Origin of the sequence: Streptomyces sp. NPDC052396, from assembly GCF_044593195.1 — a bacterium.
Lineage (GTDB): Bacteria > Actinomycetota > Actinomycetes > Streptomycetales > Streptomycetaceae > Streptomyces.
In genome coordinates, this window is sequence record NZ_JBIUAW010000006.1 from 1 (window position 1) to 108,317 (window position 108,317).

At 70.8% G+C, this 108,317-nt stretch carries 114 protein-coding genes and 1 rRNA gene (1 of these 115 running past the window's edge); 56 read left to right on the top strand and 59 right to left on the bottom strand.

Annotated elements, in window-relative coordinates:
• Positions 1-84, top strand: a 5S ribosomal RNA gene (gene rrf, locus ACIHFE_RS16500); the annotation flags it as partial.
• A gap of 81 nt (positions 85-165) precedes the next feature.
• Here rrf and ACIHFE_RS16505 read toward each other — a convergent pair.
• On the bottom strand, positions 166-1,107 hold the full coding sequence (locus ACIHFE_RS16505; protein WP_400107036.1) for a hydroxyacid dehydrogenase: 942 nt from the start codon (positions 1,105-1,107) through the stop codon (positions 166-168).
• 90 nt (positions 1,108-1,197) lie between these two features.
• Here ACIHFE_RS16505 and ACIHFE_RS16510 point away from each other — a divergent pair, with 90 nt between their 5' ends.
• From ACIHFE_RS16510 to ACIHFE_RS16525, 4 genes are all read left to right on the top strand, one after another.
• Positions 1,198-1,776, top strand: a complete 579-nt coding sequence (locus ACIHFE_RS16510; protein ID WP_400107038.1) for a GNAT family N-acetyltransferase — start codon at positions 1,198-1,200, stop codon at positions 1,774-1,776.
• 11 nt (positions 1,777-1,787) lie between these two features.
• Positions 1,788-2,951, top strand: coding sequence for a sensor histidine kinase (locus ACIHFE_RS16515; RefSeq protein ID WP_400107040.1), 1,164 nt, complete (start codon positions 1,788-1,790; stop codon positions 2,949-2,951).
• A complete protein-coding gene (locus ACIHFE_RS16520; RefSeq protein WP_400107042.1) occupies positions 2,948-3,598 on the top strand; it encodes a response regulator in 651 nt (216 codons plus the stop codon). The genes ACIHFE_RS16515 and ACIHFE_RS16520 overlap by 4 nt, the downstream gene beginning before the upstream one ends.
• 123 nt (positions 3,599-3,721) lie before the next feature.
• The gene (locus ACIHFE_RS16525; RefSeq protein ID WP_400107044.1) at positions 3,722-4,885 is read left to right on the top strand and encodes a serine hydrolase domain-containing protein; all 1,164 of its coding nucleotides are present in this window, start codon (positions 3,722-3,724) and stop codon (positions 4,883-4,885) included.
• Positions 4,886-4,892: 7 nt separating this feature from the next.
• Here the strand turns inward: ACIHFE_RS16525 and ACIHFE_RS16530 are convergent, their stop codons facing one another.
• The 6 genes from ACIHFE_RS16530 to ACIHFE_RS16555 form a co-directional block, all read right to left on the bottom strand.
• Complete coding sequence (locus ACIHFE_RS16530; RefSeq protein WP_400107046.1) at positions 4,893-6,524, bottom strand: type VI secretion protein; 1,632 nt, start codon at positions 6,522-6,524, stop codon at positions 4,893-4,895.
• Complete coding sequence (locus ACIHFE_RS16535; RefSeq protein ID WP_400107048.1) at positions 6,496-7,875, bottom strand: ATP-binding protein; 1,380 nt, start codon at positions 7,873-7,875, stop codon at positions 6,496-6,498. Before ACIHFE_RS16535 ends, ACIHFE_RS16530 begins: the two co-directional genes overlap by 29 nt.
• Positions 7,876-7,893: 18 nt before the next feature.
• Positions 7,894-9,453 (bottom strand): SCO6880 family protein, encoded by a 1,560-nt coding sequence (locus ACIHFE_RS16540; protein ID WP_400107051.1) that lies wholly within the window; start codon positions 9,451-9,453, stop codon positions 7,894-7,896.
• Complete coding sequence (locus ACIHFE_RS16545; protein ID WP_400107053.1) at positions 9,450-10,826, bottom strand: hypothetical protein; 1,377 nt, start codon at positions 10,824-10,826, stop codon at positions 9,450-9,452. Before ACIHFE_RS16545 ends, ACIHFE_RS16540 begins: the two co-directional genes overlap by 4 nt.
• The gene (locus ACIHFE_RS16550; protein ID WP_400107055.1) at positions 10,816-11,682 is read right to left on the bottom strand and encodes a hypothetical protein; all 867 of its coding nucleotides are present in this window, start codon (positions 11,680-11,682) and stop codon (positions 10,816-10,818) included. The genes ACIHFE_RS16545 and ACIHFE_RS16550 overlap by 11 nt, the downstream gene beginning before the upstream one ends.
• A 195-nt stretch (positions 11,683-11,877) precedes the next feature.
• Entirely contained in the window at positions 11,878-12,186 is a 309-nt protein-coding gene (locus ACIHFE_RS16555) for a hypothetical protein (protein ID WP_109282630.1), read from the bottom strand.
• 446 nt (positions 12,187-12,632) lie between these two features.
• On the opposite strand from ACIHFE_RS16555, the gene ACIHFE_RS16560 reads away from it, so the two are divergent.
• Positions 12,633-14,000, top strand: a complete 1,368-nt coding sequence (locus tag ACIHFE_RS16560) for a serine/threonine-protein kinase (RefSeq protein ID WP_400107999.1) — start codon at positions 12,633-12,635, stop codon at positions 13,998-14,000.
• A gap of 30 nt (positions 14,001-14,030) precedes the next feature.
• Here ACIHFE_RS16560 and ACIHFE_RS16565 read toward each other — a convergent pair whose 3' ends face one another.
• Positions 14,031-14,204, bottom strand: coding sequence for a DUF397 domain-containing protein (locus ACIHFE_RS16565; RefSeq protein WP_400107057.1), 174 nt, complete (start codon positions 14,202-14,204; stop codon positions 14,031-14,033).
• A 187-nt stretch (positions 14,205-14,391) separates the two neighbouring features.
• On the opposite strand from ACIHFE_RS16565, the gene ACIHFE_RS16570 reads away from it, so the two are divergent.
• Positions 14,392-15,846: an FAD-dependent monooxygenase gene (locus tag ACIHFE_RS16570; protein ID WP_400107059.1), complete on the top strand. Its 1,455-nt coding sequence runs from the start codon at positions 14,392-14,394 to the stop codon at positions 15,844-15,846.
• On the opposite strand, the gene ACIHFE_RS16575 is transcribed toward ACIHFE_RS16570, so the two are convergent.
• The 4 genes from ACIHFE_RS16575 to ACIHFE_RS16590 all read right to left on the bottom strand — a co-directional run bounded on the left by ACIHFE_RS16575 (position 15,797) and on the right by ACIHFE_RS16590 (position 18,684).
• Positions 15,797-16,747, bottom strand: coding sequence for a GlxA family transcriptional regulator (locus ACIHFE_RS16575; protein ID WP_400107061.1), 951 nt, complete (start codon positions 16,745-16,747; stop codon positions 15,797-15,799). The two genes, ACIHFE_RS16570 and ACIHFE_RS16575, sit on opposite strands and share 50 nt — an antisense overlap.
• Positions 16,744-17,328, bottom strand: a complete 585-nt coding sequence (locus ACIHFE_RS16580) for a cysteine hydrolase family protein (RefSeq protein ID WP_400107063.1) — start codon at positions 17,326-17,328, stop codon at positions 16,744-16,746. Before ACIHFE_RS16580 ends, ACIHFE_RS16575 begins: the two co-directional genes overlap by 4 nt.
• Positions 17,329-17,590: 262 nt before the next feature.
• Positions 17,591-17,791, bottom strand: a complete 201-nt coding sequence (locus tag ACIHFE_RS16585) for a DUF397 domain-containing protein (RefSeq protein ID WP_400107065.1) — start codon at positions 17,789-17,791, stop codon at positions 17,591-17,593.
• An 11-nt stretch (positions 17,792-17,802) separates the two neighbouring features.
• Entirely contained in the window at positions 17,803-18,684 is an 882-nt protein-coding gene (locus ACIHFE_RS16590) for a helix-turn-helix domain-containing protein (protein WP_400107067.1), read from the bottom strand.
• A gap of 239 nt (positions 18,685-18,923) precedes the next feature.
• Between ACIHFE_RS16590 and ACIHFE_RS16595 the strand changes: the two genes are divergently transcribed.
• The 3 genes from ACIHFE_RS16595 to ACIHFE_RS16605 all read left to right on the top strand — a co-directional run bounded on the left by ACIHFE_RS16595 (position 18,924) and on the right by ACIHFE_RS16605 (position 21,200).
• Complete coding sequence (locus ACIHFE_RS16595) at positions 18,924-19,334, top strand: ATP-binding protein (protein WP_400107069.1); 411 nt, start codon at positions 18,924-18,926, stop codon at positions 19,332-19,334.
• A gap of 319 nt (positions 19,335-19,653) precedes the next feature.
• A complete protein-coding gene (locus ACIHFE_RS16600; protein WP_400107071.1) occupies positions 19,654-20,409 on the top strand; it encodes a hypothetical protein in 756 nt (251 codons plus the stop codon).
• Positions 20,406-21,200 (top strand): GNAT family N-acetyltransferase, encoded by a 795-nt coding sequence (locus ACIHFE_RS16605; RefSeq protein ID WP_400107073.1) that lies wholly within the window; start codon positions 20,406-20,408, stop codon positions 21,198-21,200. Before ACIHFE_RS16600 ends, ACIHFE_RS16605 begins: the two co-directional genes overlap by 4 nt.
• A gap of 13 nt (positions 21,201-21,213) precedes the next feature.
• Here ACIHFE_RS16605 and ACIHFE_RS16610 read toward each other — a convergent pair whose 3' ends face one another.
• The 3 genes from ACIHFE_RS16610 to ACIHFE_RS16620 all read right to left on the bottom strand — a co-directional run bounded on the left by ACIHFE_RS16610 (position 21,214) and on the right by ACIHFE_RS16620 (position 23,579).
• Entirely contained in the window at positions 21,214-22,455 is a 1,242-nt protein-coding gene (locus tag ACIHFE_RS16610) for a serine hydrolase domain-containing protein (protein WP_400107075.1), read from the bottom strand.
• A 174-nt stretch (positions 22,456-22,629) separates the two neighbouring features.
• On the bottom strand, positions 22,630-22,821 hold the full coding sequence (locus tag ACIHFE_RS16615) for a hypothetical protein (protein WP_400107077.1): 192 nt from the start codon (positions 22,819-22,821) through the stop codon (positions 22,630-22,632).
• The gene (locus tag ACIHFE_RS16620) at positions 22,818-23,579 is read right to left on the bottom strand and encodes a MerR family transcriptional regulator (protein ID WP_400107079.1); all 762 of its coding nucleotides are present in this window, start codon (positions 23,577-23,579) and stop codon (positions 22,818-22,820) included. The genes ACIHFE_RS16615 and ACIHFE_RS16620 overlap by 4 nt, the downstream gene beginning before the upstream one ends.
• 86 nt (positions 23,580-23,665) lie before the next feature.
• On the opposite strand from ACIHFE_RS16620, the gene ACIHFE_RS16625 reads away from it, so the two are divergent.
• The 3 genes from ACIHFE_RS16625 to ACIHFE_RS16635 all read left to right on the top strand — a co-directional run bounded on the left by ACIHFE_RS16625 (position 23,666) and on the right by ACIHFE_RS16635 (position 27,484).
• A complete protein-coding gene (locus tag ACIHFE_RS16625; protein WP_400107081.1) occupies positions 23,666-25,483 on the top strand; it encodes a serine/threonine-protein kinase in 1,818 nt (605 codons plus the stop codon).
• A gap of 62 nt (positions 25,484-25,545) precedes the next feature.
• Positions 25,546-26,553, top strand: coding sequence for an NlpC/P60 family protein (locus tag ACIHFE_RS16630; RefSeq protein ID WP_400107083.1), 1,008 nt, complete (start codon positions 25,546-25,548; stop codon positions 26,551-26,553).
• 196 nt (positions 26,554-26,749) lie between these two features.
• Complete coding sequence (locus ACIHFE_RS16635; RefSeq protein WP_400107085.1) at positions 26,750-27,484, top strand: phosphatase PAP2 family protein; 735 nt, start codon at positions 26,750-26,752, stop codon at positions 27,482-27,484.
• A 126-nt stretch (positions 27,485-27,610) separates the two neighbouring features.
• Here the strand turns inward: ACIHFE_RS16635 and ACIHFE_RS16640 are convergent, their stop codons facing one another.
• Complete coding sequence (locus ACIHFE_RS16640; protein WP_400108001.1) at positions 27,611-29,155, bottom strand: FAD-binding oxidoreductase; 1,545 nt, start codon at positions 29,153-29,155, stop codon at positions 27,611-27,613.
• Between the two features lie 184 nt (positions 29,156-29,339).
• Entirely contained in the window at positions 29,340-29,510 is a 171-nt protein-coding gene (locus tag ACIHFE_RS16645; RefSeq protein WP_400107087.1) for a hypothetical protein, read from the bottom strand.
• A gap of 147 nt (positions 29,511-29,657) precedes the next feature.
• On the opposite strand from ACIHFE_RS16645, the gene ACIHFE_RS16650 reads away from it, so the two are divergent.
• A complete protein-coding gene (locus ACIHFE_RS16650; RefSeq protein ID WP_400107089.1) occupies positions 29,658-30,530 on the top strand; it encodes a hypothetical protein in 873 nt (290 codons plus the stop codon).
• A gap of 109 nt (positions 30,531-30,639) precedes the next feature.
• The gene (locus tag ACIHFE_RS16655) at positions 30,640-30,825 is read left to right on the top strand and encodes a hypothetical protein (RefSeq protein ID WP_400107091.1); all 186 of its coding nucleotides are present in this window, start codon (positions 30,640-30,642) and stop codon (positions 30,823-30,825) included.
• Positions 30,826-30,917: 92 nt separating this feature from the next.
• On the opposite strand, the gene ACIHFE_RS16660 is transcribed toward ACIHFE_RS16655, so the two are convergent.
• A complete protein-coding gene (locus ACIHFE_RS16660; protein ID WP_400107093.1) occupies positions 30,918-31,271 on the bottom strand; it encodes a metal-sensitive transcriptional regulator in 354 nt (117 codons plus the stop codon).
• A gap of 212 nt (positions 31,272-31,483) precedes the next feature.
• Here ACIHFE_RS16660 and ACIHFE_RS16665 point away from each other — a divergent pair, with 212 nt between their 5' ends.
• A complete protein-coding gene (locus ACIHFE_RS16665; protein WP_400107095.1) occupies positions 31,484-32,104 on the top strand; it encodes a DUF47 domain-containing protein in 621 nt (206 codons plus the stop codon).
• 6 nt (positions 32,105-32,110) lie between these two features.
• The gene (locus ACIHFE_RS16670) at positions 32,111-33,109 is read left to right on the top strand and encodes an anion permease (protein WP_400107097.1); all 999 of its coding nucleotides are present in this window, start codon (positions 32,111-32,113) and stop codon (positions 33,107-33,109) included.
• Positions 33,110-33,224: 115 nt separating this feature from the next.
• On the opposite strand, the gene pstB is transcribed toward ACIHFE_RS16670, so the two are convergent.
• The 4 genes from pstB to pstS form a co-directional block, all read right to left on the bottom strand.
• On the bottom strand, positions 33,225-34,004 hold the full coding sequence (gene pstB, locus ACIHFE_RS16675) for a phosphate ABC transporter ATP-binding protein PstB (RefSeq protein WP_400107099.1): 780 nt from the start codon (positions 34,002-34,004) through the stop codon (positions 33,225-33,227).
• A gap of 30 nt (positions 34,005-34,034) precedes the next feature.
• The gene (gene pstA, locus ACIHFE_RS16680) at positions 34,035-35,117 is read right to left on the bottom strand and encodes a phosphate ABC transporter permease PstA (RefSeq protein ID WP_400107101.1); all 1,083 of its coding nucleotides are present in this window, start codon (positions 35,115-35,117) and stop codon (positions 34,035-34,037) included.
• Positions 35,114-36,079: a phosphate ABC transporter permease subunit PstC gene (pstC, locus tag ACIHFE_RS16685; protein WP_400108003.1), complete on the bottom strand. Its 966-nt coding sequence runs from the start codon at positions 36,077-36,079 to the stop codon at positions 35,114-35,116. Before pstC ends, pstA begins: the two co-directional genes overlap by 4 nt.
• Positions 36,080-36,192: 113 nt before the next feature.
• Positions 36,193-37,323, bottom strand: a complete 1,131-nt coding sequence (pstS, locus tag ACIHFE_RS16690) for a phosphate ABC transporter substrate-binding protein PstS (protein WP_400107103.1) — start codon at positions 37,321-37,323, stop codon at positions 36,193-36,195.
• Between the two features lie 274 nt (positions 37,324-37,597).
• Here pstS and ACIHFE_RS16695 point away from each other — a divergent pair, with 274 nt between their 5' ends.
• The gene (locus ACIHFE_RS16695; protein ID WP_400107105.1) at positions 37,598-38,758 is read left to right on the top strand and encodes an NlpC/P60 family protein; all 1,161 of its coding nucleotides are present in this window, start codon (positions 37,598-37,600) and stop codon (positions 38,756-38,758) included.
• A gap of 304 nt (positions 38,759-39,062) precedes the next feature.
• Positions 39,063-40,277 carry a PP2C family protein-serine/threonine phosphatase gene (locus ACIHFE_RS16700; protein ID WP_400108005.1) on the top strand — a complete coding sequence of 405 codons (1,215 nt, stop codon included), beginning with the start codon at positions 39,063-39,065 and terminating at the stop codon, positions 40,275-40,277.
• 24 nt (positions 40,278-40,301) lie between these two features.
• On the opposite strand, the gene ACIHFE_RS16705 is transcribed toward ACIHFE_RS16700, so the two are convergent.
• The 4 genes from ACIHFE_RS16705 to ACIHFE_RS16720 form a co-directional block, all read right to left on the bottom strand.
• The gene (locus ACIHFE_RS16705) at positions 40,302-40,640 is read right to left on the bottom strand and encodes a DUF2516 family protein (RefSeq protein ID WP_400107107.1); all 339 of its coding nucleotides are present in this window, start codon (positions 40,638-40,640) and stop codon (positions 40,302-40,304) included.
• Positions 40,641-40,765: 125 nt separating this feature from the next.
• A complete protein-coding gene (locus ACIHFE_RS16710) occupies positions 40,766-41,311 on the bottom strand; it encodes a hypothetical protein (protein WP_400107109.1) in 546 nt (181 codons plus the stop codon).
• Positions 41,312-41,331: 20 nt separating this feature from the next.
• Positions 41,332-41,709 carry a helix-turn-helix domain-containing protein gene (locus ACIHFE_RS16715; RefSeq protein ID WP_400107110.1) on the bottom strand — a complete coding sequence of 126 codons (378 nt, stop codon included), beginning with the start codon at positions 41,707-41,709 and terminating at the stop codon, positions 41,332-41,334.
• A 60-nt stretch (positions 41,710-41,769) separates the two neighbouring features.
• Entirely contained in the window at positions 41,770-42,393 is a 624-nt protein-coding gene (locus ACIHFE_RS16720) for a TetR/AcrR family transcriptional regulator (protein ID WP_400107112.1), read from the bottom strand.
• Positions 42,394-42,463: 70 nt separating this feature from the next.
• Here ACIHFE_RS16720 and ACIHFE_RS16725 point away from each other — a divergent pair, with 70 nt between their 5' ends.
• Positions 42,464-42,856 (top strand): hypothetical protein, encoded by a 393-nt coding sequence (locus ACIHFE_RS16725; RefSeq protein ID WP_400107114.1) that lies wholly within the window; start codon positions 42,464-42,466, stop codon positions 42,854-42,856.
• A 131-nt stretch (positions 42,857-42,987) separates the two neighbouring features.
• Positions 42,988-44,988 (top strand): SpoIIE family protein phosphatase, encoded by a 2,001-nt coding sequence (locus ACIHFE_RS16730; RefSeq protein ID WP_400107116.1) that lies wholly within the window; start codon positions 42,988-42,990, stop codon positions 44,986-44,988.
• Between the two features lie 157 nt (positions 44,989-45,145).
• Here the strand turns inward: ACIHFE_RS16730 and ACIHFE_RS16735 are convergent, their stop codons facing one another.
• Positions 45,146-45,808 carry an FMN-dependent NADH-azoreductase gene (locus ACIHFE_RS16735; RefSeq protein ID WP_400107118.1) on the bottom strand — a complete coding sequence of 221 codons (663 nt, stop codon included), beginning with the start codon at positions 45,806-45,808 and terminating at the stop codon, positions 45,146-45,148.
• A 110-nt stretch (positions 45,809-45,918) separates the two neighbouring features.
• Here ACIHFE_RS16735 and ACIHFE_RS16740 point away from each other — a divergent pair, with 110 nt between their 5' ends.
• Entirely contained in the window at positions 45,919-46,293 is a 375-nt protein-coding gene (locus ACIHFE_RS16740; RefSeq protein ID WP_400107120.1) for a winged helix-turn-helix transcriptional regulator, read from the top strand.
• Between the two features lie 22 nt (positions 46,294-46,315).
• On the opposite strand, the gene ACIHFE_RS16745 is transcribed toward ACIHFE_RS16740, so the two are convergent.
• Both ACIHFE_RS16745 and ACIHFE_RS16750 read right to left on the bottom strand, forming a co-directional pair.
• The gene (locus ACIHFE_RS16745; RefSeq protein WP_400107122.1) at positions 46,316-46,729 is read right to left on the bottom strand and encodes a DUF3592 domain-containing protein; all 414 of its coding nucleotides are present in this window, start codon (positions 46,727-46,729) and stop codon (positions 46,316-46,318) included.
• Positions 46,730-46,808: 79 nt separating this feature from the next.
• Positions 46,809-47,681: a sigma-70 family RNA polymerase sigma factor gene (locus tag ACIHFE_RS16750; RefSeq protein ID WP_400107124.1), complete on the bottom strand. Its 873-nt coding sequence runs from the start codon at positions 47,679-47,681 to the stop codon at positions 46,809-46,811.
• Between the two features lie 78 nt (positions 47,682-47,759).
• Between ACIHFE_RS16750 and ACIHFE_RS16755 the strand changes: the two genes are divergently transcribed.
• The 3 genes from ACIHFE_RS16755 to ACIHFE_RS16765 all read left to right on the top strand — a co-directional run bounded on the left by ACIHFE_RS16755 (position 47,760) and on the right by ACIHFE_RS16765 (position 50,422).
• A complete protein-coding gene (locus tag ACIHFE_RS16755) occupies positions 47,760-48,464 on the top strand; it encodes an NAD(P)H-dependent oxidoreductase (RefSeq protein WP_400107126.1) in 705 nt (234 codons plus the stop codon).
• 33 nt (positions 48,465-48,497) lie between these two features.
• Positions 48,498-48,920 carry a GNAT family N-acetyltransferase gene (locus ACIHFE_RS16760; RefSeq protein WP_400107128.1) on the top strand — a complete coding sequence of 141 codons (423 nt, stop codon included), beginning with the start codon at positions 48,498-48,500 and terminating at the stop codon, positions 48,918-48,920.
• A 104-nt stretch (positions 48,921-49,024) separates the two neighbouring features.
• Positions 49,025-50,422, top strand: coding sequence for a DHA2 family efflux MFS transporter permease subunit (locus tag ACIHFE_RS16765; protein ID WP_400107130.1), 1,398 nt, complete (start codon positions 49,025-49,027; stop codon positions 50,420-50,422).
• On the opposite strand, the gene ACIHFE_RS16770 is transcribed toward ACIHFE_RS16765, so the two are convergent.
• Entirely contained in the window at positions 50,400-51,356 is a 957-nt protein-coding gene (locus ACIHFE_RS16770; protein ID WP_400107132.1) for a LysR family transcriptional regulator, read from the bottom strand. The genes ACIHFE_RS16765 and ACIHFE_RS16770 overlap by 23 nt on opposite strands.
• A 136-nt stretch (positions 51,357-51,492) precedes the next feature.
• On the opposite strand from ACIHFE_RS16770, the gene ACIHFE_RS16775 reads away from it, so the two are divergent.
• Positions 51,493-52,512, top strand: coding sequence for a YncE family protein (locus ACIHFE_RS16775; protein WP_400107134.1), 1,020 nt, complete (start codon positions 51,493-51,495; stop codon positions 52,510-52,512).
• Here the strand turns inward: ACIHFE_RS16775 and ACIHFE_RS16780 are convergent.
• From ACIHFE_RS16780 to ACIHFE_RS16795, 4 genes are all read right to left on the bottom strand, one after another.
• Positions 52,507-52,869 carry a winged helix-turn-helix transcriptional regulator gene (locus ACIHFE_RS16780; RefSeq protein WP_400107136.1) on the bottom strand — a complete coding sequence of 121 codons (363 nt, stop codon included), beginning with the start codon at positions 52,867-52,869 and terminating at the stop codon, positions 52,507-52,509. The genes ACIHFE_RS16775 and ACIHFE_RS16780 overlap by 6 nt on opposite strands.
• Positions 52,870-52,894: 25 nt before the next feature.
• Positions 52,895-53,491, bottom strand: a complete 597-nt coding sequence (locus ACIHFE_RS16785) for an NADPH-dependent FMN reductase (RefSeq protein ID WP_400107138.1) — start codon at positions 53,489-53,491, stop codon at positions 52,895-52,897.
• Positions 53,492-53,576: 85 nt separating this feature from the next.
• A complete protein-coding gene (locus ACIHFE_RS16790; protein ID WP_400107140.1) occupies positions 53,577-54,812 on the bottom strand; it encodes a GNAT family N-acetyltransferase in 1,236 nt (411 codons plus the stop codon).
• Positions 54,813-54,974: 162 nt separating this feature from the next.
• Positions 54,975-55,553: an AmfC protein gene (locus ACIHFE_RS16795; RefSeq protein ID WP_400107142.1), complete on the bottom strand. Its 579-nt coding sequence runs from the start codon at positions 55,551-55,553 to the stop codon at positions 54,975-54,977.
• Between the two features lie 122 nt (positions 55,554-55,675).
• Between ACIHFE_RS16795 and dtd the strand changes: the two genes are divergently transcribed.
• Complete coding sequence (gene dtd, locus ACIHFE_RS16800) at positions 55,676-56,101, top strand: D-aminoacyl-tRNA deacylase (RefSeq protein ID WP_400107144.1); 426 nt, start codon at positions 55,676-55,678, stop codon at positions 56,099-56,101.
• A gap of 18 nt (positions 56,102-56,119) precedes the next feature.
• Here dtd and ACIHFE_RS16805 read toward each other — a convergent pair whose 3' ends face one another.
• From ACIHFE_RS16805 to ACIHFE_RS16815, 3 genes are read right to left on the bottom strand one after another with little or no spacing between them, the layout of a single operon-like run.
• Complete coding sequence (locus ACIHFE_RS16805; RefSeq protein ID WP_400107146.1) at positions 56,120-57,094, bottom strand: YgfZ/GcvT domain-containing protein; 975 nt, start codon at positions 57,092-57,094, stop codon at positions 56,120-56,122.
• Between the two features lie 9 nt (positions 57,095-57,103).
• On the bottom strand, positions 57,104-57,541 hold the full coding sequence (locus tag ACIHFE_RS16810) for a Fur family transcriptional regulator (protein WP_400107149.1): 438 nt from the start codon (positions 57,539-57,541) through the stop codon (positions 57,104-57,106).
• Between the two features lie 35 nt (positions 57,542-57,576).
• Positions 57,577-58,182 carry an FABP family protein gene (locus ACIHFE_RS16815; RefSeq protein WP_400107151.1) on the bottom strand — a complete coding sequence of 202 codons (606 nt, stop codon included), beginning with the start codon at positions 58,180-58,182 and terminating at the stop codon, positions 57,577-57,579.
• A 290-nt stretch (positions 58,183-58,472) separates the two neighbouring features.
• Here ACIHFE_RS16815 and ACIHFE_RS16820 point away from each other — a divergent pair, with 290 nt between their 5' ends.
• The gene (locus tag ACIHFE_RS16820; protein WP_400107153.1) at positions 58,473-58,838 is read left to right on the top strand and encodes a DsrE family protein; all 366 of its coding nucleotides are present in this window, start codon (positions 58,473-58,475) and stop codon (positions 58,836-58,838) included.
• 43 nt (positions 58,839-58,881) lie between these two features.
• On the opposite strand, the gene ACIHFE_RS16825 is transcribed toward ACIHFE_RS16820, so the two are convergent.
• From ACIHFE_RS16825 to ACIHFE_RS16855, 7 genes are all read right to left on the bottom strand, one after another.
• Positions 58,882-59,133, bottom strand: coding sequence for a DUF3099 domain-containing protein (locus ACIHFE_RS16825; RefSeq protein WP_400107155.1), 252 nt, complete (start codon positions 59,131-59,133; stop codon positions 58,882-58,884).
• Between the two features lie 94 nt (positions 59,134-59,227).
• Complete coding sequence (locus ACIHFE_RS16830; protein WP_400107157.1) at positions 59,228-59,518, bottom strand: DUF1416 domain-containing protein; 291 nt, start codon at positions 59,516-59,518, stop codon at positions 59,228-59,230.
• Positions 59,519-59,546: 28 nt separating this feature from the next.
• The gene (locus tag ACIHFE_RS16835) at positions 59,547-60,383 is read right to left on the bottom strand and encodes a sulfurtransferase (RefSeq protein ID WP_400107159.1); all 837 of its coding nucleotides are present in this window, start codon (positions 60,381-60,383) and stop codon (positions 59,547-59,549) included.
• Positions 60,384-60,477: 94 nt separating this feature from the next.
• Positions 60,478-60,558: an Ms5788A family Cys-rich leader peptide gene (locus ACIHFE_RS16840; protein ID WP_350751515.1), complete on the bottom strand. Its 81-nt coding sequence runs from the start codon at positions 60,556-60,558 to the stop codon at positions 60,478-60,480.
• Positions 60,559-60,736: 178 nt separating this feature from the next.
• On the bottom strand, positions 60,737-61,384 hold the full coding sequence (locus ACIHFE_RS16845) for a DUF2993 domain-containing protein (protein WP_400107161.1): 648 nt from the start codon (positions 61,382-61,384) through the stop codon (positions 60,737-60,739).
• A 79-nt stretch (positions 61,385-61,463) separates the two neighbouring features.
• On the bottom strand, positions 61,464-62,885 hold the full coding sequence (locus ACIHFE_RS16850; RefSeq protein ID WP_400107163.1) for a hypothetical protein: 1,422 nt from the start codon (positions 62,883-62,885) through the stop codon (positions 61,464-61,466).
• Positions 62,886-62,895: 10 nt separating this feature from the next.
• Positions 62,896-63,183, bottom strand: coding sequence for a MoaD/ThiS family protein (locus ACIHFE_RS16855; RefSeq protein ID WP_400107165.1), 288 nt, complete (start codon positions 63,181-63,183; stop codon positions 62,896-62,898).
• Between the two features lie 124 nt (positions 63,184-63,307).
• Between ACIHFE_RS16855 and ACIHFE_RS16860 the strand changes: the two genes are divergently transcribed.
• Complete coding sequence (locus ACIHFE_RS16860; RefSeq protein ID WP_400107167.1) at positions 63,308-65,041, top strand: ABC transporter ATP-binding protein; 1,734 nt, start codon at positions 63,308-63,310, stop codon at positions 65,039-65,041.
• Between the two features lie 53 nt (positions 65,042-65,094).
• The gene (locus ACIHFE_RS16865; protein ID WP_400108007.1) at positions 65,095-66,996 is read left to right on the top strand and encodes an ABC transporter ATP-binding protein; all 1,902 of its coding nucleotides are present in this window, start codon (positions 65,095-65,097) and stop codon (positions 66,994-66,996) included.
• A gap of 170 nt (positions 66,997-67,166) precedes the next feature.
• Here ACIHFE_RS16865 and ACIHFE_RS16870 read toward each other — a convergent pair whose 3' ends face one another.
• From ACIHFE_RS16870 to ACIHFE_RS16880, 3 genes are read right to left on the bottom strand one after another with little or no spacing between them, the layout of a single operon-like run.
• On the bottom strand, positions 67,167-67,640 hold the full coding sequence (locus tag ACIHFE_RS16870; protein ID WP_400107169.1) for a hypothetical protein: 474 nt from the start codon (positions 67,638-67,640) through the stop codon (positions 67,167-67,169).
• A 12-nt stretch (positions 67,641-67,652) separates the two neighbouring features.
• The gene (locus ACIHFE_RS16875; RefSeq protein ID WP_400107171.1) at positions 67,653-67,997 is read right to left on the bottom strand and encodes a DUF397 domain-containing protein; all 345 of its coding nucleotides are present in this window, start codon (positions 67,995-67,997) and stop codon (positions 67,653-67,655) included.
• Complete coding sequence (locus tag ACIHFE_RS16880; RefSeq protein ID WP_400107173.1) at positions 67,994-68,770, bottom strand: Scr1 family TA system antitoxin-like transcriptional regulator; 777 nt, start codon at positions 68,768-68,770, stop codon at positions 67,994-67,996. The genes ACIHFE_RS16875 and ACIHFE_RS16880 overlap by 4 nt, the downstream gene beginning before the upstream one ends.
• Before the next feature lie 161 nt (positions 68,771-68,931).
• On the opposite strand from ACIHFE_RS16880, the gene ACIHFE_RS16885 reads away from it, so the two are divergent.
• Positions 68,932-69,345, top strand: coding sequence for an ATP-binding protein (locus ACIHFE_RS16885; protein WP_400107175.1), 414 nt, complete (start codon positions 68,932-68,934; stop codon positions 69,343-69,345).
• Positions 69,346-69,394: 49 nt separating this feature from the next.
• Here ACIHFE_RS16885 and ACIHFE_RS16890 read toward each other — a convergent pair whose 3' ends face one another.
• Positions 69,395-70,249, bottom strand: a complete 855-nt coding sequence (locus tag ACIHFE_RS16890) for an alpha/beta hydrolase (RefSeq protein WP_400107176.1) — start codon at positions 70,247-70,249, stop codon at positions 69,395-69,397.
• Between the two features lie 224 nt (positions 70,250-70,473).
• On the opposite strand from ACIHFE_RS16890, the gene ACIHFE_RS16895 reads away from it, so the two are divergent.
• The 6 genes from ACIHFE_RS16895 (at position 70,474) to ACIHFE_RS16920 (ending at position 76,785) form a co-directional block, all read left to right on the top strand.
• Positions 70,474-71,277, top strand: a complete 804-nt coding sequence (locus ACIHFE_RS16895) for a winged-helix domain-containing protein (protein ID WP_400107178.1) — start codon at positions 70,474-70,476, stop codon at positions 71,275-71,277.
• A gap of 106 nt (positions 71,278-71,383) precedes the next feature.
• Entirely contained in the window at positions 71,384-72,409 is a 1,026-nt protein-coding gene (locus tag ACIHFE_RS16900) for a LacI family DNA-binding transcriptional regulator (protein WP_400107180.1), read from the top strand.
• Between the two features lie 87 nt (positions 72,410-72,496).
• Complete coding sequence (locus ACIHFE_RS16905; protein ID WP_400107182.1) at positions 72,497-73,618, top strand: S1C family serine protease; 1,122 nt, start codon at positions 72,497-72,499, stop codon at positions 73,616-73,618.
• Positions 73,619-73,701: 83 nt separating this feature from the next.
• On the top strand, positions 73,702-74,427 hold the full coding sequence (locus ACIHFE_RS16910) for a response regulator transcription factor (protein WP_400107184.1): 726 nt from the start codon (positions 73,702-73,704) through the stop codon (positions 74,425-74,427).
• Positions 74,424-75,818: a sensor histidine kinase gene (locus tag ACIHFE_RS16915; RefSeq protein ID WP_400107186.1), complete on the top strand. Its 1,395-nt coding sequence runs from the start codon at positions 74,424-74,426 to the stop codon at positions 75,816-75,818. The genes ACIHFE_RS16910 and ACIHFE_RS16915 overlap by 4 nt, the downstream gene beginning before the upstream one ends.
• A 109-nt stretch (positions 75,819-75,927) precedes the next feature.
• Positions 75,928-76,785 carry an NAD(P)H-binding protein gene (locus ACIHFE_RS16920; protein WP_400107188.1) on the top strand — a complete coding sequence of 286 codons (858 nt, stop codon included), beginning with the start codon at positions 75,928-75,930 and terminating at the stop codon, positions 76,783-76,785.
• 174 nt (positions 76,786-76,959) lie between these two features.
• On the opposite strand, the gene ACIHFE_RS16925 is transcribed toward ACIHFE_RS16920, so the two are convergent.
• Positions 76,960-78,777 carry a bifunctional metallophosphatase/5'-nucleotidase gene (locus ACIHFE_RS16925; RefSeq protein ID WP_400107190.1) on the bottom strand — a complete coding sequence of 606 codons (1,818 nt, stop codon included), beginning with the start codon at positions 78,775-78,777 and terminating at the stop codon, positions 76,960-76,962.
• Between the two features lie 163 nt (positions 78,778-78,940).
• On the opposite strand from ACIHFE_RS16925, the gene mshD reads away from it, so the two are divergent.
• The 7 genes from mshD (at position 78,941) to ACIHFE_RS16960 (ending at position 86,383) form a co-directional block, all read left to right on the top strand.
• On the top strand, positions 78,941-79,867 hold the full coding sequence (mshD, locus tag ACIHFE_RS16930; protein ID WP_400107192.1) for a mycothiol synthase: 927 nt from the start codon (positions 78,941-78,943) through the stop codon (positions 79,865-79,867).
• An 82-nt stretch (positions 79,868-79,949) separates the two neighbouring features.
• Positions 79,950-80,348: a GntR family transcriptional regulator gene (locus ACIHFE_RS16935; RefSeq protein ID WP_400107194.1), complete on the top strand. Its 399-nt coding sequence runs from the start codon at positions 79,950-79,952 to the stop codon at positions 80,346-80,348.
• A complete protein-coding gene (locus ACIHFE_RS16940) occupies positions 80,345-81,283 on the top strand; it encodes an ABC transporter ATP-binding protein (RefSeq protein WP_400107196.1) in 939 nt (312 codons plus the stop codon). The genes ACIHFE_RS16935 and ACIHFE_RS16940 overlap by 4 nt, the downstream gene beginning before the upstream one ends.
• On the top strand, positions 81,280-82,269 hold the full coding sequence (locus tag ACIHFE_RS16945; RefSeq protein ID WP_400107198.1) for an ABC transporter permease: 990 nt from the start codon (positions 81,280-81,282) through the stop codon (positions 82,267-82,269). Before ACIHFE_RS16940 ends, ACIHFE_RS16945 begins: the two co-directional genes overlap by 4 nt.
• 421 nt (positions 82,270-82,690) lie before the next feature.
• Positions 82,691-84,946, top strand: coding sequence for an RNA degradosome polyphosphate kinase (locus ACIHFE_RS16950; RefSeq protein WP_400108009.1), 2,256 nt, complete (start codon positions 82,691-82,693; stop codon positions 84,944-84,946).
• Complete coding sequence (locus ACIHFE_RS16955) at positions 84,888-85,994, top strand: CHAD domain-containing protein (RefSeq protein WP_400107200.1); 1,107 nt, start codon at positions 84,888-84,890, stop codon at positions 85,992-85,994. The genes ACIHFE_RS16950 and ACIHFE_RS16955 overlap by 59 nt, the downstream gene beginning before the upstream one ends.
• Entirely contained in the window at positions 85,991-86,383 is a 393-nt protein-coding gene (locus ACIHFE_RS16960) for an NUDIX hydrolase (protein ID WP_400107202.1), read from the top strand. Before ACIHFE_RS16955 ends, ACIHFE_RS16960 begins: the two co-directional genes overlap by 4 nt.
• Positions 86,384-86,497: 114 nt before the next feature.
• Here the strand turns inward: ACIHFE_RS16960 and ACIHFE_RS16965 are convergent, their stop codons facing one another.
• Entirely contained in the window at positions 86,498-87,304 is an 807-nt protein-coding gene (locus ACIHFE_RS16965) for a class I SAM-dependent methyltransferase (protein ID WP_400107204.1), read from the bottom strand.
• Between the two features lie 140 nt (positions 87,305-87,444).
• Between ACIHFE_RS16965 and mshA the strand changes: the two genes are divergently transcribed.
• Both mshA and ACIHFE_RS16975 read left to right on the top strand, forming a co-directional pair.
• Entirely contained in the window at positions 87,445-88,809 is a 1,365-nt protein-coding gene (mshA, locus tag ACIHFE_RS16970; protein ID WP_400107206.1) for a D-inositol-3-phosphate glycosyltransferase, read from the top strand.
• Positions 88,802-89,296 carry a YbjN domain-containing protein gene (locus ACIHFE_RS16975; RefSeq protein WP_400107207.1) on the top strand — a complete coding sequence of 165 codons (495 nt, stop codon included), beginning with the start codon at positions 88,802-88,804 and terminating at the stop codon, positions 89,294-89,296. Before mshA ends, ACIHFE_RS16975 begins: the two co-directional genes overlap by 8 nt.
• On the opposite strand, the gene ACIHFE_RS16980 is transcribed toward ACIHFE_RS16975, so the two are convergent.
• Positions 89,288-90,550 (bottom strand): MDR family MFS transporter, encoded by a 1,263-nt coding sequence (locus ACIHFE_RS16980; protein WP_400107209.1) that lies wholly within the window; start codon positions 90,548-90,550, stop codon positions 89,288-89,290. The two genes, ACIHFE_RS16975 and ACIHFE_RS16980, sit on opposite strands and share 9 nt — an antisense overlap.
• 134 nt (positions 90,551-90,684) lie before the next feature.
• Between ACIHFE_RS16980 and ACIHFE_RS16985 the strand changes: the two genes are divergently transcribed.
• Positions 90,685-91,446, top strand: coding sequence for a phosphoglyceromutase (locus ACIHFE_RS16985; protein WP_400107211.1), 762 nt, complete (start codon positions 90,685-90,687; stop codon positions 91,444-91,446).
• 93 nt (positions 91,447-91,539) lie between these two features.
• Here ACIHFE_RS16985 and ACIHFE_RS16990 read toward each other — a convergent pair whose 3' ends face one another.
• Together ACIHFE_RS16990 and phoU are read right to left on the bottom strand one after the other, a co-directional pair.
• Positions 91,540-91,986, bottom strand: a complete 447-nt coding sequence (locus ACIHFE_RS16990) for a hypothetical protein (protein WP_400107213.1) — start codon at positions 91,984-91,986, stop codon at positions 91,540-91,542.
• 382 nt (positions 91,987-92,368) lie between these two features.
• Positions 92,369-93,046 (bottom strand): phosphate signaling complex protein PhoU, encoded by a 678-nt coding sequence (gene phoU / locus ACIHFE_RS16995; protein WP_400107215.1) that lies wholly within the window; start codon positions 93,044-93,046, stop codon positions 92,369-92,371.
• A 214-nt stretch (positions 93,047-93,260) separates the two neighbouring features.
• Between phoU and ACIHFE_RS17000 the strand changes: the two genes are divergently transcribed.
• Positions 93,261-94,517: a sensor histidine kinase gene (locus ACIHFE_RS17000; RefSeq protein ID WP_400107217.1), complete on the top strand. Its 1,257-nt coding sequence runs from the start codon at positions 93,261-93,263 to the stop codon at positions 94,515-94,517.
• A 58-nt stretch (positions 94,518-94,575) separates the two neighbouring features.
• Positions 94,576-95,256, top strand: coding sequence for a response regulator (locus ACIHFE_RS17005; protein ID WP_400107219.1), 681 nt, complete (start codon positions 94,576-94,578; stop codon positions 95,254-95,256).
• Positions 95,257-95,325: 69 nt separating this feature from the next.
• Here ACIHFE_RS17005 and ACIHFE_RS17010 read toward each other — a convergent pair whose 3' ends face one another.
• Positions 95,326-95,967, bottom strand: a complete 642-nt coding sequence (locus ACIHFE_RS17010; RefSeq protein WP_400107221.1) for a DUF461 domain-containing protein — start codon at positions 95,965-95,967, stop codon at positions 95,326-95,328.
• 574 nt (positions 95,968-96,541) lie between these two features.
• Here ACIHFE_RS17010 and ACIHFE_RS17015 point away from each other — a divergent pair.
• The 4 genes from ACIHFE_RS17015 (at position 96,542) to ACIHFE_RS17030 (ending at position 99,021) form a co-directional block, all read left to right on the top strand.
• Positions 96,542-97,024, top strand: a complete 483-nt coding sequence (locus ACIHFE_RS17015; RefSeq protein WP_003953493.1) for a CarD family transcriptional regulator — start codon at positions 96,542-96,544, stop codon at positions 97,022-97,024.
• Positions 97,025-97,255: 231 nt separating this feature from the next.
• The gene (gene ispD, locus ACIHFE_RS17020; RefSeq protein WP_400107223.1) at positions 97,256-98,014 is read left to right on the top strand and encodes a 2-C-methyl-D-erythritol 4-phosphate cytidylyltransferase; all 759 of its coding nucleotides are present in this window, start codon (positions 97,256-97,258) and stop codon (positions 98,012-98,014) included.
• Positions 98,004-98,513: a 2-C-methyl-D-erythritol 2,4-cyclodiphosphate synthase gene (gene ispF / locus ACIHFE_RS17025; protein WP_400107225.1), complete on the top strand. Its 510-nt coding sequence runs from the start codon at positions 98,004-98,006 to the stop codon at positions 98,511-98,513. The genes ispD and ispF overlap by 11 nt, the downstream gene beginning before the upstream one ends.
• 100 nt (positions 98,514-98,613) lie before the next feature.
• Positions 98,614-99,021, top strand: a complete 408-nt coding sequence (locus ACIHFE_RS17030) for a PPOX class F420-dependent oxidoreductase (protein WP_400108011.1) — start codon at positions 98,614-98,616, stop codon at positions 99,019-99,021.
• 7 nt (positions 99,022-99,028) lie between these two features.
• On the opposite strand, the gene ACIHFE_RS17035 is transcribed toward ACIHFE_RS17030, so the two are convergent.
• Positions 99,029-100,297, bottom strand: a complete 1,269-nt coding sequence (locus ACIHFE_RS17035) for an acyltransferase family protein (RefSeq protein WP_400107227.1) — start codon at positions 100,295-100,297, stop codon at positions 99,029-99,031.
• Between the two features lie 203 nt (positions 100,298-100,500).
• A complete protein-coding gene (locus ACIHFE_RS17040; RefSeq protein ID WP_400107229.1) occupies positions 100,501-101,643 on the bottom strand; it encodes an acyltransferase family protein in 1,143 nt (380 codons plus the stop codon).
• A 190-nt stretch (positions 101,644-101,833) separates the two neighbouring features.
• Here ACIHFE_RS17040 and cysS point away from each other — a divergent pair, with 190 nt between their 5' ends.
• The 3 genes from cysS to ACIHFE_RS17055 all read left to right on the top strand — a co-directional run bounded on the left by cysS (position 101,834) and on the right by ACIHFE_RS17055 (position 105,945).
• Complete coding sequence (cysS, locus tag ACIHFE_RS17045; RefSeq protein WP_400107230.1) at positions 101,834-103,225, top strand: cysteine--tRNA ligase; 1,392 nt, start codon at positions 101,834-101,836, stop codon at positions 103,223-103,225.
• A 64-nt stretch (positions 103,226-103,289) separates the two neighbouring features.
• Positions 103,290-104,240: a 23S rRNA (guanosine(2251)-2'-O)-methyltransferase RlmB gene (gene rlmB, locus ACIHFE_RS17050; protein WP_400107232.1), complete on the top strand. Its 951-nt coding sequence runs from the start codon at positions 103,290-103,292 to the stop codon at positions 104,238-104,240.
• Between the two features lie 130 nt (positions 104,241-104,370).
• Entirely contained in the window at positions 104,371-105,945 is a 1,575-nt protein-coding gene (locus tag ACIHFE_RS17055) for a DoxX family membrane protein (RefSeq protein WP_400107234.1), read from the top strand.
• Positions 105,946-106,033: 88 nt separating this feature from the next.
• Here ACIHFE_RS17055 and ACIHFE_RS17060 read toward each other — a convergent pair whose 3' ends face one another.
• The 3 genes from ACIHFE_RS17060 to ACIHFE_RS17070 form a co-directional block, all read right to left on the bottom strand.
• On the bottom strand, positions 106,034-106,756 hold the full coding sequence (locus ACIHFE_RS17060; protein ID WP_400107236.1) for an NDP-sugar synthase: 723 nt from the start codon (positions 106,754-106,756) through the stop codon (positions 106,034-106,036).
• A gap of 73 nt (positions 106,757-106,829) precedes the next feature.
• The gene (locus ACIHFE_RS17065; RefSeq protein ID WP_400107238.1) at positions 106,830-107,246 is read right to left on the bottom strand and encodes a hypothetical protein; all 417 of its coding nucleotides are present in this window, start codon (positions 107,244-107,246) and stop codon (positions 106,830-106,832) included.
• Between the two features lie 113 nt (positions 107,247-107,359).
• Positions 107,360-108,317, bottom strand: partial view of an ABC transporter ATP-binding protein gene (locus ACIHFE_RS17070; RefSeq protein WP_400107240.1) — the 3' portion only. Its footprint extends 161 nt past the window's final position; only the last 958 of its 1,119 coding nucleotides appear in the window; the start codon falls outside the window, past its right edge; it ends in the stop codon at positions 107,360-107,362.

The following is a 108,317-nucleotide window of genomic DNA, read 5'->3' on the forward strand; positions in this document are numbered from 1 at the left end:
TACATTCCGAACCCGGAAGCTAAGCCTTTCAGCGCCGATGGTACTGCATGGGGGACCGTGTGGGAGAGTAGGACGCCGCCGAACAATTATTAGCCGTAAGGCCGGTCCAGGATATGGATCGGCCTTACGGCATTTTTGCGTTTAAGGCCCATTCGGGCCGGCCGTTCACGCCATCCGGTGCAATTCCTCCGGCCTTACCAGGCCCAATAGCATTTCTCCGCGCACCAGCCGTTCGATCTCCCGGACCGCGAACAGCCCCAGCCGCCGGGCCTCGCTGCCCTGGGCGCCCGCGATATGCGGGGTGACCAGCACATTGGGCAGGCTGAGCAGGGGATGCCCGGCCGGCAGTGGTTCGGGGTCGGTGACATCCAGGAAGGCGTCCAGGCGGCCGGCGGCGCATTCCCGGGTGAGGGGTTCGGTGTCGATCAGCGAGCCCCGGGCGGTGTTGATGACCGTCCCTCCGTCCGGGATGAGGGCCAGTCGTGCGGCGTTCAGCAGCCCGCGGGTGGCGGGGAGTTCAGGGGCGTGGAGGGTGAGCACCTGGCATTGCCGGCACAGCGTTTCCAGGTCGAGGAGGCGGGCACCCAGTCGCGCTGCCTCGGCGGGTGAGACATAGGGGTCGTATAGCAGGAGCCGGTAGCCCGCCTCGGCCGCGTGCAGCCGGGCCAGCACCTTGCGGCCGACCCGGGAGGCGCCGATCACCCCGACCACTGTGCCGTCCGCTCCCCGGCGTGCGGCGAACCGCGGCCAGCCGCCGGCCGCCGCACTCAGAGCCTTCTTGGCGGCCAGCAGGACGGCCGCCACCGTGTAGTCGGCCACCGGGCCCGCATTGATGCCGGCGGCCGCGGAGACCAGGATTCCGCGCTCCCAAGTGGCCTCGGTGACCAGGCTCTTCACCGATCCGCCGGTGTGCACCACCGCCCGCAGGGCGGGCGCTCCGGCCAGGGTCGGCCGGTCCAGCACCCAGCGGTGCCCCCAGCCGGTGAGTAGGATCTCGGCGTGCTCCGGAGTATCCGTGGGGTCGGTCAACCGCCCCAGCCGGGCCCGTAGTTCGGGGGGCAGGACAGCGGCGGCGACGTCGTGGGCCATGTCCACCAGGACGCGCATGCTCCGGCCCTGCCCGCTTCGTCCGGCGGGAAATCCTGGGAGCCCTGAAAAGTCTTGCGAGTGCTCGTACCGCCGGGTAACCATCGGCGGATGCACCACATCATCAGAGCCGTCCGCGCCGCGGAGTGGCACCAGGTCAAGGAACTGCGGCTGACGGCCCTGGCCGACCCCCTCGCGCCCCTGGCGTTCCTCACCACCCATGCCCAGGCGGCCGCCTACCCCGATGAGCGCTGGCAGGAGATGGCGCGGCGCAGCGAGGAGGGCATCTCCACGGTCACCTTTGTCGCCGAGGCCCCGGACGGCACCTGGGACGGCTCGGTGACCGTGCTGGTGGAACGGCCGGGCGAGGAGGGCGTGCTGGGGACGGAGATCGGCGTGCCCCAGTCGCACCTGGTGGGGGTCTATGTACGGCCCGGGCAGCGGGGCACCGGTCTGGCGGCGGAGCTGTTCCGGGCGGCCGTCGACTGGTCCTGGGCGCTGGCCGACCCGCGGCTGGAGCGGGTGCGGCTCTTTGTGGACGAGCGGAATGAGCGTGCCGAGGGGCTCTACCGCAAGCTGGGCTTCCAGCGGACCGGTGAGACGCTTCCGGTCGGGGATGCGGCGCAGTGTCACCGGGATTATGAGCTCGCCCTGGCCCGTCCCGCCGTCCCGACCCGCCCCGCCCGGTGAGGTCCGGTCCGGTGAAGGTCCGTCTGCCGCGCACTCCGGCCGCCGTCGATGCGCTGATCGCCCTGCTGGTCCAGGCGGCCGTGACCATTCCCTTTGTCGTCCCCCGGGATGCCTCGCTGCCGCCGGCGACCTGGGCCGCGTTCGCGGTGACCACGCTGTCCGTACTGCCGCTGCTGGCCCGTTCGCGGGCGCCGCTGACCGTGCTGTTCGCCATCGCCGCGGCCCAGTTCGCCTATCTGCCGCTGCACGGCCCCGGACAGCCGTTGCCCTATGCCCCGTTGGTGATGATGTTCACCATCTCGGCTCAAGGCCGGCTCTGGCAGCGGCGGTTCACGGTGTGGGTGGTGCTGCCGCTGGTCGTCGCGGCGCCGGCGCTGCACACCAACACGGTGCGGGAGTACCTGTTCACCGTTTTTGTCTTCGGTATGGCCTATGTCCTGGGAGTGCTGGCCCGCACCCGGCAGGCGTACACCCGGGCCGTGGAGGAGCGGGCCGAAGAGCTGGAGAGGTCGCGGCAGGCGGAGGCGGAGCGGGCCGCCGAGCGGGAACGGGCGCGTATCGCCCGGGAGATGCACGACATCCTGTCCCATGCGGTGAGCCTGATGATTGTCCAGGCGGAGGCGGGCCCGCTGGTGGTGCGTTCCGATCCGGAGCGTGCCGAGCGGGCCTTTGACGCCATCGCCGATGCCGGGCGCGATGCCATGGTGCAACTGCGCCGAATGCTGGGGGTGTTGAAGGAGGAGCCGGCGGGTGAGCGCAGACCGCAGCCGACCCTGGAGGGGCTGGCGGCGCTGGTCGCTGAGGTCCGGCGGGCCGGGCTGCCGGTCGCGCTGACCGTCTCCGGTGAACCGGGGGCGCTGGCCGCCGATGCGCAGGTGACCGTCTACCGGGTGGTGCAGGAGGCGCTGACCAATGTCCTCAAGCATGCCGAGGCCACCGAGGTGTCGGTATGCCTGGACTGGTCGCCGCGGCGGCTGGCGGTCAGGGTGGAGAACGACGGCGGCCGCTCGCGCCGGTCGCGTACCGGCAGCGGTCAGGGTCTGATCGGGATCCGGGAGCGGGCCGCGGCGCACGGTGGGACGGCCAGCGCCGGTCCCGGGCCCGGCGGCCGGGGCTTTCGCGTTGCCCTGGAGCTGCCACTCATGATCTCCTCCCGGGCGGAGGTAGTGAGTTGACGATCCGTGTGGTGGTCGCCGATGACCAGGAGCTGGTCCGTGGCGGCTTTGCGATGATTCTCTCGGCACAGCCCGATATCGAGGTGGTGGCCGAGGCCGGGGATGGCGCGGCGGCGCTGGAGGCGGTACGGGCGCACGCACCCGATGTGGTGCTGCTGGACATCCGGATGCCGCGGATGGACGGCATCGAGGCGGCCCGGGCGGTCTGCGCGGAGACGGACACCAAGGTCGTCATGCTGACCACCTTCGACCAGGACGACTATGTCTATGAGGCGCTGCACGCGGGCGCCAGCGGCTTTCTGCTGAAGGACGTCCGCCGGGACGACCTGGTGCACGCGGTACGGGTGGTGGTGGCCGGGGACTCGTTGCTGGCCCCCTCGGTGGCGCGCCGGCTGGTTTCGGACTTCACCAGCCGGGGGACGGTGGCGCCCTCGGCGCTGCTGGACACCCTTACCGCCAGGGAGCGGGAGACGCTGGTGCTGCTGGGCCGGGGGCTGTCCAACGCGGAGATCGCGGCCGAGCTGGTGGTCAGCGAGCACACGGTGAAGACCCATGTCAGCAGCGTGCTGTCCAAGCTGGGGCTGCGGGACCGGATCCAGGCGGTGATCTGCGCTTATGAGACGGGGCTGATCGCTCCCGGAAGCTGAGCCGGATCCCTCGCACGGGGGAGGAGGGAGCCCCGGCATACCCCTCGCGTCGGCGATGTGGCGGACGGCGCTGATCACAAGGATGGAAGCCATCAAGGACCTGGATCTCTGGGGGTAACCACCATGGCCGTCACGCGCAAGAGCCTCGCCGTCATCGCCACCGCCATCGCCGTACTGAGTGTGGGCGACATGATCGCCCCGGCGATGGCCTCCGCGCTGCCGTCCGGCAAGGACCCGCTGGGGCAGGCGATAGCCGGGCTGCCCAATGATGCGGCCACCGGCGCGCAGGTCCGGGTCGGCGGCACCAAGGGGCCGCACCGGGTGGCGGCTTCGGGCGTGGCGGACCTGCGCACCAAGAAGTCCGTCAAGGGCGATGAGCGCTTCCGCGCCGGCAGCATCACCAAGTCCTTCACCGCCTCGGTGGTGCTCCAGCTGGTCCACGAGAGGAAGCTACGACTGGACGGCACCGTGCAGCACTACCTGCCCGGGCTGCTGCCGGCCTCCTATGACAAGGTCACCGTGGCCGAGCTGCTGAACTTCACCAGCGGCCTGCCGAGCGCCGACGACTACGGTGACTTCCTCAAGGACCGCTACAAGACCTATGGCCACTGGCAGCTGTCCAAGAGCCACTTCAACAAGCCGATGCTGTTCAAGCCGGGGACCGAGCAGCACTACGCCAACATCGACTACAACGTCCTCGGCCTGCTGATCGAGAAGGTGACGGGGCGGTCCTATGAGCAGGTGGTGCGGGAGCGGATCATCAAGCCGCTCGGTCTCAAGGACACCTACTCCCCGGGCAATGAGGCGAAGATCCGTGGCCGTCACACCGAGGGCTACCAGGCGGTCAAGGACCCCAAGACCGGCAAGAGCCACCTGGTGAACGTTACGGACTGGAACATGTCCTACACCTGGGCGTCCGGTGACCTGATCAGCACCACCGCCGACCTGGAGCGGTTTATGACCGCGCTCTTCAAGGGCCGGCTGGTGCCGCAGACCGAGCTGAAGCTGATGTTCACGGTGCCCAAGGTGAAGATGCACGAGGACGGGCAGACCGACCCCAGCAAGGCCCAGGACGCGCACTACAGCAGCGGGATGAGCCGGGTGCAGATCGGCAAGGACACCTGTATCTGGGGCAAGACCGGCTCCACGATGGGCTACCTCAATGCCTTCGGTGCCACCCGGGACCTGTCCCGGACGGCCGTTTACTCGGTGAACGCCACGGACGCCAAGAGCCAGACGCCGCCGGCCATCCTGGGGAAGATCATCAAGGCGGCGTTCGTCGAGTAGTCGCTTGCTACCCGGTCAGGGCGCGCTGTGGCCAGCGCGCCCTGGCCTGTTCCTCGGACCGCAGCAACGCCCAGGTGGGCAGGCCCAGTTGGTCGCCGGTGCGCAGCAGGTCGGGCAGGGCGGGCAGCGGGGCCACGGCGGCCACGTCCTCCAGCACCAGGGTCAGTGGTGGGTCGAGCCGACCGGAGGATGACCGTTCGGCCATGCCCCGGCCGCGCTCGACCACGCTCGCGGCGAGTGCGGTGAGCAGCGGCATCGCACCCGGGTGGGTGCGGGGATCCTCAATCGCCTCACCCACCACGTACAGGGTTCCCATCTCCGGGATGAATGATTCCAGCGCCGGGGCATCTCCCCGATGCGGATTGCAGGCGTCCCTGATATGGACCGAGCCAAGGGAGTTGAGTGCCCGGGCCACCAACTCCTGCGATATATCGCGTCGTTCGGGGTGGCCGGTGAGGGCGGACTCCAGCTCGCCCGCCATGCCGGCGGCCGCCTTGGGGTTGGTGCGCAGGATCCGTACCGGCTCATGTGCCGAGGCGCCCTGGGCCCAGCGGTGCACCTGGCGGAACGGCCGTCCGTCCACCGCGGCGGCGTGCAGCCAGCAGCGCAGCAGGGTCTGGGCGGTGTCCGCGGTGAGCGAGTCCAGGGTGCTCAGCGGACGCACCGGGGCCAGCAGCGCGGTGGCCCGCGCGGCGGCGGTGTCCCGCACCTCACAGCCGGTGGTGGGGTTCCAGCGCAGCCGGTCCGGGGTGTCCAGCAGGTGCCCGGGGTCGAAGACCCTGACCGGGCCCAGCTTGGCGCGGGCGTCCTTGGTCTCCGCCCAGAGTCCGGGGTCGCTGGTGGTGACCAGTACGGGGCCGGGCGCCTCCAGGATGGCGCGGGCGGCCAGCTCCCGCCGGTCGGTGCGGTAGACCAGGCGGGGGCTGGGGAGGGGCGAGCGGGGGGCAGGAACGGTCGCGAACGAGCTGGTGGCCAGGGGTGGTTGTGGGTCCGGGGCGGTCGGCGGCACGGGTGTGCTCGGTACGGGTTGGGGCGCTCCGGTGGCTGCCGGGGGCATGGGTGCGGCCTCCCCGGCGGCGGGCATGGGTGACGGCGGCGCCTCAACCGGACTCTCCGGCAAGGGGTTTGGGGCCGCCTGCGTCGGCTGCGGGATGGCACCGCCTTGAGGGATGGCACCCCCCGCCGCTTGCGAGGGAGCCGCCACCGCTCCGGAGGCCAGGCCCCCGCCCGTCGCCCGCCGGGCCTTGGTGCCCCGCCGCCAGCGGGTGACGGTGCCGATCGCGAACACCGCCAGCACGGTCAGCACCAGCGCCTCGCTGATGGTGATGCCCCAGAACAGCCCGTACCCGGACAGCGAATGGGCCGGCGCGTCCGGCCAGGCGCCCGGCAGGTCGCGTGGGTCCGACATCAGATGGCGCACCGCCAAGGGCGTCCGCAGCAGGGTCACCCCCTCCGGCCAGCTGCCATGGGTGAAGAAGGCGGCCAGGCCAGTGCCGGTCCATACCAGGAAGGTGAGGCCGAGCAGAAAGGCCAGCGCGCTCACCAGCAGTCCATCGGGCACCCCGCCGGTGCCCTGCCCTCTCGCCGGGCCGGAGCCGTTGACCGCCACCTCAGGCGACCGTCGATTCCGAGGAGTCATAGGCGGCCGGTGCCGGCAGCGACTCGGTGGGCAACTCCCGGTGCAGCACGCCCTCCTCGGTCATGGCCCGGTCCGTGTAGACCAGTGGCCGTTCCGCGTCCGTGATCAGGTGCTTGACCACCTGGACATTGCCATTGACATCCCAGACGGCGATGCCGGGGGTAAGGGTGGGGATGATCTCCACGGCCCAGCGCGGCAGCCCCAGCACCCGCCCGGTGGCCCGGGCCTCGTCCGCCTTCTGGGCATAAATGGTCCTGGTGGAGGCCATTTTGAGGATGGCCGCGGCCTCCCTGGCGGCCGCCCCGTCCACCACGTCCGACAGGTGGTGCACCACCGCCACAAAGGACAGCCCCAGCCGGCGGCCGAACTTCAGCAGCCGCTGGAACAGCTGGGCGACAAATGGGGAGTTGATGATGTGCCAGGCCTCTTCCACCAGGAAGATGCGCTTCTTGCGGTCGGGGCGGATCCAGGTGTGCTCCAGCCAGACGCCCACGATCGCCATCAGGATAGGCATGGCAATGGAGTTGCGGTCGATATGCGAGAGGTCGAAGACGATCAGCGGGGCGTCCAGGTCGATGCCCGCCGTGGTCGGACCGTCGAACATGCCCCTGAGGTCACCGTCCACCAGCCGGTCCAGCACCAGGGCGACATCCAGTCCCCAGGCCCTTACATCGTCTATGTCGACGTTCATTGACTCCGCCGACTCGGCCTCCGGATGGCGCAGTTGCTCCACGATGTCGGTGAGCACCGGCTGCCGGTCGGTGACCGTCTCATTGACATAGGCGTGCGCCACCTTGAGCGCGAAACCCGAGCGCTCGTCCAGCCCGCGCCCCATGGCCACCTCGATGATGGTGCGCAGCAGGGCCAGCTGGCCGGTGGTGGTGATGGAGGGGTCCAGCGGATTGAGGCGGATGCCGCCGTCCAGGGCGGCCATCGGGTCCAGCCGGATGGGAGTTATGCCCAGCTGCTGGGCGATCAGGTTCCACTCGCCGACACCGTCCTCGCCCTGGGCGTCCAGCACCACCACCTGCCGGTCCCGGAACCGCAGTTGGCGCAGGACATAGGTCTTCTCCAGCGCGGACTTGCCATTGCCGGACTCGCCCAGCACCAGCCAGTGCGGGGCGGGCAGTTGCTGCCCGTAGAGCTGGAACGGGTCGTAGATATAGCCCTTGCCGGAGTACACCTCCCGACCGATGATCACGCCCGAGTCACCCAGCCCCGGTGCGGCGGTGGGCAGGTAGACGGCCTGCGCCTGGCCGGTGGAGGTGCGCACCGGCAGCCGGGTGGTCTCCACCTTGCCGAACAGCAGGCTGGTGAACGCGTTGGTGAGAAGGGTGAGCGGTTCGAGCACGGCGATAGCCCCTAGCGTCTAGCGTCGGATGCCGGTCGCGAACGGCAGCGTGTTGACGAAGGCCCGGTGGTGCTCGCGGTCGCACCACTCCAGCTTGAGGTAGCTCTTGCCGGCCGACGCTCTTATCGTCCGCTTGTCCCGTGCCAGTTCCTCGGGGGAGCGCGAGGAGACGGTGATGTATCCGACCAGGTTGACGCCGGCCGCGCCGCTGGCCAGGTCCTCGCCGCGCTGGTCCACCCGGGAGTGGTGGGCGACGTCGCGCGGGTCGACCACCCGGTTCATCTTGGCGGCGCGTGAGGCGTCCGCGTCGTCATTGGTCTTCTCGGTGAGCATCCGCTCGATGGCCACATCGGTGGGCTCCAGGTCCATGCAGACCGCGACGGTACGGATCACATCCGGGGTGTGCACCAGCAGCGGGGCAAGGAAGTTGACGCCCACCGGGGTCATCGGCCACTCCTTGATCCAGGCGGTGGCATGGCACCAGGGCTCCCGGGTGGCCGACTCCCGGGTCTTGGCCTGGAGGAAGGTGGGCTGCAGGGCGTCCAGTTCGGCGGGCCAGGCATTGCGCTTGGTCATCGCCTGGATGTGGTCGATGGGGTGGTCCGGGTCATACATGGAGTGCACCAGCGAGGACAGCCGGCTCTGGCCGAGCGGCTGGCGGACCCGGATGTCGGCCTCCGCCAACCGGGCGCAGATGTCGGTGAGTTCCCGGGCCATGACCACGGCCAGCCCGGCGTCCCGGTCCAGCCCGCGCTTGCCGCCGTGGTGGCGGGAGGCACGGGAGATGGCCTGGGCCTCGGCGGCCAGTTCCCGGGTGTAGTGCATACAGGCCACCAGATAGGCCCGGTGCTGCTCGGAGGAGGTGGACACCATGGACTGCAACTGGTCGTAGGAGTCCTTCAGCCACTCCGGCGACCCCTCGTCGCCGCGCCGCTCCACATCCTTGGCGTGGGCGTCGGGGTCGGCGGGCAGGGTACGGGCCAGTATCTGCAGCCGGGTGACATAACCGTCGCCGTTGGCCACATGCTTGAGCAGGGTGCCGAACCGGTCGACCAGCGCCTCCTGATCCTCGGAGTCACGCAGGCCCACGCCCGGGCCCTCGATCTCGATGGCGGCGGTGACGGTGCGCCGGTCGGCGTGCAGCAGCACCGCGATCTCGTCCGGGCCGAAGGGGGCGGCCAGCCAGTTGATCCGGCCGATCCCGGGCGGCGGCCCGATCTCGACCTCCCGGCCGTCCAGCCGGGTGCCGGCCTCGATCACTCCCGAGCGGTAGGCGGTGCCGCGCCGCACGGTGCGCTTGTAGGTGCGGTTGATCTCGAACCACTTGTAGAAGGTGCGCTGTTTGTACGGCACATACACGGCGGCCAGGGCCAGCGCCGGGAAGCCGGTGAGGGTGATGATGCGCAGCGGCAGGATGGGCACCAGCAGCCCGCACATCATGCCCAGGAACGCGCCCGCGATGATCAGCGCGATCTCGCCGGTCTCCCGGTTCTTGCCGACCACCGCGTTGGGGCGGGCGCGGCCGATGAGATACGTACGGCGGGGCGCGACCGGCTGGGACTGGGCCTGTGTCGTCAACTCCGCTCACCTCCAGAGGATGTGCCGTTGTTCTGTGCGCGGGGCGCACGGGGTGCGGGGGTGGCGGAGGGGGCACTGCCATTACCGCCGGAGGCGGCGGGCTGGCGGGTGCTGTGGGCGGCGACGCCGCCGGAGACCGGGTTGGCGGGGCGGGGCGCCTGGGTGGAGGTGCTTCCGCCGTCGCCCCGGGTGCTGTGGGTGTTGATGCCCTGCTTGACCAGGCTGGCGGGGGAGGCGATCACGGCGGCGGCCTGCCGGGAGGCCACGTCCTTGCTGGCATTGCGGCTGCTGATGATCTCGTCGCCGAAGCCGGGGACAAAGCGGTAGATCATGGCGCTGGCCAGGATGGCGAGGATGATGATCGCCAGCCCGGAGATCACCGCGTTGAGCGAGCCATGCCCCTGGCCGGAGGAGAGCGCGCTGGCCAGGGTCAGCACGATCACGATGATCGGTTTGAGCAGGATGACCGCGATCATGATGCCGGCCCAGCGGCGGACATGTCCCCACATGTTCTTGTCCACCAGGCCCGCGTAGACGGCGGTGCCCAGCAGGGCGCCCACATAGAGCAGGGCGGCCCGGATGACCAGCTCCAGCCAGAGCACGCCGGCGGCGATGATGGACACGATGGAGAGCACGATCAGCATGATCGGGCCGCCGCCGATGTCATTGCCGGTCTTGAGCGCGTCGGAGAACCCGCCGAAGAACCGGTCCTTGTTGGCGTCCTGGCCCGAGGCGATCACATCGGTGACGGCATCGGTGGCCTGGACCACGGTGTAGAGGATCAGCGGGGTGAAGGCGGAGGCGAGCACGGTCAGCCAGAGGAAGCCCACGGCTTCGGTGATCGCCTCGGTGAACGGCACACCGCGCACGGCACGCTTGGCCACGGCCAGCAGCCAGAGGATGAGGGTCAGGATGGTGGAGGCGGCGAAGACGACGGCGTACTGGCGCAGGAAGTTGCCGTTGGTGAAGTCGACGTTGCTGGTGGCGTGGACGGCCTCGGAGGTCTTCTTGACGATCCAGGAGGCGGCTTCGGCGCAGCCTTTGGCCAGGGAGGCGGCGGGGTCGAGGGCGCCGGGGGGGTCTGTGGGGGGTTTGGCGGCGTGGTCGCCGCCGGGCGCCTGGCAGTACTGCTTGGCAGGGCCGATCAGCAGGTCACAGGGATTGTTGCTGCTGCTCGGCGTGGGTGTCGCGGTCGCGCCCGGGGTCAGCGTCGGCGCCACGGTGGGCGCCGAGGTGCCGCTCGGAGGAACGGGCGTGGTCGGGGTGGGCGTTGGCACGGCCAGCGCACGTGTTGCCACGGCCATGGCCGACACCTGCAAGCTGACCACCAGTGCGGTAACGGAGAGCGTGCGGCGCCTTCGGCTACCGGGCATAAGTGAAGCCTCCGTACTCCTGAACGGCCTTGGTGATCTCATCCGAGCTTGCGGCGGGTACGTCACCCTGTACGGGGGCGGGGCCATTGGTCTGTGAGGCGGCGGTGACCTTCCAGTCGCCGTCCATCCACTTCAGGTCGAATGTCCAGGTTTTCCAGTCCGAACGCACCGGGTCGGTGGAGCCGGAACCGGCCATGCCGATCAGCCCCAAGTACCAGACGGACACCTTGGCGTTGTCCGAGCTGTAGTCCACGACCTTGGTGCCGATCGGGACGGTGCGCGAGATAAAGGTCTTGCCCTTGGGCGAGTTTCCGGATGCGTCCAGCCCGAGCTTCTTGAGGAAGTCCGCGGAATACGCCTGGTCCTGCGGCCCCTTGAGCTGGGACGCGGCATCGGGCGCATAGACCGTGTCCACGATCGCGTGGCGGCTGTCCGCCCGGAACATCCCATCCCCGCCCAACGCCACCGCATAGTTGGACGCAGCCGACTGCGCCCCCTGCTCCGTATGCGCGAACCCTGCCGGGATCCCCCCGTTCTTGCCCCCGACCGGCTTCACACCGGACGGAGCCGTCGCGGAACTGCTACCGCTCTTACCGGACTTCGACGTTCCGTTCGTCGCGGAATCGTCGGATCCGGAGGAGCCGGAACCCCCTCTGTTCGCGAAGGCGATCGCCGCGAGCAGCAGGAGCACCACACCCACGACCGTGACCAGACTCCGCCTGGGCCGGCCCGCACCCCGTCGCCCCGGAGCGGCGTATGGGTCGACCTCGCCCTCCGGCAGCCGGGTACGCGTCAGATGCGCATCGCCTCCGTACCCGCCCGGACCGCCGCCGTAGCCGTCGTCGCCGAGACTCATAGCGCGCCTGCTTCCTCTCCCATAGCGGAGCGTCGCCGCTCCCCGCCCTGAGATGACGGTAGCGGGGTGCGCGGTTTCCGGGGGGAGGGCCAAAGGGAGTGAGGGGGCATCAGGAGGCAGCCTCGGGTGGGGGGACGCGGGAAGCGAGCGGGGTCTGCGCGGGCGGACGGCTCGGGGATCCGCTCGGCGGACGGGTCAGACGGCCATGCCGTAGACGATGGTGAACAGCGTCCCCAGCGAACCGATGATGAAGACGCCGGTAAGCCCGGCCACGATCAGCCCCTTGCCCTGCTCCGCGCTGAAGGTGTCCCGCAACGCCGTCGCACCGATGCGCTGTTTCGCCGCGCCCCAGATGGCGATGGCCAGGCAGAGCAGGATCGATACGGCCATGATGACCTCGATCATCACCCGGGCCTCCTTGCCCAGGCTGCCGAACGGACCCCAGTTCGGGGCGATTCCACCAATAATGGTGTTGATGTCGCCCTTTCCTGCTGCCAAAAACATTCGTAACTCACCGCCCCATTAAGGGTAGTTGCGCCGCCCATGCCGCTCGCATAGGTCGATACCTATCTTCTCCGAAGACGCCGCCCGCGGATGTCGACTTGGCGGCAATTTTTGGCCGGACCGAATATGCCGGTGGCGTCTTCAGCTCCGTCCCGCGACCGGCCGTTGTCCGTGGGTGGCCCTACGGTCACCGTGTGTATCACTTGTGCGGCCCCCGGGCAACGGCGCACGGAAGGGGGAGTCGTGCACTTGTTCAAGTGGGAGCACGTTCGGTCGGTAGGCTGTGGTGACCGCCCTCGCACGCGCCGCGCCCTGCGGCGGCCGGGCCGGTTCATTGGGTTCATCGCACTCATCGTCCGGTTCGTCGGGTGCGTAAGAGATCAAGGGTGGTAGGGGTGCTGGTTGCCGAACGCTACCGGTTGACGGAGTTGCTCGGTCGCGGTGGCATGGGCGAAGTCTGGTGCGGCCAGGACGAGGTGCTGGGCCGTCAGGTGGCGGTCAAGCTGCTGCTGGGCGACGACGGCGACGAGTCGGCGACCCAGCGATTCCGCCTGGAGGCGCAGACGGCCGCCCGTCTGAATCACCCTCAAGTGGTCGCCGTCTATGACTTCGGTTCCTGGGACGGGCGTTTCTACCTGGTCATGGAGCTGGTGAACGGGCCCAGTCTGGCCCAGCAGCTCTCCGCGCGCGGCCCGCTCTCCCCGGCAGGGGTGGCGGACATCGCCGCCCAGGCCGCCTCCGGACTGGCGGCCGCCCATGAACAGGGCGTGGTCCACCGCGACATCAAGCCGGGCAACCTGATGCTGGACGCCAACGGCACCCTGAAGATCGGTGACTTCGGCATCGCCCGCTTTGTCGACGAGACCTCGGCCGGGCTGACCAGGGCCGGACAGATCGTCGGCACCAGCACCTATCTGGCACCGGAGCGCGCGCTGGGCCGGCTGGCCGGACCGCCCTCGGATGTCTACGCGCTGGGCTGTGTGCTGTACCACCTGCTGGTGGGCCAGCCGCCGTTCTGGGCGGACAGCCCCACCTCGCTGCTCTACCTCCATGTGGACACCCCGCCGGTGCCGCCGCGTCAGCACCGGGCCGATGTGCCGCCCGCCATGGACGCCTATCTGCTGCGGATGCTGGCCAAGGAGCCGGAGGCCCGGCCGTCCACCCGGGAGGCGGCCGACTGGTTCGCCGGCGGTGCTTGGCGCGGCGCCGCGCTGGCCGCTCCCGCGATGGTCCCGGCCCCGCCGTCCGTACCCCCGGTCGCCGCGCCCGCCCAGGCCGCCCCGGTCGCCGCGCCGCCGATGCCGTCCGCCGCGCCCATGCCGTCCGCCGCGCCGGCCCCTGTGCCGTCGTCCCCGCCCATGCAGGCGCCGTCCATGCCGTCGGCCCCGATCCACCAGGAGAGCGTGACCACCTACGCCCTGCCGGGCTCCCCGGCCACCCGCAGCACCCCCGCCATCGGCGGGCGGCGGCATGGTGCGGGCGGGCGGAGCACCCCGGGGCCGCGCATCCGTACGCCCAAGACGCTGGGCGGCGTGCTGGCCGGGGCGGTGGCCTTCGCGGTGGCGACGGTCATCGGCGCTTCCGTGTTCACCTCGGGGGGCGGCGGCAAGCCGGCCGGCAGCCGGCCGGACGCCCAGCCGTCCGAGACGGTGCGGGACGGCTCGGCCCGGCAGTCCACCACCGGCAGCCACGCTCCCAAGCACCCGGCCCAGCCCAAGCGCCAGTCCACCGGCAAGCCGCACCAGGGCGGCGGCAAGCACCACCACAACGAGCCGGCGGACAACGGCGACGAAGGGGACGACAACGGGGACTGAACCGCCGCCCCGGGCGGGCCGGCCGGCCCGTCAGTCCTCGAGGTCCGCCACAAAGTGGTCGAACTCGCCCGCCTGGACGCCGAGTACAAAGGCGTCCCACTTGCGCTGGGTGGTGATGACCACCTTCTCCGGGTGGAGGTTCTCCCGGATGTAGACGTTGTCATCGCCCTCGTTCCCGAAGGCGACCTCCAGATACTCCGGCATGGACGGATCATCGGTCGCCGGAATCCAGTGCAGACCCTCTGGCACGCGCGGAGCCACCGTCTTCCCCCAGGGATGTCGTTCGGCTGACGTCGGCGCCCACCCTAGGGCAGCGGGCGCCCGGCGCACGATGGGGCGAACCGGCGACGGCCGGCGCGTACTCCTCCGCTCCGGCGGAAAGAGATGCGCCGTGATCGCCCCCAACCCCCGCCCCGCCCCCGCGGGCGACCGCCGCTTCGGCCGGCCCCGGCGAGCGGTGGTGCTCGGCGCGAGCATGGCCGGCATGCTCGCCGCGGCCGCACTGCGCGGCCATGCCGAGGAAATCGTCGTGGTCGAGCGGGACCGGCTGCCCGCCGAAGCCGGGCCCCGCAAGGGCCTGCCCCAGGCCCGGCACGCGCATCTGCTGATGTCGGGCGGGGCCCGGGCCATCGAGTCACTGCTGCCCGGTACCACCCGGCGCTGGCTGGGCGCCGGGGCGCACCGGATCGCACTGCCGTCCAGCCTGGTGGCGCTCACCCCCAGTGGCTGGGCGCGCCGTTGGCCCGAGTCCCAGTTTATGATCGCGTGCAGCCGGGATCTGCTGGACCAGGTGGTCCGTCAACAGGCCCTGGCCCACCCGGAGATGGTGCTCCGGGAGCGCTGTGAGGTGCTGGCCCCGCTGGGGGACGCGGTGCGCGTCACCGGGGTGCGTCTGCGTCACCTGGACTCCGGCCATACCGAGAGCCTGGCCGCGGACCTGGTGGTGGACGCCACCGGCCGCGGCTCACCGGCCGCCCGCTGGCTGTCCGGCCTGGGGCTGCCCGCGGTGCGCGAGGAGACCGTGGACTCCGGACTGGTCTATGCCAGCCGGATCTTCCAGGCGCCGCCGGGGGCGGAGGCCATCCCGGTGGTCTCCGTACAGCCCGTCTCCGGCACCTGCCGGCCCGGTCAGGGCGGCACCCTGCTGCCCATCGAGGGCGGCCGCTGGCTGCTCACCCTGGCCGGCACCCGGGGCGGCGAACCCACCGATGACGCCGGGGAGTTCGAGGGTTTCGCCCGCTCACTGCGCCATCCACTGCTGGCCGATCTGATCGCCCGGGCCGAGCCACTCACCGATGTCCACCTCACCCGCACCACCATCAACAGGCGTCGCTTCCATGAGCGTTCACCGTCCTGGCCCGAGGGCTATCTGGTACTCGGTGACGCCGTCGCCTCCTTCAACCCCATCTATGGCCAGGGCATGACCGTCGCCGCCCAGTGCGCCCTGGCGCTGCGCACCGAGCTGGAACAGGGCGGCGGGCTGACCGGCCCCGGCCTCGCCCGGCGGGCCCAGCGGGCCGCCGCCCGGCCGGTGTCCGGCGCCTGGAGCCTGGCCACCGGCGACGATATGCGCTACCCCGGCGCCACCGGGAACCGTTCGGCGGCCGCGGTCCGGCTGACCCATGGCTATTTCCAGCGTCTGGTGCGCACCGCCGCGTCCCGGCCCGCGGTCTCCCAGGCCCTGCTGGATGTGATGACCCTGTCGGTGCCCTGGCCCGCGCTGGTGCGTCCCCGGATGCTGCTGCATGTCCTGCGCGGCCCGGACTCGGGGCGCAGCCCCGCGCCGGACCCGCCGATCACGGCCGCGGAGCGGGAGCGCTGGGGACTTGCTGCGGACGCCCCCTGAGCCGGCGCAGCATCCGCGCGTCCTGGAAGCCCACGCTGCGGGCCGCCGCCTCCACGGTCGAGCCCTGGGAGATCAGGTGCTCGGCATGTTCGATGCGCAGTTCCTGCTGGTAGCGCAGCGGGGTCAGGCCGGTGGCGGCGGTGAACCGGCGGGTGAGCGTGCGTTCGCCGAGCCCCACGGCGGAGGCCAGCCGGCACAGCGGCAGCGCGCTGGTGTACCGGGCGTCGATCAGATCCTGTGCCCGGTGCACGGCGTCGCTGAGGTGGGTACGGTGCCGCAGCATGGCGCTGGCCTGCTGCTGGTCGCCATTGCGCCGGGCGTAGACGACCATGCTCCGGGCCGTCCGGGCGGCGGTGGCGGCGCCATGGTGGACGGCTACCAGGTGCAGCGCCAGGTCGATGCCGCTGGCGATGCCGGCCGAGGTGACCACACGGTCGTCGGTCACATAGAGCACATCGCGCACCACGGTGGCCCTGGGGTACCGGCGGGCCAGTTCCTCCTGGACGTCGTGGTGGGTGGTGCAGCGCCGCCCGTCCAGCAGGCCGGCCCGGCCGAGCGCGTCGGCGCCCGCACAGACGCTGGCCACGGTACCCCCGTTGGCGTGGTGGGCGACCAGGCGGTCCAGCGTCGCCGCGCTCAGTGCGCCATTGCCGCCGGCGCGCAGGGTGGGTGCCCGCCAGCCGGGCACCATGATCAGATCCCGTTCGCCGAGCTCCGGCCACTCGGTGGCCGCGCGCAGCGGCACGCCCTGCGCGGTCGGGATGTCTTCCTGCTCGGCGACATAGCTGAGCTCATAGCCGCAGTTGAAGTCGCGCGCGGTGGAGAACACCTGGGCCGGACCGGCCAGGTCCAGCAGGTGCAGCTGCGGTACGAGCAGGAAGACGACCCGTCTGGCGGTCACGATCCGGTCAGCTCCTCCACGGTGGCGATACGGGCGAAGCGACCGGCGAGCGCGTACTCGGTGCGCTCGATGACCGCGTCCGTGGTGAGGGTACGCGGGTCCGCCAGGATCTCCGCCAGGCTCCGCCCGGCGGGGGCGTCCCGGTGCTCGATGGGGTGGGTGACGGTGGCGTCGATGACAAAGGTGACTTCGTAGCCGAGGTCGGAGGCGACGCGGGCGGTGGTCTCGCAGCACTGCTCGGTACGGATGCCGCTGATCAGCACCTCGCCGATGCCGTGCTGGGTGAGCAGTTGCTGGAGGTTGGTGGTGGTGAACGCGTTGTGCGAGGTCTTGGTGAGGGCGGGCTCCCCGGCCTCGGGCTCCAGCCCCTCGATCAGCCGGTTGAACCCGCGCTCGGGGTCGAAGACGGTGCCGGTGCCGGGTTCGGTGTGCGTGACCCACACCACCAGCTCGCCCTTGGCCCGCTGGGCGGCCACCAGGCGGTTGACCTTGTCCACGATGTCGGGGTTGGAGGAGGCGGCCCAGTTCTCCCGCTGACGGAAGGATTCCTGGACGTCGATGACGATCAGTGCGCTGTTCATGGCTACAGCTTGTGGGGTGGACGGGGCCGCCCTGAAGGGATGATCGGGTCCGGGGGCGGAACGATCTGGTCGGGGACGGATGGTCTCTGGGTTCGCTGTGCGGGTGGGCGCCGGCTGGGGTGGGTTTCCGTACCGGCTGGGCTCCTGGGGTGAGGGTTTCCCCTCCGAGGTTGGGCGGTGGCGTCCTCTCGGCGAGCGGGTGCGGCCGCTTGCGTTTCGGGTGCGGGCTGCCTGTGGCCGGCCGCGCAGTTCCCCGCGCCCCTTAGGGGGCGCCCTCCGGTTCTGGGCCCCGGGCGTAGCCCAGGAACGCCCGCAGGGCGGCGCGGCTGAGGGTGAGGACGGTTTGGGGGGCGTCGCTCTCGCGGAGGGCGATGGTGTGGTTGGGGGTGGCGGATGCTTCCAGGCACTCGCCGCTTCCCCCGCCGCCGCTGAAGCTCGACTTCTGCCATCGAGGGTCCGACATCGCGTGACCTCTCACAAGGAGTAGAGGAGATGCTGGATGACACCGAGGGAGCTCAAGTCAGTATGGTGCTCGGCCGCAGTGTCGATCGCCGGCAAGGCGACGGTGCAGAGCCCATCGAAGGTCGCTGAGAAATCGACGACTTGACGTGGCTCGCTAATGAACGGTGGCGAGACGGGGTGCTCGACGTAGACCGTGCTGAGCTCCGGGACATCGCCCTCGAAGAAGACGAACGGCGTGCTGAAGCGGACCGGGACGAATCGAGCTTTCATCGGCATGACCTGGATGCGCACATGTGCGAGCAGCGCCACCTCTACCAGGTGTTCGAGCTGTTGGCGCATAACGGTGGGGGACACGAACTGCGTGTGCAGCGCTGTTTCATGGATCAGCGCGTGAAATCGCAGCGAGCCGTCTGTGAGGACCTGCTGTCGCTGGAGGCGGAACGTGACGTACTTGTCCAAGAGGGCGGCATCGGCGTCCGGTTCGCCGCATTCGATGAGGGCGCGAGTGTACGCGGGTGTCTGCAACAAGCCCGGAATGTACAGCCATTGAAACGACCGGCATTGGCGTGCGGAGCTCTCAAGCTCAGCAAGATCCAATGCGTGCGGCCCAAGAACGTCCTTGTAGGCAGACCACCAGCCGCGTCCCGTGGCCTTGCCCATCGTGATCAGGGCGCGGATGAACCCTTCGTTGTTGCAACCGTAAGCGGAAGCCAGCGCCCGTAGCTTCACCTCTGGGATGCCTGTTCGGCCCGTTTCGACGTGGCTCATGTGTGCCGAACTGATGTCGACGATGGCGCCTGCCTTGGCGGCGGACAAGCCGCAGGCGTCACGCATGCGCCGCAGCTCAAGCCCCAAACGGCGTTGCCTGTAACTGGGGTTCGTGCGCAGGCCCATGCCAACCCTTCCTGTCCGACCGAAAGCATTCTGTCCAGCGTGGAGCAGGCCGGGCCACTCGATGGGGGGCAACGCCCTCGATTGGGTTGCAGCGTATAAACCGTTGTCTCTACCGTCGAAGACGAACCGCCCCGGCACCCCCAAAGCCGGAAGCGCACCGTTCGCACGCGCGCAGCGACACGGCAATGCCACCGCACTCGCCGAGGCAACCCTCCACCACAACCGGCCAGGAGCCGCCGATGTGCCGCACCGCCCGACCCGACTTCTCCCTCGTCTTCCCACCCGCCCCGCGCTGGGTCCGCACCGCACGCGAAGCGGTCCGTACCGCGCTCACCGCCGCGCACCGCGAGGAGCTGGCCGATACCGCCCTGCTGCTCACCTCCGAAGCGGTGACCAACGCCATCAACGCCTGCCGCACCAGCGGCTGTTCGGCACCAGTCACCCTGCACGCCGACTGGGCACCCGGCGGCGAACTCCAGGTCCTGGTCCACGATGACGCGCCCGGCGCGCCCCGCATGGGCCGGCCGTACCCGGAGCGGGGGGAGAGCGGGCGCGGCCTGCTGCTCATCAGCGCATGCGCCACCGACTGGGGCGTCTGCCAACACGGACCGGGTCCGGGCGAGGCGGTGTGGTTCCGGCTGGCCCGGTGAGTGCGTCACTTTCCCGGCGGGCTCCTCTTCCTACTCCCGGGTAAACGACGTCAATACGTATGACTGTCCACAGCGCGGGGCGGGTTATGCACAGGGCGATGCGGGGTTGGGTGATATGCGGTGTGCTGAGGGCAGGGAATTTGCGCGCAACCATCCCTTGCGTCAACTGGCCATCAAGCAAGGTGGAGTTGTGCTTACAAGGCAGGCCGTCGCGGCGGGGCTGCGGAAGCAGGACGCGGCGGATGTGCTGCGTGGGGCAGGTTGGGCCCAGGTGCACCGTGGCGCATGGGCTGAGCCGGGGCGAGCGGTGACCTTGTGCATGCGGGTCATGGCGATACAGCTGAGGCACCCCCGGCTGGTCGCCAGCCACACCACGGCCGCCAGCGCCCACGGCATTGAACTGATCCGCCCGTGCTCCGTTGAGCTGACCGGACCACCCTCAACAAGGGCGCCCCGGCTGCGGGGTTACAAGTACCATGCCCTCTCCCTGCGAGAGGAGGAAGTGACGGTTCGCGATCGGCTGCGGGTCACCACGGCTGTCCGCACCACCTGTGACCTGCTGCGGACTCTGCCACCGGACGAGGGCGTGATCGCCGCTGATTCGGTGTTCGCCAAGGGACTGGCGAGCCGGCAGGAAGTGGCTGTGGCGCTGGAAGGTAGCCGAAGCCAGAACCGTAAGGCGGCGCTGGAGCTCCTGCCCATGACCGTGGTCAACTCCGGTTCCCCGGCCGAGACCATGGCGCGGTTGCATATGCGCCGGGCAGGGCTACGGCCGGCGCTCCAGGTTGAAGTGCGGACCCGCAGCGGGCGTAGGCGCAGGGTTGACTTTATGTTCACCGATGTGGGGCTGGTGGTGGAGGTGGAGGGGTATGCATGGCATGGCAGCCGGGGAGCCCATCAAGCGGATACCTTCCGGTTCAACGAACTTGAAGGGTGCCCGGAGATCCGGCGCATTCTCCGGTTCACCCGCGATGATGTCTTCCGGCGGCCGAGGTATGTGATCCGCACTATTGAGAGCACGCTGGCCGAGCTCCGCGCGGACCGAGAGCCGATCGGCGATCCTGGGTGGCCGTGATCGAACCTCGTTGCCAATCGCTTGGCTTCCGCACCGACCTGATGCTGCGCACCATGGGTGGCTCGCACGTCATCGATCACGGCACCCATCTCACCGTGCACACCCCGGGCAACCCCGATTATTGGTGGGGTAACTTCCTGCTGGCGCCCGCCGGGAGCGAACCGGCTGACTGGGCCGAGGAGTTCGCGGCCGCGTTTCCGGGCGTCGCGCACCGGGCCATCGGAGTGGACACCGCCTGGGCCGAAACCTTCGACCCCGGAGAGCTGGCCCGGCTTGACCTCACCCTCCAGGAGGACGCGGTGCTGACCGCCTGCGCCCTGCCGCCGCCGGTCGAGCCGCCCGGTGCGGAGATCCGCCCCCTGTCCGGGGATCAGGACTGGGGGCAGGCCGCCCAACTCCGCTTCGTCATGGAAGAGTCGGCGCACCTCGCCGTGCACCACGCCTTCCTCACCCGCAAGCTGGCCGAGTACCGGCGCATCTGCGAGGCCGGCCATGGCGCATGGTTTGGGGCCTTTGTGGACGGCCGGATGCGGGCCGGGGCGGGCGTGTTCAGTGACGGTGGTGGACTGGCTCGCTTCCAGAACGTGGAAACCCATCCGGAGTTCCGCCGCCGGGGGCTGGCCGGGGCCGTGGTCCGGCATGCCGGCGCCTGGGCGTTGACCAGGCCCGGTGTCCACACCCTGGTGATCGTCGCCGATCCCGGCTACCACGCCATCCGGCTCTACCGCTCCCTGGGCTTCACCGACACCCAGCGCCAGGTGTCGCTGCTCCGGCCCGCCTACGTCTGCTGAACGGATCAGGGGATCAACTGAAGGCGGCCGAGACGGTCTTGTTGACCAGGGCCGCGTCATTGCCGCCGGCCGATATGGGGTTGAAGGAGTAGACCAGGCGGCGTTGCAGATCGCGAGTGGCGAACATGCCGTCGGTGTAGCCAAAGGTGCTGCCGGTCTTGCCCCAGACGGTCACCCCGTTGGGCAGGGTGATGCGCATCAGGCCCGCGCTGTAGGCGATCCGGGGCTTGCCTGCGGGTGTGCTGCTGTTCTGCTGCTCGGCTATGGCCGGAACGGTGAACAGTTCCTTCTGCTGGGCGGCGGGCAGCAGTTGCCCTCGGAACAGGGCGGTCAGAAAGCGGTCCAGGTCGGCGGTGGTGGAGATCAGGCCGCCGGCGCCCGGGTTCTGCTCGGTGACGTCCGCCAGTTCCATGCTGCCGTCCGGCTGGGGAACGGCCAGGTAGCCGTGGGTGTGTGGGCCGTGAATGGCGGTGTCCGTCTGCGGGGCGGTGGTGTGCCGCAGGTGCAGCGGGCGCAGGATGCGGCGGGTGATCTCCTGCTGGTAGCTGTGGCCGGTCAGCTTCTCTATCAGCATGGCGGCCACGTAGTAGCCGGTGGAGCCGTAACGCTGCTCGGTGCCGGGGGCGTAAGGCGGGGAGTGTTTGACTGCCATGGCGACCAGCTGGGCCATGGGGTGATCGTCGAAGCGGTGCTCGACCATCCCCTTGGGGTCGGTGGGCAGGTCGTCCGGGGTCAACTCGGGTAGGCCGCTGGTGTAGTTGAGGAGTTGGCGCACCTTGATGGCTGGGGATGGGGGGAGGGTGCCCGGTAGGTAGTCCTGGACCGGGTGGTCGAGATCCACTCGGTGTTCGGCGGCCAGCTGGAGGATCACGGTGGCGATGAAGACCTTGGTGACGCTGCCCAGCCGGAATCTGCCGTCCACCGGGACCGGTGCCTTGGTGGATACGTCGGCCGTGCCGAAGGTGCCCGTCCAGTGTCCGGCCGGTCCGCTGACTCGGGCCAGCATGGCCGTGGTCCGGGTGGGGGCGCTGGAGATGGCCGTCCGGAGTGCGTCTTGGTTCAGGGGTGGGAGTGTGTCGTTGTAGTTGGCTGTGGCTGTGGCTGTGGTTGCGGGTTTGTTGGCGGGGGAGGCCAGGGCCGGGGTGGCGACCGTGCCCAGGGTCACCGCCGTGAGTGCGGCACAGGCGGCCGCCGCCACGGGAAGCCGACTGCGGCGGAAGCGGGGGGAGTTGGCGGGAGCGGGTGCGCTGGTCATGCAATAGAGCCTGACGCAGTGCGGATCGGCGGCCATCCGGGAACGGCCCGGAAGTGGCCCTGAGTTGGCCTGGATGGGAGATCGGGGTTTGGGCTCGGGGTCGGACGCCGGGTTTCCGCCGGTCGGTGGGCACGCCCCTGCGGGGAGTAGGGATCCCACCCGCCCTTGATCCGGCTACCGTTGTACGACAGGCCGCCGACGTCGCCGTTCCCCCGCCGGCAACCGCAGATAGGTGAACACCGCATAGCCGGCGAGGGCGAAGGGCACCGCGAAGAGCGCTCCATGGGGGCAACCCAGGCAGATGGCGAGGAGCAGGGACGGCAAGGTGGTGCCCAGGGCGATGACGGCACGGGCGTAACGGGTCATGAGCGGGCCTTTCGGGCGGTGTCCAGGTAGTCGGCCAGGGTGGACCAGTTGTCGGTAGCCGGTGCCGGGTCACCGGACATGGCGGCCGGCTCCGCACGCCAGGCTGCGCGGACCCCCTGGGAGATTGCCTGGTCACCACCGGTGAGGAGGGTGCTCAGCTCGTCCATGCGGGATACCAGCCGCTGGACCCGGCGGTCGGTGGGGCCGGCGCCCTCGGTGCGCAGCCGGTCGGCGCGGCGGTAGAGCTCCGGCCATTCGACCTCCAGCAGGTAGTGCAGCGCGGGGCCCAGGGAGGCGGCCCTGGTGCGCAGTACCTCGATCTGGTCGTCCGCCAGCTGCTCCTGGAGCGCGCCTTCGGCCTGTGGGGTGGCCGAGCCGATGGCGCGCAGGGCGTTGAGCAGGGCATCGGTGTCGGGGGCGTGGCCGGCGGAGAGCGCGTCCAGCAGGGTGGTGAGCCGGGTACGCAGCAGGTCAAGTGCGTTGGCCGTCTCCTGGACCCTGGTCAGGTGGTCCTGGATCAGCCGTACCGGATCGACACCGGAGTCCAGGCAGGTCGCGATGGTCTCCAGGCTCAGGCCCAGGCTGCGCAGGGCCAGCACCTGGTAGAGGCGGATGAGGTCGGCCTCGGTGTACTCGCGGTGTCCGCCGGTGGTGCGCCGGGAGGGGCTCAGGAGGCCGATGGCGTCCCAGTGGTGCAGGGTGCGTACGGTCAGCCCGCTGGCCTGGGCGAGCGGGCCGACCTTCCAGGAGGTGTGCATACGCCCTACCTTGCAGGCTTACGCGGCGTCAGGTTCAAGGGGGCTGCGGCGGTGAATGACGCTGGTGTGTGGCACAGTCAGGGCCTGTGGAAGCGCTTCGTCCCCAAGATCCGGCCCGAATAGGTGCCCATACCGTGCTGGCCCGGCTGGGTTCGGGCGGTATGGGGCAGGTGTATCTGGGGCGGTCGCCGGGCGGACTGCAGCTCGCCATCAAGGTGATCCGGGATGATTTCGCCCAGTCCCAGGAGGCGTTGACGCGGTTTCGGCGGGAGGTCGAGACGGCGCGTGCGGTGCACGGTGCGTACACCGCGCAGGTGGTGGATGCCTCGCTGGCGGCGGCCCCCTACTGGCTGGCCACGGAGTATGTACCGGGTCCAACCCTGAGTCAGGCGCTGGCCCTTCGGGGTCCGCTCCCGGCGGAGACCTGCTTCCGGCTGTTCGCGGCGCTGGCGGAGGCGCTGGCCCAGGTGCACGGTTTTGGCGTCACCCACCGCGACTTGAAGCCGCACAATGTGATGCTGGCGCCGGGCGGGCCCAAGCTGATCGACTTCGGGATCGCGCGAACCGCCGAGCAGACCGCGCTGACCCAGCTGGGGACCGCGCCGGGTACGCCTGGGTATGCGGCGCCGGAGGTCATCACCCGTAATGAGGTCGGCCCGGCGGCGGATGTGTTCGCGCTGGGCGCGACGATGGCCTGCGCGGCGACGGGGCGGCCCCCGTATGGCGAGGGCTCGCTGGAGTCCGTCACCTATCGGGTGGTGCACGACAGCATTGATGTGGACGGTGTGGCCCCGGAGTTGGCCGCGCTGATCGAGGACTGTGTGGCGGCTGATCCGGAGCGCCGGCCGGATCCGGCGCGGATCATCGAACGCTGCGGGGTCGCTTCGGCGCTGGCGGACGATCCGGCGTACGGGGCGCTGACCTTGCTGGGTGAGCGGGCGCCGGCGGATCTGGCGGCAGCCAGGGCGGCGGGGCTGGTGCCGCCGGGGCATGGGACGGAGCTCGGGGGTGGACCCGTCGCTCCGGGGGCCGGGTACATTCCTACGCTGGCGCCGGGGACGGCTGGTGTTCCGGGTACGCCCGGATCTTCCGGTACCGCGTCGCCGCAGGCCGCCGCCCCTCGCCGCTCACGTCGGGGATTGCTGCTGGGGGTTGGGGCGGCGTCCGTGGTGTTGGGGGTGCTGGTGGGGTTGGTGGTCTTGCGGCCGGATCACAAGGGGGACGGGCAGGCGTCGGCGTCGGCGGGTGGCGCGGCGCGCGGCGCCGTCCCCACAACGGCCGGGCGAACGCCCGGTGTTAAGGCGACCGGGGCCGCTACGGCTTCGTCGGGCCCGTCCACGTCCGGCCCGTCGCCCGTTGATGCTGCCGAGCCGATTCCCCAGTACATCGAGCAGAAGGACGTCAACCGGGACTTCTGGCAGCCCCGGCAGGGAGCGGTCGACCTGCGCGACGGCCAGTGCAGCATGCCGCCGGAGGAGCGGGCCGACCTCTTCCAGATGGGCGTTGACGGCGACCGTGATGCGTCCGGCGCGCTGACCTCCGACAAGGCGACGGTTTCGTTCCGGCTGAAGATGGACCTTGGCAAACTGCCGAGGCCGTACTACGTCGCGGTGGCCGTGAAGTCATGGCACGCCCTCGACCCCGCCACCGGCAAACCCTGGCTGGGCTCGCCCAACCTCGGCATCGGCTGGACCAGCAAGCCGGTGGACCTCTTCGCCAGGGACCCCCGGGAGTTCGTCAACCTCAGGTATCCCCAGGACTTCCAGCGGGTCACCGACGGCAAAACGGACCAGGCCGCCCCACCGCTCAGTCGTGACCCGGGCAACTGGACGGTCCTCTACTTCCACGTCAAGGGCCCGAAGGACTACGCCTCCATCGGCTGCGACGGCTTCGTGGCGAAGTAGCGGAACGCGTCGATACCTGGAAATGGCGAGTGAACTCGCTCTCCTTGGGGGATGGTTGAGCAGTGCGCAAAGTGTGGGTTGTCGGAGGGATCGGCGTCGGCGCGGTGGCGTCGTTCGTTGCGCTGCTCCTGTTCGCCACCTACATGATCGCGGCGAACATGGGAGGCGGGCTGGGCGTCGGCAATCTCGGGCTGGCCAAGGGCGCGGCACCGGCCGAGTACCAGCCGATGATAGAGAAATGGGGCAACCTCTGCCCCGCCATCAGCCCGCCGCTGCTGGCCGCGCAGTTGTACACCGAGAGCAGCTGGGACCCCAAGGCGCAGAGCCGCGCCGGAGCGCTCGGCCTCGCCCAGTTCATCCCCGAAACCTGGGCCCAATACGGCGTCAGCGCCACCGGAACCGGCAAACCAGACATCTGGAACCCCGCGGATGCCATCGCGTCCGCGGCCACCTATGACTGTGCGCTCGCCAAGGACGTCAAGGGTGTTCCCGGTGACGCCACCAACAACATGCTCGCCGCGTACAACGCGGGCGCGTATCGCGTCATCAGCGCCGGCGGGGTGCCCGCCATCAGTGAGACCCAGGGCTATGTGAAGGACATCAGGAGCCTGGAGAAGTCCTTCGCCCGCCCGGTGGGCCGGGTGGCGCCCTCGCAACAGGCGGCCGGGGCCATCTACTTCGCCCAGGAGCAGCTGGGCAAGCCGTATCTGTGGGGCGGCGAGGGCGGCAAGGAGGACAACGGGCGCTTTGACTGCTCGGGGCTGACCAAGGCGTCCTATGCCTCGGTCGGGATCGAGCTGCCGCGGGTGGCCAACGACCAGTGGAATGCCGGGCCGCACCCCAAGCGTGACGAACTGATGCCGGGGGACCTGGTCTTCTTCGCGAACGATCTCAACGACCCGCGCAGCATTCACCATGTGGGTCTGTATGTCGGCGGGGGATACATGATCAACGCGCCGCATCCGGGGGCCGTGATCCGGTTCGACAAAATCGACACACCGGACTACATCGGTGCCACTCGTGTGACCGATGCGGGGGCGAAGGCGTTGCCCAAACCGAACAGCGTATGAACCCCGGGCCGCGCCGTTCCGTCCCTGGTCACCCTTGGATAACGTCCTGGTGATCATTGAGTGGAGAGTGGAACGCCGGGTGGGAGCGGCGCGTTCCATGGGGTGGTTGGACCGTGCCCGTCGCATGGACGGGTGCATGGACCACGGGGGTCGGACAGCTGCATTAGGTGACAGGCGACAGATAGGGGCCACGCATATGCCCGGAGCGATGATGGGCTTTCCCCTGGCGGAGGCCGGCGGCGGCTCCAGCGGCGCCAATCCGGATGTCAGCCTGCTCTATGACATCAACGGCCTGGCCAAGGACGCCCCCGGCTGGTTCGACCACACCATGGCCTTTGTCGGCGAGTACGGGATCGTGCTGGGCATGGCCGTGCTGATGGCCGTCGCCTGGTGGAGCGTACGGCGCGACCGGGACTCGGCCTCGGGCATGGCGGCCCTGCTGTGGGCGCCGCTGGCCGCGGGGCTGGCGCTGCTGGTCAATATGCCGATCCGGGACTTCGTACGGCGGCCCCGCCCCGCTCTGCAACACCAGGGGCTGGACCTCCTGGTGAAGGGAAAGACCGACTTCTCCTTCGTCAGCGACCACGCCACCTTAACCATGGCGCTGGGCGTGGGCCTGTTTGTCGCACACCGCAGGTATGGGCTGATCGGCATCGGCCTGGCGTTCCTGGAAGCCTTCTGCCGGGTGTTCATGGGGGTGCACTACCCCACGGATGTGATCGGCGGACTGGCCCTGGGCACCGCGGTGGTGCTGCTGCTCGCACCGGTGGCGATGATGCTGCTCACCCCGGTGGTACGGCGGATCGGTGTGTCCAGGGCCGCCCCGCTGGTGCGCTCCCGGCGGCGGCCGGCGCGGCTGTCCGTACCGGAGGCGGATGGTGCGGTGGACGCGGCGCGTTCCCGGCACCAAGACAACGGGCTGGCGGCGTAGCGGGATCGCCGCGCCGGCCGTGAGGTTGGGTTGCCGCGGGCCGTCTGTGGCTGGTCGCGCTCACGCGGCGGAGCCGCATAGGGCGGCTGCCCCGCGCCCCTGATGGGGCGCGCGGTACCGCATCGCTCAGAGGGCCTGGGGGAAGTCGAAGACGCGGCTGGGGTCGTACTGCCGCTTGAGCTTGGTGAGCCGGTCGGCCGCGTCCCCGTAGTACGCGGTGCGCCAGTTCTTCAGGGTGGGGTCGGTGTAGTTCTGGTAGGCGGCGCCGGAGGCGTGGCGCCGCATGGCCGACTGGATGCCGTCCAGCCAGGCGGTCTGGGTGGTGCCGGACCTCGCGGCGGACCAGGAGGTCAGGTACTGGGCCAGGAAGCGGGAACGGCGGTGGACGAAGGCGGTGTCCAGCGGCTTGACCCGGTTGACGGCGCCGCCGAGCGCGGTGAGCTGGACCGAGGCGCCGCCACTGCCGCCCTGTCGGCTGAATCGTTCCAGCTGGTCCAACAGCGCGCGGGTGCCCGCTGAGTTGAGGGAGCGGTCGTAGAAGTCGGAGCGGGCCGCATAGGTTTCGCGGTCCAGCTGTCCGGAGCGGTCGCGGCCGGGGGTGCGGCCCGGGAGGTGGCTCTGGGCCAGGGTCTTGTCCGAGCAGCCGGCGTAGGCGCGCATGCTGTCCAGGTAGGAGCGGCGGTGCAGGGAGACCTTCGCCTTGGTGCCGCCGACCTTGCTCACCAGTTTGTCCATGGCGTTGGCCAGTTCGCCCTGGGAGCCCAGGCTGAAGGCGGCCACGGATATGTGCGGGGTGCCGCCGGCGCTCGCGGACAGGTCGCAGGCGGACCACACGGCGTCCGGCTGGCTGGGCCCCCACTCCTGCCAGGCGCGCAGCACCTCGGCCGCCTTGGACCAGGGCCAGCTGACATAGGCGCTGACGCCCTCGCCCACCCGGTGGGTACGGAACCGCAGTTCGGTGACCACGCCGAAGTTGCCGTTGCCGGCGCCGCGCAGGGCCCAGAAGAGGTCGGCGTGGTTCTTGGCGTCACAGTCCACGGTCTTGCCGTCGGCGGTGACCAGGGTGGCGCCGGTCAGGCTGTCGCAGGCCAGGCCGAAGGCGCGGGAGAGCACGCCGTGACCGCCGCCCAGGGTGAGGCCGGAGACGCCCACGGTGGGGCAGGAGCCGCCGGGGATGGTCACGCCATGCCCGGCCAGGCCGGTGTAGACATCGATGAGTTTGGCGCCGGCGCCCACGACGGCGGTGGTGGCGGAGGGGGTGCGCACGGTCTTCAGCCGGGAGACGTCAATGATCAGTCGGTCCGTGCCGCCGGACCAACCGGCGTAGCTGTGGCCGCCGTTGCGGATGGCGACCGGTACCTTGTAGCGGCGGGCGAAGGCCAGGCAGGAGGCGATGTCGCCGGTGCCCTGGACATAGGCGATGCCGGCCGGCCGCTGGCCGTCGAAGCGGGTGTTGTAGAGCTGGCGGGCGGTGGCGTAGTCGGCGTCGCCGGGCCGGATCAGGCCGCCGGCCAGGCCCTTGCCCAGGGCGGTCCAGTCGGCGGCCTTGGGGGTGGTGGTCCTGGGAGTGGGGGTCTTGGCGGAGGGCGCGGCGGTGGCCGGGGTTCCGGTGGCCCAGGTGCCGGTGACCGCCAGGCCGGTGGCGGCCGTCAGCAGGGTGCGGCGGTTGATGGACGGCTTGGGTGCGGACGGCCTGGATATGGACGGCCTGGATATGGACATGCGTGCCCCCAATGGAACGGTGATCCCCGGCTTGTTGATCACTGAGATGCCCGGGAACGGGGGGTTGGTTCCGTTGGTTCCGTTGGCGCCCTTGGCACCCCTGGGCATTCATGGCCCAAGGGGTGGGTCGCGGTCAGTGTCCGAGCTGCGCGCGGTGGGCGTCGGCGTCGGCACGGGCCAGTGAACGGGCCCGCCGGGCCGGGCCGTACCAGCCGCAGGTGCAGCGGGCCGTGCAGAAAGGACCGCGCTCGGTGGTGCTGATGTGGTGGCCCGCGGGGAGGTGAGCGGGCGATGGCTCGGCCATGGCCCCCACGCTACCCGGCCGTGACGGCGGTGTGCGCACGGTCGTTGAACCGGCGGGTTCATGGTGGTTCTGGTGATTCGCATGAGTTGGCGGGTTTTCGCGAATTCTCATGGGTTCTCACGGGATTTCGGCAGGGGCTGAGGGCTGATGGCGGTGCGGGGTCATGGACGGGGTCGGGTCGCGGCCACGGTGGCCCTGGGGGTGCTGCTGGGTGGCTGCGCGCTGCCGGGGGAGCGGGACGGGGGCGCGGGTTCGGCGGAGTTGACGGGCAGCGCCGAGGATCCGGCCCGGGCCCTGGCGGCGGTACGGGCGGTGCCGGCCGTCCTGGCCAAGGCCGGCGGAGCATGGGTGCGCACCTCCATGGAAACGGTGAGCGGCGGCACCCGGCTGACCATCCGGGGCACCGGGGTCTATGACTTCGCCCGCCCGGCAGGGCAGTTGACGGTGCTGGCGCCGGGGGACGCGGCGGGAACGGTCGAACACCGGCCCGTCACCGAGGTGTTCATCCCCGGGGCGCTGTATATGAAGAACCGGGGTGCCGGGGTGCCCGCCGACAAGTGGGTCCGGCTGGAGACCGGGGCGCTGCGCGACGGGGACCTGCTCACCAGCGGGGCCACCGATCCGCTGGCGGCGGCCGAACTGCTGGCCGGGGCAAGGGAGGTGGCATATCTCCGGGACGAGGGCGTGGACGGGGTGCGGGTGCGCCACTACTGGGGGACGGTGGATCTGAGGGACGCGGCCCGGCGGGCCCCGGCGCGGGACCGGGCGGTGCTGCTGGCGGCCGCGAAGGGGTTCTCCGGTGGCACGGTGGCCTTTGACGCCTGCCTTGACGAGCGGGGCCGGGCCCGGGTGTTGCGCTACCGGTTCCGGGTGCGCAACCGTGACGCACGGGGCAGGGCGCTGCCGGGAACGGTGATGTCCACCGTGGAACTGGTCTCTTTCGGGGCGGTACGGCCGGACGTTCGGCTGCCGGTTCCCGGAGATATCTATGCGGGAAGGGTCGCGGCGCCGCAGAAATAGCGCGGGGCAGCGTAGTTGGCCATGGAAATGGTCCTTCTGTGCCATGCGCGGAGTCTGTGCCGATCCCTAACCTGGAGGCGGGAACGCAAGACCCGAGGAGGTGAATCACGTGGTTTCGCGACGCGGTTCGTCGGGCGGACCGGATCCCGTGGCCCTCATCGAGATCGATCTCTACGGGGAGTTGATGATCGCCGCGTCCAGCGCGCAGGAGGAGCGGCTCAGCCCGGACCGTATCGATGAGGTGCTCCGGGTGGTCCGGCTCCGGCGGTCAGGTGAGGGTGCGGCGGAGGGCTGAACGGGGCGTCCGGCCCAGTGGTGCGAGGACGCCCCTGGGGGTGCGGGGCGGTTCGGTCGCATGGGAGAGCCGCCCCGCGCCCCTTACCGGGGCTAGGAGCGCAGCAGCCGCGCCACCGCGGCCGTCGCCTCGGCGACCTTGGCGTCGATCTCGTCCCCGCCCTTGATCGCGGCGTCGGCCACGCAGTGCCGCAGGTGTTCCTGGAGCAGCTGGAGCGCGAAGGACTGCAGGGCCTTGGTGCCCGCCGAGACCTGGGTGAGTATGTCTATGCAGTAGACGTCTTCCTCGACCATGCGCTGCAGGCCGCGGATCTGCCCCTCGATGCGGCGCAGCCGCTTGAGGTGCGCTTCCTTGTCATGGCTGTAGCCATGCGGGCCGGTGTGGGTGGGGGCGTCCTGGCCGTGGCAGGCGCCCGTGCCGCCGTCGGCGGTCTCCGTGGTGGTCATGGCACCCTCCGTGTTCCGCGCGGCAACGCGCCCTTATACCTCACCGGAATACCCCTATGGGGTATAGCGTACTGGAATTCATGACCGGGGGCGGTACCGGTTTCCCCAGCACTGTGCCCGATGGGCGACACTGAGGGAATGCCAGTTAGCTGTGGCCCGATGATGCGCCTAGCATCAACGAGACCGAATCCGCTGCACCCCGAGGATCCCACGTGCGCTTTCGTCTGACCCCCAGGGAGACGAGCTTCTACGACATGTTCGCCGCGTCCGCGGACAACATCGTCACGGGCTCCAAGCTCCTGATGGAAATGCTCGGTGCGGACTCGTCCGGCCGGGCCGAGATCGCCGAGCGGATGCGGGCAGCGGAGCACGCCGGGGATGACGCGACGCACGCGATCTTCCACCAGCTGAACTCCTCTTTCATCACGCCGTTCGACCGTGAGGACATCTATGCCCTCGCGTCCTCGCTCGACGACATCATGGACTTCATGGAAGAGGCCGTCGACCTGGTGGTTCTCTACCAGATCGAGGACCTGCCCAAGGGCGTGGAACAGCAGATCGAGGTGCTGGCACGGGCCGCGGAGCTGACCGCCGAGGCCATGCCCAACCTGCGCACCATGACGAATCTCACGGAGTACTGGATCGAGGTCAACCGGCTGGAGAACCAGGCGGACCAGATCCACCGCAAGCTCCTCGCGCAGCTCTTCAATGGCAAGTACGACGCCATCGAGGTGCTCAAGCTCAAGCAGATCGTGGATGTGCTGGAGGAGGCGGCGGACGCTTTCGAGCACGTCGCCAATACGGTCGAGACCATCGCGGTCAAGGAGTCCTGACCCCCGGTGGATACGTTTGCGCTTGTCGTGACCATCGCGGTCGCGCTCGGCTTCGCCTATACCAACGGCTTCCATGACTCCGCCAACGCCATCGCGACCTCGGTGTCGACGCGGGCGCTGACCCCGCGTGCGGCCTTGGCCATGGCGGCAGTGATGAATCTCGCCGGTGCCTTCCTGGGCAGCGGGGTCGCCAAGACGGTCAGTGAGGGCCTGATCGCGACGCCCACCGGCAATCAGGGGATGCTGATCCTGTTCTCCGCGCTGATCGGTGCGGTGGTCTGGAACCTGGTCACCTGGTACTTCGGCCTGCCGTCGTCGTCCAGCCACGCGCTGTTCGGCGGCCTGGTCGGCGCCGCGCTCGCCGGGTCGACGACCGTTCACTGGTCGGGCGTCTGGGACAAGGTCGTGCTGCCGATGTTCCTCTCGCCGCTGGTGGGCCTGGTCCTCGGCTACTTCGTCATGGTCGCCCTGCTGTGGCTGTTCCGCCGGGCCAACCCGCACAAGGCCAAGCGCGGCTTCCGGATCGCGCAGACCGTCTCCGCGGCGGGCATGGCGCTCGGCCATGGCCTCCAGGACGCCCAGAAGACCATGGGTGTCGTGGTGATGGCCCTGGTCATCGGCGGTGTGGAGAGCCAGGGCGATCCCATTCCGGTCTGGGTCAAGCTGGTCTCCGCGCTGATGCTCTCGCTGGGCACCTACGCGGGCGGCTGGCGGATCATGCGGACGCTGGGCCGGCGGATCATCGAGCTGGACCCGCCGCAGGGCTTCGCGGCCGAGACCACGGGCGCGGCCGTCATGTTCACCACCGCCTTTATGTTCAAGGCGCCGATCTCCACCACGCATGTGATCACCTCGGCGATCATGGGCGTCGGGGCGACCAAGCGGGTCAACGCGGTGCGCTGGGGTGTCGCCAAGAACATCATCCTGGGCTGGTTCATCACCATGCCGGCCGCGGCGGGGGTCGCCGCGCTGGTCTACTGGGTGGGGAAGCTGGCCTTCGGCTGATCCGCCTTCGGCCGACCTGCCGCCGAGCACGAGAACGGGCCCGCCCCTGCGCCCCAGGGGCGGGCCCTTCGTCTCGCGGCGGCACCGCCAAGCAGCGCCGTGAGACGAGCCCTGGTCAGCCGAAGCGTCCGGAGATGTAGTCCTCGGTGGCCTGGACCGAGGGGTTGGAGAAGATCCGCGCCGTGTCGTCGATCTCGACCAGCTTGCCGGGCTGGCCGACCCCGGCCAGGTTGAAGAAGGCGGTGCGGTCCGAGACCCGGGCCGCCTGCTGCATGTTGTGCGTCACGATGACGATCGTGAACCGCTCCTTGAGCTCGCCGATCAGGTCCTCGACGGCGAGGGTGGAGATCGGGTCGAGCGCCGAGCAGGGCTCGTCCATCAGCAGCACCTGGGGCTCCACGGCGATGGCCCGGGCGATGCACAGCCGCTGCTGCTGGCCGCCGGAGAGTCCGGCACCCGGCTTGTCCAGGCGGTCCTTGACCTCGTTCCAGAGGTTGGCGCCCTTGAGGGACTTCTCCACGATGCCGTCCAGCTCGGACTTGCGCACCCGGCCGCCGTTGAGGCGGATGCCGGCCGCCACGTTCTCGTAGATGGACATGGTGGGGAAGGGGTTGGGCCGCTGGAAGACCATGCCGACCACCCGGCGCACCGAGACCGGGTCCACGCCCTGGCCGTAGAGGTTCTCCTCGTCCAGCAGCACCTTGCCCTCCACCCGGCCGCCGGGGGTGACCTCGTGCATACGGTTGAGGGTGCGCAGGAAGGTGGACTTGCCGCAGCCGGAGGGGCCGATGAAGGCGGTCACCGAGCGGGGCTCGACGGTCATCGAGATGTCGTCGATGGCCTTGTGGCTGCCGTAGTAGGCGGAGAGGCCGCTGACGTCGATTCGCTTGGCCATGGGGATCACTGCTCTTTCGTAAAACCGCCGTCAGCGGCCGGACTTGGGGGCCTTCCAGCGGGCGATGCCGCGGGCGACCAGGTTGAGGATCATGACGAAGGCGATCAGCACCAGGGCCGCCGCCCAGGCGCGGTCGTAGCTGGCCGCGTTGCCGGCCGCCCACTGCTCGTAGATGTAGTACGGCAGCGAGGACTGGGCCCCGTTGAAGGGATCGGTGTTGATCATCTGGGAGCCGAAGACCAGCAGCACGATCGGCGCGGTCTCGCCGGCGATGCGGGCGACGGCCAGCATCACGCCGGTGGCGATGCCGCCGATCGCGGTGGGCAGCACCACCTTGAGGATGGTGCGCCACTTGGGCACGCCCAGCGCCAGCGAGGCCTCGCGCAGCTCGTTGGGGACCAGCTTCAGCATCTCCTCGGTGGACCGGACCACCACCGGCATCATCAGGATGGCCAGCGCCATCGATCCGGCGAAGCCGGAGTAGCTGAAGTCCAGCATGATGATCCAGAAGCTGAGGACGAACAGGCCGGCCACGATCGACGGGATGCCGGTCATCACGTCCACGAAGAAGGTGACCGCCTTGGCCAGCTTGCCCCGCCCGTACTCCACCAGGTAGACGGCGGTCAGCAGGCCGATGGGGGCGGCGATGGCGGTGGCCAGGCCGACCTGTTCCAGGGTGCCGATGATGGCGTGGTAGACGCCGCCGCCGGGCTGGATGGTGAGCACTCCGGCCATGGAGTGGCTGAGGAAGCGCCCGTCCAGCACCTTGCTGCCGCGGTCGACGGTCTCCCAGATCAGCGAGACCAGGGGGACCACGGCCAGCAGGAAGCAGGCCCAGACCAGGCTGGTGGCCAGCCGGTCCTTGGCCTGCCGGCGGCCCTCCACAAAGGCGGTCACCGCGTAGGTGGCGACGATGAAGAGGGCTCCGGCGATCAGGCCCCACTGGACCTTGTTGCCCAGTCCGGCGGCCAGGCCGATGGCGGTGGCCACCGCGATGGCGCCGACCGCCAGGGCCGCGGGGGCCCAGCGGGGCAGCCGGGGACGGTGCAGGCTGACCGCGGGCAGGGGCGCGAGGTCGGCGGCCATGGGCTGGCCGATCGTCATGTCGCTCATGCCGTGTACTCCTTGCGGCGCGCGATGATCAGCCGGGCGGCGCCGTTGACCAGCAGGGTCAGGACGAACAGGACCAGGCCGGAGGCGATCAGCGCGTCCTTGCCCATGTCACCGGACTCCTTGAAGGAACTGGCGATGTTCTGGGCGAAGGTGCCGCCGCCCGGGTCGAGCAGGCTCTTGGAGATCAGGAAGCTGGGGGACAGCACGGTCGCCACGGCCATGGTCTCGCCCAGCGCCCGGCCCAGGCCGAGCATGGAGGCGCTGATCACGCCGGAGCGGCCGAAGGGCAGCACGGACATCCGGATGACCTCCCAGCGGGTGGCGCCCAGGGCCAGCGCGGCCTCCTCGTGGATCCGCGGGACCTGGCGGAAGACCTCGCGGCTGACGCTGGTGACGATCGGCAGGATCATGATCGCCAGCAGGATGCCGATGGTCAGCAGCGAGCGCGCGGCGCCGCCGTTGTAGGAGAGCACCCCGGTCCAGCCGAACCAGTCGTTCAGCCAGGTGTAGAGGCCGGTCAGATGCGGCACCAGGAACAGCGCGCCCCACAGGCCGTAGACGATGGACGGCACCGCGGCCAGCAGGTCGATGACATACGACAGCGGGGCGGCCAGCTTGCGCGGCGCGTAGTGGGTGATGAACAGCGCGATGCCGATGGCGACCGGGACGGCGATCAGCATCGCGATCAGCGAGCTGACCACGGTGCCGAAGGCCAGCACCGCGATGCCGAAGACCGGCGTGGTGTCGTTGGCGTGCCACTCGAAGGTGGTGAGGAAGTTGCCGTGGTCCTTGGAGATGGCGCTGGCGGCGCGGACCGTGAGGAAGGCCGCTATGGCGGCCATGATCACCAGCAGCAGCACTCCGGAGCCTCGGGAGAGACCGAGGAAGATCCGGTCGCCGATCCGGGAGGCGGGCTTGGCGGTCTTGAGGGGCGGGGCTGGAGGTTCGGGGCTTATGTCCATGTCATCCACGGGAGTCTCCGGTCTGCGGAGCCGGGCGCCGGCCCGGCTCCGGCGCGGCGGTGCACCGGATGGTGCGGCCCGTCGCCGGGACGGGCCGCACTCGGGTCAGGAGGTCAGGAGAGGCCGGCGATGTTCTCGCGGACCTTCTGGGCGATCTCGGCGGGCAGCGGGGCGTAGCCCAGGCCCTTGAGCACCGACTGGCCGTCCTCACTGGCGATGTAGGTGAGGAAGGACTTGGCGGCCGGGAGGGTGTCCGACTTGTTGCCCTTGTCGCCGATGACCTCGTAGGTGACCAGGGTGAGCGGGTAGGCGCCCTCGGCCTTGGTGTTGTAGTTGAGCTTCAGGGAGAGGTCCTTGCCGGTGCCCACGATCTTCGCCTCGGCGATGGCCTTGGAGGCGTTGTCGCTGGTGGCCTCGACCGGGGTGGAGGCTCCGGTGTTGAGCTTCACCGTGTGGATGTTGTTGGCGGTGGCGTAGGACAGCTCGAAGTAGGAGATGGCGCCCTTGGTCTGGTTGACCTGGGAGGAGACTCCGGCCGAACCGTCCGCGGACTGGCCGCCCTTGACCGGCCACGCCTTGGCGGGGGCGTAGGACCAGGAGCTGCCGGCCGCCGCCTTGAGGTACTTGGTGAAGTTGTCGGTGGTGCCCGACTCATCGGAGCGGTGGAAGGGCTGGATCTTCAGATCGGGGAGCTTGGCGCCGGAGTTGAGCTTGGCGATCGCCGGGTCGTTCCACTTCTCGATCTTGCCGTCGAAGATCTTGGCGAGGGTGTCGGCGTCCAGCACCAGGCTGTCCACGCCCGGGACGTTGTAGCCGATGGCGATGGGGCCGCCCACCATGGGCAGGTCGATGCCCTGGCCGCCCTTGACCACGTCCTTGGACTTGGTGACCTCCTCCGGCTTCAGCGGGGAGTCGGAGCCGGCGAAGGCGGTCTTGCCGGAGAGGAACTCCTGGATGCCGGCGCCGGATCCGGTGGCCTTGTAGTTGATCTGGATGTCCGGGCAGGCCTGGGTGAAGTTCTTCACCCACAGGTCCATGGCGTTCTTCTGCGCGGACGAGCCGGAGGCCAGCAGCTGGCCCTTGCCCTCGCACTTGATCTTGCCGGCGGCCTTGGTGGAGCCGTTGCCCCCGCTGCCGTTGTCGCTGTTGTTGTCGGAGCCGCACGCCGTGAGGACCAGGGCGCTGGAGACGGCGATGGCGCCGAGAGCGACGGCCCGGAGCCGGTTCTTGCGCTGAAGCTTCACTTTCTGGTGTTCCTTCCAGAGGCCGCCGCTGGGGCGGCGTGCGAGAGGTCCTTGACTGACTACGGCCGAAATTAAGCAGATCAGGTGAAGGGGTCGATGGGGTGAGGTGAACTGGGGGTGAACCTCGTCGGTCGGTGTGGTGGCCGCCCCGGCTGCCCGGTGAACTCCGGGAATTGTGACGCAGATCTCTGTCGGTTTCGCCGTGGCCGTGACACGATCCGGTCCTTGCGTGGCGATAAGTGATGGCGCGGGGGACGAGTCGCGGAGGTTTCCGGTGGGGTGGATCGGAGAGGACGCCGCGCTTGCGGGCGGGACGGCCGGAGCTGGCGCCGGGCACGGCGGGACGGGCAGGTCCCGCGGCGCGCGCGCGGCGCGCGGCAGACGGCTACTGACCGCGACGGCGCTGGTCTGCGCGCTGACCACGCTGGCCGCCCCGGCCGTCGCCTGGGCCGACCCGACGCCTCCGGAGCAGCCGGCCAAGAGCGCCGAGCAGCGCCGGCTGGAAGAGGTCCACAGCCAGGTGGAGACCCTCTACCGGCAGGCCGAGTCGGCCACCGACGCCTATAACGCGGCGGATGAGCAGACCCGGCTGCAGCAGAAGAACGTCACCGAGCTGACCAAGAAGGTGGCCGACGCCCAGCACCGGGTGGACACCCTGCAGAACCAGATCGGCGCCCTGGCCCGGGCCCAGTACCGCGAGGGCGGGATGCCCCCGCAGGCCCGGCTGCTGCTCGCCGACTCCCCGGAGGCGTTCCTCGAAGGCCTGGTGACCACCCACAACGGCCAGGAGGCCACCCGGCTGCTGCTGGCCGAGGCCCGGACGGCCAAGTACGAGCTGGACGGCTATGCCAAGGCGGCCGGCGAGCGCTGGAAGCTGCTGGACGCCGAGAAGAAGAAAAAGGCGGACGCCAAGAAGGACATCGAGGCCAAGCTGAAGGCCGCCCAGGACCTGGAGTCCAAGCTGGCCGCCCAGGAGAAGGAGCGGCTGCGCAAGCTGGAGGAGGACCAGGCCCGCCAGGCGCAGCGCCAGTGGCTGGCCTCCGACCCGCTCAAGGGCCTGGACCTCAAGGGCCTGGACGCGGCCTCCCCGGCGGGCCGGCGGGCGGTGGAGTTCGCCACCGCGCAGATAGGCAAGGACTACGTCTGGGGCGCGGTGGGGCCCCAGACCTATGACTGCTCCGGGCTCACCTCCACCGCCTGGGCGTCGGCCGGCCACCCGATACCCCGTACCTCGCAGGAGCAGTGGCAGCAGCTGCCCAAGGTGGACCTGAAGGACATGCGCCCCGGCGACCTGATCATTTACTTCCAGGACGCCAGCCATGTGGCGATGTATGTGGGCAACGGCACCATCGTGCACGCTCCCCGGCCGGGCCGGCAGGTGACGCTGGCCGGGGCCGGCTCGATGCCGATCCTGGGCGTGGTCCGGCCGGGCTGACGGACTGGCCGACGGACTGGCCGGCGGACGGTCCGGCCGTGCCCGGTGGGTGTGCTGTGACGGTGTGACGTGGCAGACGTGACCGCACTCTCACCCGGTCCACGAACACCCGCCTGGGGCGTGACCTTGGTCATGCCCGGCTTTATCCTCTGCTGCCCCAAAAGCGCCTTTGGCGACGGCATATGACAGAGGCGGGTGGCTCCGTACCATTCCGTTGGCCCGCGCCCGCCCGCTAGGGTCACGTCCGGTGCCGCCCCGAAACGCGGCGCCGCCCTCGGGGGGAGGGAAAGGAAAAACGACGATGATGCCCGTATCCGTGCCGCGGCCCGCGGAGCGGACCGCCGCACTGCCTGACGGCGGGCTGACTCTGCTGGTCATCGAGAACGACCCGGCCGGTTCGCTGTCCATGCCGGACGTGGCGGAGATGACCTCCGCCTCCGGCAAGCCGGTCCGTATCCGCACGGCCCGCAACCTCACCGAGGCCGAGCGCCTGCTCACCCCGGACGTCCAGTGCATCCTGCTGGACCTCGCCCTGCCCACCGCGGACGGGACCGCCGACGAGCTGGCCACCCTGCGCCAAGTGCTGCGGCTGGCCCCGCGCCAGGCCGTGCTGGCCCTCACCGCCCAGGGGGACGCCGAACGCGGCGCCGAGGCGGTCCGGGTCGGCGCCCAGGACTACCTCTTCCGCGATGAACTGGACGGCCGGGTGCTCAGCCGGGCCATCCGCTACGCCGTGGAGCGCAAGCGCGCCGACTGCGCCCAGCGCCAGCTCACCGAGTCCTTCCTGCACGCCCAGGAGAACGCCCGCCTGGAGCGCGGGCTGCTGCCCACCCCGCTGCTGGCCGGCTCCGAGCTGCGCTTCGCCGCCCGCTACCGGCCGGGCCGCAGCCGTGCCCTGCTGGGCGGCGACTTCTACGACACCGTACGGACCCCCGACGGCACCGTGCACGCCATGATCGGCGACGTCTGCGGCCATGGCCCCGACGAGGCCGCGCTGGGCGTCGAACTGCGCATTGCCTGGCGGACGTTGACCCTGGCCGGGCTCTCCGGCGACCGGCTGCTGAGCACCCTGCAGCAGGTGCTGGAACATGAGCGGTCGGACGAGGAGATCTTCGCCACCCTGTGCACCGTGGACATCGCCCCGCACGGCCGCTCGGCCGCCCTGCGGCTGGCCGGCCACCCGGCCCCGCTGCTGGCCGCCGCCGGGGAGCCGGCCCGCCTGCTGCCCCAGTACGGCGGACCGGCGCTGGGCCTGCTGCCGCAGACCCACTGGCCCTGCCTGGATGTCCAACTCGGCGATTCCTGGAGCCTGATGCTCTACACCGACGGCCTGATCGAGGGCCGGGTCGGCGATGACGCCCGGCGGCTGGGCCAGGAGGGCATGGTGGAGATGGTCGCCCGTCAGCTCAAGGAGGGGCTGCGTGGCGAGGAGCTGCTGGACGCCACGGTCGCCGAGGTGCACGCCCTCAACGGCGGGGAGCTGACCGACGACCTGGCCATGGTCCTGCTGGACCGCTGACGGCCGGCCGCCCCAACTCCCGGCTCAGCGACCGCCGTTGTACGGACCGTAGGGGCCGTCCGAGCTGGAGCCGCGCCGCCGCGGGCCGCGCCCGGACACCTGCTTGAGCGCCGGGCGCACATCCACGAAGTAGACGATGGCGGCGATCAGCCCCAGGATCGGCAGGAAGTTCAGGATGCCGAAGAAGATGTGCACCGCCACCGCGATGCCCAGCACGATCAGCCAGAAGCCCTTGTTCTGCTTGTCGGCGGCCCGGTAGGCGTCCTCGCGGCGCACGGCGGCATCGATGAAGGCCGCCAGCGTGAACACCAGCAGCCCGATGGAGACGAAGTACAGAACCTGGCCGAAGCCTTCTACCAGCATGCCGCCCACCTCTTGTCCGTCTTCTGGCATTGGCGCGTAGTCAGCCCTGCTGCCCACCGTACCGGGAGAACGGCCCGGACACGGGCGGGGTGCCCGGACCGTTCCCTTCCGTCACGGCTCCATGCTCACTGCTCCTTGGGCTCCGCCCGCTTGGCGGCGGGCTTGCGGGCCGTGGTCTTGCGCGCGGCGGGCCGGGCGGCGTCCTCCTGGGGCTCGTCCGCGGGCTCCGTCTTGGCCTCTGCCGCGGCCGGCTCGGTGGCCACCGGGGTCTCGGCGGCCGGCGCGGCCGGCTCGCCCCGCCAGGTCTTCACGGCCTCCCGGCCGCGCTCGGCCAGCTTGTCGCGCGTCTCACCGGCCCTGGCCGCATAGCCCACGGCCGCCCCCACGCCTTGCAGCGCCAGGTCCTGCACCTGCTGGCCCAGCTTCTTCAGGTCGGTGTCCAGGCTGCCGACCATGCGGATCGCCTTGTCGCTGAACTGCGCCTGGGCCTCCTTGGCCCCCTTGGTCACCCGCTGCCCCAGCTCCCTGGGGTCCGTCCGGCGCAGCTGCTCCAGCCGCGCGGGCGCCTCGGCGGCCAGCTGCCCGAGCTTCTCGGCGGTGAGGTCCGCGGCCCCGGCCGCCGCGTAGGCGGTGTCAATGGTCGCCTTGCGGATGTCCTGAGTGATCGCCATGGCGTCGTTCTCCCGTCTGGTCAGCTGGAAGGCTTGCTGTCGTCGTCCTTCGGGAGCCCGTTCTCCCTGCGGAAGGACTCATAGATCTCGAGCAGCACCTGCTTCTGCCGCTCGTTGATTGAGGGATCGGCGAGGATCACGCTGCGCACCTCCGCCTCGTCCCGGTCCCGCTCATCGAGGATCCCGGCCTGTACATAGAGCGTCTCCGCGGAGATCCGCAGCGCCTTGGCGATCTGCTGCAGGATCTCGGCGCTGGGCTTGCGCAGGCCGCGCTCGATCTGACTGAGGTACGGGTTGGACACTCCTGCCGCGTCAGCGAGTTGACGCAGCGTCAGCTGGGCGTTGCGCCGTTGCTCGCGCAGGTACTCGCCGAGGTTGCCGACGTTGAGTGAGGCCATGGGGCCGATGCTGGCGCATCTTGCTAACTTTTGCAAGCGGATGCTTGCAGAAGTCTCGGTTTACAGAGCATCCGCATCGTGCTCGACAAGGGACAGCTCGGATACCAGCGCGCGGGCGGTGTCGGCGAAGTACTGCTCGTCGGCATCGGGGGCGAGGCCGAGGGTGACGCCCTGGCTGAGGCCGACGAACAGTGCCCTGAGCGCGGTGGTCAGGCGTTGTGCCTGATGCGATGTCACCACGCGCCCGCTGTGCGGTCTCCCCGTGAACAGCGCGATCAGGTGGTTCTCCTGCGACCGGATGGACGTGGCCAGCTGGGCCCCCAGCTCGGGGTCGTGCAAGGCCATATCCAGCAGGGTGATCTGGAGCGAAAGGCCGGCCAGCGCGTCGGGGGCGTCACAGCTGCGCCGGTAGTACCTGGCGAAGGCGTCGACCGCTTCGAGTAGATCCAGTTCGGCCGGCACCGCCTGCTCGATCTCCTCGTAGTACGGCCGCAGATAGTCGGCGACGAGGGCGACCACCAGGCCGTTTTTGCTCCCGAACAGGGAGTAGACGGCGCCGGTGGTCAGCCCGGCGCGTTCCACGATCTCATCGAGCCTGGCCCGGTACCCGTCTCGGGAAACGACCTGGAACGCGGCATCCAGCAAGGCGCGGCGGTTGCGTTCCCTGGCCTCCGCTCTCGTCATTCTCATAATTTGATTATTGCCGTAATCTCGTTATGGAACCAGTCGGGACGGGCTGCAAGGGGGAACGTTCATGGCCCAGGTTGTTGCACCGCGGGTGACCCGCCGGACGGTGGGGGTCATCGCCGATGGCGCCTTCAAGGTGGTGCTCGCCGCTGTCTTTATCGCCGGCGCCGCGCCGCTCGGCCGGCTGCTCGGGACGCCCGCCTGGCTGCTGGTGGTCTCCGGCGTGGCCCTGCTGATCGGCGGTGGCATCGAGATCGGATATACCCGCAGCCGGTCGACTGCCACTTACACGCGGCTCATGGTCGCCTACGACAGCGGCTGGGTGCTGGCGGCCCTCGCTGGTTTCCTGATGGCGTGGCGGGGCAGCGGCGCCGGAGGTGAAGTGTGGATCGGGTACCAGACGGCGGCCCCCCTCGTGTTCGCCGCACTGCTGGCCGCCGCCACTCCCGCGAAGATGTGAAGACCTCCTGCGGCCTTCCGGGCTGAACCCGGCAGGTTCACTCCTGCGGGTGGCGCATCCCGCCTCTCCCGGCAGGACCGCGAGCGGTGCCCGTAGCGTGTGTGGGCCGAGACGAGGACGCACGGTAGGTGATGTCGGTGCTCGTGCCGCACTCGACGGCGGTCGACGATGGCTTGGCTCTCGCGCTCATCGACCCGGCGGGCCGTATCGGTTGGTGGACCTCCGGGGCGCAGGCGCTGACCGGCCACCCGCCGTCCGAGATCATCGGTTGTGATCTGTCGGTGCTCGCCGACCGGCCGGCCGGCCACGGCGGTGAACTCGTCGCCCGGCTGGTGCGGGCTGGTGGCGGTGTCCGCACGGACTGGCTGCGGTGCTCCGACGGCACCTGCCGCAGCGTCCGGTGGCATGCCGTGCCGGTCCCGCTCGCCGCCGGTGCGGGTCTGCTCGCGGTGGCCGGTCATGACGAGCGGCGGGTCCACCGAGGCGATCCCGCGGCGGCCGACCTCCTTCTGCACTCCGCACCGGTCGGCCTGGCCGTCCTCGACAAGGACCTGCGGTACCGCTTTGTCAACGACGCCCTCGCCCGGCTCAACGGTCTGCCCGTCAGCGCGCATCTGGGCCGCCGCATCCTGGACGTCCTCGATCTGCCCGACCCACGAGCGTACGAGGACATGCTGCGACGGGTGTCCGAAGACGGCGAGACCATCGGCAATCTGCAGGTGGCCGCGGTCAGACCCGATGGCACTCCATACGCGGCCAGGGGAACCCTCTTCCCGCTCAGGAGCGCCGATGGCCGCATCGTGGGCCAGGCCGGGGTGGTGCATGACCTGGGCAGTACGAGGGCGGAGTTGCTGGACACCACGCGAAGCCAGCGCCGCCTGGAACTGCTCAGCCGGATCAGCGCCGGCCTCAGCCAGGGGCTGGATGTGGCGAGCGTCGCGGCGAAGCTGTCCGCGGTCTGTACCCCGGCGTTCGTCCGGACTGTCACCGTCGATCTCCTCGCGAGCGCGGTGCGGCCGGACCCGGACCCGCCGGTGTGCGCCGCGACGGCACCCGCCCGACCATGGGTCCATCCGCTGAGCGCCTCGGCCGGCAGCGGCCCGGACCGGCCGGAGCGGGATCTGCCGCGGCCCCTGGTGGCAACGGGCCCGGTGAGTGAGTGCATCCGCTCGGCCGAGGTGGTGGCCTTTTGTGTGGCCGAGGCCCGGGAAGGGCCGCACCATGCCATCGCCGTACCGCTCCTGGCCGCCGGGCAGGTCCTGGGAGCGGTCACCTTCGCCAGACCCGGCGGATTCGATCCCGACGATGTCCTCACGATGCGCGACATCACCGCCCGCACCGCGATGGCCATCGACAACGCCCTGCTCTACCGGCGGGAAAGGCTGGCCGCGCTGGCTCTCCAGCGCCAGCTGCTGCCCGCGCGCCTGCCCGACATCCCCTGGGCCGAGTCAGCACATCGCTATCTCCCCGCCCAGAACGGGACCCTGGCCGGCGGTGACTGGTACGACGCCGTGCGACTCCCCGGCGGCCGTATCGGGCTGACCGTCGGTGACGTCATGGGGCACGGGCTGGGCGCGGCCGCGGCCATGGGCCGCTATCGCTCTTCCGCTCGTGCTCTGCTGGCCGTGGGCCTGGAGCCCGGCCAGCTCCTCACCCGGCTGGACGGGCTGGGCGGCGGGGCGGACAACGACCTCCCGGCGACCTGTGTCTGCGTGGTCTACGACGGCGTCACCGGAGACCTCCGGCTCGCGCTGGCCGGACACCCGCCGCCGCTGCTGATCCACCCGGACGGATCGGCGGACACACTGGCGGCCGACCCGGGGCCGCCGGTGGGCATGGCCCTTGACCATGTCTATGAGGACGCCCGCCATGCCGTCCCGCCCGGCAGCCTGCTTGTCCTCTACACCGACGGCATGATCGAAGACCGCAGCACGCTGCTGGACCTCGACCAGGGGATCGCCATGCTCCGCCGGGCGGTTCAGCGCACCCAGGCTTCCCTGGACGAGGTCTGTGACGCTCTCCTGGCGGTGCGCCCCGCCAACTCGGCGGATGACGCCACCCTGTTAGTGGCCCGGCTCGACCGCGTCCAGCCGGTGGCCGTGGCCGGCGGTGCCGCACGTGCGGCCAACTAGCGTGCTGCGTCGCACTGGTGCAGGCGCCGGCCGGTCGGGGTGCGTTTCAGGCGCGGGTCGTTCGTGGCTGGTCACGCCCACGCGGCGGAGTCGCATGACATGGCTGCCCCGCGCCCCTTACGGGCGTCCCGGTAAGTCGCCCTGGGGGCGGGTGGGCTCAGGCGGCCTGGGTGGCGCCCAGGCGCTGGGCGAGGCCGTGGCCCTTGGCTGTCGCGTCCGCCAGTGCCTTGGCGCGGGACTCCTCGGCCAGCGGGATGAGCTCGGCCATGGCGGGGTTGCTCTTGGCCATCGTCAGCTCGGGAACGATGAAGTCGACGTCCATGGCGAGCCCGTCCCCCAGCACGGCCTGGAGCAGGTTCTGGACGTACTCGAAGCCCTCGCGCGGGGTGCCGGGGGCGTAGGAGCCGCCCCGGCTGGCGACCACGGTGACGGGAGTGCCCTTGGTGGTGGGCTCCGGGCCAATGGTGCGGCCCATCAGGATCACCTGGTCCAGCCAGGCCTTGAGGGTGGAGGGGATGGTGAAGTTGTACATCGGGGCGCCGATCAGCACCGCGTCGGCCTGCTCCAGCTCCTCGATCAGCTTCAGCCGCTCGGCGAAGGCGGCCGCCTGCTCGGGGGTGTGGGTGGCCGGGTCGGCGAAGCCGGCCGAGGCGGCCAGGCCGTCCAGGTGCGGTACGGGGTTCGCCGACAGGTCGCGGTAGATCACCGTCCCCTGCGGGTGCTCCTCCTCCCATGCCTGGCGGAAGGCGGCCGTCACGGCGCGCGAGGCGGAGGCCGAGGCGGGGAACAGGGACGAGTCCAGGTGCAGCAGCGTGGCCATGGTGAGCTCCAGGGGAGAGGAGTGCGGGGTGCTGATTCGTACGTCGCTATTGATAACACAGGTACTTACTTTTTTTCATCCCCGTACGGGACGGGCAGTATCCTGGGCGCATGGCAGACGGCGCGGTGCGGCACGGCGAAGAGACGTGCAAGAAGGTTGATTCCGGGATCACCCGCGTCTTTCAGCTGCTGGGCAAGCGCTGGACCGGGATGGTGGTGGCCGCGCTGCTGGAGCGCCCGGCGTACTTCACCGATCTGCGCCGGGCCATCCCCGGCATCAGTGAGCGCATGCTCTCCGACCGGCTCACCGAACTGGGCGCCACCGGCCTGGTCCTGCGGGAGGTGGACGAAGGCCCGCCGCTGCGGGTCTCCTACCGGCTGACCGAGTCGGGCGTCGCGCTGGAGCCCGCGCTGCGTGAACTGGGCAGCTGGGCCGAGCGGTATCTGCCCGAGGGCGGGCAGTGCCCGGAGCGGCTGCGGAAGTAGCCCCCGGGCCGCCGGACGGCCGTCAGGCGGGCATGGCCAGCAGGGCCAGCCCGGTCAGCACCGCCATCGTGCCCAGCCCCAGGAAGGCGTACTCCAGCCGGGTCCGCTCCCGTCCCGGCACCAGGACCCGCCCGGGATCGGCCGGATCGTAGGCGATCAGCACCTCCCGGCCGTCCTCCAGGGGACGGGACCGGCTGGCGGCCACCGGCGAGAACAGCTCCACGATCCGGCCGTCCTCGGTGGCGAACTGCAGCAGCGGCCGGCCCTCACCCGGCAGGTCGTCCGGTCTGCCCGGCGGGTACCGCACCAGGGCCCGGGCCGGTACGCCCACCCGGCGCAGCCGCCGGGTCTCGCGAAGGCCGAAGGCCCCGGCCAGATAGACCAGCGCGCCACCGAACAGCAGAGGTGTCACGCCCACCGCGACCGCCAGCCACATGTTCCGCCCCTCTCCGCATCGCCCCGCACCACTGTGCTCCTCCATGGCGGAATCTGCCTACGGAGCCGCATGACCCGGCTCAGTCCGGCACCCGCACCTCCAGTGCCCGCAGCCGGGCCGGCTCCGCGATCACCCGGTACGCGGCGATCCGGCCGCCCTCGATGGTGAAGGTCAGGGCGAGCGCCAGCCGGCCACCGGGCGCCACCACCGCGCCCACCATCCCGTCCAGCAGGGCCGGTTCGGCGAAGCGGGCCCGGTGGCCGAAGGCCAGGACGCCCTCCGCCACCGCCCGCAGGCCCCGGACCACGGCCGGGGCGCCGGCCGGGAGCGCGGCGGGGTCGCTGTGGCGCACCACATCCGGGGCCAGCAGGGTGAGCAGGGCCGCCAGGTCGCCGCCCCGGGCGGCGGTGAGGAAGGCCGTCACCAGGTGCCGGTGGGCCGCCAGTTCGGCGGCGGGCAGCGTGGGGGTGCCCCGGACCTTCGCCCGCGCCCGGCTGGCCAGCTTCTTGGCGGCGACCGGGGTGCGGTCCACGATGGGGGCGATCTCGTCGAACGGCACCGCGAACAGGTCGTGCAGGACAAAGGCCACCCGCTCGGCCGGGCCCAGGGTGTCCAGCACCACCAGCAGCGCGCGGCCCACCGACTCGGCCAGCAGCGTCTCCTGTTCGGGGCCGGCCTCCTCGGCGGCCGGGTCGGGCACCTGCCGCCCGGCCGGCTCCTCATGCCGCGCGACGCCGGACCGCAGCATGTCCAGGCACACCCGGGACACCACGGTCCGCAGCCAGCCGGGCAGGTTGCGCACCTGGGCGGCATCGGTCCGGCTGAGCCGCAGCCAGGTCTCCTGGACGGCGTCCTCGGCCTCGCTCGGCGAGCCCAGCATCCGGTAGGCCACCGCGCGCAGTTGGCCGCGATGGGTCTCAAAGCGTTCCGCCAGCGCGGCCTGCCCGTTCATCGGTCACCTTTTCCCGCCGCGTCTCGACAACGTGCTGACCCATCAAAACGCGACCACCGGTACAGGGAGCAAGCACACATGACCGACATCACAGGCCGTCAGGGCTTTCTGCTGCATCTGGACTCCAGCGCCGATGACGCGGCCGACTCCGTCACCCGCCGGCTGACCGCCCGGTTCGCGGCCGTGTGGCGGGCGCACCATGAGCAAGCCGGGTACCGCTACCGGGACTTGGCCGCCGACCCGGTGCCGCTGCCCGCCGCCGCCTACGCCACCCTTGGGCGCCGGGTGGAGCGGCAGGGTGTCGTTCCCCTGGCGGCGGTGGCCCGGCTGGCCCGGGGTGCGGCCGAGGAGCGGGAGTGGGCGCTGACCCGCCCGCTGATCGAGGAACTGCGCGGTGCCCACACGGTGTTGCTCGGTGTCCCCATGTACAACTTCACGGTGCCCGCCGCGCTGAAGTCCTGGATCGACCGGGTGACCTTCCCCGGGGCGTTCACCGCTCCGGAGAGCGGGGCGAGCCTGCTGGCCGGCACCCGGGTGGTGGTGGTCGTGGCACGGGGCGGTGGATATGGGCCCGGCACGCCCAGGGAGGCGTATGACTTCCAAGTGCCCTACCTCCGGGCGTACTTCGGCAATCTGGGCGTGGCCGAGGACAGGCTGCGCTTTATCAAGGCCGAGCTGACCCGGGCCGGGGACATTCCGGCCCTGACCCGGTTCCAGGACCTGGCGAAGGAGTCGCTGGCCGCCGCGCAGGCCGAGGTGAGCGCGCTGGCGGCGGGCCGCTGATCCGGTGCCGCCGGTGGCCTACGATGCCCGCCCATGACTGTTGAACCCATATCCGGTTATGAGATATCCACCGACCCGGCCCGCCTGGACCTGGCCCTGGTGCACCACTGGCTCTCCACCGACGCCTACTGGGCGCTGGGGCGGGACCGGGAGACGGTGGAACGGGCGGCGGCGGGCTCGATCAACTTCGGGGTGTACAAGTCCGGTGGCGGGCAGGTCGGTTACGCCCGGGTGGTCACCGACCGCACCACCTTCGGCTGGCTCTGCGATGTCTATGTCGACCGGGACCACCGGGGGCGGGGACTGGGCCTGCGGCTGGCCCGGGAGGTACGCGACCACCTGGCGCCGTACCGGCTGAAGCGGCTGCTGCTGAGCACCGGTGATGCCCACGCGGTGTACGCCAAGGCGGGGTTTGTGCCGCATCCCAGCCCGCAGAGTCTGATGATTCTGGGCTGAGTCCGACAGGGGCGGTGACGCCGCCGGGCAGGTCGCACTCTCAAAAACCTATGTATATTAGGAATCAAGCTAGGAGGTCTAGCTCAGGGAGTGAGGGGGATTCGATGTCCGCCCAGGCGTCGACCGCACCACGGGCCGAGCGGCCCGGCCTGGACCGTTCGCTGACCGGGATCGCGCTGATCCTGGTGCTCGGCGCGTTTGTGGCCCTGCTGGACACCACGGTCATCGGGGTGGCCGTGCAGGCGCTGGCCGAGCGCTTCGGCGCCGGCCTGGCCGAAGTGCAGTGGGCAACCACCGCCTATCTGCTGGCACTTGCCGCGGTGATCCCGGTCACCGGCTGGGCCGCCCAGCGGTTCGGGGCCACCCGGGCCTGGACCGGCTCACTGGTGGTGCTGCTGGCCGGCTCGGCGCTGTGCGGACTGTCCTGGTCGCTGGGCAGCCTGGTCGTCTTCCGGGTGGTGCAGGGGCTGGGCGCGGGCGGGCTGTTCCCGCTGTCCCGGCTGATTGTGCTGGAGGTGGCCGGCCGGGAGCGGATGGGCCGGATGATGGCGCTGATGGCGGTGCCCGCCGTGGCGGCTCCGGTGATCGGCCCGGTGGTGGGCGGTGTGCTGGTGCAGGAGCTGTCCTGGCGCTGGGTGTTCCTGCTCAATGTCCCGGTGCTGCTGGCCGCGATCGTGCTGACCCTGCGCTTTGTCCCCGCCGCAGCCGGCTCGGGCACCGGACGGCCGGATGCCGCCGGGCTGGTCGCGGTGAGCGGTGGACTGCCCTTGCTGCTCCATGGGTTGAGCCGGCTGGGAGCGCGGGCCCCGGTGGTGTCCTGGGCCTGGCCGCTGGCGGCGGGGACGGTGCTGCTGGGCGGGTACGGGCTGTGGACCGCCCGCTCGGGCAGACCGGGCCTCATCCGGCTGGGCCTGTTCCGGGACCGTGCCTTCGCTGCCTCCTGCGCACTGGCCTTTCTCGGTAACTTTGTGCTGTTCGCCGGGGCGTTCCTGGTGCCGCTGTTCTTTCAGCAGGGCACGGGCCAGGGGGCGCTGGGCGCCGGACTGGCGCTGGCCCCACAGGGGCTGGGCATGCTGGCCGCGGTGCTGGTGGCCGGACGGCTGATGGACTCCGGGCCATCCGCACGGAGCATGGTGCTGGGCGGGCTGGCCCTGGTGTCGGCCGGTACGGTCCCCTTCGTGCTGGCCCAACCCAACGGCCATCGGGCGCTGTTGGCGGTGGCGCTGTTCGTCCGGGGTGTCGGTCTGACCTTCGCCATCTCCCCGACCATGAAGACGCTCTACCACTCGCTGCCCGCCGAGCGGGTGTCGGACGCCACCACGGCCAATGCCATCGGCCAGCAGGTGGGCGGTGCGCTGGGCACGGCGGTGGTGGCGGTGGTGCTCCAGCGGCTGCTCGACCGGGGCTCGGTGGCCGCCGGGTTCCATGCCGCGTTCTGGGTGACGGTGGTGTGCGGGGGAGTGGCCTTTCTGGCCGCCCTCACTCTGCCGCGGGAGGCGTGAGCGGGGGCGCGGACGGCGTGAGCGCGTCGGTGTCCGGCAGCGCCCCGAACACCTCACGGACCTGGGCGCGCAGCCAGCGCTGCGCGCCGTCGGCGTCATTGCGCGGGTGCCAGGCCATGCCGACGGACAGCGGCGGCAGGTCCAGCGGAACCGGGAAGGTATGCATGCCCAGCGCCTCGGGGCAGTGCCGGGCCAGGGTGGCGGGGGTGAGGCACACCAGATCGGTGGCGGCGGCCAGGAACAGCCCCGCGGTATAGCTCGGCACCACGGCCGGTACCCGCCGCCGCAGCCCCAGTTCGGCCAGTCGCCGGTCGATGGGGCCGTGCGCCCTGCCCCGCCGGGAGACGGAGATGTGCTCGGCCGCGGCGAAGGCGGCCGCAGTGACCGGACCGGCGGCGGTCAGCGGGTGGCCGCCGCGGACGGCCGCCACCAGCCGGGTCTCGCCCAGCGGGGCCACCCGGGTCTCCGGGTCGGTGTGCTCGATCACCCCGAGCTCCAGGTCGACCCGGCCGTCCCGCAGCGAGGAGCCGCCCTCCAGGCTCTCCGGCAGGAAGCACAGGGTGACGCCGGGGGCGCGGCGTCCGATCAGGGCGGTCAGCGGGGCCGCCAGCGCGGCCAGCAGCATATCGCCGGCCTGGAGGGTGAACCGCCGGTGCAGCGCGGCGGGGTCGGGGGCGGCGTCGTCGGCGAACAGTGCCCTGGTCCGCTCCGTCAACTCCCGGGCCTCCCCGCGTAGTTCCAGTGCCCTGGGGGTGGGCACCATCCGGCGTCCGGCGCGCACCAGCAGCGGGTCGCCCAGGGCGCGCCGCAACCGGCCCAGGGTGCGGCTCATGGCCGGGGCGGAGGTGTTCAGCCGGGCCGCGGCGCCGGTGACGCTCTCCTCCGTCAGCAGCGCGTCCAGCGCCGCCAGCAGGTTCAGGTCCAGCGATTCCATCCCGTCCGCCCCCCTGGGAATTGCTCAGATGAATTGCCTCAGGCGGAAAGACTAGTTGCCGAGGATGCACTGGAGTTAAGGGTTCCCCGGGTGAAGACTCGGCCGGGACGGACAACGCCCCAGAGAGGACGCCGAGATGACCGATCTGCTTGCCGTGGTCAGCCAGAGCGGACCCACCGTGACCTTCTTCGACGCGCACACCCACCGGCGGGTGGCGGTGATCGAAGTCCCGCCCCAGCCGCATGAGTTGTGTTTTGACCCGGATCACGGGCTGCTGTACTGCACCAGCGCCTACCGGTCGGGCTACTACCACGCCAATTCCGGGCGGGCCAGCGAGGTGAGCGTCATCGATGTGGCCTCCCGGCGCCTGGTGGAGGTCCTGGACCTGGCCCCCGAGCACGGCCCGCATGGGCTGGCCCTGGACCGGCGGCGCGGGCTGCTGTACGTCAGTGTGGAGGCGGGGGGTGAACGGCCGGGCGGTGTGGTGGTGCTGGACACCGCGACCCGCAAGCGGGTCGGCCGGGTGGACACCATGGCGCCGGGCCCGCACTGGTTTGTGCTCGGCCCGGACGGGCGCCGGGGCTACGCCGCCAACAAGGAGGCCCCGTTCGTCTCGGCCGTCGACCTGGAGGCCGGTGTGCTGACCGGCCGTATCGAGGTGCCCGGCAGCGAGGGGCTGGCCGTCTCCCCGGACGGCCGGCACCTCTATGTGGCGGCCCCCAAGGCCGACTTCAGCCGCCCGCCCGCGCATGCCCCGGGTGTCCGGGTGATCGACACCGGGACCGGCCGCACCGAGCGGATCCTGCCGGCCGAGGGCCCGGTGATGCCGGTGCACACCACGGTGGACGGTCTGGTCCTCGCCGGTGAGCTCCGGGTGGACGGCGCGGGCGACTCCGCGCTGGGCACCCAGCGGGGCGGCACGCTCCAGGTCTTCGCGCCGGGCGGCGATGAACTCCTGGCCCGGGTCGGGGTGGGGGCGTTCCCGCTCACCATCACCTCGTCACCGGACGGCGGGACGGCCTATGTGGCCTGCGTCGTCTCCTCCACGGTGTCCGTGGTGGACCTGCGCACCCTCGAGGTGACCGGCGAACTGCCGGTGGACCGGGGAGGAGAGGCCGGGGCGCATGGGCTGGCGTACCTGCCGGGTGCTCTATAGAGGGCATGGAGCGGCGGTGTCCTGCGGTTCCGCCGCTTCGAGCCGCTCCATCCGGGACCGCCCCCACGCGCTCAGCGGGGCCAGCGCGGTGTTCAGCCGCAGGCCCTCCTCGGTGAGGGAGTAGACCACCCGGGGCGGCACCTCGTCGAAGAGCTCGCGGTGCACTATGCCGTCCGCCTCCAGCTCCCGCAGCTGCTGGGCCAGGACCTTTTCGCTGATGCCGGGCAGCAGCCGCCTGGTCTCACCGAACCGGCGCGGCCGCTCGGCCAGCGCCCACAGGATGAGGACCTTCCACTTGCCCTCGATCACATGCATGGCGGCGTCGATGGGGCAGTGGTACGGCTGCTGCTTGGTCATCTCGCCAACATAGGCGAGCGAGAGATCAGTTGGCGAGGTAGGGGCGGGTGGCACGGGCCTCGCGCAGTGAGACGGCCCACCAGCTGAGCTGGTCCAGCATGGACTTGGCGGCGCCGGCGGCCGCGTTGCCCGCCTCCTCGTCCAGGTGGCGGCCGTCCTCGTCGAACTTGCCCCAGGGGCCGTGGAAGCTGACCGTCTCGCGGATGGTGACCGCGTGCACCTCGGAGAAGACCGGCCGCAGGTGCTCCACCGCGCGCAGGCCGCCGGAGAGGCCGCCGTAGGAGACAAAGGCGACCGGCTTGGCCTGCCAGGGGTCGCGGTGCCAGTCGATCAGGGTTTTCACCGAGGCCGGGTAACTGTGGTTGTACTCGGGGGTGATGACGACAAACGCGTCCGCCTGCCGCAGCCGGGGCGTGACGGCGCCCAGCGCCGCCAGGTCCGCCTCGCTGGGGCTGGAGCTGAGGTCGGCCGGCAGCGGGGTCTCGGCCAGGTCGATGACGTCCACCTCGATCTCCGGGCGCTGGCCGGTGTGGTGGGCCAGCCACTTGGCGATGGTCGGGGCGAAGCGGCCCTCGCGGGTGGAGGCGACGATGACCGCGAGGCGGTACGAGGTGTCCGACATGAGAGCGATCCTTTGATCCGGTGGTCCAGGCGGTGACTTCACTCATGATGGTGTTTCCTCAAGCACGCTTGAGGTCAAGGGTGATTCAGAACACGTCGGGGCACCAAGGGCGTTGGGCGGTCCGCAGCAGCAGTTCCGCGCGGGCGGCCGCGCCGGGCCGTTCTTCGGTGATCCGGCCGAGGGCGGCCAGCCGTACCGCGGATCCATCGCCGAGGGCGAGCGTGCCCAAGTCGCCCACGGACAGGGTGAGATCGGCCTCGCGGGTGGTGGGGGCGCAGTGCGCGCCGTCCGGTCCGGCCTCCAGCAGAAAGCGGCCGCCGGCCGGGCCCGATGGATCGGTGACCGCCAGCACCAGGCCCCCGGTGGTGGCGTAGGTACGGGCCGCCAGGAGGCGGGGGATGTCGAGCGGGCGCACCCACAGATAGTCGGCCTGGGTGGTGATCCTGGCCGCCCGGGGGTCGGGCAGCAGATCGGGCAGCAGGTCGTCGGGGGCCCGGTAGCCGGTACGGACGGTGGCGGCCCAGTCGATGGTCAACAGGTAGTGCCACAGGGCGCGTTGGGCGCGCGGGGTGACGGCGATCAGGTCGCGGACGGTGACGGTGTTCTGGGGGCGCTTGGCGTCCCAGCGGTCGTCGGCGCCGTAGGTCAGCAGCCCCTCCGGCGCACCGCCGGGGGAGAGATAGAGGGCGTGGAACGGCTCCGTCCATGGCTTGCCGGGGCGGTACAGCTGCCCGGTGGCCTGCTGCCACCAGCGCTCCGGGCGGCTCACCACGCCGGGGCGCGAGGCGCTGAGCCGCCGGTGCAGCCCGGGTCCGTGCGCGCGGACCGCGGCGCCGTCCACCAGGGCCACCCGGCCGCCGCAGGACGGGCCCGCATAGCGCCGGTCCAGGCCGGTGCGGTGGACGTCCACCTCCCACTCGGTGACCCAGGCGGCCGGGCCGAAGCCATAGCGGCCGTAGATGGGGTACTCGGCGGCGATCAGGGTGGCGGCGATGTCCCCCCGGTCCCGGGCCGCCCGCAGATCGGCGGTCAGCATCCGGCCCAGCAGCCCACGGCGGCGATGGGTGGGGGAGACGGTGACGTTGCTGACCGCGTCGGCGGTGACCGAGGCGCCGCCGGGCAGGCTCAGTTGCTGGGTGAAGCTGCGGAGGGTGCCTACGCAGCGGTCGTCGTCGAAGACGCCTTGGGTCCGGGTGAAGTCGATGGTGGCGCGGCGGAAGTCGAGCTCTTCCTCGGGGACCTCCGGGGAGGCCAGGAAGCCGGTGTGGAGGGCGCGTATCCAGTGGGGGAGGTCGGCTTCGGTGATGGTGCGGATGTTCATTCCGGCACGCTAGGCGGGGGTTGGCGGCCGGCGCAGGTGAATTTGGGCGGTGCGGCGCCGGGTTGGGGGTTTCGCCTGAGGCGGGCATCGCCCCACCCGTTGCGCGGCACGGGGAGGTTGCCCTCTCCGGTGGGGGGCGCCCGCCGTTGGCGGCTTTCCGCCTTACGAGAGGAGGTCGTCCACCTGGGCCTCCCCCTCCCGGTACCGGCGGGTGATCTCGGCGCTGCAGTCGTCGGCGGTCTGCTGGAGCTGGCGGCGGCGGGCGGAGACCTGGCGTTCATAGCCGGACAGGCGGGCCAGGCCGGCGCGCAGCTCGGTGTCGGTGCGGGCCGCCAGGTCGGAGAGCTCGACCTCGCCCAGCATGTCCTCGGCCAGCCGCCGGTACTCCTCGCGGTGCGGGGTGCCCAGGGTGACATGCCGGGCCGAGGAACGGTGCTCGGAGGGGCCGTCCGCCAGGATCTCGGACAGCCGGTCCAGCAGCAGCCGGGGCGTGGCCGGGGCCTCCCGGCGGGCCAGTTCGGCGCGCAGGATGTCGATCCGGCCCTGGAGCAGGCGGCGCACATAGCTCAGGTCCGCCTCCTCGCGCTGGGCGTCCCGGCGCAGGGCGCGCAGCTCCGGCAGGCGCAGTTCGCCCAGGTGCCGGACCGGGGCGTCGGCCAGCCGGCCGGAACGCTGGCTCGGCGGCCTCGCGGGCAGACTCTCCACGGTCTCCACCCTGTCCAATGCGTCGTGTGCGGTCATCCCGGCTCCGTCCCCTCACGCCGCGTGCGGCCGTCTGCACGCATCGTGCCACCGCCGGTGCGCCGGGCGCAGGCCGTCGCCACCCGAACGGCCCTCAGGGGGCACCGGGCATCATGGTCGGCATGCGTGCTGTGGTGCAGAGGGTGGACGGGGCGAGTGTCGCCGTGGACGGCCGGACGGTCGGGGAGATCGCCGGGGAGGGACTGTGTGTGCTGGTGGGCGTCACCCATGACGACACCCCCGCCAAGGCGGCCCAACTGGCCCGCAAGCTGTGGTCGCTGCGGATCCTGTCCGAGGAGCGGTCCTGCTCCGACGCGGCGGCGCCGCTGCTGGTGATCAGCCAGTTCACCCTGTACGGGGACGCCCGTAAGGGCCGCCGCCCCACCTGGAACGCGGCCGCCCCCGGCCCGGTGGCCGAACCCCTGGTGGACGAGGTGGTGGCTCAGCTGCGGGCGCTGGGGGCGAAGGTGGAGACCGGCGTCTTCGGTGCGCAGATGCGGGTGTCGCTGACCAATGACGGGCCGTTCACGGTGCTGGTGGAGGTCTGAGCGGGGCGCTCGGCGCCGCTAGGGCTCGACCACGACCTCCTGGGCCGCTGCGGTGCCGTCCGCGATCAGCGGGGCGTCCACCGGGACGTTCCGCTTGACCAGGGCCAGGGCGATCGGGCCCAGCTCATGGTGGCGGGCCGAGGTGGTGATGAAGCCCAGCTGGCGGCCGTCCGGGCCGTCCGCGGCCAGCCGGACGGGGGTGCCGTGCCCGGGCAGGCGGACCTCGCTGCCGTCCAGGTGCAGAAAGACCAGGCGGCGCGGCGGCTTCCCCAGGTTGTGGACGCGGGCCACCGTCTCCTGGCCCCGGTAGCAGCCCTTCTGCAGGTGCACCGCGGTGCCGATCCAGCCCAGCTCGTGCGGGATGGTGCGGTGGTCGGTCTCCAGGCCCAGCCGGGGGCGGTGCGCCTCCACCCGCAGGGCCTCATGGGCCAGCACACCGGCGGCCGGGCCATGGCCGGCGGCGAACTCCGTCAGCCGCTCCCGGGGCAGGAACAGATCGCGGCCATGGGCCGTCTCCCGCACCGCCACCCCCTCGGGGACCCCGGCGATCGAGCCGGCCGGCAGGTGCACCACCGCGAAGTCATCGGTACGGTCGGCGACCTCGACCCGGTAGAAGAACTTCATGCTCTCCAGATAGCCGAGCAGCGCCTCCTGGGTGCCCGGCTCCACATGGGCCCAGGTGGTCTCGCCGTCGTCCACCAGGTAGAGGGCGTGCTCGATATGGCCGTGCGGGGAGAGGATCAGCGCCTCGGTGGCCTGCCCGGGCGGCAGCTCGCTGACGTGCTGGGTGAGCAGCAGGTGCAGCCAGCTCAGCCGGTCGGACCCGGTGACGGTGACCACGCCCCGGTGGGAGAGGTCCACAAAGCCGGAGCCGTCGGCGAGCGCCCGTTGCTCCCGGAACGGGTCGCCGTAGTGGGCGGCCACGCCTTCGTCCGGGCCCTCGGCGGGGACGGCGCCGGGCAGCGACAACAGAGGGCTTTTCGATCGCAGCATGCGCCCAGCCTACGGCCCCTGCGGCGGTCGCTTCGAGGTGCAGGAAGCGCACCGGCCGAAGATCGCGAAGTGCTTCATATCGGTGTCGAAGCCGAACTCCTCGCGCAGCCGCTCGGTGAACGGCTCGGCCACCGACAGATCCGCCTCGATGACCTCGGTGCAGTCCCGGCAGACCAGGTGAATGTGATGGTGCCGGTCGGCCAGGTGGTAGGTGGGCGCGCCATGGCCGAGATGGGCATGGCTGACCAGGCCGAGCTCCTCCAGCAGCTCCAGCGTCCGGTAGACGGTGGAGATGTTGACGCCGCCCGCGGTCTTGCGGACCTCGGTCAGGATGTCGTCCGGAGTGGCGTGCTCCAGCCGGTCCACCGCCTCCAGCACAAGCTGGCGCTGGGGGGTCAGCCGGTAGCCGCGCTTGCGCAGGTCGCTCTGCCAGTCGGTGTCCACCACGCCCCCAGTCTAGGCAGCGCGCGCCGGTCGCAGATTTACTGCTCGGGGTTCTCGGGGTTGTACGGAGTCCCGTCCGGCCGGAAGAAGGACACGCCGTCCGGCAGGTCGTCGGGCAGGTTGCGGGCCCACGCCTCCAGGTCCTGCGGGACCTTCTTCAGCTGCGCGGACATATAGGGGCGCAGCGGCACCTCGGGGGTGGCCTTCTCGCCGACCCACATCAGGTCGCCCTTGACATAGCCGTACAGCCGCTTGCCGCCGGAGTAGGGGCCGGAGGCGGCGGTGCGGGCCACGGCGTCGGTGGCCAGGTCGATCTGCGGCTTCTTGTCCGCCAGTTCGCCGTACCAGACCTCGGCCACGCCCTGGTCGCGCACCATCACGACCTCGATCTTGCGGTCGGCGTCGATCCGCCAGTAGCCGCTCTCGCTCTCCAGCGGGCGGACCTTGTTGCCCTCGGCGTCGAGCACCCAGCTGTGCGAGACGTACTCCAGGAAGTCCCGGCCGTCGTGGCTGAAGGTGACTTCCTGCCCGAAGTTGCACTTCTCCCCGCCGGGGAAGTCGGCGACGCCGGCTCCCTCCCAGGTGCCGAGGAGGAAGACCAGGGGCACCAGGTCGCGGTGGAGGTCGGAAGGAATCTCGATCATGGGCTCAGGCGATCTGTAGAGGGATCCGCGGACGGATCTCCAGCGGGTGGGACGAGGTGGGTCAGCGCTGGCCCTGGTACAGCTTCTTCCAGGTCAGACCGGCGAAGGCGAGAACGCCTACGGCGACCAGAACCAGCAGGGCGGTGAAGAAAGCCTCAAGCACGAGCGCGCTCCTCGGTCGGAGTGAGGGATGTTGTTCCACGGACTTCGGCCGAGTCTAGTAGGGACCCCGCCGGGCGGCTCTGTGAGGTGGATCCCCCGCCCGCTCCGCCCGCCCTAGAGTGGGCCGCATGAAGAAGAAGCTCGTGCTCAAGGTGACGGCGGGCGCGGACGCCCCCGAGCGGTGCTCACAGGCGTTCACGGTGGCGGCCGTGGCGGTGGCCAGTGGCATCGAGGTGTCTCTCTGGCTGACCGGGGAGTCGTCCTGGTTCGCACTGCCGGGCCGGGCGGCGGAGTTCGAGCTGCCGCACGCGGCCCCGCTGCCGGAGCTGATCGACGGGATTCTGGCCGGCGGCGGCCTGATCACGGTGTGCACCCAGTGCGCGGCGCGCCGGGACATCGAGGAGAAGGACCTGATCGAGGGGGCCCGGATCGCCGGTGCCCAGGTCTTTGTGGGCGAGGCCATGGCGGACGGCGTGCAGGCGCTCGTCTACTGAGGCCGCTGTACTGAGCCGTTGTCCTGAGCAGCTTCGGGCCGGCCTACTTCTTGCCGTCCAGCTCGTCCCACCACTCGTCCGACTGCGGGTCGCCGGACGGATCGTCCCACCAGCGGTCGTCCGGCCCCCGGCGGTTGGCCATGATGGCCGCCACCGGCGGGATCACCATCGCCAGCAGGCACATTCCAATGGCCGCCGGGACGGAGAACAGCCGCACCACCGCCCAGGCCAGGACGAACAGCCCGATGCAGGTGCCCATCATGACGAAATAGACGTGCCTACGCCGTGCGTACACAACTCCACCGTACGACGGCATGGAGGGCCGCGACTCCCCTGTGGCGTCCAACCCCTGGGAGCGCGGCCCTCCGGCCGTTCGCAAGTGGATGGCGTCAGACGGCGATGGCCACCTCTGCCAGGTCGCCCTTGCGGGCCACCACCACCTTGCGGTCCGCGGTTCCGCCCGGCACCAGCGCCCGTACCGTCCAGGTGCCCTCGGCGGCGTAGAAACGGAACTGTCCGGTCGCGGAGGTGGGCACCTCGGCGGTGAACTCGCCGGTGCTGTCCAGCAGACGGACATATCCGGCGACCGGCTCGCCGTCGCGGGTCACCGAGCCCTGGATGGTGGTCTCACCGGTCTTGGCGCCGGAGGCGTCCGGACCGCCGGCCTTGGCTCCACACATGTCGATCCTAACTGTCGGTGGGGGCGGGTCAGTTGGCGCCGAGCTCGATCGGCACGCCGACCAGCGAGCCGTACTCGGTCCAGGAGCCGTCGTAGTTACGGACGTTGGCCTGGCCCAGCAGCTCGTGCAGGACAAACCAGGTGTGCGCGGAGCGCTCGCCGATGCGGCAGTAGGCGATGGTGTCCTTGCCCAGGTCCACGCCCGACTCCTGGTAGAGAGTGCGCAGTTCGCCGTCCGACTTGAAGGTGCCGTCGTCGTTGGCCGCCTTGGACCAGGGGATGTTGCGCGCGCTGGGCACATGCCCGGGCCGCTGGGACTGCTCCTGCGGCAGGTGCGCGGGGGCCAGCAGCTTGCCGCTGAACTCGTCGGGCGAGCGCACATCCACCAGGTTGAGGCTGCCGATGGCGGCCACCACATCGTCGCGGAAGGCGCGGATGGAGGTGTCCTGCGGCTGGGCGCGGTACTCGGTACGGGCCCGCTTGGGCACCTCGTTCACCAGGTCGCGGGAGTCCAGTTCCCACTTCTTGCGGCCGCCGTCCAGCAGGCGGACGTCGCGGTGGCCATAGAGCTTGAAGTACCAGTAGGCGTACGCCGCGAACCAGTTGTTGTTGCCGCCGTAGAGGACCACCGTGTGGTCATTGGCGATGCCCTTGGCGGACAGCAGTTCCTCGAAGCCGGCCCGGTCGACGAAGTCCCGGCGCACCGGGTCCTGCAGGTCGCGCTTCCAGTCGATGCGGACGGCGTTCTTGATGTGGTTCTTGTCGTAGGCCGAGGTGTCCTCGTCGACCTCGACGATCACGGTGTGGGGGTCGTCGATGTGGGCCTGTACCCAGTCGGCGTCCACCAGGACGTCACTGCGGCTCATGCTGTTCTCCTCCGGGGCAGTTGCGGATTGGCGCCGGGATGTGATGGAGCGCATGGGGACGGGCGGGCGGTCCCCGCCGGGAAAGGGGTCCCCGTCAGAAGGGGCGACACAGCATGGCGGCCACGCGGCACAGGTCGACTGCCCGCCGCTTGGTGAGATCCGCCTGTCGCTTCATGTGACCGATCGTAGGGACGGGCGCGGATGCGTGTCACCAATGTGTCGGATGGCGAGACGGAATTGACCGGTATGTGAGACAAGGATGGCCGGAGGTGGGTTTGCCGGTCACCGGTGGTGCCTCGCCCGGCGGTGGTTCTCCGCTGCCGGACGGGGCGTCTCGGAGGGTGGACGTGCGGTCAGTGACCCGCCAGCCGGACGTCCGTGCCGCCCAGCGTGATGTCCACGCCCTTCTCGGTGGCGGTGACCTTGTCCAGCTTGATGCCACGGGGCAGGCCCGTGATCTTCCGCTCCATGTCCACCTTGCCGCTCAGCAACGGCATCCGGGAGGCGTCCATCCGGATCGCGTCGCCATGGGCCACGCTCAGCGTGGAGGTGGTGGTGAAGCCCAGCATCCCGGCCTTGACCTTGCCGTCGCCCGCGTAGGACATGCTGACGCCGGGGCCCAGCGCCCGGCCCAGGTCGGCGTAGTCGAGGTGGGCGGTGCCGCTGGCCCGGTCGGCCACCGCGGAGGAGAAGCTGCTGTCGATCTCCACGCCGTGCAGCTGGGCGTCGAAGGAGGAGACCCGGACGGCGTGCCCGTCGCCGGTGCCGGCCGTCACCCCGCCGTTCAGCGAGACATCGACCTCGTCCAGCTTGGAGTCGGCGAGCTGGGTGAGGAAGGGAAAGCCCTTAATGGATACGTCCGGGGTGCCGGAGAGGTTCTGGCTGCTGCGTATCTTGTCCGCGGCCTTGTTCTCCGCGAAGTAGACCGCGGCGCGGTCCGCGGCCACGAACAGGCCGCCCAGGACCACGACGACGATCAGCAAGGTGCGTATCGCGCGCATCGGATGACGTTCCCCCGGGTGTGGTTGGGCCGCTGTTGCCTTTCCGCGAGCCTAACGCGGGGCCCGTCCTTCCCGGGATTCAGAGCAGTGTCCGGCCGATCACATAGACGGCCGGCGCGGCCAGCGCCAGCGGCAGCGCCACGCCCGCCGTCATATGCACAAAGCGGGACGGGTAGTCGTAGCTGGCCACCCGCAGGCCCACCAGGGCGCAGACCCCGGCGGCCAGCCCCAGCAGCGCGGCCGACGGGCCGGTGTGGGTCAGCTGACCGCCCAGGATCCCGGCCCCCGCCGCCGCCAGCAGCGCGATCACCGGGGAGATCATGGCGGGCAGCGGCACCGCCCGGGCCAGCACGGTGACCGCCACCGCCAGGGCGCCGATCACCACCGCCTTGTGGTCCGCCGCCAGATGACCGGCCGCCAGCACGGTCAGCGCGGTCGAACCGGCGGCACAGGTCAGCCCGTACATCCGCTCGTCCGCCGAGGCATGGCTGCGCAGTTGCAGCACCACCACCAGCAGCAGCCAGCAGCCCAGGGTGCCGATGAGCACGGTGGGCGCCTGCCCGGCCCTGGCGGCCAGCAGGCCGGCGTCGGCGACCAGACCGCCCAGGAAGGCCAGCGCGATGCCCTGCCGGGCCGGCCACATGCCGTTGAGCCGGAACCAGCCCGCGGCGGTCACCGCCTGCAGCAGCACCACCGGCGCCGCCAGCGCGGGCCGCGCCAGCGGAGCGGTGAGCGCCAGCAGGCCGGCCAGCACGGCGGTGATCACCGCCGGCCGGAAACCGGGCGGCAGGATCTGCGCCCGCCCCTCGGCCTTGGCCTTTTCCGCCGCGGTCATCGGCCGCGCGGCCTCGGGCGCGGACTCCGCCTCCGGGCGCGCCACAACAGGCGCGGGCTCCGCCTGGAAGGGAGCGGGCTCCGGCAGAGGGGCGTGCGCATCCACCGCGAGCGCGGGCTCATAGCCCGCCGCCTGCCCGGGCAGCTGCACCCCACCATCGGGCCAGGGGCTGCCGCCGTAGGAACCGGCCGTCCCATAGGCATCGGATGCCCCGGGGGAACCGAACCCGCCGTGGGGGCCGGCCGTCCCATAGGCGTCAGGCGTCCCGGAGGAACCGAACTCACCGTGGAAGCCGGACGTCCCATAAGAGCCGGACCCGCCGTAGACGTCATGGGAGCCGTACGAGCCGTGGGCGTCAGGCGAGCCGTACGGGTCATGGGACGGCTCGGCGGCCGGCCCGGGGGCCGGTGTCTGCTGCTGCGGCTGCTGCCAGGTGTGCGTGTCCCAGGTGCTGGTCTGCCAGGTCTGGGTGGACGGATCGTCCACCGGCGGATAGCCGTGCAGCCCGCCGGCCGTCGGCCAGGCCGACTGACCCTGGTGACCCTGCCCCTGACCGTCCTCGCCCTGATAAGCCTGCGGCTCCGGCTCCCGAGGCGGGTAGGGGTCGTAGGCGGCGCCGTCATAGGGGTCACGCGGCTGGTGCCGATTGCCGTAGTGGTCGCTCATGGTGCCGGGATCACCCTCCTGCGAAGGGCGGGAGCACCTCGACCGTGCCGCCCTCGGTCAGCTGGACCGTCGTGTGCTCGCGGGCGCCGACCGGGTCGCCGTCCACGAGAAAGGAACAAAGGGACAACACCCGGGTGAACTCGGGCCGCGCGTCGTGCCGTCGGCGGGCCGCCTCCAGCGCCTGGGCCAAGGTGACGGCCGCGTACGGCTCTTCGGCCGTGCCGGCGGCGGCCTTCGCCGCGGCCCAGTACCGGATGGTGCCCGCCGGTACCGGCCCTGCCGTGTGTGCGGTTGTCACGGCTGCCCTTTCTCCCGGATGTTTCCCTGAATGCTGCCTCCATGATGACGGGTGACGGAGCGCGCCAAGCCCCCAGCCGAAAAACCGGACCCCTCTTCGGCCGGTGCTCGCATAGGCTGCTGGTGTGTTGGTACGACTTCTCCGGGCCTATCTGCGGCCCTACTCCCGGCCGATCGCGCTGATCGTGCTTCTCCAGCTCGTACAGACCCTTGCCACGCTCTACCTCCCCACCCTCAACGCGGACATCATCGACAAGGGGGTGGTCAAGGGCGACACCGGTTACATCCTGACCACCGGCGGCATCATGCTCGCCATCACCCTGGCTCAGATCGTGTGCTCCGTGGGTGCCGTCTACTTCGGCGCCCGGACGGCCATGGCGGTGGGACGTGATCTGCGTGGCGCGGTCTTCGACCGGGTGCAGTCCTTTTCCGCCCGTGAGATGGGTCACTTCGGCGCGCCCTCGCTGATCACCCGGACCACCAATGATGTGCAACAGGTCCAGATGCTGGCCCTGATGACCTTCACGCTGATGGTCTCCGCGCCGATCATGTGCATCGGCGGTCTGCTGATGGCACTCAACCAGGATGTTCCGCTGTCCGCCCTGCTGCTGGCCATCGTCCCGGCGCTGGCCATCGTGGTCTCGCTGATCGTCTGGCGGATGCGGCCGCTGTTCCGCGGCGTCCAGGAGCGGATCGACACCGTCAACCGGGTGCTGCGCGAACAGATCACCGGCATCCGCGTGATCCGCGCCTTTGTCCGCGACACCCGTGAGCGGAAACGATTCCGGGCGGCCAACACCGAGCTGATGGACATCTCGCTGCGCGCCGGGCGGCTGATGTCGCTGATGTTCCCCTCGGTGATGCTGATCGTGAACCTGTCCTCGGTGGCCGTCCTCTACTTCGGCGGACACCGCATCGACAGCGGCCATATGCAGATCGGCGCGCTCACCGCGTTCCTCAGCTATCTGATGCAGATCCTGATGGCGATCATGATGGCCACCTTTATGTTCATGATGGTGCCGCGCGCCGAGGTCTGCGCCGAGCGCATCCAGGAAGTGCTGACCACCGACTCCAGTGTGGAACCGCCGCTCGCCCCGGTCACCGAGCTGCGCCGCCGCGGCCAACTGGAGCTGAGCGCCGTGGAGTTCCGCTTCCCCGGCGCCGAGGAGCCGGTCCTCAAGGATGTCTCGCTGCTGGCCCGGCCCGGCGAGATCACCGCCGTGATCGGCTCCACCGGCAGCGGCAAGTCCACCCTGCTGGGCCTGATTCCCCGCCTGTTCGACGCCACCGCCGGCGAGGTGCTGGTGGACGGCGTGAACGTCCGCGAACTCGACCCGGTCGTCCTCTCCGAGGCCGTGGGACTGGTCCCGCAGAAGCCCTATCTCTTCACCGGCACCGTCGCCTCCAACCTGCGCTACGGCAAACCGGACGCCACCGACGAGGAGTTGTGGCACGCGCTGGACATCGCCCAGGCCCGCGACTTCGTCGAGTCCATGGAGGACGGCCTTGACGCGCCCATATCCCAGGGCGGCACCAATGTCTCCGGCGGACAGCGGCAGCGACTGGCCATCGCGCGCGCCCTGGTCCGCAAGCCGGAGATCTACCTTTTCGACGACTCCTTCTCCGCCCTGGACTACGCCACCGACGCCCGGCTGCGGGCCGCGCTGGCCCGGGAGACGGAGGACGCGACCGTGCTGATCGTCGCCCAGCGCGTCTCCACCATCCGCGACGCCGACCGCATCGTGGTGCTGGACGAGGGCCGCGTCGTCGGCAGCGGTACCCACCACGAGCTGATGGCCTCCAATGAGACCTACCGGGAGATCGTGCTCTCCCAGCTCACCGAGGAGGAAGCAGCGTGAGCACCGCACCAGCGCGCCGGGGCCCGGCGCCGGCGACGGGCATAGCCCGTCATATGGGCGGCCAGCCCACCGAGAAGTCCATGGACTTCAAGGGCTCCAGTCGCAGACTGCTGGCCCAGCTCCGCCCGGAGCGGGCGCGGATCCTCATCGCGCTGTCCCTGGGCGTGGGCAGCGTGGCGCTGGCCGTGGCCGGCCCCAAGGTCCTCGGCCATGCCACCGACCTGATCTTCTCCGGGGTGATCGGCCGGCAGATGCCCTCCGGCGAGACCAAGGACCAGGCCATCGCCCAGATGCGGGCGGCCGGCCATGGCAAGGTCGCCGATGTCATCTCCGGCGTGGACTTCACCCCCGGCCATGGCATCGACTTCGGCGCCGTGGGCACGGTGCTGCTCTGGGTCGCCCTGATCTATCTCTGCTCCTCCCTCTTCTCCCTGATCCAGGCCCGGATCGCCACCAACGCCATCCAGAGCGTGGTCTTCCGGATGCGCGAGCAGGTGGAGGAGAAGCTGGGCCGGCTGCCGCTGAGCTACTTCGACAAGCAGCAGCGCGGCGAGGTGCTCTCCCGGGCCACCAATGACATCGACAACATCGCGCAGACCCTGCAGCAGACCCTCAGCCAGATCGTCACCTCGCTGCTGACCATCGTCGGTGTGCTGGCCGTGATGTTCTGGATCTCCTGGCTGCTGGCCCTGGTGGCGCTGGTGACCGTGCCGGTCTCGGTGATGGTCGCCACCGCCGTCGGCAAGCGTGCCCAGCCGCAGTTCGTCGCCCAGTGGAAGTCCACCGGCAAGCTCAATGCGCACATCGAGGAGATGTACACCGGCCACTCGCTGGTGAAGGTCTTCGGCCGGCAGCGCGAGTCCGCGGAGGCCTTCCGCAAGGAGAACGACGCGCTCTACGCGGCCGGTTTCAAGGCCCAGTTCATCTCCGGTGTGATCCAGCCGGCGATGATGTTCATCGGCAACCTCAACTATGTGCTGGTCGCGGTGGTCGGCGGTCTGCGGGTGGCCAGCGGCTCGCTCTCCATCGGTGACGTCCAGGCGTTCATCCAGTACTCCCGCCAGTTCAGCCAGCCGCTGACCCAGGTGGCCTCGATGGCCAACCTGGTCCAGTCCGGCGTCGCCTCCGCCGAGCGGGTCTTCGAACTCCTCGACGCCGAGGAGCAGTCGCCGGACGCGGCCGACGCGCCGCGGCCGGCCCATGTGCGCGGCGAGGTCTCCTTCGAAAAGGTCTCCTTCCGCTACGAGCCCGACAAGCCGCTGATCGAGGACCTGTCGCTGTCCGTCCGCCCCGGCCAGACGGTCGCCATCGTCGGCCCGACCGGCGCGGGCAAGACCACCCTGGTCAACCTGCTGATGCGGTTCTACGAGGTGAGTGGTGGCCGCATCACCCTGGACGGGGTGGACATCGCCCGGATGTCCCGCGAGGACCTCCGCTCGCATATCGGCATGGTCCTCCAGGACACCTGGCTGTTCGGCGGCACCATCGCCGAGAACATCGCCTATGGCTCCGAAGGCGCCTCCATGGACAAGATCGTGGCGGCGGCCAAGGCGACCCATGTGGACCGCTTCGTACGGACGTTGCCCGACGGCTATGACACCGTGATCGACGAAGAGGGCTCCAATGTCAGCGTCGGCGAGAAGCAGCTGATCACCATCGCGCGGGCGTTCCTGGCCGAGCCGGAGATTCTGGTCCTGGACGAGGCGACCAGCTCGGTCGACACCCGCACCGAGGTCCTCATCCAGCAGGCCATGGCCGAACTGCGGACCGGCCGCACCAGTTTTGTGATCGCGCACCGCCTTTCCACGATCCGCGACGCGGACGTCATCCTGGTGATGGAGTCCGGCCGGATCGTGGAACAGGGCAACCATGACTCGCTGTTGACGGCGGGCGGTGCGTATGCGCGGCTGTACCAGGCGCAGTTCGCGGAGGCGGTGGTGGCGGAGGAGGCGTAGGGATCCTTCCTTTGCATTGACGTGCGAGCGCCGGGCGGATTGCCCGGCGTTTGCCGTTTCGTTCGGCGGTGCATCGGCGCTTGACCGGCTGCGGGCCGTCTGTGGCTGGTCGCGCAGTTCCCCGCGCCCCTTTGGGGCGCGGTACCGCACACCGGACTTCGACGATTTCGCTAGTCCGTAATGAAGGGTGCGTATCCCGTCGGGACCTCAGTGACTTCCAGCTCCGAGAAGAGCAGGGTGACACGGTGCGCGTTGGTCTCGATGCGGACGTCGTGGAAGTCGATACCGAGGGCCTCGGCCCAGCGGCGAGCTGCCTCCGACTCGGGGAGAACCTTCGCGCCCGGGTAGAGACAGTGCCACTTCACGCCCCAGACGTATCCGTCGAGGTCGACACCGGTCTCGTAGTCGATGAGACGGTCGTCGAGCGAGACACGCCACGTCTCGGGCGGCACGGTTGATTCGCATCGGGCCTCCACGCAGTGCTTGAAGAGATAGCGCAGATGGACGGGCTCCAGGCCGGTGCGGGGGTCGGCTGTCGCGTAGACGATGACCTCGTAGTCGCGCATATAGCTGGTGTATCCGTGGTGCACGACGGCGTGATCGAACGATGCGTCCAGCATCTCTTCAAGTGCGGCGGAGTCCATGCCGCTGTTCTATCAGGGGGTATGTGCTGCTGCGCTACGCACTGCGGTCAGCGGTGGCGGTGCCGGGCGGGCGGCGAGCGTGCCGGTGAATGCCGCCCAGGTGGTGGCGGGGAGGGTGAGTTGGGGGCCGGAGGGGTTTTTGGAGTCGCGGATCCGTATGGTGTGGGGGGAGGCGGCGACTTCGACGCAGTTGCTGCCGTGTTCGCCGCTGTAGCTGGAGATTTGCCAGCCGTGGACAGCTTCTATGTGTGCGTCGCCCTCCTTGGTGTGCGGCTCATAGGAGATCTCGACACAGTTGTCTCCTTCTTCACCGCTGTAGCTCGATTTGAACCACATCGTAGGCGTGCGCTCGTTCATCTCTCTCCCAGCAACCGATCCAGCATTTTTCTGGTCTCATCAGCACTGAGCGCCTGCATTCGTAGCATCCCGAACTTGTGAGTAAGGCGACTGATCTCGTCTGGACTGGTAAGGAAGCGGCTGGTGAGCTGGGCTTCCGTGTATGCGTGGGTGCGGTAATCAGGGGTCTCCAGGAGAACAAAAGGCCCGCTGATTCCGGCGTGGAACTCGCAGTCCAGGGGCAGGACTTGAATGGATACCCCAGGCAGATCCGCGCAGGCCCGCAGGTGACTGAGCTGCTCGTGCATGACCTCCTGGCCGCCGATCCGAGCGATGACAACCGCCTCCGAGATGACGAAGGTGGCCGTTAGCGGTACCTCTCGGTGCAGGATCACCTGGCGCTTGAGACGCGTTTCCAACCGGCGTTCAACTTCCGCCTCGTTGATGGCGGGGACCGAGCACCGGAAGACCGCACGGGCGTACGCGGCAGTCTGGAGCAGGCCAGGCACCACCGCGTTCTCGTAAGAGGACAGGGCGATCGCTTCCTGCTCCAGTTGCATATAGGCCTCGGCCCATACCGGAAACTTGTCCTGCCCGGGCATATGCCCGACCACCACGGCCAAGACCCCGCCCGTACCCAGCACACGATCGATCTGCTCAGCCGTATCCGGCAGCAAAGCCCGCCGCCCCTGCTCGATCGACGCAACCGTCTCCTCACTCACACACAACTCGTCCGCGAGCCCCCGCTGAGTGAACCCCGCATTCGTTCGCAACAGCGCCAGCAGCGCGCCCACAAGCCGCGCTGAAGACTGCGGCGGCTTCTTGCCATGCGTCCGCACCGGTGACCAACCCCGCCCGTACCCGAGCCGTACCCTGGGCGTACCCAGCCCGTACGCCCCATCCGTACGAGCCCCGCCCCTGGTCCACCGTAGTTATCCGCTGCGACCGTTGTCGCATGAACGACCCGACGCAACTCCCCCTGTTCGGAAAGCGTTTCGGGCGCCGCAGCGCCAAAGCCGTACCGCTCGCGAGGGAGTTCGCGCACCGTACGCTCGACGTATGGCAGGTACGCCGCACCGATGACGTACTCCTCTGCGTCAGCGAGCTGGCCACCAACGCCCTGCGGCACGGCGTCCCGTCAGGACGCCAGTTCCTGCTGCACCTCTGGCTGCTGGAAGACCGCACGCTGCGCGTCGAGGTGCACGACAGCGGCCCCAGCTTCCCGCAGATGCTGACCCCCGCCGGCGGTGACCGGGAGTCCGGGCGCGGCCTGGTGCTGGTGGACGCGCTGGCCGACAAATGGGGCGTGGGCGAGCGCGACCCGGGCAAGGTGGTCTGGTGCGAGTTCACCGAGGCAGTGCCGTGGTGAAGGTCTGGGGCCGGAGTGTGGTCGGAAACCCGTCCGAGAACGTGCTCTCTCAGTAGGGTTTCCGACCACAAGTAGGCCCGTGCACCGGCTCCTCCCCGATCGCCCACCCCGCGATCCGCCGCAGCAGCCGCTCCGGCGCCGCGTTCTCGGCGTGGCCGAAGCCGGGTTCGATCCACAGCTCGGAGGAGCCGGGGTCGGCGGCGGCCGCGAGGCTGCGTGGGTGGTCCAGGGGGAAGTAGGGGTCCTGGTCGCCGTGGACGATCAGGAGTGGGCGCGGGGCGATCAGGGGCACCGCGTCCACCGGGGGCAGCGGTACCGGATCCCACTCGCGGGAGTGGACCCGGGTGCGCAGGGCCGCGCGGGCGACCAGGCGGCCCACCGGGCGGGTGACCGCCCAGTGGACGCGGCGCATGGGGGCCGTACCCCGGTAGAACCAGCGCGCGGGGGCGGAGACCGAGGCCACCTTGTCGGCGTGGGCGCCGGAGCCCGGGGCATAGAGCGCACCGTGGCGCAGGGCGACCGAGCCGCCCATGGAGAAGCCGACGGTGGTCACGGAGGAGTGGCCCAGGGAGCGGGCCCATGCCACGGCGGCGGCCAGGTCGAGGACCTCGCGGTCGCCGACCGTGGAGCGGCCGGCCGAGCGGCCGTGTCCCCGGAAGGAGAAGGTGACCACGGGGGCGTGGCGGGCGAAGACCGCCGCCGTGCGGCGCAGCGCGGGGCGGTCCAGGGAACCCGTGAAGCCATGGGCGAGCACAATGGCAGGGTGACGCGATGGTGCGGGACCGGGGTCGTAGGCCGCTTCCAGGCGGACTCCGTCAGCTGTCAAGAGGGCGGTGCGACGACCACCCGAAGTGATCGACGAAACACAAGACCGTGCAAAGTCCCCCGGGCCGGGAAAAGTCATGTGGGTTATTCTGCTGGGCAGGAAGGATCCGGGCAGAGTCGCCCCCGGGTCCTTTTGTGCATTCGGACGCGTGGCGCCGCACCGCGCGTAAGGGCGCACGCGTGCTTCCGGGCGCGCAACCGCACACTCCCCCAGGCCCCGCCTGGGTGGTACCCCCGTCGCAGGGACCGAGGAGGAACCGACGTCATGGGTGATGGAAGCGCGCATCGTGGTGGTGACCGCCGATGAGTTCGCTGTTGCTGCTGACCAACGCTCTTCAGCCGTCCGCGGAGGTGCTGCCCGCGCTGGGGCTGCTGCTGCACAGCGTCCGGGTGGCGCCGGCCGAGGGTCCGGCCCTGGTGGATGTGCCCGGGGCCGACGTCATACTGATCGACGGGCGCAGGGATCTGCCTCATGTGCGCAGCTTGTGTCAGTTGCTGCGGTCGACCGGCCCGGGCTGTCCGCTCCTCCTGGTGGTGACCGAGGGCGGGCTGGCGGCGGTCACCGCCGACTGGGGCGTGGACGATGTGCTGCTGGACACCGCGGGTCCGGCCGAGGTGGAGGCCCGGCTGCGGCTGGCGATGGGGCGGCAGCAGATCGCCACGGACGACAGCCCCATGGAGATCCGCACCGGGGACCTGTCGGTGGACGAGGCCACCTACAGCGCCAAGCTCAAGGGGCGGGTGCTGGATCTGACCTTCAAGGAGTTCGAGCTGCTGAAGTACCTCGCGCAGCATCCGGGACGGGTCTTCACCCGGGCCCAGCTGCTGCAGGAGGTCTGGGGCTACGACTACTTCGGCGGTACGCGGACGGTGGACGTCCATGTCCGGCGGCTGCGGGCGAAGCTGGGGCCGGAGCATGAGTCCCTGATCGGGACGGTGCGGAACGTCGGTTACCGGTTTGTGCTGCCGGAGAAGCCCGAGAAGGCGGACCGGGCGGAGAAATCCGCCGGGGCGGAGCGCAAGGAGCAGCGGCGGGAGCGGCCGGGGGAGGCGGATCCGGCCGGGGAGCCATCGGTGGCCAAGGGGTCGCGGGCCGCCAAGCACTAGGGGCCCTTCAGGGGTCCCCCGGGGTTCCCGTAACGCCGGTAACCGATGCCGTTCCGTGAGAAAACAGCCGGTCTAGCCGCACGTGGACCCGCGTAGACTGCCCGCCGTGGCCAAGGTGACGCGGGACGATGTGGCGAGGCTGGCGGGGACATCCACCGCGGTGGTCAGCTATGTCATCAACAACGGTCCGCGCCCGGTGGCGCCGGCGACGCGGGAGCGGGTGCTTGCCGCGATCAAGGAGCTGGGTTACCGGCCGGACCGGGTGGCGCAGGCGATGGCCTCCCGGCGTACTGACCTGATAGGTCTGATCGTCCCGGACGCGCGCCAGCCGTTCTTCGCGGAGATGGCGCATGCGGTGGAGCAGGCCGCGGCCGAGCGCGGAAAGATGGTGCTGGTCGGCAACTCCGACTATCTCGATGAGCGCGAAGTCCATTATCTGCGGGCCTTCTTGGGGATGCGGGTGTCCGGGCTGATCCTGATTAGTCAGGGGCCCAGTGAGCACGCCGCGTTGGAGATCGACGCCTGGGACGCCCGGGTGGTTCTGATGCACCGGCGGCCGGATGCGATCGACGATGTGGCCGTGGTGACGGATGACATCGGGGGCGCCCAGCTGGCCACCCGGCATCTGCTGGAGCACGGGCATCCCTATGTGGCCTGCCTGGGCGGCACCGAGCGGACGCCGGTGATCGGCGACCCGGTCACCGACCATGTCGAGGGCTGGCGACGGGCCATGCGCGAGGCCGGCAAGCCGCTGGACGGGCGGCTGTTCGCGGCCCCGTACGACAGATACGGGGCGTATCTGGTGGCGCTGGAGCTGCTGGCCGGGCCGGACCGGCCGCCGGCGTTGATCTGTGCCACCGACGACCAGGCCATCGGCGTGCTGCGGGCCGCCCGCGAGCTGCGCATCGATGTGCCGGGGGAGCTGGCCGTGGCGGGCTTCGACGACGTCAAGGAGGCGGCGCTCACCGACCCGCCGCTGACCACGGTGTCCTCGGACCGGCAGGCGATGGCCCGCTCGGCGGTGGACCTGGTGCTGGACGACGGGCTGCGGTTCACCGGGACGCGGCGGGAGCGGCTCAAGCAGTTCCCCTCCGCGCTGGTGGTGCGGCGGTCCTGCGGCTGCGGGGCGTAGCCGGCTCCGGATAACCGACCCCGCTTCTGCACCGGTTTTCAGCGGCCGCTCAGACTGTTCTCATGAACGCGGAGGACAGTTTTTGACATGACGGAGAACAGCCACCCCCAGCAGCAGCCTCAGCAGCCGCAGGCGTACCCCTACCCCGCCCCTCCCGGGCACCCTCCGCAGCAGCCGGTCACCACTGCCGGCGGGATCACCGTGTGGCCCGGGGACGCGGGACACGGCGACGCCGGACACGGCGGCGGTGGTCACGCCGGGTTCACCCAGCAGGCCGCGGAGGAGCCGCCGGCGCCGCGCCCCCGCCGCACCGGTGCGCTGGTCGTCGCCTGCGCCCTGGTCGCGGCGCTGGTCGGCGGCGGGTCCGCCGCCCTGGTCGGCGGGCTGGTACACAAGTCGGACAGCACCACCGTGTCCACCCCGGTGCAGAACGCCTCCGCCAAGAGCAGCGGGGTCGCGGCCGTGGCCAAGGCGGTCAGCCCCAGCATCGTGGAGATCAAGGCGGCCACCTCCGGCGGGCAGTCCACCGGCTCCGGCGTCATCGTCACCGGCGGCGGCGAGGTGATCACCAATAACCATGTGGTCGCGGGCACGGACACGGTGCAGGTCACCCTGCATGACGGCACGGTGAAGAACGCCAAGGTGGTGGGGACGGACCCGGCCAAGGACCTCGCCCTGATCAAGATCCAGGGAGCGAGCGGACTGAAGGCGGCCACCTTCGGTGACTCCGGCAAGCTCCAGGTCGGCGACCAGGTGGTCGCCATCGGCTCCCCCGAGGGCCTCACCGGCACCGTCACCAGCGGCATAGTCTCCGCCCTCAACCGCGATGTGACCGTGGCCAAGGAACAGGGACAGAGCCAGGACGACCAGGGCCAGAGTCAGGGTCAGGACCAGGGCCAGGGCCGGCAGCACGGGCGGGGCGGCTTCCCCTGGCCGTTCGAGTTCGGCGGCAACCAGTACAACGGGGACACCGGCTCGTCCAAGACCACCTACAAGGCGATACAGACCGATGCCTCGCTCAACCCGGGCAACTCCGGCGGCGCCCTGATCAACATGAATGGCGAGATCATTGGGATCAACTCGGCGATGTACGCGCCCGCCGGGGGCTCCTCGGACGGCGCGGGCAGCGTGGGCCTGGGCTTCGCCATCCCGGCCAACACCGTCAAGGCCGACCTGGCCAAGCTGCGCGCCGGCGGCAGCGGGCAGTGAACGGCGGACCGTCCCCGTGTCCCATGCGAGGCTGGGGACAACCGCCGTTCCGACCGTTCCGACCGACTCGATGAGGTAGACCGATGAGCTCCGCCGACCACGGCGACCCCAGCGCCCGCATCCTGATCGTGGACGACGAGCCCGCCGTCCGCGAGGCGCTGCGCCGCAGCCTGGCCTTCGAGGGATACGCCACCGTACTGGCCGTGGACGGGCTGGACGCGCTGGACCAGGCAGCAGCCCACCAGGTGGACCTGATCATGCTGGATGTGCTGATGCCACGGATGGACGGACTGACCGCGGCCCGGCGGCTGCGGGCCTCCGGGGTCACCACGCCCATCCTGATGCTCACCGCCCGCGACACGGTGGGGGACCGGGTCACCGGACTGGACGCGGGCGCCGACGACTACCTGGTCAAACCCTTCGAGCTGGACGAACTCCTGGCCCGCATCCGGGCGTTGCTGCGCCGCAGCTCCTATGCCGTGGCCCCGGCCGCCGAGGAACCGCAGGTGCTCGCCTTCGCCGACCTGCGGATGGACCCCGCCACCCGGGAGGTCACCCGGGGCAGCCGCCGGGTGGAGCTGACCCGTACCGAGTTCACCCTGCTGGAACTGTTCCTGGCCCACCCCCGGCAGGTGCTCACCCGGGAGCAGATCCTCAAGACCGTGTGGGGCTTCGAGTTCGAGCCCTCCTCCAACTCCCTCGATGTGTATGTGATGTACCTGCGGCGCAAGACCGAGGCGGGCGGCGAGCCCCGGCTGGTGCACACGGTGCGCGGCGTGGGCTATGTACTCCGGGCGGACGGCGCATGATCCGCCGGTTCCGTGCCCTGCCGCTGCGCTCCCGGCTGGCGCTGCTGACCGCCTGCGCGGTGGCGGTGGCGGTGGCGGTGGCCGCGGGGGCGTGCTGGCTGGTGACCAAGCAGCAGTTGTCGGACCAGCGGGATTCCACGCTCAGCAGCCAGCGGGTGGATGAGAAGTCCACCAGGACGCTGCTGGACCTGTGCGGCACCGGGGCGCCGGTGCCGCAGACCGCCTATCCGAACCTCTACACCATCCAGGTGGTCACCGCCGAGGGCGTGGTGTGCACCGCCCCCGGCAAGTCGCCCGTCGCCGCGGACTCGGTCGATCTGGCCGTGGCCCGTGGCGGGTTGGACCAGACCGTCCTGCACAACGCCCGGGCCAAGGACGGCACCGAGATGCGGGTGGCCACCTCGCCCAGCCGGGACCAGGGCATCGCGGTCTCCATCGCCCAGCCCGTCAGCAGCGTGGACAAGCCGTTGCGCGCACTGGCCCTGATGCTGGTGTTCACCGCCGGTGTGGGTGTGCTGGGCGCGGCCGCCGCCGGACTGTGGGTGGCCCGGGCCGGACTGCGGCCGGTGGACCGGCTGACCGGCGCGGTGGAGCACATCGCCCGCACCGAGGACCTGGCGGTGCGCATCCCGGTGGAGGGCAAGGACGAGATCGCCCGGCTGTCCGCCTCGTTCAACTCCATGACGGCGGCGCTGGCCTCCTCCCGGGACCGTCAGCAGCAGCTGATCGCCGACGCGGGGCATGAGCTGCGCACCCCGCTGACCTCGCTGCGCACCAATATCGACCTGCTGGTCAGAAGTGAGGAGACCGGGCGGGCCATTCCGCCGGAGGACCGGCGGGAGTTGCTGGCCAGCGTCAAGGCGCAGATGACCGAACTGGCCGGGCTGATCGGGGACCTGCAGGAGCTGTCCCGGCCGGACTCGGCGCCGGGCAGCGGTCCGGTGCAGGTGATCGGGCTGCATGAAGCGGTGGAACGGGCGCTGGAGCGGGCCCGGTTGCGGGCCTCCGGGCTGACCATCACGGCCGACCTGGAGAAGTGGTATGTGCGCGCGGAACCGGCGGCCCTGGAACGGGCGCTGGTCAATCTCCTCGACAACGCGGTGAAGTTCTCCCCGCCGGGCGGGGCGGTGGAGGTGCGGCTGGCCGGCGGTGAACTGACCGTGCGCGACCACGGTCCGGGCATCGCGGCCGATGAACTGCCGCATGTCTTCGACCGGTTCTGGCGTTCGCCCTCCGCGCGCAGTCTGCCCGGCAGCGGGCTGGGGCTGTCCATTGTGGCCCGCACCGTGCACCGCGCGGGCGGCGAGGTCGCGCTGCGCCCGGCGGAGGGCGGCGGCACGGTGGCCTCGGTCCGGCTGCCGGGCGCGGCGACGGAGCCACCGACCCTGTAGGGGAGATCCTGGGGTCCGGTCCGGGTCGGGAGTACTGGCTTCCGTCCGGGCCGGCGGCATAGCGTGAAGTCATCGGATGTGAGAGCGCCCAACTCAGGGAGTGATCCTCATGATTGTCGTCACCGGAGCCACCGGGAACATCGGCCGCCCGCTGGTCGGACAACTGCTCGCCGAGGGTGCCGAGGTACGGGCGCTCACCCGCGATCCCCGGCGGGCGCACCTGCCCGCCGGAGCCGAGGTGGTGGCGGCGCAACTGGGGCCGGGATCCGAGGAGCGGCTGGCGGAGCTGTGCCGGGGTGCCCGGGTGCTGTATCTCCATCTCTCCGCCACCCAGGGGGCGTCCATCGCCTCGCTGGCCGCGGCGGCGGTGGGGGCCGGGGTGCGGCGGATCGTGCTCAACTCCTCCATCTCCGTGGAGTACGGGGAGGACGGCGGCCCGATCGGCCGGATCCACCAGGAGGCGGAGCAGGGGGTACGGGACTCCGGCGCCGAGTGGTGCTTTGTCCGCGGCGGGATGTACGCCACCAACGCCCTGGCCTGGGCCCCGGAGATCCGGGCCACCGGAGTGGTGCGCGGCGCCCATCCCGGCGCGGTGGCCTCGCCGGTGCACGAGGCGGACCTGGCGGCCGTGGCCGCCCGCGCCCTGCTCGACGAGAAGGGCGAGCACACCGGGCAGGCGTATGCGGTGACCGGTCCGGCCAATCTCACCATGGCCGATCAAGTGGCCGAGATCGCCCGGGCGATCGGCCGCCCCGAAGTGCGCTTCGAACAGGTCCCGGTGCCGCAGGCAGTGGCCGCCATGGCCGCCCAGGGCATACCGGAGCAGATGGCGGAGGCCCTGATCGCCTTCTTCGGCCGCACGGTGGGCACGAATCCGCCGATCAGCGACGCGGTGGAACACGTCACCGGCCGCCCGCCCCGCACCTTCGCCCAGTGGGCCCACGACCACGCCCAGGACTTCCGCTGAGGGTGCCCCCTCAGGGGCGCGGGGCTGTGGTGTCATGCGGCTCCGCCGCGTGGGCGCGACCGGCCACGAACAGCCCGCAGTCGCTCCCGAACAGCAACTCCCGTGGCGCGGAGCAGGGCGGGATGCCCGGGCCCGGTGCCTGAGTACCGTGCCTGAACACCCCGCCGGATACCGCTACTTGATGACCGTGATGCGGTCCGCCTTCGGCGGGGCCATCGGGTGCGCCTTGGAGGAGTGGGCGCCCAGGAAGCCCAGGAAGCAGTCCAGGTCCGAGGAGCCGGTCCGGACGTTCTTGGCGTCCTTGAAGGTGGTGAAGCCGTCACCGCCGCCCATCAGGAACTCATTGGCGGCGACCCGGTAGGTCTGCTTGGGGTCGATGGCGACGCCATTGAGCTTGACCGAGGAGGCGACGATCTGGTCCGCGCCCTTCCTGGTCAGGTCCAGGGTGTAGGTGAAGCCCTTGCTGACCTGGAGGATCTTGGGGTCGGTGGTGTTGGCCTGGCCGGTGACCTGCTGGCGCAGCAGCGACAGCAGCTGGGCGCCGGTCAGGTCGGCGGTCTTCATGATGTTGTTGAACGGCTGGACGGTGTACGCCTTGCCATAGGTCACCACACCGTCGCCCTCGTCGCCCGCCGCCTTGTAGGCGAGGTCGGAGCGGATACCGCCCTCGTTCATAAAGGCGATCTGGGCGCCGCCCTTGTCCTTGGGGGCCAGGCCCTCCAGCTGGGCGTCGGCGATCACATCACCGAGCGGCCGCTCCTCGGTGTCCGCGCCACGGCCGTTGATGTCCGCGGAGATGTAACCCACCGGGCGGTTGGCCTTGTAGGCGGCCAGCTTCTTCCAGTGGTTGATCAGCTTGGTCATGTCGGGCGCCTTGGGCACATCGCGGCGTACGACATGGTTCACCGCGTGCGGCGCCTTGGTGGCGGTGCGCACGATGCGGCCGGTGTTGCGGTCGTAGGTGAGCGTGGTCTCGGTGTAGAGACGGCCGAAGGACGCCGCCGAGGAGACCGTGCGCGGGTGGCCGGCCGGGTCCGGGATGGTGCAGGCGTACGCCTGGTGGGTGTGCCCGGTGAGCAGGGCGTCCACCTTGGGCGTGACGTGCTTGGCGATATTGACGATGGCGCCGGAGAGGCCGCTGCCCGGGCCGCCGCTGTCGCAGTTGTAGTTGTACGCGTTGGAGGCCGGCATGCCGCCCTCGTGGATCAGGGCGACGATCGACTTGACGCCCTTGCGGTTGAGCTCCTTGGCGTACTTGTTGATCGTCTGGACCTCGTCACCGAACTTCAGGCCCTTGACGCCCTCGGCGGTGACCACGTCCGGGGTGCCCTTGAGCGTCACCCCGATAAAGCCGATCTTGACGCCCTGGTGCTGCCAGATCATGTACGGCTTGAGGATCGGCTTGCCGGTCTTGGCGTCGGTGACATTCGCCGCCAGGTAGGGGAAGTTCGCGCCGGTGAACTTCTTGCCCTTCTCCGAGCAGCCGTCCGTCGGGTGGCAGCCGCCGCGCTGCTTGCGCAGCAGCTCGGCCCGGCCCTTGTCGAACTCGTGGTTGCCGACCGAGGTGACGTCCAGCTTCAGCTTGTTGAGCGCGTCAATGGTCGGCTCGTCGTGGAAGAGGGCGGAGGTCAGCGGGGAGGCGCCCACCATGTCACCGGCGCCGGCGGTGATCGAGTAGGGGTGGCCCTTACGGGCGTTGCGCAAGGCGGTGGCCATGTACTCCATGCCGCCCGCCGGTATGACCTTCTTGGTGCCGTCCGGCTCGGCCTCGGTGACGGTGCCGGAGGAGCCCTGCGGCGGCTCCAGGTTGCCGTGCAGGTCGTTGATGGACAGCAGTTGTACGTCGACCGTGCGGCCGTGGCCCTTGCGGGCGTCGGAGGCCGAGGCGATGGGCGCGGTGGTGGTCAGCACCCCGGCGGTGGCGGCGAGTACGGCCGCGCCGGCGGTGAGCCGTATGGCGAGGCGGCGCTCACGGGGAGGCGTCGCGGGCATTTCGGTCCCCCTGCTAGGAGATCAAGCTGGTCAGGTCGGGCGCAGCTTACGTTCAACGCGCGTAGCCGGTCAGGAGGGTTGAGGTAACGGAAGGGTGACGGGTGGTTTCGGGCGGCCTCCCGGGCCCTGCGGAGGCCGGGCTCCGAAGCCGTAGGCTCGCCCCATGAGCGACATGCTGAATGACGTGAGCGGTCAGCGGCGGATCGAGGTACTGGCGGAGCTGTCCCCGGATCAGGTGGCCGAGGTGCTGGACCTGTTGCGCGAGGCGGCGGCCGAGGACGGTCAGCCGGCTGTCTCCGAGCAGGGCCGGCTACAGCTGCGGGGGCGCCGCGAGGGGGTGCGCCATGTGCTGGTGCATGACGCGGCGGGGGCGTTCGTCGGATATGGGCAGCTGGAGGAGAGCGACCCGGTGGAGGCCCCGGCGGCGGAGCTGGTGGTGCGGCCCGCGTACCGGGGGGTGGGCCATGGACGCGCCCTGGGCAACGCGCTGTTGCAGCAGTCGGGCAAGCGGCTGCGGGTGTGGGCGCACGGCGGGCACCCGGCGGCCCGTCACCTGGCCCAGGTGCTGGGGATGACGCTCTTCCGGGAGCTGCGGCAGATGCGGCGCCCGCTGGGCGATCTGCGGCTGGCGGAGCCGGTCTACCCGCCGGGGGTGACGGTGCGCACCTTCCGTCCCGGCGTGGACGACGCGGCCTGGCTGGCCGCCAATGCGGCCGCCTTCGCCCACCACCCCGAGCAGGGTTCGCTCACCCAGCGGGACCTGGACGACCGCAAGGCGGAGAGCTGGTTCGACCCGGAGGGGTTCTTCCTGGCGGAGCGGGAGGGGCGGATCGTCGGCTTCCACTGGACCAAGACGCACACCGAGGAAGGCGGTCTCGGTGAGGTCTATGTGGTGGGCGTACGGCCGGAGGCGCAGGGCGGCGGCCTGGGCAAGGCGCTGACCGCCACCGGGCTGCGGCATCTGGCGGCCAAGGGGCTGCCCACCGCGATGCTCTATGTGGACGCCGACAACGCGGCGGCGGTGCGGGTGTATGAGGGCATGGGGTTCCTGGTGCACGAGGTGGACCTGATGTACCGCACCGAGAGCTGAGCGCCGGATGGCATCCCCGGTTTGACAGCGCACCGGCACTGGCCGCACGCTTTCACTAGTCAAGTAGTGAAAGGGGCGATGCGTGATCGAGTTCCGCATCGACCGGCGCAGCGGGGTCGCCACGTACCTGCAGATAGTGCAGCAGGTCAAACAGGCCCTGCGGCTCGGCCTGCTGGCGCCCGGGGACAAGCTGCCGACGGCCAAGGAGGTTGTGGCGGCCACGGCGATCAATCCCAACACCGTGCTGAAGGCGTACCGCGAACTCGACCGGGAGGGGCTGGTGGAGGCCCGGCCCGGCCTGGGCACCTTTGTCCGGCGGTCGCTGGCGCGGCCGGGGGCCGGGGCGGACTCGCCGCTGCGGGCCGAGCTGGCCGAGTGGACGCGACGGGCCCACGCGGCCGGGCTGGACCGGGAGGATGTGGCGGCCCTGATGGCCTCCGCGCTGGAGGAGGGCTTCGGCGGGACGGGCGCGGCCGGATGACCGAACTGACCTTCCTGCCCGGCCGGACCGCCCTGGAGGCGGTCGGCCTGGGCGTGCGCTACCGCCGCCGCTGGGCGCTGCGCGACTGTTCGTTCCGGGTGCCCGCCGGGCGGGTGTGCGCCCTGGTGGGTCCCAACGGGGCGGGAAAGTCCACCCTGTTGTCGGTGGTCGCCGGGCTGCGCCGGGCGGACACCGGGGTGCTGGGCGTCTTCGAGGGACGGCCGGCGGACCCGGACAACCGGCCCCGGGTGGCCTATCTGGCCCAGGACAAGCCGTTGTACCCGCAGTTCACGGTGGCCGACACGCTGCGCATGGGCCGTGAGCTCAACCCCGGCCGCTGGGACCAGGGCCGCGCCGAGGGGCTGATCCGGCAGGGAAACCTTTCCCTGGACGCCCGGGTGGGCGCGCTCTCCGGCGGTCAGCGCACCCGGGTCGCGCTGGCCCTGGCCTTCGGCAAACGGCCCGAACTGCTGCTGCTGGACGAGCCGATGGGCGATCTGGACCCGCTGGTGCGCCATGAGATGACCGCCGCCCTGATGACCGAGGCGGCGGAGAGCGCCACCACCATCCTGCTGGCCTCCCATGTGCTGGCCGAACTCGAGGGCGTCTGCGACTATCTGCTGCTCCTGGCGGACGGCCGGGTGCGGCTGGCGGGCGAGGTGGAGGACCTGCTCGCCACCCACTCACTGGTGGTCGGCCGGCATGAGGAGGCCGGTGAGCCAAGGGAGTTCCGCAACCACACCGTGATCGAGTCCCGGGTCACCGGACGGCAGCTCACCGCCCTGATCCGCACCGAAGAGGGCCCGCTCGCCGGACGCTGGGCGACCTCGGAACCGTCCCTGGAGGACCTGTTGCTGGCCTATCTGCGCTCTCCCGGGGCGCCCGCGCTGCTGACCCCGAGCGCCGAGCCACGGCTGCGCAAGGCGGTGGCATGACCGCCGCCCCGGCAGTGGCCGCCGCCGGGCGCCGCCGGCCGGGCGGACTGGCCTGGCTGGTGCTGCGACAGCACCGGGGCACCGTGCTGACGGCCTCGGCGGTCCTGCTGGTGGCCGTGGCCCAACTGGTGTTCCTGCGGCTGGCGATGGTGAGCGTCATCGACGGCATGGACCTGCGCCAGGCCTGTGCCCCCACGGGCCTGGACTGTGTGCGGAGCTGGTCCGGGGCGGACCGTTTTATCGCCGGTTATGGCGACGCCCTGCACTACAACGGGCTGCTGGTGGAGATCCTCCCGGCGCTGATCGCCGCGTTCACCGCCGGGCCGCTGATCGCCCGGGAGCTGGAGAGCGGCACCTGCAAGCTGGCCTGGACCCAGTCGGTGACCCCGCTGCGCTGGCTGGCGGCCAAGCTGGCGCTGCCCCTGACGGCCTCGCTGGCCGGGGCCGGGCTGCTCTCGGCGGTCTATACCTGGACCTGGTCGGTGGTGCCGCCGGCGCTGCTGCCCGGCCGGCAGTGGTACCAGTCCTTCGACATGATCGGCGTGGTGCCGGTGGCCGGCGCGGTGCTGGGCACCGGGGTGGGCGCGCTGGCCGGAGTGCTGGTACGGCGCACCCTGCCCGCCATGGCCGTGGCCCTGGCCGGCTATCCGACGCTCACCGGGGCGCTGGCGCGGATGCGCCCGTACCTGCTCGGCGCCGACACCGCGACCTCGGCCGGGATGCCCGCCCTCACCGGGGACGACAGCTGGCGCTTCGAGCGCGGGATGACCGGCAATGGCGGGGCGCGGATCCCGGAGCCCGACTGCGGCGTCGGCGTCAGCCCGGAGAAGTGCCTGGCCCAGCACCATGCGGACCAGTGGTACCTGGACTATCACCCGGCCTCCCACCTGTGGCCGCTGCAGTGGATCGAGGGCGGGCTGCTGGCCGCGCTGGGGGTGCTGGCCGGCTGGGCGGCCCTGCGGCTGGTGCGGCGCCTTCAGCCGTGAGGGGGTGCGCTGTGGGGCCGGTCGCAGGTGGGGCCGGTCGCAGGTGAGGTGCGGGTCGGCTGTGGCTGGTCGCGCCCACGCGGCGGAGCCGCATCACGTAGCCGCCCCGCGCCCCTGGAGGGGCGTCGTACACCGTTCAAGCATTCGGCAGAGGTTGTCGCCCGGGGGTGGGCCCCGGGTTTCCCACACGCCATGTGGGCGTTACCCGTGATTCAACCGCGATTGCCAGGCTTGCCGAATGCAGCCGGTTGCCCCCCACCCCCGCGAACGCAGGCTATGTGCCGCCCCCGAGCCCCGCTCGGGCGAGCCCGGCACGGGTCCGGAGCGGCACCATGAGGGTATGGACCACAACAGCAGCGCCCAGGATCACGATCATCCGCACGGCGATCGGCCCGGTGGCGGGCGGCCCACCGTGGGGTTCATGGACACCCGGCGGTCGCAGCTGGCCTACTCCCCGGTCGTCCCCGAGCTGGAGCCCGACCTGGACGTCGATCTGGACGCCTACGCCAGCCCCGGCGACCCGGTCCGGTCCGGCGACGGTGGTGAGATCGACTTCGCGGACGGCTATGCCCAGGACGGCGACGACCCCGACCCGGCTGCCGGGCCCCTGCCCGAGGGCCGTTTCCTGGACCGGGAGCGCAGCTGGCTGGCGTTCAACGAGCGGGTGCTGGAGCTGGCCGAGGACCCGGCCACCCCGCTGCTGGAGCGGGCCAACTTCCTGGCCATCTTCGCCGGCAACCTGGACGAGTTCTTCATGGTCCGGGTGGCCGGCCTCAAGCGGCGCATCGCCACCGGGGTGGCCACCCGCTCCGCCGCCGGGCTGCAGCCGCGCGAGGTGCTGGAGTCCATCTGGACCCGCTCCCGTGAGCTGATGGCCCGTCACGCGGCCTGCTACCAGCAGGATGTGGCCACCGAGCTGGCCGAGCAGGGCATCCACCTGATCCGCTGGCAGGAGCTCACCGAGAAGGAACAGGGCCGCCTGTTCACCCTCTTCCGGCAGCAGATCTTCCCCGTCCTCACCCCGCTGGCGGTGGACCCGGCACACCCCTTCCCGTATATCTCCGGCCTCTCGCTCAACCTGGCCGTGGTGGTGCGCAACCCGGTCAGCGGCCATGAGCACTTCGCCCGGGTGAAGGTCCCGCCGCTGCTCTCGCGGTTCCTGGAGGTCTCCGCGCAGCGCTACGTCCCGCTGGAGGACGTGATCGCCGCACACCTGGAGGAGCTCTTCCCCGGCATGGAGGTGCTCGCCCACCACATGTTCCGGGTGACCCGCAACGAGGACCTGGAGGTGGAGGAGGACGACGCCGAGAACCTGCTCCAGGCCCTGGAGAAGGAACTGATGCGGCGGCGCTTCGGACCGCCGGTGCGGCTGGAGGTCGAGGAGAGCATCGACCCCTATGTACTCGACCTGCTGGTAAGGGAGTTGAAGATCTCCGACGCCGAGGTCTACCCGCTGCCCGGCCCGCTGGACCTCACCGGGCTGTTCGGCATCGCCGCGCTGGACCGGCCGGAGCTGAAGTACCCCAAGTTCGTGGCCGGTACGCACCGGGACCTGGCCGAGGTGGAGTCCGCGCACGCCCCCGATGTCTTCGCCGCGCTGCGCGAACGGGACGTACTGCTGCACCACCCCTATGACTCCTTCTCCACCTCGGTGCAGTCCTTCCTGGAGCAGGCCGCGGCCGACCCGGACGTGCTGGCCATCAAGCAGACCCTGTACCGCACCTCGGGCGAGGACTCGCCCATCGTGGACGCGCTGATAGACGCCGCCGAGTCCGGCAAACAGGTGCTGGTGCTGGTGGAGATCAAGGCCCGGTTCGACGAACAGGCCAACATCAAGTGGGCCCGCAAGCTGGAGGAGGCCGGCTGCCATGTGGTCTACGGCCTGGTGGGGCTGAAGACACACTGCAAGCTGTCGCTGGTGGTGCGCCAGGAAGGCGAGACCCTGCGCCGCTACTCCCATGTGGGCACCGGCAATTACCACCCCAAGACCGCCCGGCTGTACGAGGACCTCGGCCTGCTCACCGCCGACCCGCAGGTGGGCGCCGACCTGTCCGACCTGTTCAACCGGCTGTCCGGCTACTCGCGCCGGGAGACCTACCGGCGGCTGCTGGTGGCGCCCCGCTCGCTGCGCGACGGGCTGATCACCCGCATCGGCCGGGAGGTGGAGCACCACCGCGAGGGACGGCCCGCCTCCATCCGCATCAAGGTCAACTCCATGGTGGACGAGGCCGTGATCGACGCCCTCTACCGGGCCTCCCAGGCCGGGGTGCCGGTGGACATCTGGGTGCGCGGCATCTGCGCCCTGCGGCCGGGCGTGCCCGGACTCTCGGAGAACATCCGGGTGCGCAGTGTGCTGGGCAGATTCCTGGAGCACTCCCGGGTGTTCGCCTTCGCCAACGGCGGTGAGCCCGAAGTGTGGCTGGGCAGCGCCGACATGATGCACCGCAACCTGGACCGGCGTATCGAGACGCTGGTCCGGGTCACCCACCCCACGCACCGGGCCTCGCTCAACCGGCTGCTGGAGCTGGGAATGTCCGACCGTACGGCCTCCTGGCACCTCGGCCCGGACGGCGAGTGGACCCGGCAGGCGTCCGACGCCGACGGACAGCCGCTGAGGAATGTGCAGGAGATGCTCATCGATGCACGGAGGCGCCGGCGTGGCCCAGCAATCCCCTGACCCCTCGGGCACGGTGACCGTGCCCCACCTGCCCGGCGACACCACCACCGAGGCCGCCGGCGAGGTGCTGGCGCGCTATCTGCACACCCAGGCCACCGAGTTCCTGCGCGGCCTGCGGCTGCACGGCGACAGCGGAAAGGACGCCCAGGACCCCGAGAACGCCGCGGAGGCCGCCCGGCTGCTGCTCGGCGCGATCCGGCGGATCGCGGGCACGCTGCGGGTCTGCCGGCAGCTGACCGACGAGACCTGGGCCGACCAGCTCGGCCTGGAACTGGCCTGGCTGGCCGAGGTGGTGGGGCATGAGTACGCCTGCGCCGCCCGGCTGGCCCGGCTGCGCGGGGCACTGCACCGGCTCTCCGGGGCATCCGGCGAGGGCGGACCGAACACCCTGACCGTGGGCGCGGCCCGGGCCGGCGCCCTGCTGGAACGGCAGTTGACGCTGGCGCGCACCCGGGCCCACTCGGCGGCGCTGCAGGCGCTGGGCTCGGCGCGCTTCCACGCGGTGGCCGACGCGGTGGCGGTGCTCTCCTCGGAGCCGCCGCTGGACCCGGCAGCGCACCGGCTGCGCGCCCATGAGGTGCTGCCCGCGCTGGCCGGGCAAGTGCACCGGCAACTGGCCGAGGCGGTGGCGGCACTGCCGCTGTCCGTGGCCCAACTCCCCTACAACGCCGAGGCATTGGCCTGTGGGCTGGCCGCGACCGGGGCCGCCGACGCGCCGCCCGCCGAGGCGCGTCAGGACGCGCCCTGGCACCAGGTGCGGCGGCTGGTGCGGCTGCGCCGCTACGCCCAGGAGGTACTGGACGAGCAGCACCACACCGAGGCCGAACCGACGCTGTCGGTACGGCTGTTGACGGTCGGGCAGGCGCTGGACCGGCACCGGGACGCGGCCGCCGCCGCGGCCGCCGCCGCCTCGGCGGCCCGCACCCCGCGCATCGCCCCGGCCACCGCCTATGCGCTGGGGGTGCTGCACGCGGACCAGCGGCACGAGGTGGAGGCGGCGCGGTTCGCCTTCGGACGGGCCTGGCAGCGGCTGGCGGGCACCCCATGATCCGGGCCGCCGGGTGCGTGCTGTGGCGGCGTACCGCGGACGGGCCGCGGATCGCGCTGATCCACCGGCCCAAGTGGGACGACTGGTCGCACCCCAAGGGCAAGCTCAAGCGCGGTGAGTCCGCGCCGGCCTGCGCGGTGCGCGAGGTCCGTGAGGAGACCGGCATGGAGTGCGAGCTGGGCGACGCCCTGCCGACCCTCCGGTACGAGGCGGGCGGTCGGCCCAAGGAGGTCCACTACTGGGCCGCCGAGGCGCTGAGCGGCGCCTTCGTCCCCGGCCGCGAGGTGGACGAGCTGGTATGGCTGGCCCCGAGAGAGGCGCGCGAGCGGCTGACACACGAACACGACCGGCCCTTGGTGGACGCCCTGCTGGCGGTGGCCGGCTGGTGAGTCCGGGGGGCGCCCTTCAGGGGCGCGGGGCGGCTATGTGATGCGGCTCCGCCGCGTGGGCGCGACCAGCCACAACCGGCCCGCACCCGAAGAGCAACGCACCCCCTGGCGCACTCACCCCCGCGGCGCCAACGCCCCCCACCGCACCGTGACCTCCCCCTGCCGCCACCGCCGCACATCATCGGCCAGCGGCCAGTCGACGGCCAGCGCGGAAACCGTCCGTATCCAGCGCTGCCGCGCGCTGAGCGAGGCGAAGGGCGCGGCAGCCGCCCACGCACGGTCGAAGTCCCGCAGGAACGCATGCACCGGCTCCCCCGGCACATTGCGGTGGATCAGCGCCTTGGGCAGCCGTTCCGCCAGGTCGGAAGGGGCGTCCAGGGAGGCCAGCCGGGCCGCGAAGGTGACCGTGCGCGGGCCCTCCGGCCCCAGCGCCACCCAGACATGCCGGCGGCCTATCTCATCGCAGGTCCCCTCCACCAGCAGCCCGTCCGGCGCCAGCCGCCCGCACAGCCGGTCCCAGACCGCGGCCACCTGGTCCTCGTCGTACTGGCGCAGCACATTGGCCGCCCGTATCAGCAGTGGCCGGCGGCCCGCCGCCAGTGGCACCTCGAAGCCGCCATGCGCGAAGTCGAGCCCGTCCCGCCGGTAGGGGAGCGCGGCCGCCACCCGGGCCGGGTCTATCTCCACCCCGACCACCGCCGCATCCGGCCGCACCCGGCGCAGCCGCCCCAGCAGTTCCACCGCGGTCCAGGGCGCGGCGCCATAGCCGAGGTCCACCGCGACCGGATCCGCGGAGCGGCGTAGCGCGCCCTGGTGGGCGGCGGCTATCCAGCGGTCCATCCGGCGCAGCCGGTTGGGATTGGTGGTGCCGCGCGTCGCCGAACCGATCGGTCGGTGGGGCACGGGCGTACGAGCGGGCATGCTGGAGAGGGTACGGGGCCGCGGCGAAAACCGGACGCGTATCACTCTTCGGTAACGCAGGAAATGGGAGCCCGCCTCCGGTGTGTTGCAGCGTTGGGAAGCAGGCCCCTGTGCCCAGGCGGATGGAGAGGACACGAACGGTGAGCCAGTACGCGAACAGGCTCCGTGCCCGTACACCAGGCCGTACCCCAGGCCCCTTCGCCACATCGCAGCTCCTGCGCCGTGCGACGGCCCGCAAGCCGCGCCGGATCGCGATGCTGAGCGTGCACACCTCGCCGCTGCACCAGCCCGGCACGGGCGACGCCGGCGGCATGAACGTCTATATCGTCGAGCTGGCCAAGCGGCTGGCCGCCCTGGGCATCGAGGTGGAGGTCTTCACCCGGGCCACCACCGGCGCCCTCCCGCCCAGCGTGGAGCTGGCCCCCGGGGTGCTGGTGCGGCATATCGACGCCGGCCCCTACGAGGGCCTGGCCAAGGAGGAGCTGCCCGCCCAGCTGTGCGCCTTCACCCATGGGGTGATGCAGGCCTGGGCCCGTCACCGGCCCGGCCACTACGACCTGGTGCACTCGCACTACTGGCTCTCCGGCCATGTGGGCTGGCTGGCCGCGGAGCGCTGGGGCGTGCCGCTGGTGCACGCCATGCACACCATGGCCAAGGTCAAGAACGCGGCGCTGGCGGAGGGCGACCGTCCGGAGCCGGCTGCCCGGGTGATCGGCGAGACCCAGATCGTCAGGGCCGCGGACCGGCTGATCGCCAACACCGCCGATGAGGCCCGGGAGCTGGTGCACCACTACGACGCCGACCCGGACAAGGTCGCCGTGGTGCACCCCGGCGTCAATCTGGAGCGGTTCCGGCCGGCCGACGGCCGACGGGCCGCCCGGCAGCGGCTGGGGCTGCCGCAGGACGCGCTGGTGCCGCTGTTCGCCGGGCGGATCCAGCCGCTGAAGGCCCCCGATGTGCTGCTGCGCGCGGTGGCCGTGCTGCTGGAGCGGCAGCCCTCGCTGCGCTCGCGGATCGTGGTGCCGGTGGTGGGCGGGCCCAGCGGCAGCGGGCTGGCCAAGCCGGAGGAGTTGCAGAAGCTGGCGGCCCGGCTGGGCATCGCGGATGTGGTCCGCTTCCGGCCGCCGATGGACCAGGAGCAGCTGGCGGACTGGTACCGGGCGGCCTCGGTGCTGGTGATGCCCTCCTACAGCGAGTCCTTCGGGCTGGTGGCGGTGGAGGCGCAGGCCTGTGGCACACCGGTGCTGGCGGCCTCGGTGGGCGGGCTGCCGGTGGCGGTGCGGGACGGGGTGAGCGGCTTCCTGGTGGACGGGCACCGGCCGGCCGACTACGCCACCGCACTGGCCCGGTTCACCGACGAGCCGGCGCTGACCGAGGCCATGGGGGCGGCGGCGGCCGAACACGCCCGCTCCTTCGGCTGGGAGTCCTCGGCCGTGGCCACCGCCGAGGTGTACACCGCGGCGATCGCCGCCCGGCGGCTTCGCCTACGCTCGGGACATGTCTGACGCCAAGACCGTTATCGAGCGGACGCTGCGCGAGGCCGAGCTCGAGTGGGAGAGCCCGGCCGACGGGTCCTATGTGGTGAAGCTGCCCGGCACGCACAAGCTGTCCACCACCGTGTCGCTGATCGCCGGCCGGCACTCCCTGTCCGTCAACGCCTTTGTGGTGCGGCGTCCGGACGAGAACCACGAGGCGGTGCACCGCTGGCTGCTGGAGCGCAACACCCGGCTGTACGGGGTGGCCTACGCGGTGGACCGGCTCGGCGACATCTATCTGGTGGGGCGGCTGCCGCTGGCGGCGGTGACGCCGGAGGAGGTGGACCGGCTGCTGGGGGTGGTGCTGGAGAACGCGGACGGCGCCTTCAACACCCTGCTGGAGATGGGCTTCGCCGGCGCCATCCGCAAGGAGTACGCCTGGCGGACGGCGCGCGGTGAGTCCACCCGGAACCTGGCGGCCTTTGAGCGGCTGACCCGGGACGTGGAGTCAGACTGAGGCCGGGTCGGGCTCGGCCGCCGCCTTGGGCGCCGGGGTGATCCGGTCGTTCCCGGGCGGCAGTTCACGCATCAGCAGGGTGTATCCCGCGGCGGCCACGGTGCCCAGCACCGCGCAGCCGGCCCACAGGGTGTCCGGACCGAAGTGGTCGATCACGGCGCCGCCGGCCAGGGGCGAGACCAGGCCGGCCAGCGTCCAGGAGAGCGAGAACACGCCCTGGTAGCGGCCCCGGCCATGGGTGGGCGAGAGCCGGGCCACCAGGCCGGTCTGGGTGGGGGAGTTGATGATCTCGCCCAGGGTCCAGATGCCCACGGTCAGCATGTAGAAGGGGATGGAGCCGGCGACCGCGGTGAGCCCGAAGCCATATCCGGCGAGCAGCGCCGAGACCGTCAACAGCCGTTGTGGGCTGCGGTGTTCGATGAACCGGGTCACCGGGATCTGCAGCGCCACGATCAGGAAGCCGTTGACCGCCACCACGGTGCCGTAGTCACCGCTGGACAGCCCGTCGCGGCCCATGGTCACCGGCAGCGCCATCGACATCTGGTTGAACAGCAGGGCGATCAGGAAGGCCAGCCCGGTGACGCCCATAAAGCGGCCGTCGCGCAGCACGGTGCCCAGGCTGACGGCCTGTTGGTCCTCGGCGGTGTCACCTGCGGTCCGGTCCGGGCGGGTCTCCGGGATCCTGAAGAAGCACAGGGCGGCGCACAGCAGCAGCATCACCGACTCGGTGGCAAAGCCGATGCGGTAGCTGATCTCGGCCAGGAAGCCGGCCGCCACCGAGGCGAAGGCCCAACCCAGGTTGAGCGCCCAGTAGTTGAGGGCGAAAGCGCGCATCCGGTCCTCCGGGCGCACCACATCGGCCAGGATGGCCTGCACGGCCGGGCGGGAGGAGTTGCTGGTCAGGCCCACCAGGAAGGCGACGGCGGCGATGGCCGCCGGCTGCTGGACGAAGCCCAGCGCGGCCACCGTGAACGAGGTGCTCAGCTGGGCGAGGAACAGGGTGGGCCGGCGGCCCAGCCGGTCGGCCAGAACCCCGGCCCCCACCGAGGCGATCACCCCGCCGAGCCCATAGAGCGCGGCCACCAGGCCGGCATAGGAGGCGGAGAAGCCGCGCTCCTGGGTGAGGTAGAGCGCCAGGAAGGTGGAGACAAACGCACCCAGCCGGTTGACCAGCGTCGATGTCCATAGCCACCAGAACTCCCGGGGCAGCCCCGAGATGCTCTCCCTCGCTGCCCGGCCGACGCGCGCTATCACCGATGCCCCCTGATGTAAGTGGTGTGTCCGTGATGAGGACCTTACGGGAGCTGGCGTGTGCACGCCATTGAATTGACGGTTCCGGTCAACTGACGGGGGCGGCGCCACCCACGCGGTCGTTTAGGCTCAAAGGCATGGCCGACGCACCGTACAAGCTGATCCTCCTCCGCCACGGCGAGAGCGAGTGGAACGCCAAGAACCTGTTCACCGGCTGGGTGGACGTCAACCTCAACGAGAAGGGCGAGAAGGAGGCCGTCCGCGGCGGAGAGCTGCTCAAGGACGCCGGCCTGCTCCCGGACGTGGTCCACACCTCCCTCCAGAAGCGCGCCATCCGCACCGCGCAGCTGGCCCTGGAGTCCGCCGACCGCCACTGGATCCCGGTCCACCGCACCTGGCGGCTCAACGAGCGCCACTACGGCGCGCTGCAGGGCAAGGACAAGGCCCAGACCCTGGCCGAGTTCGGCGAGGAGCAGTTCATGCTCTGGCGCCGCTCCTATGACACCCCGCCGCCGGCCCTCGAGGACGGCAGCGAGTTCTCCCAGGCCCACGACCCGCGCTACGCCTCCATCCCGCCGGAGCTGCGCCCGCGCACCGAGTGCCTCAAGGACGTCGTGGTCCGCATGCTGCCGTACTGGTACGACGGCATCGTCCCGGACCTGCTGACCGGCCGCACCGTCCTGGTCGCCGCGCATGGCAACTCGCTGCGCGCCCTGGTCAAGCACCTGGACCAGATCTCCGACGCGGACATCGCGGGCCTGAACATCCCCACCGGCATCCCGCTGTACTACGAGCTGGACGCCGACTTCCGGCCGGTCGTCAAGGGCGGCACCTACCTTGACCCGGAGGCCGCCAAGGCCGCCATCGAGGCCGTGAAGAACCAGGGCAAGAAGAAGTAAGCCCCATGGATCAAGCCCCCTGCCCGCGGTTTCGCCGCGAGCGGGGGGCTTTCGGCGGTCCGGGGCCGGCTCCGGGCCGTCCGGCCGTGGTCGCTATGCGGTGCCGTCGTCCGGGCCGCGCAGCGTGAACCAGCCGATCCTGCGGCCGGACAGCCAGATCAAGCCCAGGTACAGGTCCGGGCCGACCTGTCGGATCTCATCCCGTACGCCTCCGAACACCAGGGAGGTGCGGGAGTAGTCGATGACCGTGCACTCCTGGTCGTCCAGCAGGCTCGGGCCGGGCCCGACCTTGGCGACGACGGCCAGGATGTCCAGCGGGGTGAGCCGGTTGCTGAGGTGGCCGTCCGGGCTGAACACCTTGCCCCGCCACCAGATCAGACGCACCAGATCGTCGAGCAGCCGCGCTCCCGCCGGCCCTGCCCCGGGGATGATCGTCCGGCCCTCCATCGGCCCTTTGGGGATCTCACCCGCCGGGCTCTGGCGGAACAGCTCCTCAAGCCGCTGATCGTCGGCGTTGACCAGTTCAGCCTCTGTCGTCATCACGGTCTTCCTCGGCCGGGCAGCCCCCGCGGCCATGGCCGCTGCCTCCATCGTGAACCCTTCCGGCGCGGCTCACCACCAGGGGCAGCGGGCAAAGGCCCCCGGCCGAAGCGGCCGGGGGCCTTCCTGTGAGAGACGTGAGTGATGAGGTGTGCTGTTGCTCAGCCGCGGGCGATCAGCCGCAGCCGCCGCCGCACTGGCAGGATCCGCCTTGCTGGCAGCCGCAACTGCAACCGGGTCCGCACTGACAGCCGCTCATTCGGTACCTCCTCGACAGGTGGTCCATCTCTGCCCAGTCAAAGGGCAGCACGCCTCGAGCGTCAATGCTCCGCACGTACGTATGTCCAGGTGTGAGGAGGGCGCACGGGAGCATGTGCCTGCGCTACGGTGCCTCGTTCGCGCCGGGCTGCTGGAGGTCGTCCGCGTGCTCGCCGGTCACCAGGTAGACCACCCGCTTGGCCACCGAGACCGCGTGGTCGGCGAAGCGCTCGTAGTAGCGGCCCAGCAGGGTCACATCCACCGCCGTCTCGATGCCGTGCTGCCAGCGGTCGTCCATCAGGTGCTGGAACAGCGTGCGGTGCAGCAGGTCCATGGCGTCGTCGTCCTGCTCCAGCTGGAGCGCCAGGTCGACATCCTTGGTGATCAGCACCTCGCCCGCCTTGGCCATCAGCCGCTGGGCGAGCTGGCCCATCTCCAGCACCGTGGAGTGCAGATCGCGCGGCACCGCCCGCTCGGGAAAGCGCAGCCGGGCCAGCTTGGCCACATGCTGGGCCAGGTCACCGGCGCGCTCCAGGTCGGCGCTCATCCGCAGCGAGGTCACCACGATGCGCAGATCGGTGGCCACCGGCTGCTGCCGGGCCAGCAGCGCGATGGCCCGCGCCTCCAGGTCGTGCTGAAGGCCGTCCACCTTGGCGTCGCCGGCGATGACCGCCTCCGCGAGCTTGAGGTCCGCGTCGAGGATCGCCGTGGTGGCGCGCCCGATCGCGGAGCCGACCAGCCTCGCCATCTCGACCAGGCCGTCGCCGATCGAATCCAGTTCCTCGTGGTACGCGTCCCGCATTTGCCTTACCTTCTCCCGCACTCATGCAGCAACAGCCGGTGGCGGGGGAGTGCTCGGAGCCCGCCCACGGTGCCACGTTCCGGCCCCAACGCGACGGGCACCGGCCCCCGGAGTGAACCGGCACCGACACCAAGGTGAACTCTCGGCAACGGATGTTCGAGGTGCCACCCATTTGGCTGTGGGCGTGTCCTTGCAGCCGCATAACCTGGATGCCATGAACGTGGATGCGGCGGTCGCCGCGGCGGCCGGTCTCGCCGGCCTGTGCACCGGTGTGATCGCCATGCTGGCGTTCCGCTGGAGCGAGCGGGACCAGGCCCGTCCCACCCGCAGCTCCCTGCACACCGACGCGGTGCTGCCACCCGGCGTGGACACCGTGCTCTCCGTGCTGCGCTCCTCCGCCGTGGTCCTGGACGAGGCCGACACGGTGGTCAAGGCCAGCTCGGCGGCGTACGCCCTGGGCCTGGTCCGCGGCGGCAAGCTGGCCGTGGAGCCGATGCTCCAGATGGCCCGGGACACCCGCCGGGACGGCGAGATACGCCAGGTCGAGCTGGACCTGGCCCGGCGCGGCACCGGCCGCGGCGACGCGCTGGCGGTCTCCGCCCGGGTCGCCCCGCTCGGCTCCCGCCTGGTCCTGCTGCTGGTCGAGGACCTCACCGAGGCCCGCCGTATCGAGGCCGTCCGCCGGGACTTCGTGGCCAATGTCAGCCATGAGCTCAAGACGCCGGTGGGCGCCCTGTCCCTGCTCTCCGAAGCGGTGATGGACGCCTCCGACGACCCCGAGGCGGTCAACCGCTTCGCCGGCCGGATGCAGATCGAAGCCACCCGGCTCACCAACCTGGTGCAGGAACTGATCGACCTCTCCCGGGTGCAGAACGACGACCCGCTGGAGGACGCCGAACCGGTCCGGGTGGACGAGCTGGTCGCCGAGGCCGTCGACCGCTGCCGCCACCAGGCCGGCACCAAGCAGATCGCCATGGCCTCGAATGTCCGGGCGCCCGAAGGGTCCGACCGGGGCAGTGGCGGGCGACGGGCGGGCGGCACCGCCGGCCTGACCGTCTGGGGCAACCGCAGCCAGCTGGCCGCCGCCCTGGGCAACCTGGTGGAGAACGCCGTCAACTACAGCCCCGCCCGGACCCGGGTGGGCATCGCCGCCCGCCGGGTGGCCGCCCCGGGCGGTGACCTGATCGAGATCGCCGTCACCGACCAGGGCATCGGCATCTCGGAGAAGGACCGGGAACGGATCTTCGAACGGTTCTACCGGGTCGACCCGGCCCGCTCCCGGGCCACCGGCGGCACCGGCCTGGGCCTGTCCATCGTCAAACACGTGGCGGCCTCGCACGGCGGCGAGGTTACCGTCTGGAGCGCCGAAGGCCAGGGCTCCACCTTCACCCTGCGGCTGCCCCAGGCGGGCGCCGGCCGGGACCGCCGCCACGACGGGGACCCGCTCCCCGTCGGGGAGCCCCTCTCATGATCCGCCGCAGCACCCAGTGACCCCCCACGTACCACCAGACCCGACCGGAGGTCATCCCGTGACCCGAGTGCTCGTCGTAGAAGACGAGGAATCCTTCAGCGACGCGTTGTCCTACATGCTCCGCAAGGAGGGCTTCGAGGTCGCCATCGCGACCACCGGGCCCGACGGGCTGGACGAGTTCGAGCGCAATGGCGCCGACCTGGTGCTGCTCGACCTGATGCTGCCGGGACTGCCGGGCACCGAGGTCTGCCGCCAGCTGCGCGGCCGCTCCAATGTGCCCGTCATCATGGTCACCGCCAAGGACAGCGAGATCGACAAGGTGGTCGGCCTGGAGATAGGAGCCGACGACTACGTCACCAAGCCCTTCTCCTCGCGCGAACTGGTCGCCCGCATCCGCGCCGTGCTGCGCCGCCGCGGTGAGCCCGAGGAGGTCGCCCCCGCCGCGCTGGAGGCCGGCCCGGTCCGGATGGACGTGGACCGCCATGTGGTCACCGTGGCCGGCGGCAAGGTCGACCTGCCGCTCAAGGAGTTCGACCTGCTGGAGATGCTGCTGCGCAACGCGGGCCGGGTGCTCACCCGGATGCAGCTGATCGACCGGGTCTGGGGCGCCGACTATGTCGGGGACACCAAGACGCTGGATGTGCACGTCAAGCGGCTGCGCGCCAAGATCGAGCCGGACCCGGGGGCGCCGCGCTACCTGGTCACCGTGCGCGGCCTCGGCTACAAGTTCGAGCCGTAAGCCGTAGCGGCCGGACAACGGGCGAGGGCCCGGAAGCGGATCGCTTCCGGGCCCTCGCTCTGTGCGCGTTTACTGGTGCGCCGGCGCCGAGGGGGTCTGCTTGCCCTGGGGCGTGCCGGACGGCTTCATCGAGGGCGCGCCGCTGGGCTTGCCCGCCGGGGTGCTCGGCTTGCCGGACGGCGTGGTGGCCGGGGCGGAGGGCGCCTCGGAGGGGCCCCACTCCTTGAAGTAGCTCTTGGCCGGGTAGACGAAGGCGCTGATGCGCACCTCGCCGGTGGTCTTGAAGCCGAAGGCCAGCTGCACCTGTCCGCCGTCGTTGAGCCCCTGGCGGTCCGGCAGCACCGCGGAGGCGTTGCCCTTGCCGCCCAGCAGCACCGAGCCATGCGCCGGGACCATCAGCGGGCCGGAGCCCTGGGCGGGGCTGAGCTTGATGGTGGTGCCCTGGCCGACCACCTTGATCGACTGCAGCTCCTGGGCGTCCTTGCCGTTGTTGAAGACCTGGCCGGTGATCACGGCCGGGCCGGCACCCATGTCCGGCTGGGTGATCACGGTCATGTTCTGCAGCTTGATGTCGCCGACCGCGGTCGCCGCGTTGTCCGGCTTGACCTCAAGGGTCTGCGAGTCGTTCCCCGCCGCGCAGGCGGAGAGCGTGGCGATCGAGAGCACGAGGGCGGTGGCGGCGAGAGCGCCGCGTCGAAGGCTGCTGCTCACGGCGGCGGCATCTCCTTGGACGAAGTCGAAGTAAGGGGTGTGTCAGCGCGCTTAGGTTACCGAGCCGTCGAGAGCCCGCCGCACCCGACCCGCCCCTGAGAGGATCACCCGCCCCCCGCCGTCCGTACGGCCGGAATTCATCCCCGCACCGAGAAGAAGAGCGGGAAGCGGCCGGCGGTCATGCGAAGACGGGGCGGGCGGATTATCAACAGGAGAATGTGAACGGACATCGGAACGCGTTCTCGGAATTGATCAAGCGCGCCTTGATCAATTCCGTAATCCGCCTCGAGAACATCCGGAGCGCCTCGAACGGAGTACCGGAAGTCCGCCGACCGGACCCCGGCAAAACGGGACGTTCCCTCGCTCGCGGGGCCGCCCCGGTGCGTGTAACGTGCCCGTTTCGCCCGCCCCGGACAACCGCTCCGACCTGCGAATACCCGCTTCCGGAAGCCTCCCTCAGCACGTCACGGCCGCTGTTGTCAAGCCCCGAGATATGCCCTGACCTGCGGAAACGCCATTCAGAACGGGCACTTCCCGTGTTAGACTGGATAGCCACGGAAGGGGTACCTGTCACATGACGTTCAAGGTTGGCGACACCGTGGTCTATCCCCATCACGGGGCCGCGCTGATCGAGGCCATCGAAACTCGCCAGATCAAAGGCGTGGACAAGACCTACTTGGTGCTGAAGGTCGCCCAGGGTGACCTGACGGTTCGGGTGCCGGCGGACAATGCGGAGTTCGTCGGTGTTCGCGATGTGGTCGGCCAGGACGGGCTCGACCGGGTCTTCGAGGTGCTCCGCGCGCCCTACGCGGAAGAGCCGACGAACTGGTCCCGTCGCTACAAGGCAAACCTCGAGAAGCTCGCGTCCGGTGACGTGATCAAGGTCGCCGAGGTGGTCCGCGACCTGTGGCGCCGCGAGCGTGAGCGCGGTCTCTCCGCCGGTGAGAAGCGCATGCTCGCCAAGGCGCGTCAGATCCTGGTCAGCGAGCTGGCGCTCGCCGAGAACACCAACGAAGACAAGGCCGAGGCTCTGCTCGACGAGGTCCTCGCGTCCTGACGCACCGGTGCCGGACAGCTTGACGTCTGGACACTCGACGTAGAAGTGCCGCGGTGCCCGCGCAATGGCCGAAAGCCATTGGACGGGCGCTGCGGCATCTCTGCTCAAACGTGGTATTCCGGACCGGGCGGCAGGACCAGTCGTCACGGAAGGGGCTGGTCCGAGCGGATCGCCCGGCACTTTGAGGCAATACCCAACTCGGCCGAGGAAGCAAACCTGAACGCCAACGCAATGTCTGATCGAGTCGAGACTTCCCCCTCACGCACTGCGGCGGTCATCCCGGCGGCGGGCCGCGGAGTCCGGCTCGGCCCGGGCACTCCCAAGGCTCTGCGGGCGCTGAGCGGTACGCCCATGCTGGTGCACGCGGTGCGCGCCATGTCCGCCTCCCGGGCCGTCTCGCTGGTTGTGGTGGTGGCCCCGCCGGACGGTGCCGCCGAGGTGCGCACCCTGCTGGACGAGTTCCCCCTGGCGGGTGACCGCACCGAGGTGGTGGTGGTCCCCGGGGGTGAGACCCGGCAGCAGTCGGTGCGCCTGGGTCTGAAGGCCGTGCCCGACGACTACGGCACTGTGCTGGTGCACGACGCCGCCCGGCCGCTGGTGCCGGTGGACACGGTGGACGCGGTGGTGACCGCGGTCCGCGAGGGAGCGCCGGCCGTGGTGCCCGCCCTCCCGCTGGCCGACACCGTCAAGCAGGTGGAGCCCGGAATCGGCCCGGAGCCGGTGGTGGGCACCCCCGACCGCGCGGTGCTGCGCGCCGTGCAGACCCCGCAGGGCTTTGAGCGCCACACCCTGCTGGAGGCGCACGAGCGGTATGCGCACGCCGCCCTGGAGGGCGAGGGCGCCACCGACTGCGCCGGACTGGTGGAACGGATGGGTGTTCCGGTGGTCGTGGTGCGCGGCCATGAGGAGGCGTTCAAGGTGACCCGGCCGCTGGACCTGGTGCTGGCCGAGGCCGTGCTCGCCCGCCGGAGGGCCAACGATGGCTTCTGAGACCCCGCTGCCCCCGCTGCCCCTGATCGGCATCGGCACCGATGTGCACGCCTTCGAGGAGGGCCGTGAGCTGTGGTGCGCGGGCCTGCTCTGGGCGGACGCCGGCCATGGCCTGGCCGGGCACTCCGACGGCGATGTGGCCGCGCATGCCGCCTGTGACGCGCTGTTCTCCGCCGCGGGCCTGGGTGACCTGGGCGCCCACTTCGGCACCGACCGCCCCGAGTGGTCCGGCGCCTCCGGGGTCACCCTGCTGGCCGAGGCGGCCCGGATCGTGCGCGCGGCCGGGTTCGGCATCGGCAATGTGGCCATCCAGGTGATCGGCGTACGCCCCAAGATCGGCAAGCGGCGCGAAGAGGCCCAGCAGGCGCTCTCGGCGGCCGTGGGCGCCCCGGTGTCGGTCTCCGGCACCACCACCGACGGGCTGGGCCTGACCGGCCGCGCCGAAGGGCTGGCGGCGGTGGCCACCGCTCTGGTGTTCCGTGGCGGCACCACCGGCTGACCCTTCTTCGGTGACGGTCCCTGTCATACGGTGACCGTGAACCGACGTGTCGTCAGGCGCGCCCGTGGCGGCGCCCGGCGCTGAAGGAAGGATCCGGATGGTGTCTGCCGAGCTCTCGGACGACCTGAAGAAGTTCCTGGACGACAGCCCCGTCTTCGCCGTGGTGGCCACTCTCCAGCCGGACGGCAGCCCCCAGCTGTCGGTGGTGTGGATCAAGCGGGACGGCGACGACCTGCTGATCTCCACCACCGTGGGCCGGCGCAAGGAGAAGAACCTGCGCCGGGACCCGCGCGTCACGGTCATGATCAACCCGCATAACGCGCCGTACACCTATGCCGAGATCCGCGGCTCGGCCACCCTCACCACGGAGGGTGGCCAGGAGCTCATCAATGAGCTCTCGCGGAAGTACACCGGCAAGGACTACGCCGACTTCAACCCGGCGGCCGGGGAAGACGCCGAGCGGGTGGTGGTGCGCATCACCCCGCGGAAGGTCGTCGGCTCGCTCTGATGGGCCCTCAGACGCCGTCCGGCTTGCCGACGGCGACCCGGCCGGCTTCCTCCCCCAGCCTTCGGCCGGGGGCGCCCCCGGGCTCGTAGGGCTCATAGGGCTCGGTCCCGCGGTAGTGCCGGGGCTCCTGCAGAACGGCCGTCAGCCCGTTCTGCAGGACGGTCCGGCCGGCCGGCGGGGCGGAATTGCGCCGCATCTCCTCGATGCCCTTGAGCACCGCCCGGCGCAGCCGCTTGGACAGCGGCTTCTCCACCCAGCGGTTGATCAGCCAGGCGGCCGCCAGCATCACCACGATCAGCCCGGCCACCAGCGCCGGCGCCGGCACACGGTCGCGCAGCCCGTAGATCACCGTCATGCCGATGTACTGGTGGATGAGGTACAGCGGGTAGGTGAGCGCGCCCGCGGTGGCCAGCCACCGCCACTGCAGCCGGTCGAAGGCTCCCACCGCGATCAGCGCCATCACCACATAGGCCAGCGTCAGGATCAGCACGGCCGGCCAGACCGGGACCGAGCTGTTGGTGTTGTCCGAGACACGCTTGGGCATGTGGTGCAGGGACAGCAGCAGCGAGGAGGCGGCGATGCCCCACAGCAGAGCCGTCGGCTTGAAGCGGTGCATCAGATAGAAGGCGATGCCCGCGATGAAGTGCGGCGCGTACAGCGGCATGGTCCACATGTTGAGCATGCGGTCGTCGGTCACCTGGGCGGTGAGCGCGGCCACCGTCCACAGCCCGCAGAACATCACGCACTTGCGGTAGGTGACGCCGGTGGCGACCACCAGCGCGAACAGCACATAGAACTTGAGCTCGATAAAGAGCGTCCAGTAGACGCCGTCCACATCCCAGACCCCCACGCCCTGCTGGAGCATGGTCAGGTTGGTGAAGACGGTGTCCCAGCTCTTGAGGTGGCGTACCTGGGGCCAGAGGGAGATCACCGCGCCGGTCAGCAGGACGCCGAACCAGTAGGCGGGGTAGATCCGGGAGACCCGGGAGGCGATGAAGTCACCCAGGGTCCGGCCCCAGGTGCTCATACAGATGACAAAGCCGCTGATCAGGAAGAAGACCTCAACGCCCAGCCAGCCGTAGCGGCTGACCAGGGTCAGATGCGGAAAGACCTCGGTGGGGCGCCGGCCCCAGCCGCCGTGCAGGTCGGTGTAGTGGTAGACCACCACCATCAGGGCGGCCAGCAGGCGCAGCCCGTCGAGTACATACAGCCGGGGGGCGGCATGCGGGACGGCTACCGGGCCGCCGTCGGGTCGGCCTCGGCTGGCGAAGCGCATGTCGTCCACTCCCATGGGTTAGTCGGATCTTCGTATTCGGCGGGCGTGCGCGCAGGAATGCTGACACAAGCGGAACCTGTGTCGCCGTGACGGCGATCTCCTGTCCTCATATTTCTGCGCGGTCTCCCCTGGATGGTGGTATTCATCTGCGCCCTGTGTGACCGTTCGGTGGCGAGTGGATGAAGGGTCCGGATGCGCATGGCCTACCCGGAACGGATGGCCGTCACCGCGTTCCGCAGTGAGCCGCCGACCCGGCGGGCCAGCGGACGTTCCACCCACCGGTGCACCAACCAGGCGGCCATCAGCATCCCCGCGACCAGTGCGGGCAACAGCACATAGCGCGGCAGGCGCCCATCGGCGTGCTTGATGATCACCCAGCCGATGCGCTCATGGAGCAGGTAGAGCGGATAGGTCAGCGCTCCGGCTGTGGACAGCCAACGCCACTCGAGCCGCTGTGTCCAGCCGAGGGCCACCGCCGCCATGGCGAGGAAGAACAGCATCAGGAGCAGGGTGGTCGGCCAATGCGGAACCTTGTGACCCATATATCCCTCCGCACGGGCCTGCGCGGCCAGCAGATCGTGCTGAGTGATCAGGAAACATCCGCCGATGATCAGCCAGAGCACCTGGTTCGGGCCGAACCGGTACATCAGGTAGAAAGCGATTCCGGCGATGAAGTACCAGCAGTCGCCCGGCATCAGCACCCCGTTCAGCAGCTCGTTGCCGCCGGCCCGGGCGGCGGTGGCGGCGAACGCCCAGACCAGGCAGAAGCCCACCGTCCGCCGGTAGGTCAGGCCCTGCCGGACCACCAGCGCGAACAGCAGGTAGAACCGCATCTCCACCCAGAGCGTCCAGTAGACCCCGTCGACCGGTTCCACCCCCAGGGGGTCCTGGAGCATCGTCAGGTTGACGGCGGCCTCCCGCAGCCCGGGCCGGGCGTTGACCTGTGGCCAGCGCCACAGCACCAGGGTGACCGCGAGCACCGCGAACCAGTACGCGGGGTAGAGCCGGGTCACCCGGGAGACCGCGAACTCGGCCAGGCCGCGCTGCCAGCCGCTCAGGCAGATGACAAAGCCGCTGATCAGGAAGAAGAGCTGGACGCCCAGCCAGCCGTAGGAGGCCGGCAGATGGCCGGTGGGGAAGAGGGTGTGCGGCGGCCGGGGCCAGGCGCCGCTGCCGAAGGCCAGGTAGTGGTACGCCACCACCATCAGCGCCGCACTCAGCCGCAGCCCGTCCAGCGCGCCCAGTCTGCGCCGCGCTCCCTCGGCCCCGGCTCCGGCCCCGGCCCGGCACGGTGGCGGGACCGGCCGGTCGGGATGCTCCTGCTGTACCGGCAGAGTGGAGTGCACCACCCCTCCTGGGGTCCGCGCGTGGCCAACGGGGCGAGCCGTGAAACGTGCCGGGAAGCTACCAGTGCGGGATTGTATTTTTGCCGCAAAACATTAAATAGTCGACAAAACCCACCACTTTGGCGCAGCCGCCGGATTCCGGCCCGCCCATGGGCCCGAGGCACTGCCATGGGGCCACTACCCTGGTTCCGTGACTATTCGCCTGTACGACACCAGCGCCCGGCAGATCCGCGACTTCACCCCGATCACCCCGGGTTGTGTCTCGATCTACCTCTGTGGCGCGACCGTGCAGGCCGCACCGCACATCGGACACATCCGGTCGGGTCTGAACTTCGACATCCTGCGCCGCTGGTTCACCTACCGCGGCTACGAAGCGACCCTGGTGCGCAATGTCACCGACATCGACGACAAGATCATCAAGAAGGCGGCCGAGCAGGGGCGTCCCTGGTGGGCCATCGCCTATGACAACGAGGTCGCCTTCAACGACGGCTATGACGCGCTGGGCTGCCTCCGCCCCACCGTGGAACCCCGGGCGACCGGGCACGTTCCCGAGATGATCGAGATGATGCGCGGGCTGATCGAGCGCGGTCACGCCTATGCCGTGAACGGCAATGTCTACTTTGACGTCCGCTCCTTCCCGGAGTACCTGGAGCTCTCCAACCAGGAGCTGGAGAACCTCCTCCAGCCCGCCAGTGAGGACGAGACCGGCAAGCGCGACCCGCGCGACTTCGCCATGTGGAAGGCGGCCAAGCCGGGCGAGCCCAGCTGGGAGACGCCCTGGGGCCGTGGCCGCCCCGGCTGGCACCTGGAGTGCTCGGCCATGGCCCACAAGTACCTGGGCACCGCCTTCGACATCCACGGCGGCGGCCTGGACCTGATCTTCCCGCACCATGAGAACGAGATCGCCCAGGCCAAGGCCTTCGGTGACGACTTCGCCCGGTACTGGCTGCACAACGCCTGGGTCACCATGAGCGGCGAGAAGATGTCCAAGTCGCTGGGCAACTCGGTGCTGGTCTCCGAGATGACCAAGCACTGGCGGCCCATTGTGCTGCGCTACTACCTGGGCACCCCGCACTACCGCTCGATGATCGAGTACAGCGAGGAAGCGCTGCGCGAGGCCGAGTCCGCCTTCGCCCGGATCGAGGGCTTCATCCAGCGCGTGGTGGAGAAGGCCGGCCCGGTGGAGCCCGCCGCCGAGGTGCCGCCGGCCTTCGCCGAGGCGATGGACGACGACCTGGGCGTCCCGCAGGCGCTCGCGGTGGTGCACACCACCGTCCGGCAGGGCAATGCCGCGCTCTCCGCGGATGACAAGGAAAGCGCCGTTGCCCGCCTGGCCGAGGTCCGCGCCATGCTCGGCGTGCTCGGCCTGGACCCGCTGGACGAGCGGTGGGCCGGCGGCCAGGAGCGCGGCCAGGACCTGCACGGCGTGGTCGACTCCCTGGTCCGGCTGGTGCTCGACCAGCGCCAGGCGGCCCGTACCCGCAAGGACTACGCCACCGCCGACGCCATCCGCGACCAGCTCCAGCAGTCCGGGCTGAGCATCGAGGACACCCCCTCCGGGCCGCGCTGGTCGCTCGCCTGAGCGACACTTTTACCAAGCACGTCTTTACCGAGCGTCAAACGCAGTAGCAGGAAACAGGTGACCCATGGCCGGCAACAGCCAGCGCAGGAACCGCCGTACGTCCAACAAGAAGGGCGCGACGGTCGGCAGCGGCGGCCAGCGACGCCGAGGCCTGGAGGGCAAGGGCCCGACCCCGCCCGCGCATATGCGCAAGGGCCACAAGAAGAACCGGGTCGCCAACGCCCAGGCCAAGCAGGCGGCCCGCCGCCCGGCCCCGCGCCGCGGTGGCCCCAAGGGTGCCAACGAGCTGGTCGTCGGCCGTAACTCGGTGGTCGAGGCGCTGCGCGAGGGCGTGCCCGCCAACACCCTCTACGTCCAGCAGTTCGTGGACAGCGACGAGCGGGTGCGCGAGGCGCTGCAGCTCGCCACCGAGCGTGGCCTCAACCTGATGGAGGCCCCGCGCCCGGAACTGGACCGGATGACCAACGGCCTGCACCACCAGGGCCTGGTGCTGTCCGTCCCGCCGTATGACTACGCCCACCCCGAGGACCTCACCGCCGCCGCCTTCGGCGACGGCGAGGACCCGCTGATCGTCGCCCTGGACGGCATCACCGACCCGCGTAACCTCGGCGCCGTGGTCCGCTCCGTCTCCGCCTTCGGCGGGCACGGCGTGGTCGTCCCCGAGCGCCGCGCGGCGGGCATGACCGCCAGCGCCTGGAAGACCTCGGCCGGCACCGCCGCCCGTACGCCCGTGGCCCGCGCCACCAATATGACGCGGACCCTGGAGGCGTACCAGAAGGAGGGCCTGATGGTGGTCGGCCTGGCCGCGGACGGTGACACCGAGCTGCATGAGCTGGACGCGCTGGAGGGCCCGGTGGTCATCGTGGTCGGCAGCGAGGGCAAGGGCCTGTCCCGGCTGGTCGGCGAGACCTGTGACTTCCGGGTGCGGATCCCCATGCCGGGCGGCGCCGAGTCGCTCAACGCGGGTGTCGCCGCGGGTGTGGTGCTCTATGAGGCGGCGCGCCGCCGCGCCTGATCTCCCGCTCCTCCCGGTGCGGCCACGGAAGATCATCTTCCGTGGCCGCACCGGCAGTTGGGGGCCTTGACGGGTCTCGGACACCTTGGGCCGGTCAAGGCAGTGTCCTTATCTCCGGTCACTCGGTTAGATGAGTGTGGACACCAGAACACCCCGCACACCCACGGGGGGAAGCTCTTCCGGGTACGACGACCAGCCCGCGCTGAGTACGGTGAAGGTTCCCTCCGACCCCGCGCAGGTCTCCGGCAACCACCTGAGCTTCCGCGTACAGCTCGCTCGCCCCCCGCGAGCCGCCCGGCGGATCGCCGTAGCCGTCGACGCGGCACAGCTGCCCACGGTCCCGGGTGCGGCCAGGCGCCGCCCCGTGGTGTGGAGCGGGCGGACCCAGCCCGGCGATGCGGCGCCCACCCAACTCCTGGACGCCGTGCGGGAATCCGGCGTCACCACGGCCACCAGAGCCGCCGGCGGCGATGTCGGCGCCACCCAGGTGCTGCCCCGTGTCGGTGTGGGCGCTCCGCCCCTGATCGGCCAGCGCGGTCCCATCGGTCCCGAGGACAGCACCCAACTGCTGTCCACGGTGCGTCCGTCGATGGATCTCGATGACGAACTCCCGTACGAGAACGATGAGTTCGACGAGGAGTTCGACGCCCCGCGCGGCGCCCGGCAGGGCGGCGACCCGGTCAAGCACGCCTATTACCCCGGGCGCCGGATGAACCTGGGCGTGGTCCTGCTCCCGCTGCGGATCTTCCTCGGGCTGATCTCCATCTGCGCCGGCATGGGCAAGCTCTGCGACCCGGTCTACTTCGACGGCGGCAAGCGCGGCTCCATGGTCACCTGGCTGACCGCGCTGCACCCCTGGAGCGCGGCCGCCCCGCTGCGGAGCCTGGCGCTCAGCCACCCGGTGGGCTCCGGGCTCACCGTGGCCTTCCTGCAGATCGTCGTCGGTGTCCTCACCATCTTCGGCCTCTGGCAGCGGCTGGCCGCCGGCATCGGTGTGCTGCTCTCGACCGCCCTGCTGGTCACCGTCAGCTGGCGGACCGTCCCGGTCTACGCCGCGCCGGACATCATCTACCTGGCCGCCTGGAGCCCGCTGGTGATCGCCGGGGCCCCGTTCTACTCGGTGGACGGCCGGCTGGCCGGCGAGGCCTGGCGGCGGTTGGGCCCGCGGGCCGGACTGTGGGAGCTGCGGCGGCGGGTGCTGCGCCGAGGCGGGGTGATGGCCACCGTGCTGATCGGCGTCTCGCTGATCGCCGGTTCGGTGCTCGGCGGGGCGGTGCGCTCCTCGCAGAACGCCCCGGTGCCCGGGCCGGCCGCGCCGCCCGCCAACAGCCTGCCCGGTTCGCCGCTGCCGATGCGGCCCAGCACCACCCCGCGCGGCTCGCACGGCCCGTCCTCGGGCGCCACGCCGCGGCCCGGCGCGAGCGGTCACAAGACCACGGCGCCCAGCCCCAGCGCCACCTCGTCCCGGGGCACCAGGTCCCCCCTGGGCTCCACGGCCACCGGCGGTCACCCGGGCACCAGCTCGGGCCCGCACTCCGCGCCGCAGACCCCGCACCACCAGCCCGTGGCCCCGGCCGCCCCGCACCACACCTCCGGTTCCTCCGGCGGTGCCGCCGGCTCCGGCGGGGGCTCCGGCGGCGGCTCGGACTCCTCCGGCGGCTCCTCCGGCTCCGGCGGGGGCGCGCTCGGCGGCCTGCTGGGCTGAGACCGCTCCCCACCCACGGTGGCCCCGCACCCGCGCGAACGGGTACGGGGCCACCGTGCTGTGCGCCGAGCCGCGCTGTGCGGTGGGCTCAGCCCGCCAACTCCCGTGCCGCCTCGGTCAGATCCTTGGCGGTGTCGATCGCCCGCCAGTAGGCGCCCTGCGGCAGCGGGAAGCCGGCCAGCCGGCGTTCCCGGGCCAGCCGGGGGAAGGTGGTGCGCTCATGGTCGCCCCGCTCGGGCAGCAGATCCGCGAAGCCGGCGGAGAACACATACACGCCCGCGTTGATCAGGTACGGGGACGGCGGGGCCTCGATGAAGTCCAGGACGTGCCCGAACTCATCGGTCTCCACGGCGCCCCAGGGGATGCGCGGCCGGGCCAGGGCCAGGGTGGCGGTGGCATCCCGCTCCTGGTGGAAGGCGGCCATCTCGCGCAGCGAGAAGCGGGTCCAGATGTCGCCGTTGGTGGCGTACCAGGGCCGGTCGGGGTGCGGCAGCCGGGCCGCCGCGTGCTTGAGGCCGCCGCCGCGGCCCAGGGGTTCGGTCTCCACCACGGTGGTCACCCGCAGCGGCAGATCGGCCGACACGAGCCAGGACTCCAGGACTTCGGCCAGATGGCCGCAGGAGACCACGGCGTCGGTGACGCCCTCGGCGGCCAGCCAGGCCAGTTGATGGCCGATGATCGGCATTCCGGTGCCGGGGATCTCGACCATCGGCTTGGGCCGGTCATCGGTGTACGGACGAAGCCGTGACCCTTGGCCTCCGGCCAGGATCACGGCTTGCGTGGGGCTGCTGCTGTGGTGCGTGCCGGTCATGCCCGGCACCCTATGCCGTACCGCGGACCGCGCTGCGGCAGGCCCTGGGTGGTGCGGCCCCCGGCGGTCGCGCTCAGTGCCCCTCGGCGACGCCCGTGGCGAAGGAGGTGTCGCAGACGGGCCGTGCGTAGGCCTGTGCCTTGCGGACCGAGTGGTACTTGGCGACCGCCGCCTGGCCGAGGACCCGGGCGATGTCCGCGCAGTAACGCGCCAGCGAGGGACGGCCGTTGGTGGCTTCCTGGAGGTGGGTGAGGGCCACGCCCGGGTTCTTCTCCTGGAGCTCCGTGAGCAGCCGGTCGCGCAGCACCTCATGCGGTGCCCGGCCGGCCCTGGCCGTGGAGGCGGAGTCGGAGGACGCGGTGAGCACCTGGGATTCGGCGGTCGGCGCCGCCCAGGGCACGCGGGTGACCGCGAGCGTCCCGGAGAGGACGAGAACGACCGGAAGGACGAGGGCGAGAGTTCTGCCGATGCGGCGGGCGGCCTGGTTCATGCCGCAGATGGTAGCGACGGGTAATGGGCCCGCGACATTTAGTCACCCGGTCGAGCGATGTGGCGGCCGGTTTCTTTTCGCCAGGTTGACGAATGGAACCGGCCGCCGGTCGGTCAGTCGCTCAGACGCTCGCCCGAGGAGGTGGAGAAGACATGCAGTTCGCCCGGTCGCGGCACCACATTCAGCACGGCGCCCTTGTCCGGTACCTGGCGGCCGCCGACCCGGACCACCAGGTCCGTGCGCTCGCCGCCGAGTTCGGCGGTGCCGTAGACATAGCCGTCCGCGCCCAGCTCCTCCACCACGTTCACGGTGACCGCCAGGCCCGCCGGGGCGTCCTTGGCCAGGGCGTCGCCGGCCTGCTCCACCAGGTCGAAGTGCTCGGGGCGCACCCCGACGGTGACCGTGCGGTCGCCGCGGTCGGCGGCCGCGGTCAGCGCCTCCCGGGAGACCGGCACCACGCTGTTGCCGAACTTCACCCCGCCGTCGGTGATCGGCACCTCCACCAGGTTCATCGCCGGGGACCCGATGAACCCGGCGACAAACAGGTTGGCCGGACGGTCGTACATGTTGCGCGGCGAGTCGACCTGCTGGAGCAGGCCGTCCTTGAGCACCGCCACCCGGTCGCCCATGGTCATCGCCTCGACCTGGTCATGGGTGACATAGACGGTGGTGATGCCCAGCCGCCGCTGCAGCCCGGCGATCTGGGTGCGGGTCTGCACACGCAGCTTGGCGTCCAGGTTGGACAGCGGCTCGTCCATCAGGAACACCTGGGGTTCGCGGACGATCGCCCGCCCCATGGCCACCCGCTGCCGCTGGCCGCCGGAGAGCGCCTTGGGCTTGCGGTCCAGGTACTCGGTGAGGTCCAGGATCCGGGCGGCGTCCTCGACCTTCTGCCGGATCTCCGCCTTGGGCACCTTGGCGATCTTCAGGGCGAAGCCCATGTTCTCCGCGACGGTCATATGCGGGTAGAGGGCGTAGTTCTGGAACACCATGGCGATGTCCCGGTCCTTGGGCGGCAGATGCGTCACATCGCGGTCGCCGATCCTGATCGATCCGCCGTTGACGTCCTCC

What these genes read in the sequence shown, in the direction of transcription:
- ACIHFE_RS16545 (WP_400107053.1), bottom strand. Translation starts at nt 10,826, where the DNA reads ATGCCCGGTAGCCGAAGGCGCCGCACGCTCTCCGTTACCGCACTGGTG.
- ACIHFE_RS16840 (WP_350751515.1), bottom strand. Translation starts at nt 60,558, where the DNA reads ATGAAGCGACAGGCGGATCTCACCAAGCGGCGGGCAGTCGACCTGTGC.
- ACIHFE_RS16505 (WP_400107036.1), bottom strand. Translation starts at nt 1,107, where the DNA reads ATGCGCGTCCTGGTGGACATGGCCCACGACGTCGCCGCCGCTGTCCTG.
- ACIHFE_RS16775 (WP_400107134.1), top strand. Translation starts at nt 51,493, where the DNA reads ATGACCGATCTGCTTGCCGTGGTCAGCCAGAGCGGACCCACCGTGACC.
- ACIHFE_RS16905 (WP_400107182.1), top strand. Translation starts at nt 72,497, where the DNA reads ATGACGGAGAACAGCCACCCCCAGCAGCAGCCTCAGCAGCCGCAGGCG.
- ACIHFE_RS16620 (WP_400107079.1), bottom strand. Translation starts at nt 23,579, where the DNA reads ATGCACACCTCCTGGAAGGTCGGCCCGCTCGCCCAGGCCAGCGGGCTG.
- ACIHFE_RS16715 (WP_400107110.1), bottom strand. Translation starts at nt 41,709, where the DNA reads ATGGCCTCACTCAACGTCGGCAACCTCGGCGAGTACCTGCGCGAGCAA.
- ACIHFE_RS17060 (WP_400107236.1), bottom strand. Translation starts at nt 106,756, where the DNA reads ATGACCGGCACGCACCACAGCAGCAGCCCCACGCAAGCCGTGATCCTG.
- ACIHFE_RS16870 (WP_400107169.1), bottom strand. Translation starts at nt 67,640, where the DNA reads ATGGACTCCGCCGCACTTGAAGAGATGCTGGACGCATCGTTCGATCAC.
- ACIHFE_RS16530 (WP_400107046.1), bottom strand. Translation starts at nt 6,524, where the DNA reads ATGACTCCTCGGAATCGACGGTCGCCTGAGGTGGCGGTCAACGGCTCC.
- dtd (WP_400107144.1), top strand. Translation starts at nt 55,676, where the DNA reads ATGCGTGCTGTGGTGCAGAGGGTGGACGGGGCGAGTGTCGCCGTGGAC.
- ACIHFE_RS16730 (WP_400107116.1), top strand. Translation starts at nt 42,988, where the DNA reads ATGTCGGTGCTCGTGCCGCACTCGACGGCGGTCGACGATGGCTTGGCT.
- ACIHFE_RS16945 (WP_400107198.1), top strand. Translation starts at nt 81,280, where the DNA reads ATGACCGCCGCCCCGGCAGTGGCCGCCGCCGGGCGCCGCCGGCCGGGC.
- ispF (WP_400107225.1), top strand. Translation starts at nt 98,004, where the DNA reads ATGGCTTCTGAGACCCCGCTGCCCCCGCTGCCCCTGATCGGCATCGGC.
- ACIHFE_RS16755 (WP_400107126.1), top strand. Translation starts at nt 47,760, where the DNA reads ATGACCGACATCACAGGCCGTCAGGGCTTTCTGCTGCATCTGGACTCC.
- pstC (WP_400108003.1), bottom strand. Translation starts at nt 36,079, where the DNA reads ATGGACATAAGCCCCGAACCTCCAGCCCCGCCCCTCAAGACCGCCAAG.
- ACIHFE_RS16815 (WP_400107151.1), bottom strand. Translation starts at nt 58,182, where the DNA reads ATGATCGAGATTCCTTCCGACCTCCACCGCGACCTGGTGCCCCTGGTC.
- ACIHFE_RS16600 (WP_400107071.1), top strand. Translation starts at nt 19,654, where the DNA reads ATGCGGGTCATGGCGATACAGCTGAGGCACCCCCGGCTGGTCGCCAGC.
- ACIHFE_RS16920 (WP_400107188.1), top strand. Translation starts at nt 75,928, where the DNA reads ATGATTGTCGTCACCGGAGCCACCGGGAACATCGGCCGCCCGCTGGTC.
- rlmB (WP_400107232.1), top strand. Translation starts at nt 103,290, where the DNA reads ATGGCCGGCAACAGCCAGCGCAGGAACCGCCGTACGTCCAACAAGAAG.
- ACIHFE_RS16925 (WP_400107190.1), bottom strand. Translation starts at nt 78,777, where the DNA reads ATGCCCGCGACGCCTCCCCGTGAGCGCCGCCTCGCCATACGGCTCACC.
- ACIHFE_RS16805 (WP_400107146.1), bottom strand. Translation starts at nt 57,094, where the DNA reads ATGCTGCGATCGAAAAGCCCTCTGTTGTCGCTGCCCGGCGCCGTCCCC.
- ACIHFE_RS16510 (WP_400107038.1), top strand. Translation starts at nt 1,198, where the DNA reads ATGCACCACATCATCAGAGCCGTCCGCGCCGCGGAGTGGCACCAGGTC.
- ACIHFE_RS16635 (WP_400107085.1), top strand. Translation starts at nt 26,750, where the DNA reads ATGCCCGGAGCGATGATGGGCTTTCCCCTGGCGGAGGCCGGCGGCGGC.
- ACIHFE_RS16580 (WP_400107063.1), bottom strand. Translation starts at nt 17,328, where the DNA reads ATGAACAGCGCACTGATCGTCATCGACGTCCAGGAATCCTTCCGTCAG.
- ACIHFE_RS16785 (WP_400107138.1), bottom strand. Translation starts at nt 53,491, where the DNA reads ATGTCGGACACCTCGTACCGCCTCGCGGTCATCGTCGCCTCCACCCGC.
- ACIHFE_RS16585 (WP_400107065.1), bottom strand. Translation starts at nt 17,791, where the DNA reads ATGTCGGACCCTCGATGGCAGAAGTCGAGCTTCAGCGGCGGCGGGGGA.
- ACIHFE_RS16795 (WP_400107142.1), bottom strand. Translation starts at nt 55,553, where the DNA reads ATGACCGCACACGACGCATTGGACAGGGTGGAGACCGTGGAGAGTCTG.
- ACIHFE_RS16990 (WP_400107213.1), bottom strand. Translation starts at nt 91,986, where the DNA reads ATGACGACAGAGGCTGAACTGGTCAACGCCGACGATCAGCGGCTTGAG.
- ACIHFE_RS16790 (WP_400107140.1), bottom strand. Translation starts at nt 54,812, where the DNA reads ATGAACATCCGCACCATCACCGAAGCCGACCTCCCCCACTGGATACGC.
- ACIHFE_RS16780 (WP_400107136.1), bottom strand. Translation starts at nt 52,869, where the DNA reads ATGACCAAGCAGCAGCCGTACCACTGCCCCATCGACGCCGCCATGCAT.
- ACIHFE_RS16725 (WP_400107114.1), top strand. Translation starts at nt 42,464, where the DNA reads ATGGCCCAGGTTGTTGCACCGCGGGTGACCCGCCGGACGGTGGGGGTC.
- ACIHFE_RS16615 (WP_400107077.1), bottom strand. Translation starts at nt 22,821, where the DNA reads ATGACCCGTTACGCCCGTGCCGTCATCGCCCTGGGCACCACCTTGCCG.
- ACIHFE_RS17065 (WP_400107238.1), bottom strand. Translation starts at nt 107,246, where the DNA reads ATGAACCAGGCCGCCCGCCGCATCGGCAGAACTCTCGCCCTCGTCCTT.
- ACIHFE_RS16760 (WP_400107128.1), top strand. Translation starts at nt 48,498, where the DNA reads ATGACTGTTGAACCCATATCCGGTTATGAGATATCCACCGACCCGGCC.
- ACIHFE_RS16590 (WP_400107067.1), bottom strand. Translation starts at nt 18,684, where the DNA reads ATGGGCCTGCGCACGAACCCCAGTTACAGGCAACGCCGTTTGGGGCTT.
- ACIHFE_RS16955 (WP_400107200.1), top strand. Translation starts at nt 84,888, where the DNA reads ATGTGCAGGAGATGCTCATCGATGCACGGAGGCGCCGGCGTGGCCCAG.
- ACIHFE_RS16740 (WP_400107120.1), top strand. Translation starts at nt 45,919, where the DNA reads ATGGCAGACGGCGCGGTGCGGCACGGCGAAGAGACGTGCAAGAAGGTT.
- ACIHFE_RS16845 (WP_400107161.1), bottom strand. Translation starts at nt 61,384, where the DNA reads ATGCGCGCGATACGCACCTTGCTGATCGTCGTCGTGGTCCTGGGCGGC.
- ACIHFE_RS16820 (WP_400107153.1), top strand. Translation starts at nt 58,473, where the DNA reads ATGAAGAAGAAGCTCGTGCTCAAGGTGACGGCGGGCGCGGACGCCCCC.
- phoU (WP_400107215.1), bottom strand. Translation starts at nt 93,046, where the DNA reads ATGCGGGACGCGTACCACGAGGAACTGGATTCGATCGGCGACGGCCTG.
- ACIHFE_RS16965 (WP_400107204.1), bottom strand. Translation starts at nt 87,304, where the DNA reads ATGCCCGCTCGTACGCCCGTGCCCCACCGACCGATCGGTTCGGCGACG.
- ACIHFE_RS16850 (WP_400107163.1), bottom strand. Translation starts at nt 62,885, where the DNA reads ATGAGCGACCACTACGGCAATCGGCACCAGCCGCGTGACCCCTATGAC.
- ACIHFE_RS16885 (WP_400107175.1), top strand. Translation starts at nt 68,932, where the DNA reads ATGAACGACCCGACGCAACTCCCCCTGTTCGGAAAGCGTTTCGGGCGC.
- ACIHFE_RS16645 (WP_400107087.1), bottom strand. Translation starts at nt 29,510, where the DNA reads ATGGCCGAGCCATCGCCCGCTCACCTCCCCGCGGGCCACCACATCAGC.
- ACIHFE_RS16975 (WP_400107207.1), top strand. Translation starts at nt 88,802, where the DNA reads ATGTCTGACGCCAAGACCGTTATCGAGCGGACGCTGCGCGAGGCCGAG.
- ACIHFE_RS16710 (WP_400107109.1), bottom strand. Translation starts at nt 41,311, where the DNA reads ATGGCGATCACTCAGGACATCCGCAAGGCGACCATTGACACCGCCTAC.
- ACIHFE_RS16915 (WP_400107186.1), top strand. Translation starts at nt 74,424, where the DNA reads ATGATCCGCCGGTTCCGTGCCCTGCCGCTGCGCTCCCGGCTGGCGCTG.
- ACIHFE_RS16555 (WP_109282630.1), bottom strand. Translation starts at nt 12,186, where the DNA reads ATGTTTTTGGCAGCAGGAAAGGGCGACATCAACACCATTATTGGTGGA.
- ACIHFE_RS16595 (WP_400107069.1), top strand. Translation starts at nt 18,924, where the DNA reads ATGTGCCGCACCGCCCGACCCGACTTCTCCCTCGTCTTCCCACCCGCC.
- ACIHFE_RS16720 (WP_400107112.1), bottom strand. Translation starts at nt 42,393, where the DNA reads ATGACGAGAGCGGAGGCCAGGGAACGCAACCGCCGCGCCTTGCTGGAT.
- ACIHFE_RS16865 (WP_400108007.1), top strand. Translation starts at nt 65,095, where the DNA reads ATGGGCGGCCAGCCCACCGAGAAGTCCATGGACTTCAAGGGCTCCAGT.
- ACIHFE_RS16735 (WP_400107118.1), bottom strand. Translation starts at nt 45,808, where the DNA reads ATGGCCACGCTGCTGCACCTGGACTCGTCCCTGTTCCCCGCCTCGGCC.
- ACIHFE_RS16985 (WP_400107211.1), top strand. Translation starts at nt 90,685, where the DNA reads ATGGCCGACGCACCGTACAAGCTGATCCTCCTCCGCCACGGCGAGAGC.
- pstA (WP_400107101.1), bottom strand. Translation starts at nt 35,117, where the DNA reads ATGAGCGACATGACGATCGGCCAGCCCATGGCCGCCGACCTCGCGCCC.
- ACIHFE_RS17000 (WP_400107217.1), top strand. Translation starts at nt 93,261, where the DNA reads ATGAACGTGGATGCGGCGGTCGCCGCGGCGGCCGGTCTCGCCGGCCTG.
- ACIHFE_RS16560 (WP_400107999.1), top strand. Translation starts at nt 12,633, where the DNA reads ATGGGCGAAGTCTGGTGCGGCCAGGACGAGGTGCTGGGCCGTCAGGTG.
- ACIHFE_RS16525 (WP_400107044.1), top strand. Translation starts at nt 3,722, where the DNA reads ATGGCCGTCACGCGCAAGAGCCTCGCCGTCATCGCCACCGCCATCGCC.
- ACIHFE_RS16875 (WP_400107171.1), bottom strand. Translation starts at nt 67,997, where the DNA reads ATGAACGAGCGCACGCCTACGATGTGGTTCAAATCGAGCTACAGCGGT.
- ACIHFE_RS16890 (WP_400107176.1), bottom strand. Translation starts at nt 70,249, where the DNA reads ATGACTTTTCCCGGCCCGGGGGACTTTGCACGGTCTTGTGTTTCGTCG.
- mshD (WP_400107192.1), top strand. Translation starts at nt 78,941, where the DNA reads ATGAGCGACATGCTGAATGACGTGAGCGGTCAGCGGCGGATCGAGGTA.
- ACIHFE_RS16565 (WP_400107057.1), bottom strand. Translation starts at nt 14,204, where the DNA reads ATGCCGGAGTATCTGGAGGTCGCCTTCGGGAACGAGGGCGATGACAAC.
- ACIHFE_RS17015 (WP_003953493.1), top strand. Translation starts at nt 96,542, where the DNA reads ATGACGTTCAAGGTTGGCGACACCGTGGTCTATCCCCATCACGGGGCC.
- pstB (WP_400107099.1), bottom strand. Translation starts at nt 34,004, where the DNA reads ATGGCCAAGCGAATCGACGTCAGCGGCCTCTCCGCCTACTACGGCAGC.
- ACIHFE_RS16705 (WP_400107107.1), bottom strand. Translation starts at nt 40,640, where the DNA reads ATGCTGGTAGAAGGCTTCGGCCAGGTTCTGTACTTCGTCTCCATCGGG.
- ACIHFE_RS16830 (WP_400107157.1), bottom strand. Translation starts at nt 59,518, where the DNA reads ATGTGTGGAGCCAAGGCCGGCGGTCCGGACGCCTCCGGCGCCAAGACC.
- ACIHFE_RS16910 (WP_400107184.1), top strand. Translation starts at nt 73,702, where the DNA reads ATGAGCTCCGCCGACCACGGCGACCCCAGCGCCCGCATCCTGATCGTG.
- ACIHFE_RS16745 (WP_400107122.1), bottom strand. Translation starts at nt 46,729, where the DNA reads ATGTGGCTGGCGGTCGCGGTGGGCGTGACACCTCTGCTGTTCGGTGGC.
- ACIHFE_RS16610 (WP_400107075.1), bottom strand. Translation starts at nt 22,455, where the DNA reads ATGACCAGCGCACCCGCTCCCGCCAACTCCCCCCGCTTCCGCCGCAGT.
- ACIHFE_RS16660 (WP_400107093.1), bottom strand. Translation starts at nt 31,271, where the DNA reads ATGACCACCACGGAGACCGCCGACGGCGGCACGGGCGCCTGCCACGGC.
- ACIHFE_RS16650 (WP_400107089.1), top strand. Translation starts at nt 29,658, where the DNA reads ATGGCGGTGCGGGGTCATGGACGGGGTCGGGTCGCGGCCACGGTGGCC.
- ACIHFE_RS17035 (WP_400107227.1), bottom strand. Translation starts at nt 100,297, where the DNA reads ATGCGCTTCGCCAGCCGAGGCCGACCCGACGGCGGCCCGGTAGCCGTC.
- ACIHFE_RS16700 (WP_400108005.1), top strand. Translation starts at nt 39,063, where the DNA reads ATGCCCGTATCCGTGCCGCGGCCCGCGGAGCGGACCGCCGCACTGCCT.
- ACIHFE_RS16835 (WP_400107159.1), bottom strand. Translation starts at nt 60,383, where the DNA reads ATGAGCCGCAGTGACGTCCTGGTGGACGCCGACTGGGTACAGGCCCAC.
- ACIHFE_RS17055 (WP_400107234.1), top strand. Translation starts at nt 104,371, where the DNA reads ATGAGTGTGGACACCAGAACACCCCGCACACCCACGGGGGGAAGCTCT.
- ACIHFE_RS16940 (WP_400107196.1), top strand. Translation starts at nt 80,345, where the DNA reads ATGACCGAACTGACCTTCCTGCCCGGCCGGACCGCCCTGGAGGCGGTC.
- ispD (WP_400107223.1), top strand. Translation starts at nt 97,256, where the DNA reads ATGTCTGATCGAGTCGAGACTTCCCCCTCACGCACTGCGGCGGTCATC.
- ACIHFE_RS16895 (WP_400107178.1), top strand. Translation starts at nt 70,474, where the DNA reads ATGAGTTCGCTGTTGCTGCTGACCAACGCTCTTCAGCCGTCCGCGGAG.
- ACIHFE_RS16550 (WP_400107055.1), bottom strand. Translation starts at nt 11,682, where the DNA reads ATGAGTCTCGGCGACGACGGCTACGGCGGCGGTCCGGGCGGGTACGGA.
- ACIHFE_RS16950 (WP_400108009.1), top strand. Translation starts at nt 82,691, where the DNA reads ATGGACACCCGGCGGTCGCAGCTGGCCTACTCCCCGGTCGTCCCCGAG.
- ACIHFE_RS16960 (WP_400107202.1), top strand. Translation starts at nt 85,991, where the DNA reads ATGATCCGGGCCGCCGGGTGCGTGCTGTGGCGGCGTACCGCGGACGGG.
- ACIHFE_RS16770 (WP_400107132.1), bottom strand. Translation starts at nt 51,356, where the DNA reads ATGGAATCGCTGGACCTGAACCTGCTGGCGGCGCTGGACGCGCTGCTG.
- ACIHFE_RS16765 (WP_400107130.1), top strand. Translation starts at nt 49,025, where the DNA reads ATGTCCGCCCAGGCGTCGACCGCACCACGGGCCGAGCGGCCCGGCCTG.
- ACIHFE_RS16750 (WP_400107124.1), bottom strand. Translation starts at nt 47,681, where the DNA reads ATGAACGGGCAGGCCGCGCTGGCGGAACGCTTTGAGACCCATCGCGGC.